The sequence below is a fragment of the Pseudomonas syringae genome (assembly GCF_021606685.1).
In the GTDB taxonomy this organism is placed as follows: Bacteria; Pseudomonadota; Gammaproteobacteria; order Pseudomonadales; family Pseudomonadaceae; genus Aquipseudomonas; species Aquipseudomonas syringae_R.
On record NZ_WKCB01000004.1, the window covers coordinates 57,203 to 169,535 of the forward strand.

90 protein-coding genes and 1 pseudogene are annotated in these 112,333 nt (G+C 62.5%); 38 read left to right on the plus strand and 53 right to left on the minus strand.

Annotated features, from left to right (window positions below):
* Positions 1–11 precede the first annotated feature (11 nt).
* The 7 genes from dnaB to GIW02_RS02810 all read left to right on the plus strand — a co-directional run bounded on the left by dnaB (position 12) and on the right by GIW02_RS02810 (position 12,381).
* Positions 12–1,406 carry a replicative DNA helicase gene (gene dnaB / locus GIW02_RS02780; protein ID WP_101265926.1) on the plus strand — a complete coding sequence of 465 codons (1,395 nt, stop codon included), beginning with the start codon at positions 12–14 and terminating at the stop codon, positions 1,404–1,406.
* Positions 1,407–1,504: 98 nt separating this feature from the next.
* Positions 1,505–3,808 carry a YgiQ family radical SAM protein gene (locus tag GIW02_RS02785; RefSeq protein WP_236413339.1) on the plus strand — a complete coding sequence of 768 codons (2,304 nt, stop codon included), beginning with the start codon at positions 1,505–1,507 and terminating at the stop codon, positions 3,806–3,808.
* Positions 3,809–3,966: 158 nt separating this feature from the next.
* On the plus strand, positions 3,967–4,890 hold the full coding sequence (locus tag GIW02_RS02790) for an NAD synthetase (protein WP_236413341.1): 924 nt from the start codon (positions 3,967–3,969) through the stop codon (positions 4,888–4,890).
* A complete protein-coding gene (locus GIW02_RS02795) occupies positions 4,883–5,332 on the plus strand; it encodes a hypothetical protein (protein WP_236413343.1) in 450 nt (149 codons plus the stop codon). Before GIW02_RS02790 ends, GIW02_RS02795 begins: the two co-directional genes overlap by 8 nt.
* A gap of 187 nt (positions 5,333–5,519) precedes the next feature.
* On the plus strand, positions 5,520–8,810 hold the full coding sequence (locus GIW02_RS02800) for a transglutaminase family protein (protein ID WP_236421769.1): 3,291 nt from the start codon (positions 5,520–5,522) through the stop codon (positions 8,808–8,810).
* A gap of 194 nt (positions 8,811–9,004) precedes the next feature.
* A complete protein-coding gene (locus tag GIW02_RS02805; protein WP_236421770.1) occupies positions 9,005–11,491 on the plus strand; it encodes a circularly permuted type 2 ATP-grasp protein in 2,487 nt (828 codons plus the stop codon).
* Entirely contained in the window at positions 11,491–12,381 is an 891-nt protein-coding gene (locus tag GIW02_RS02810) for a transglutaminase-like domain-containing protein (RefSeq protein ID WP_236410496.1), read from the plus strand. Before GIW02_RS02805 ends, GIW02_RS02810 begins: the two co-directional genes overlap by 1 nt.
* 266 nt (positions 12,382–12,647) lie before the next feature.
* Here GIW02_RS02810 and GIW02_RS02815 read toward each other — a convergent pair whose 3' ends face one another.
* Positions 12,648–12,830: a hypothetical protein gene (locus tag GIW02_RS02815; protein WP_101265946.1), complete on the minus strand. Its 183-nt coding sequence runs from the start codon at positions 12,828–12,830 to the stop codon at positions 12,648–12,650.
* Between the two features lie 331 nt (positions 12,831–13,161).
* Between GIW02_RS02815 and azu the strand changes: the two genes are divergently transcribed.
* Complete coding sequence (gene azu / locus GIW02_RS02820; RefSeq protein ID WP_236410497.1) at positions 13,162–13,608, plus strand: azurin; 447 nt, start codon at positions 13,162–13,164, stop codon at positions 13,606–13,608.
* Between the two features lie 238 nt (positions 13,609–13,846).
* Here azu and nadE read toward each other — a convergent pair whose 3' ends face one another.
* From nadE to GIW02_RS02835, 3 genes are all read right to left on the minus strand, one after another.
* Positions 13,847–14,674, minus strand: a complete 828-nt coding sequence (nadE, locus tag GIW02_RS02825) for an ammonia-dependent NAD(+) synthetase (RefSeq protein ID WP_236410498.1) — start codon at positions 14,672–14,674, stop codon at positions 13,847–13,849.
* 3 nt (positions 14,675–14,677) lie between these two features.
* On the minus strand, positions 14,678–15,892 hold the full coding sequence (gene pncB, locus GIW02_RS02830) for a nicotinate phosphoribosyltransferase (RefSeq protein ID WP_024073104.1): 1,215 nt from the start codon (positions 15,890–15,892) through the stop codon (positions 14,678–14,680).
* A 206-nt stretch (positions 15,893–16,098) separates the two neighbouring features.
* Positions 16,099–16,989 carry a LysR family transcriptional regulator gene (locus GIW02_RS02835; protein WP_236410499.1) on the minus strand — a complete coding sequence of 297 codons (891 nt, stop codon included), beginning with the start codon at positions 16,987–16,989 and terminating at the stop codon, positions 16,099–16,101.
* 153 nt (positions 16,990–17,142) lie between these two features.
* Here GIW02_RS02835 and amaB point away from each other — a divergent pair, with 153 nt between their 5' ends.
* From amaB to GIW02_RS02880, 9 genes are all read left to right on the plus strand, one after another.
* Entirely contained in the window at positions 17,143–18,633 is a 1,491-nt protein-coding gene (gene amaB, locus GIW02_RS02840) for an L-piperidine-6-carboxylate dehydrogenase (RefSeq protein WP_236410500.1), read from the plus strand.
* Between the two features lie 171 nt (positions 18,634–18,804).
* Positions 18,805–20,088 carry an L-pipecolate oxidase gene (amaA, locus tag GIW02_RS02845; RefSeq protein WP_236410501.1) on the plus strand — a complete coding sequence of 428 codons (1,284 nt, stop codon included), beginning with the start codon at positions 18,805–18,807 and terminating at the stop codon, positions 20,086–20,088.
* A 374-nt stretch (positions 20,089–20,462) separates the two neighbouring features.
* Complete coding sequence (locus tag GIW02_RS02850) at positions 20,463–21,599, plus strand: branched-chain amino acid ABC transporter substrate-binding protein (RefSeq protein WP_236410502.1); 1,137 nt, start codon at positions 20,463–20,465, stop codon at positions 21,597–21,599.
* A 183-nt stretch (positions 21,600–21,782) separates the two neighbouring features.
* Positions 21,783–22,697: an ABC transporter permease subunit gene (locus GIW02_RS02855; RefSeq protein WP_003188099.1), complete on the plus strand. Its 915-nt coding sequence runs from the start codon at positions 21,783–21,785 to the stop codon at positions 22,695–22,697.
* Between the two features lie 2 nt (positions 22,698–22,699).
* A complete protein-coding gene (gene livM / locus GIW02_RS02860; RefSeq protein ID WP_236410503.1) occupies positions 22,700–23,977 on the plus strand; it encodes a high-affinity branched-chain amino acid ABC transporter permease LivM in 1,278 nt (425 codons plus the stop codon).
* Entirely contained in the window at positions 23,974–24,849 is an 876-nt protein-coding gene (locus tag GIW02_RS02865) for an ATP-binding cassette domain-containing protein (RefSeq protein WP_236410504.1), read from the plus strand. The genes livM and GIW02_RS02865 overlap by 4 nt, the downstream gene beginning before the upstream one ends.
* Positions 24,846–25,562 (plus strand): ABC transporter ATP-binding protein, encoded by a 717-nt coding sequence (locus GIW02_RS02870; protein WP_236410505.1) that lies wholly within the window; start codon positions 24,846–24,848, stop codon positions 25,560–25,562. The genes GIW02_RS02865 and GIW02_RS02870 overlap by 4 nt, the downstream gene beginning before the upstream one ends.
* A 787-nt stretch (positions 25,563–26,349) precedes the next feature.
* A complete protein-coding gene (locus tag GIW02_RS02875; RefSeq protein ID WP_236410506.1) occupies positions 26,350–27,114 on the plus strand; it encodes an SDR family oxidoreductase in 765 nt (254 codons plus the stop codon).
* 195 nt (positions 27,115–27,309) lie between these two features.
* Positions 27,310–28,215 carry a cation diffusion facilitator family transporter gene (locus GIW02_RS02880; RefSeq protein WP_236410507.1) on the plus strand — a complete coding sequence of 302 codons (906 nt, stop codon included), beginning with the start codon at positions 27,310–27,312 and terminating at the stop codon, positions 28,213–28,215.
* 150 nt (positions 28,216–28,365) lie between these two features.
* Here the strand turns inward: GIW02_RS02880 and GIW02_RS02885 are convergent, their stop codons facing one another.
* The 5 genes from GIW02_RS02885 to ureE all read right to left on the minus strand — a co-directional run bounded on the left by GIW02_RS02885 (position 28,366) and on the right by ureE (position 32,047).
* Positions 28,366–29,475, minus strand: a complete 1,110-nt coding sequence (locus GIW02_RS02885; RefSeq protein WP_236410508.1) for an AGE family epimerase/isomerase — start codon at positions 29,473–29,475, stop codon at positions 28,366–28,368.
* A 181-nt stretch (positions 29,476–29,656) separates the two neighbouring features.
* Entirely contained in the window at positions 29,657–30,229 is a 573-nt protein-coding gene (locus GIW02_RS02890) for a HupE/UreJ family protein (protein ID WP_236410509.1), read from the minus strand.
* 21 nt (positions 30,230–30,250) lie between these two features.
* The gene (gene ureG, locus GIW02_RS02895) at positions 30,251–30,865 is read right to left on the minus strand and encodes an urease accessory protein UreG (protein WP_003188109.1); all 615 of its coding nucleotides are present in this window, start codon (positions 30,863–30,865) and stop codon (positions 30,251–30,253) included.
* A gap of 10 nt (positions 30,866–30,875) precedes the next feature.
* The gene (locus GIW02_RS02900; RefSeq protein WP_236410510.1) at positions 30,876–31,550 is read right to left on the minus strand and encodes an urease accessory protein UreF; all 675 of its coding nucleotides are present in this window, start codon (positions 31,548–31,550) and stop codon (positions 30,876–30,878) included.
* Positions 31,547–32,047, minus strand: coding sequence for an urease accessory protein UreE (gene ureE, locus GIW02_RS02905; protein ID WP_236410511.1), 501 nt, complete (start codon positions 32,045–32,047; stop codon positions 31,547–31,549). The genes GIW02_RS02900 and ureE overlap by 4 nt, the downstream gene beginning before the upstream one ends.
* 277 nt (positions 32,048–32,324) lie before the next feature.
* Between ureE and GIW02_RS02910 the strand changes: the two genes are divergently transcribed.
* The gene (locus GIW02_RS02910; protein ID WP_236410512.1) at positions 32,325–32,819 is read left to right on the plus strand and encodes a C40 family peptidase; all 495 of its coding nucleotides are present in this window, start codon (positions 32,325–32,327) and stop codon (positions 32,817–32,819) included.
* A gap of 5 nt (positions 32,820–32,824) precedes the next feature.
* Here GIW02_RS02910 and GIW02_RS02915 read toward each other — a convergent pair whose 3' ends face one another.
* Positions 32,825–33,457, minus strand: coding sequence for a TetR family transcriptional regulator (locus GIW02_RS02915; RefSeq protein WP_236410513.1), 633 nt, complete (start codon positions 33,455–33,457; stop codon positions 32,825–32,827).
* A 151-nt stretch (positions 33,458–33,608) separates the two neighbouring features.
* Positions 33,609–34,019 carry a hypothetical protein gene (locus tag GIW02_RS02920; RefSeq protein ID WP_236410514.1) on the minus strand — a complete coding sequence of 137 codons (411 nt, stop codon included), beginning with the start codon at positions 34,017–34,019 and terminating at the stop codon, positions 33,609–33,611.
* 369 nt (positions 34,020–34,388) lie between these two features.
* On the opposite strand from GIW02_RS02920, the gene GIW02_RS02925 reads away from it, so the two are divergent.
* Positions 34,389–36,458 (plus strand): AsmA family protein, encoded by a 2,070-nt coding sequence (locus GIW02_RS02925; RefSeq protein ID WP_236410515.1) that lies wholly within the window; start codon positions 34,389–34,391, stop codon positions 36,456–36,458.
* A 146-nt stretch (positions 36,459–36,604) separates the two neighbouring features.
* Here GIW02_RS02925 and GIW02_RS02930 read toward each other — a convergent pair whose 3' ends face one another.
* Together GIW02_RS02930 and GIW02_RS02935 are read right to left on the minus strand one after the other, a co-directional pair.
* A complete protein-coding gene (locus GIW02_RS02930; RefSeq protein ID WP_236410516.1) occupies positions 36,605–37,135 on the minus strand; it encodes a ferritin-like domain-containing protein in 531 nt (176 codons plus the stop codon).
* 98 nt (positions 37,136–37,233) lie between these two features.
* Entirely contained in the window at positions 37,234–38,133 is a 900-nt protein-coding gene (locus GIW02_RS02935) for a LysR substrate-binding domain-containing protein (RefSeq protein ID WP_236410517.1), read from the minus strand.
* A 137-nt stretch (positions 38,134–38,270) separates the two neighbouring features.
* On the opposite strand from GIW02_RS02935, the gene GIW02_RS02940 reads away from it, so the two are divergent.
* Both GIW02_RS02940 and GIW02_RS02945 read left to right on the plus strand, forming a co-directional pair.
* On the plus strand, positions 38,271–38,912 hold the full coding sequence (locus GIW02_RS02940) for an NAD(P)H-dependent oxidoreductase (RefSeq protein WP_236410518.1): 642 nt from the start codon (positions 38,271–38,273) through the stop codon (positions 38,910–38,912).
* 80 nt (positions 38,913–38,992) lie between these two features.
* The gene (locus GIW02_RS02945) at positions 38,993–39,883 is read left to right on the plus strand and encodes an esterase/lipase family protein (RefSeq protein WP_236410519.1); all 891 of its coding nucleotides are present in this window, start codon (positions 38,993–38,995) and stop codon (positions 39,881–39,883) included.
* Here GIW02_RS02945 and GIW02_RS02950 read toward each other — a convergent pair.
* Entirely contained in the window at positions 39,880–40,749 is an 870-nt protein-coding gene (locus GIW02_RS02950) for a DMT family transporter (RefSeq protein ID WP_236410520.1), read from the minus strand. The two genes, GIW02_RS02945 and GIW02_RS02950, sit on opposite strands and share 4 nt — an antisense overlap.
* 97 nt (positions 40,750–40,846) lie before the next feature.
* Here GIW02_RS02950 and GIW02_RS02955 point away from each other — a divergent pair, with 97 nt between their 5' ends.
* The 3 genes from GIW02_RS02955 to GIW02_RS02965 all read left to right on the plus strand — a co-directional run bounded on the left by GIW02_RS02955 (position 40,847) and on the right by GIW02_RS02965 (position 43,215).
* Entirely contained in the window at positions 40,847–41,635 is a 789-nt protein-coding gene (locus tag GIW02_RS02955) for an AraC family transcriptional regulator (RefSeq protein ID WP_236410521.1), read from the plus strand.
* A 71-nt stretch (positions 41,636–41,706) separates the two neighbouring features.
* The gene (locus tag GIW02_RS02960) at positions 41,707–42,009 is read left to right on the plus strand and encodes a PsiF family protein (RefSeq protein ID WP_236410522.1); all 303 of its coding nucleotides are present in this window, start codon (positions 41,707–41,709) and stop codon (positions 42,007–42,009) included.
* Between the two features lie 192 nt (positions 42,010–42,201).
* Positions 42,202–43,215, plus strand: a complete 1,014-nt coding sequence (locus tag GIW02_RS02965; RefSeq protein WP_236410523.1) for an AI-2E family transporter — start codon at positions 42,202–42,204, stop codon at positions 43,213–43,215.
* 140 nt (positions 43,216–43,355) lie between these two features.
* Here the strand turns inward: GIW02_RS02965 and GIW02_RS02970 are convergent, their stop codons facing one another.
* Complete coding sequence (locus GIW02_RS02970) at positions 43,356–44,624, minus strand: Hsp70 family protein (RefSeq protein WP_236421771.1); 1,269 nt, start codon at positions 44,622–44,624, stop codon at positions 43,356–43,358.
* A 238-nt stretch (positions 44,625–44,862) separates the two neighbouring features.
* Between GIW02_RS02970 and GIW02_RS02975 the strand changes: the two genes are divergently transcribed.
* Positions 44,863–45,801, plus strand: coding sequence for a DnaJ C-terminal domain-containing protein (locus GIW02_RS02975; RefSeq protein WP_236410525.1), 939 nt, complete (start codon positions 44,863–44,865; stop codon positions 45,799–45,801).
* Between the two features lie 135 nt (positions 45,802–45,936).
* On the opposite strand, the gene ureC is transcribed toward GIW02_RS02975, so the two are convergent.
* From ureC to urtA, 11 genes are all read right to left on the minus strand, one after another.
* On the minus strand, positions 45,937–47,637 hold the full coding sequence (gene ureC, locus GIW02_RS02980) for an urease subunit alpha (RefSeq protein ID WP_236410526.1): 1,701 nt from the start codon (positions 47,635–47,637) through the stop codon (positions 45,937–45,939).
* A gap of 131 nt (positions 47,638–47,768) precedes the next feature.
* On the minus strand, positions 47,769–48,074 hold the full coding sequence (locus GIW02_RS02985; RefSeq protein ID WP_135291409.1) for an urease subunit beta: 306 nt from the start codon (positions 48,072–48,074) through the stop codon (positions 47,769–47,771).
* The gene (locus GIW02_RS02990) at positions 48,071–48,604 is read right to left on the minus strand and encodes a GNAT family N-acetyltransferase (protein WP_236410527.1); all 534 of its coding nucleotides are present in this window, start codon (positions 48,602–48,604) and stop codon (positions 48,071–48,073) included. Before GIW02_RS02990 ends, GIW02_RS02985 begins: the two co-directional genes overlap by 4 nt.
* 5 nt (positions 48,605–48,609) lie before the next feature.
* Positions 48,610–49,122, minus strand: coding sequence for a GNAT family N-acetyltransferase (locus GIW02_RS02995; protein ID WP_236410528.1), 513 nt, complete (start codon positions 49,120–49,122; stop codon positions 48,610–48,612).
* Between the two features lie 9 nt (positions 49,123–49,131).
* A complete protein-coding gene (gene ureA, locus GIW02_RS03000) occupies positions 49,132–49,434 on the minus strand; it encodes an urease subunit gamma (protein ID WP_003171437.1) in 303 nt (100 codons plus the stop codon).
* 145 nt (positions 49,435–49,579) lie between these two features.
* The gene (locus GIW02_RS03005) at positions 49,580–50,419 is read right to left on the minus strand and encodes an urease accessory protein UreD (protein ID WP_236410529.1); all 840 of its coding nucleotides are present in this window, start codon (positions 50,417–50,419) and stop codon (positions 49,580–49,582) included.
* Positions 50,420–50,449: 30 nt separating this feature from the next.
* Entirely contained in the window at positions 50,450–51,148 is a 699-nt protein-coding gene (gene urtE / locus GIW02_RS03010; protein WP_236410530.1) for an urea ABC transporter ATP-binding subunit UrtE, read from the minus strand.
* A gap of 89 nt (positions 51,149–51,237) precedes the next feature.
* Positions 51,238–52,059 (minus strand): urea ABC transporter ATP-binding protein UrtD, encoded by an 822-nt coding sequence (urtD, locus tag GIW02_RS03015; protein WP_456361606.1) that lies wholly within the window; start codon positions 52,057–52,059, stop codon positions 51,238–51,240.
* Positions 52,060–52,067: 8 nt separating this feature from the next.
* On the minus strand, positions 52,068–53,135 hold the full coding sequence (gene urtC, locus GIW02_RS03020; RefSeq protein ID WP_236410532.1) for an urea ABC transporter permease subunit UrtC: 1,068 nt from the start codon (positions 53,133–53,135) through the stop codon (positions 52,068–52,070).
* Positions 53,135–54,637 (minus strand): urea ABC transporter permease subunit UrtB, encoded by a 1,503-nt coding sequence (gene urtB, locus GIW02_RS03025; protein WP_236410533.1) that lies wholly within the window; start codon positions 54,635–54,637, stop codon positions 53,135–53,137. Before urtB ends, urtC begins: the two co-directional genes overlap by 1 nt.
* Positions 54,638–54,778: 141 nt before the next feature.
* A complete protein-coding gene (urtA, locus tag GIW02_RS03030) occupies positions 54,779–56,044 on the minus strand; it encodes an urea ABC transporter substrate-binding protein (protein WP_236410534.1) in 1,266 nt (421 codons plus the stop codon).
* Between the two features lie 306 nt (positions 56,045–56,350).
* On the opposite strand from urtA, the gene GIW02_RS03035 reads away from it, so the two are divergent.
* Positions 56,351–62,269, plus strand: coding sequence for a DUF4329 domain-containing protein (locus tag GIW02_RS03035; protein WP_236410535.1), 5,919 nt, complete (start codon positions 56,351–56,353; stop codon positions 62,267–62,269).
* Here the strand turns inward: GIW02_RS03035 and GIW02_RS03040 are convergent.
* The 11 genes from GIW02_RS03040 to cbiE form a co-directional block, all read right to left on the minus strand.
* Complete coding sequence (locus GIW02_RS03040) at positions 62,266–63,276, minus strand: iron ABC transporter permease (protein ID WP_236410536.1); 1,011 nt, start codon at positions 63,274–63,276, stop codon at positions 62,266–62,268. The genes GIW02_RS03035 and GIW02_RS03040 overlap by 4 nt on opposite strands.
* Entirely contained in the window at positions 63,273–64,220 is a 948-nt protein-coding gene (locus GIW02_RS03045; protein ID WP_236410537.1) for an ABC transporter substrate-binding protein, read from the minus strand. Before GIW02_RS03045 ends, GIW02_RS03040 begins: the two co-directional genes overlap by 4 nt.
* Positions 64,217–65,005 (minus strand): ABC transporter ATP-binding protein, encoded by a 789-nt coding sequence (locus GIW02_RS03050; RefSeq protein WP_236410538.1) that lies wholly within the window; start codon positions 65,003–65,005, stop codon positions 64,217–64,219. The genes GIW02_RS03045 and GIW02_RS03050 overlap by 4 nt, the downstream gene beginning before the upstream one ends.
* A 138-nt stretch (positions 65,006–65,143) precedes the next feature.
* A complete protein-coding gene (locus GIW02_RS03055; protein WP_236410539.1) occupies positions 65,144–67,252 on the minus strand; it encodes a TonB-dependent receptor in 2,109 nt (702 codons plus the stop codon).
* 149 nt (positions 67,253–67,401) lie between these two features.
* The gene (locus GIW02_RS03060; RefSeq protein WP_236410540.1) at positions 67,402–68,784 is read right to left on the minus strand and encodes a PepSY-associated TM helix domain-containing protein; all 1,383 of its coding nucleotides are present in this window, start codon (positions 68,782–68,784) and stop codon (positions 67,402–67,404) included.
* Positions 68,785–68,922: 138 nt separating this feature from the next.
* Complete coding sequence (locus GIW02_RS03065; RefSeq protein WP_236410541.1) at positions 68,923–70,992, minus strand: TonB-dependent copper receptor; 2,070 nt, start codon at positions 70,990–70,992, stop codon at positions 68,923–68,925.
* Between the two features lie 92 nt (positions 70,993–71,084).
* Positions 71,085–71,486, minus strand: a complete 402-nt coding sequence (locus GIW02_RS03070) for a DUF2946 domain-containing protein (RefSeq protein WP_236410542.1) — start codon at positions 71,484–71,486, stop codon at positions 71,085–71,087.
* An 11-nt stretch (positions 71,487–71,497) separates the two neighbouring features.
* Positions 71,498–71,980: a copper chaperone PCu(A)C gene (locus GIW02_RS03075; RefSeq protein ID WP_236410543.1), complete on the minus strand. Its 483-nt coding sequence runs from the start codon at positions 71,978–71,980 to the stop codon at positions 71,498–71,500.
* A 47-nt stretch (positions 71,981–72,027) separates the two neighbouring features.
* Positions 72,028–72,423, minus strand: coding sequence for a DUF2946 domain-containing protein (locus GIW02_RS03080; protein ID WP_236410544.1), 396 nt, complete (start codon positions 72,421–72,423; stop codon positions 72,028–72,030).
* 261 nt (positions 72,424–72,684) lie between these two features.
* Complete coding sequence (locus tag GIW02_RS03085; protein WP_236410545.1) at positions 72,685–73,404, minus strand: cobalt-precorrin-6A reductase; 720 nt, start codon at positions 73,402–73,404, stop codon at positions 72,685–72,687.
* Positions 73,401–74,606 carry a precorrin-6y C5,15-methyltransferase (decarboxylating) subunit CbiE gene (cbiE, locus tag GIW02_RS03090; RefSeq protein WP_236410546.1) on the minus strand — a complete coding sequence of 402 codons (1,206 nt, stop codon included), beginning with the start codon at positions 74,604–74,606 and terminating at the stop codon, positions 73,401–73,403. The genes GIW02_RS03085 and cbiE overlap by 4 nt, the downstream gene beginning before the upstream one ends.
* A gap of 38 nt (positions 74,607–74,644) precedes the next feature.
* On the opposite strand from cbiE, the gene cobG reads away from it, so the two are divergent.
* The 5 genes from cobG to GIW02_RS03115 all read left to right on the plus strand — a co-directional run bounded on the left by cobG (position 74,645) and on the right by GIW02_RS03115 (position 79,995).
* Complete coding sequence (gene cobG, locus GIW02_RS03095) at positions 74,645–75,991, plus strand: precorrin-3B synthase (RefSeq protein ID WP_236410547.1); 1,347 nt, start codon at positions 74,645–74,647, stop codon at positions 75,989–75,991.
* Entirely contained in the window at positions 75,984–76,610 is a 627-nt protein-coding gene (locus tag GIW02_RS03100; RefSeq protein WP_236410548.1) for a precorrin-8X methylmutase, read from the plus strand. The genes cobG and GIW02_RS03100 overlap by 8 nt, the downstream gene beginning before the upstream one ends.
* Complete coding sequence (locus GIW02_RS03105; RefSeq protein ID WP_236410549.1) at positions 76,610–77,341, plus strand: precorrin-2 C(20)-methyltransferase; 732 nt, start codon at positions 76,610–76,612, stop codon at positions 77,339–77,341. Before GIW02_RS03100 ends, GIW02_RS03105 begins: the two co-directional genes overlap by 1 nt.
* The gene (gene cobJ, locus GIW02_RS03110; protein ID WP_236410550.1) at positions 77,341–78,978 is read left to right on the plus strand and encodes a precorrin-3B C(17)-methyltransferase; all 1,638 of its coding nucleotides are present in this window, start codon (positions 77,341–77,343) and stop codon (positions 78,976–78,978) included. The genes GIW02_RS03105 and cobJ overlap by 1 nt, the downstream gene beginning before the upstream one ends.
* A 237-nt stretch (positions 78,979–79,215) precedes the next feature.
* Positions 79,216–79,995 (plus strand): hypothetical protein, encoded by a 780-nt coding sequence (locus GIW02_RS03115; RefSeq protein WP_236410551.1) that lies wholly within the window; start codon positions 79,216–79,218, stop codon positions 79,993–79,995.
* On the opposite strand, the gene GIW02_RS03120 is transcribed toward GIW02_RS03115, so the two are convergent.
* From GIW02_RS03120 to GIW02_RS03180, 13 genes are all read right to left on the minus strand, one after another.
* Complete coding sequence (locus GIW02_RS03120) at positions 79,992–80,588, minus strand: MarC family protein (RefSeq protein WP_003171467.1); 597 nt, start codon at positions 80,586–80,588, stop codon at positions 79,992–79,994. The genes GIW02_RS03115 and GIW02_RS03120 overlap by 4 nt on opposite strands.
* 163 nt (positions 80,589–80,751) lie before the next feature.
* Positions 80,752–83,523: a hybrid sensor histidine kinase/response regulator gene (locus GIW02_RS03125; RefSeq protein ID WP_236410552.1), complete on the minus strand. Its 2,772-nt coding sequence runs from the start codon at positions 83,521–83,523 to the stop codon at positions 80,752–80,754.
* A 112-nt stretch (positions 83,524–83,635) separates the two neighbouring features.
* Positions 83,636–84,928 carry a phosphoribosylamine--glycine ligase gene (gene purD, locus GIW02_RS03130; protein WP_236410553.1) on the minus strand — a complete coding sequence of 431 codons (1,293 nt, stop codon included), beginning with the start codon at positions 84,926–84,928 and terminating at the stop codon, positions 83,636–83,638.
* A gap of 203 nt (positions 84,929–85,131) precedes the next feature.
* Positions 85,132–86,739: a bifunctional phosphoribosylaminoimidazolecarboxamide formyltransferase/IMP cyclohydrolase gene (gene purH / locus GIW02_RS03135; RefSeq protein WP_236410554.1), complete on the minus strand. Its 1,608-nt coding sequence runs from the start codon at positions 86,737–86,739 to the stop codon at positions 85,132–85,134.
* A gap of 81 nt (positions 86,740–86,820) precedes the next feature.
* Entirely contained in the window at positions 86,821–87,141 is a 321-nt protein-coding gene (fis, locus tag GIW02_RS03140) for a DNA-binding transcriptional regulator Fis (protein ID WP_002555375.1), read from the minus strand.
* Positions 87,138–88,151 carry a tRNA dihydrouridine synthase DusB gene (dusB, locus tag GIW02_RS03145; RefSeq protein WP_236410555.1) on the minus strand — a complete coding sequence of 338 codons (1,014 nt, stop codon included), beginning with the start codon at positions 88,149–88,151 and terminating at the stop codon, positions 87,138–87,140. Before dusB ends, fis begins: the two co-directional genes overlap by 4 nt.
* Before the next feature lie 185 nt (positions 88,152–88,336).
* Complete coding sequence (locus GIW02_RS03150; protein ID WP_236410556.1) at positions 88,337–89,563, minus strand: DUF3426 domain-containing protein; 1,227 nt, start codon at positions 89,561–89,563, stop codon at positions 88,337–88,339.
* A gap of 30 nt (positions 89,564–89,593) precedes the next feature.
* Positions 89,594–90,472, minus strand: a complete 879-nt coding sequence (gene prmA, locus GIW02_RS03155; protein ID WP_010213491.1) for a 50S ribosomal protein L11 methyltransferase — start codon at positions 90,470–90,472, stop codon at positions 89,594–89,596.
* Between the two features lie 277 nt (positions 90,473–90,749).
* Positions 90,750–92,111, minus strand: coding sequence for an acetyl-CoA carboxylase biotin carboxylase subunit (gene accC / locus GIW02_RS03160; RefSeq protein WP_122718895.1), 1,362 nt, complete (start codon positions 92,109–92,111; stop codon positions 90,750–90,752).
* A gap of 17 nt (positions 92,112–92,128) precedes the next feature.
* Positions 92,129–92,590, minus strand: coding sequence for an acetyl-CoA carboxylase biotin carboxyl carrier protein (gene accB, locus GIW02_RS03165; protein ID WP_122718896.1), 462 nt, complete (start codon positions 92,588–92,590; stop codon positions 92,129–92,131).
* Between the two features lie 24 nt (positions 92,591–92,614).
* Complete coding sequence (aroQ, locus tag GIW02_RS03170) at positions 92,615–93,070, minus strand: type II 3-dehydroquinate dehydratase (RefSeq protein WP_017136743.1); 456 nt, start codon at positions 93,068–93,070, stop codon at positions 92,615–92,617.
* 306 nt (positions 93,071–93,376) lie between these two features.
* Positions 93,377–95,338: a methyl-accepting chemotaxis protein gene (locus GIW02_RS03175; protein ID WP_236412124.1), complete on the minus strand. Its 1,962-nt coding sequence runs from the start codon at positions 95,336–95,338 to the stop codon at positions 93,377–93,379.
* Positions 95,339–95,391: 53 nt separating this feature from the next.
* Entirely contained in the window at positions 95,392–97,062 is a 1,671-nt protein-coding gene (locus tag GIW02_RS03180; RefSeq protein WP_236412122.1) for a response regulator, read from the minus strand.
* Between the two features lie 299 nt (positions 97,063–97,361).
* Between GIW02_RS03180 and GIW02_RS03185 the strand changes: the two genes are divergently transcribed.
* From GIW02_RS03185 to GIW02_RS03205, 5 genes are all read left to right on the plus strand, one after another.
* Entirely contained in the window at positions 97,362–98,429 is a 1,068-nt protein-coding gene (locus GIW02_RS03185) for a DUF2333 family protein (RefSeq protein ID WP_101266088.1), read from the plus strand.
* Between the two features lie 2 nt (positions 98,430–98,431).
* Positions 98,432–98,968 (plus strand): NUDIX hydrolase, encoded by a 537-nt coding sequence (locus GIW02_RS03190; RefSeq protein WP_236412120.1) that lies wholly within the window; start codon positions 98,432–98,434, stop codon positions 98,966–98,968.
* Positions 98,969–99,151: 183 nt separating this feature from the next.
* Positions 99,152–99,523: a translation initiation factor Sui1 gene (locus tag GIW02_RS03195; RefSeq protein ID WP_236412118.1), complete on the plus strand. Its 372-nt coding sequence runs from the start codon at positions 99,152–99,154 to the stop codon at positions 99,521–99,523.
* Positions 99,524–99,665: 142 nt separating this feature from the next.
* Positions 99,666–101,579 (plus strand): arginine decarboxylase, encoded by a 1,914-nt coding sequence (gene speA / locus GIW02_RS03200; protein ID WP_065945524.1) that lies wholly within the window; start codon positions 99,666–99,668, stop codon positions 101,577–101,579.
* Between the two features lie 156 nt (positions 101,580–101,735).
* On the plus strand, positions 101,736–102,629 hold the full coding sequence (locus GIW02_RS03205) for an alpha/beta hydrolase (protein WP_236412116.1): 894 nt from the start codon (positions 101,736–101,738) through the stop codon (positions 102,627–102,629).
* On the opposite strand, the gene GIW02_RS03210 is transcribed toward GIW02_RS03205, so the two are convergent.
* On the minus strand, positions 102,574–103,911 hold the full coding sequence (locus GIW02_RS03210) for an MATE family efflux transporter (protein WP_236412115.1): 1,338 nt from the start codon (positions 103,909–103,911) through the stop codon (positions 102,574–102,576). The two genes, GIW02_RS03205 and GIW02_RS03210, sit on opposite strands and share 56 nt — an antisense overlap.
* 297 nt (positions 103,912–104,208) lie before the next feature.
* Here GIW02_RS03210 and GIW02_RS03215 point away from each other — a divergent pair, with 297 nt between their 5' ends.
* The gene (locus GIW02_RS03215; RefSeq protein WP_236412113.1) at positions 104,209–109,104 is read left to right on the plus strand and encodes an alpha-2-macroglobulin family protein; all 4,896 of its coding nucleotides are present in this window, start codon (positions 104,209–104,211) and stop codon (positions 109,102–109,104) included.
* A 140-nt stretch (positions 109,105–109,244) separates the two neighbouring features.
* Here GIW02_RS03215 and GIW02_RS03220 read toward each other — a convergent pair whose 3' ends face one another.
* Positions 109,245–109,535: a hypothetical protein gene (locus tag GIW02_RS03220; RefSeq protein ID WP_236412111.1), complete on the minus strand. Its 291-nt coding sequence runs from the start codon at positions 109,533–109,535 to the stop codon at positions 109,245–109,247.
* A 221-nt stretch (positions 109,536–109,756) separates the two neighbouring features.
* Between GIW02_RS03220 and pbpC the strand changes: the two genes are divergently transcribed.
* Entirely contained in the window at positions 109,757–112,069 is a 2,313-nt protein-coding gene (gene pbpC / locus GIW02_RS03225; protein WP_268935421.1) for a peptidoglycan glycosyltransferase PbpC, read from the plus strand.
* A gap of 130 nt (positions 112,070–112,199) precedes the next feature.
* Here pbpC and GIW02_RS03230 read toward each other — a convergent pair.
* Positions 112,200–112,333: pseudogene (locus GIW02_RS03230) on the minus strand (DUF4136 domain-containing protein); the annotation flags it as partial.

Genomic DNA, 112,333 nt, shown 5'->3' on the forward strand with positions numbered 1-112,333 from the left:
TCCAAGTGGCCATGAACGATATTTCAGCTCCTGAGCAATACGATCTGCAAACCGCTGCCCTCAAGGTGCCGCCGCATTCCATCGAGGCCGAACAGGCCGTGCTCGGTGGCTTGATGCTGGACAACAACGCCTGGGAACGCGTGCTGGATCAAGTCTCGGACGGTGATTTCTATCGCCATGACCACCGCCTGATCTTCCGGGCCATCGCCAAGCTGGCCGACCAGAACTCACCGATCGACGTGGTGACCCTGGCCGAGCAACTCGACAAGGAAGGCCAGACTTCTCAGGTCGGCGGCCTCGGGTACCTCGGTGAGCTGGCTAAAAACACGCCGTCGGTCGCCAACATCAAGGCCTATGCCCAGATCGTTCGCGCGCGCGCCACGTTGCGCCAGTTGATCGGCATCGCCACCGAAATCGCCGACAGCGCCTTCAACCCGGAAGGCCGCACCGCCGAAGAGATTCTCGACGAGGCCGAACGGCAGATCTTCCAGATCGCCGAAGCCCGCCCGAAAACCGGCGGCCCGGTCAGCGTCAACGACCTGCTGACCAAGGCCATCGACCGCATCGATACCCTGTTCAACACCGACAACGCTATTACCGGCCTGTCCACCGGCTACACCGACCTGGATGGCATGACCAGCGGCCTGCAGCCGTCCGACTTGATCATCGTCGCCGGCCGTCCGTCCATGGGTAAGACCACCTTTGCGATGAACCTGGTGGAAAACGCCGTGTTGCGCAGCGACAAGGCGGTGCTGGTGTACTCGCTGGAGATGCCAGGTGAATCGCTGATCATGCGTATGTTGTCGTCCCTGGGCCGTATCGACCAGACCAAGGTGCGTGCCGGCCGCCTGGAAGATGACGACTGGCCGCGCCTGACCTCGGCGGTCAACCTGCTCAACGACCGCAAGTTGTTTATCGATGACACCGCCGGTATCAGCCCGTCGGAAATGCGTGCGCGTACCCGGCGACTGGTGCGTGAGCACGGCGACATCGCGCTGATCATGATCGACTACCTGCAGCTGATGCAGATCCCGGGCTCCGGCGGTGATAACCGTACCAACGAGATTTCCGAGATTTCCCGCTCGTTGAAAGCCCTGGCCAAGGAATTCAACTGCCCGGTGGTTGCCCTGTCGCAGCTCAACCGCTCCCTTGAGCAGCGCCCGAACAAACGCCCGATCAACTCCGACTTGCGGGAATCCGGAGCGATCGAGCAGGACGCCGACGTGATCATGTTCGTGTACCGGGATGAGGTCTATCACCCGGAAACCGAATACAAAGGTGTCGCCGAGATCATCATCGGCAAGCAGCGTAACGGCCCGATCGGCACCGCGCGCCTGGCGTTTATCGGCAAATACACGCGCTTCGAGAACCTGGCGCCGGGCAGCTACAACTTCGAAGACGAGTAAACACAGCGCTTTCAATTCCGACTGCAAAGGTCGGAATTGGTCAAAATTTGTGCTATATTCCGCGCCCGCGATTTTTCATCTCAACACCGGTCACCGTCATGCAAACAGCCAAGCCGTTATTTGACTATCCCAAGTACTGGGCCGAATGTTTCGGTCCTGCGCCATTCCTGCCGATGAGCAGGGAGGAGATGGATCAGCTTGGCTGGGATTCCTGCGACATCATCATCGTCACCGGTGATGCCTACGTTGACCATCCGTCGTTCGGCATGGCGATCATCGGCCGGCTGCTGGAGTCCCAGGGCTTTCGCGTCGGGATCATTGCCCAGCCTAACTGGCAGTCCAAAGACGACTTCATGAAGCTCGGCGAGCCGAACCTGTTCTTCGGCGTCGCGGCCGGCAACATGGACTCGATGATCAACCGCTACACCGCCGACAAGAAAATCCGCTCCGACGACGCCTACACCCCTGGCGGCATGGCCGGTAAGCGCCCGGACCGCGCCAGCCTGGTGTACAGCCAGCGCTGCAAGGAAGCCTACAAGAACGTGCCGATCGTGCTCGGTGGCATCGAGGCTTCGCTGCGCCGCATCGCCCACTACGACTACTGGCAGGACCGCGTGCGCAACTCGATCCTGATCGACGCCACCGCCGATATCCTGCTGTACGGCAACGCCGAGCGCGCCATTGTCGAAGTGGCCCAGCGCCTGTCGTGGGGCCACAAAATCGAAGACATCACCGATGTGCGCGGCACCGCGTTCATTCGCCGTGATACGCCTGCCGGTTGGTACGAAGTGGACTCCACGCGTATCGACCGTCCGGGCAAGATCGACAAGATCATCAACCCGTACGTGAACACCCAGGACACCGAGGCCTGCGCCATCGAGCAGGAAAAGGGCCCGCAGGACGATCCGGAAGAAGCCAAGGTCGTGCAGATCCTGGCCAGCCCCAAGATGACCCGCGACAAGACCGTGATCCGCCTGCCATCGGTGGAGAAAGTCCGTGGCGACGCGGTGCTCTACGCCCACGCCAACCGCGTGTTGCACCTGGAAACCAACCCAGGCAACGCCCGCGCCCTGGTGCAGAAGCACGGTGAAGTGGACGTGTGGTTCAACCCGCCGCCCATCCCGATGACCACCGAGGAAATGGACTACGTGTTTGGCATGCCTTACGCACGTGTTCCGCACCCGGTGTATGGCAAGGAAAAAATCCCGGCCTACGACATGATCCGCTTCTCGGTGAACATCATGCGGGGCTGCTTCGGTGGCTGCACCTTCTGCTCGATCACTGAGCACGAAGGCCGCATCATCCAGAACCGTTCCGAAGAATCGATCATCCGCGAAATCGAAGAGATCCGCGACAAGGTCCCAGGCTTCACCGGGGTGATTTCCGACCTCGGCGGCCCGACCGCGAACATGTACCGCATCGCCTGCAAAACGCCGGAAATCGAATCCGCGTGCCGCAAGCCGTCGTGCGTGTTCCCTGGCATCTGCCCGAACCTGAACACCGACCACTCCTCCTTGATCCAGCTGTACCGCAGCGCCCGTGCACTGCCGGGTGTGAAGAAGATTTTGATCGCTTCCGGCCTGCGCTACGACTTGGCCGTTGAGTCGCCGGAATACGTCAAAGAGCTGGTCACCCATCACGTCGGTGGCTACCTCAAGATCGCCCCGGAACATACCGAGGAAGGTCCGCTCAACCAGATGATGAAGCCGGGCATTGGCAGCTATGACAAGTTCAAGCGCATGTTCGAGAAGTACACCAAGGAAGCGGGCAAGGAGCAGTACCTGATCCCGTACTTCATCGCCGCCCACCCCGGCACCACCGATGAAGACATGATGAACCTGGCCCTGTGGCTCAAGGGCAACGGCTTCCGCGCCGACCAGGTGCAGGCGTTCTACCCGTCGCCGATGGCCACCGCCACCGCGATGTACCACTCGGGCAAGAACCCGCTGCGCAAGGTCACCTACAAGAGCGACGCGGTGACCATCGTCAAGAGCGAAGAACAGCGCCGTCTGCACAAGGCGTTCCTGCGCTACCACGACCCGAAAGGCTGGCCGATGCTGCGTGAAGCGTTGACCCGCATGGGCCGTGCCGACCTGATCGGGCCGGGCAAGGACCAACTGATCCCGCTGCATCAGCCGTCCACCGATAGCTACCAGAGCGCGCGTCGCAAGAACTCAACGCCGGCCGGCAGCCACAAGGTCGCCAAGGAAACGACGACGAAGATCCTCACCCAGCACACCGGTTTGCCACCGCGTGGCAGCGACGGCAGCAACCCGTGGGACAAGCGCGAACAGGCCAAGGCTGCCGCGCAGGCGCGCAACAAGCAGGCGGCCAAAGAGCGTAGCGATGCGGCCAAGGGCAAGGGCGGCAAGCCTGCGCGCAAGCCGGTCGTGCCGCGTTGATCGTAGCCTGAACATGCAAAACGCCAGCCTTGTGCTGGCGTTTTGCTTTCTAGCCGGTGGGAAGTCTGTTTGTTAAGGTGGCGGCCATTAAATCGCTATCGGGGGCAAGCCCCCGATAAGGCCCGACCGGCCACCATCACTTTCAAGGAAGAACACCCATGGGCAACCCACTGGCCGGCATCGGCATGGACTCCAACCGCTCCCAGTTCATGGCGCGCCAGCGCATCGAAAGCCAGATCAACCTGCCGCGCCTGTTCGCCGCCATCGATGCCGACCCCGCTATCGTCGGCGCGGGCGTTGTGTACATCGACGCCGATTTCAACGTGGTCACCCTGCGGGAGTTTCAGCCGATCTGCAGCATTGCGCCCAAACGCATCATTTTGCGTGAAGCGCAGAAATACATCGCCCCGGCGCAATTTGCGCAACAGGTGCAGGACAATCCCCGCGAATCACGCCTGGTGGGCGAGGCGATCAACACATCCCTGTCCTGCGCAGGCGCGATCATCGGTTGGATCGTCGTGCTCAGCGGCACCGTCGCCGTGCCGTTCACGGCGGGCGCGAGCAGCGTGATTACGGCCATCGGCTACACCGCCGCCACCGCCAGCACACTTCAGTGTTTCGCCAGTGGCTATCGCGTCAGCAACGAGATCAGTAATCCCGCCAAAAATGACCAGCTCGACAGTGCGCAGTGGTATCAGTACACCATGATCGCGCTGGACGCTGCGTCGTTGATCGGGGTTGGGGCGTCGACGCTGACCACGGTAAAACTGGTGCGCTTGAATCAGGCCACCACCGGCAAGAGCGTGAGGGACGTACTGCGTGGGTTGAACCGGCAAGAGCGCGCCAAGCTGACGAAAGAGCTGCTCAGCATTCAGGATCCGCGCATCAGCGCCAAAATGCTCAAGTTGAAACAGTTGTCCGGCGAGGCGACCAAGCGTTTCACGCCAGCCCAGGTCAAGCATGCAACAGTGACCCAGATACAGGATGCCCTGGGGGCTGCCATCGGGTTTACCGGCAGTGCACTCTCGGGGAACGTGCGCACTATTGCCGTGGGGTTGTATGAGGAGATGGGCGATGAATGAGCTGCCCGGCGTTCGCAGTTTCCTGGCGCAGTATTTTCCGGTCTTCATGGGCGCGATTTTCGCGGCGGTGTTCAGCCTGGTGTTTGCGGTGCCGCTGATATTCGACAGTTATTTCCCAGGCTTGCCGCTGGACGACAACCTCAAATATTCCTTTTGGGGTGGCCTCGCGCTGACGTGGGGCATCGTGCAGTGCAATTTCATGATTGCGCGCGGCCGCCCGCAGTGGGTATGGCCGCTGGTGATACTGCTCGCACTGTGTGTCCTGGCGGTGTTGCCCACTGTTGCGTTTGGCCCGCATTGGCTGTCCTACGGCTTGAGCCTGTTGTTCCCCCTGCTGGGGTTGCTGCTGCTCAACAGCAAGCGTCACCGCGAAATGCGCCAGAAACTGGTTGAAGTGCGGCGGCTGCGCCAAGCCATCATCGCACCCCACAAAGCGCGCTAGCTGGGTAGATTCACCACTGATCCTCACCTGCGCGCCACAAATATGTGCATCACTTGCACCGCGGCCCCACCGTTCGCGTCGTTTTGGTGCTGTACTGCACCGGGTCTTACGATAAAGCGCAATGACCGCCGCTCTGGCATAAGTCTTGCGCGCTTTGTGCCCATGCCCTGGCTCGCAGGAGGCCGCCGTGTCGATTCATGTCGCGTTGCACCACGTTACGCATTACCGCTATGACCGCGCTGTCGAACTCGGCCCACAGATTGTGCGTTTGCGCCCGGCGGCCCACAGCCGCACGCGGATTTTGTCCTACGCGCTGAAAGTGCTGCCCGAGCAGCATTTCATCAATTGGCAACAGGACCCCCAGGGCAACTACCTGGCGCGGCTGGTGTTCCCGGAAAAAACTGACGAACTGCGCATCGAAGTCGACTTGGTCGCCGAGATGGCGGTGTTCAACCCGTTCGACTTTTTCCTTGAGCCCTACGCTGAAAAAATTCCCTTCAGCTACGCCGCCGATGAGCAGCGCGAGCTGGCGCCGTACCTCGAAACCCTGCCGCTGACGCCGAGGTTTGCCGCCTACCTGGCCGGTATCGACCGTACGCCGTTGCCCGCTGTGGATTTTCTGGTCGGCCTCAACCAGCGCCTGGCGGCTGATATCGGCTACCTGATCCGCATGGAACCCGGCGTGCAAACCCCGGAATTCACTCTGGAAAACGCCTCCGGCTCCTGCCGCGATTCGGCCTGGCTGCTGGTGCAACTGCTGCGCAACCTCGGCTTGGCCGCGCGGTTTGTGTCCGGTTACCTGATCCAGCTGACCGCCGATGTCAAAGCCCTCGATGGCCCGTCCGGCACCGAGGTGGACTTCACCGACTTGCACGCCTGGTGTGAGGTGTACTTGCCCGGCGCGGGCTGGATCGGCCTGGATGCCACCTCTGGGCTGTTCGCCGGTGAAGGGCATATCCCGTTGGCCTGTAGCCCCGATCCATCGTCCGCCGCGCCGATCAGTGGGTTGGTTGAACCCTGCGAGTGCGAATTCACCCACGAAATGTCGGTAGAGCGGATTTGGGAAGCCCCGCGGGTGACCAAGCCCTACACCGAAGAGCAATGGCTGGCGATCCAGGCCCTGGGCCGGCAGATCGACGGCGACCTGCTCAAGCACGACGTGCGCCTGACCATGGGCGGCGAACCGACTTTTGTGTCCATCGACGACCCCGACGGCGCCGAGTGGAACACTGCTGCGCTGGGGCCGGACAAGCGCCGCCTGTCTGCCGAGCTGTTCCAGCGCATGCGCAACCACTACGCGCCCCAGGGGCTGGTGCATTTTGGCCAGGGCAAGTGGTACCCCGGCGAGCAGCTGCCGCGCTGGTCGCTCAATTGCTACTGGCGCCGTGATGGGGTGCCGATCTGGCACAACAGCGCGCTGATCGCCGACGAGCAGCAGGACTACGGCGCCGATGGCGTGCTGGCCGGGCGCTTTCTGGCCAGCGTGGCCGAGCGCCTCAAGCTGCCGGCGCGCTTTGTGTTCCCGGCCTTCGAAGACAATTTCTACTACCTGTGGCGCGAAGGTGCGCTGCCGCACAACGTCACTGCCCAGGACTCGCGCCTGAGCGACGACCTGGAGCGCGAACGCCTGCGCAAAGTGTTCAGCCAGGGCCTGGATAAAGTCATCGGCCAAGTGCTGCCGCTGGCGCGCACCGCCGCCAATGATCGCTGGCAGAGCGGGCGCTGGTACCTGCGCGACAACCATTGCCGCCTGGTGCCGGGGGATTCTGCGCTGGGCTATCGCCTGCCATTGGCCTCGCAGCCTTGGGTGACGGCGGCGGAGTACCCGTTTGTGCATCCGACTGACCCTAACCAGGATCAGCCCGAACTGCCGAGCACTTCCCAACTGCAAAGCCACGGCGAGCCTGCGCCGGTGGATGAACGCGTGCCCAAGGTGGACGAATCCGCCGACTGGCTGACCCGCACCGCGCTGTGCGCCGAGGCGCGGGAAGGCCGCCTCTACCTGTTCATGCCGCCCCTGGAGCGCGTCGAAGACTACCTGGAGCTGGTGGCCGCCATCGAGGCGAGCGCCGAAGAGCTGCACTGTCCGGTCCTGCTGGAAGGCTACGAGCCCCCGGCGGATACGCGCTTGAGCAACTTCCGAGTCACGCCCGACCCGGGTGTGATCGAGGTCAACGTGCAGCCGTCCGCCACCTGGGACGAGTTGGTGGAGCGCACCGAGTTTCTCTACGAAGAGGCGCGGCAAACCCGCCTGACCACTGAGAAGTTCATGATCGACGGCCGCCACACCGGCACCGGCGGCGGTAACCACTTTGTGCTGGGCGGCGCCACGCCCAAGGATTCGCCGTTCCTGCGCCGGCCAGACCTGCTGCGCAGCCTGATCAGCTATTGGCATAACCACCCGTCGCTGTCGTACCTGTTTTCCGGCCTGTTTATTGGCCCGACCTCCCAGGCGCCACGGGTGGACGAAGCGCGCAACGATGCGCTGTACGAGCTGGAAATTGCCTTCGCGCAAATGCCCGCGCCCGGTGAAGACTGCCCGCCGTGGCTGGTCGACCGCCTGCTGCGCAACCTGCTGATCGACGTGACCGGCAACACCCATCGCGCCGAATTCTGCATCGACAAACTCTACTCACCCGACGGCGCCACGGGCCGCCTGGGCTTGCTGGAATTGCGCGCGTTTGAAATGCCGCCCCATGCGCGCATGAGCCTGACCCAGCAATTGCTGTTGCGCGCCTTGGTCGCGCGTTTCTGGCGTGAGCCTTACGCGCCGCCGAAACTGGCGCGCTGGGGCACCGAGCTGCATGATCGTTTCTTGTTGCCGCACGTTATCGAGCAGGACTTCGCTGACGTGATCGTCGAGTTGAATGCCGCCGGCTACCCGCTGCGCGCTGAATGGTTCGCCGCGCACCTGGAGTTTCGTTTTCCCAAGGTCGGCGACTACGCGGTCAGCGGGATCGAACTGGAGCTGCGCCAAGCCCTGGAGCCCTGGCATGTGTTGGGCGAGGAAGGTGCCGTGGGCGGCACGGTGCGTTATGTGGACTCATCCCTGGAGCGCTTGCAGGTCAAGTTGAGCGGCCTGCCGCCGCAGCGTTATCTGTTGACCTGCAACGGCATCCCGGTGCCTTTGCAGCCCACGGGCCGAGTCGGTGAGTTCGTCGCCGGCGTGCGTTACCGCGCGTGGCAACCGGCCAACTGCCTGCAACCGACCATCGCGGTGCATGCACCGTTGGTGTTCGACCTGTTGGACACTTGGATGCAGCGCTCGCTGGGCGGCTGCCAGTACCATGTCGCGCACCCGGGCGGGCGTAATTACGACAGCCTGCCGGTGAATGCCAACGAGGCCGAGAGCCGGCGGATGGCGCGGTTTTTCCGCTTGGGGCATAGCCCAGGCAACCCGCCGGTCCCGCCTGTGGGGACAAACGACGAATGGCAGATGACCCTGGACCTGCGACGCTTCCCCAATAAAAATGACTAAGCGCGACCCATGTGCAAGGGAAGTGCTTTTGTGGCGAGCGGGCTGGCCCGCGTGGGGCCGCGCAGCGGCCCCAAAAAATGGGAGCGCTGCGCACTCCAGCGCGGGCAAGCCCGCTCGCCACAGGTGTTTTCATCCACATCGGATTGCAGTGAATTTGATTTAAACTGACTCCCCTTGCCTCTGCCGAGCGTTCCATGCCCGACTTGCTCGACCGTTACCCGCTGACTGCGGGCACTTATCACGAACTGCTCGATGACAGTGGAGCGGTGCGTGCCCATTGGCGGCGCCTGCTCGACCACCTGCAGCGCAGCACGCCGGCGCAATTGGCTCAGCGCCAGGCGTTGCTGACCCGGCAAATCCAGGAAAACGGTGTGACCTATAACGTCTACGCCGACCCCAAGGGCGCGGATCGCCCGTGGGAACTGGACCTGCTGCCCCATGTGCTGGCTGCCGATGAATGGCAGCACCTGTCGGCGGGTATCGCCCAGCGAGCGCGCCTGCTCAATGCGGTGCTGGCCGATCTGTACGGCCCGCAACGCTTGATCAAAGAGGGGTTGCTGCCCGCTGAGCTGGTGTTCGGGCATAACAACTTCCTGTGGCCGTGCCAGGGCATCCAGCCGCCGGATGGGACTTTCCTGCACCTGTATGCCGTGGACCTGGCGCGTACGCCGGATGGCCGCTGGTGGGTGACTGCCGACCGTACCCAGGCGCCGTCGGGCGCAGGTTATGCGTTGGAAAACCGCACCATCGTGTCCCGTGCTTTCCCGGACCTGTACCGCGATCTGCAGGTGCAGCACCTCACCGGTTTTTTCCGCACGCTTCAGGAAACCCTCGCGCGCCAGGCGCCCGGCGATGACCAACCGCCGCTGATCGTGCTGCTCACGCCGGGGCGTTTCAACGAAAGCTATTTCGAACACCTTTACCTCGCGCGCCAGCTCGGTTACCCGTTGGTGGAAGGCGGCGACCTCACCGTGCGCGACAGCACCGTGTTCCTGAAAACCCTCAGCGGCCTGCGCCGGGTGCACGCGATCATGCGCCGCCTGGACGACGACTTTTGCGACCCGCTGGAGCTGCGCACCGACTCGGCCCTGGGTGTGCCCGGCCTGCTCGGCGCCGTGCGCCAAGGCAATGTGCTGGTGGCCAATGCACTGGGCAGCGGCGTGCTCGAATCGCCCGGCTTGCTGGGCTTCCTGCCCAAGATCAATGAGTTTTTATTTGGCGAAGCGCTGATCCTGCCGTCCATCGCCACGTGGTGGTGCGGTGAGGCGCCGGTGCTGGCCGAGGCCCTGGAAAAACTGCCCGAGTTGCTGATCAAGCCGGCGTTCCCCTCGCAAAGTTTTACCCCGGTGTTCGGGCGTGACTTGAACGACGCGCAACGCCAGGCCCTCGCTGACCGCATGCGCGCGCGGCCTTACGCGTATGTCGCCCAGGAGTTGGCGCAGCTGTCCCAGGCGCCGGTGTGGCACACGGTGGATGACCACTTGCAACACCGCGCCATCGGTATGCGCGTCTATGCCGTGGCCGGTGGCGATGGCTATCGCGTATTGCCCGGCGGGCTGACCCGCGTGGCCGCGGAAGCCGATGCCGAGGTGGTGTCGATGCAGCGCGGCGGTGCCAGCAAAGACACCTGGGTGCTCGGCGAGCGTGCTGCCGGTGGTGAGCATTGGCGTGCGCAACGGGCGATTGGCGCCCATGATCTGGTGCGCCGCGACCCCTATTTGCCATCGCGCGTGGTGGAAAACCTGTTCTGGTTTGGCCGTTATTGCGAGCGCTGCGATGACAGCGCGCGCTGGTTGCGTATCGTGCTCGCGCGCTACGTCGACGGCGACGATCCGCTGGCGTTGCAGGCGGCGGTCGAACTGGGGGAAAACCTGCGCCTGTTGCCGGAGGAGGGCGAGCTGCCCGAACGGTTGCTGGCAGCCTTGCTGGGCGATGACTGGCCATCGAGCCTGCGTGCCAACTTGCAGCGCTTGCAGTGGGCGGCGTCCCAGGTGCGCGGCAAGTTGTCCCGCGAGAACTGGCAGGCGTTGGTTGAGTTGCAACGCGAAGCCATGGAGCTGGAAAGCGAGGCGCCGGATTTTGGCGAGCTGCTGGACTTCCTCAACCGCTTGGTGATGTCACTGGCGGCGTTGTCCGGGTTTGCCCTGGACGACATGACCCGCGACGAAGGCTGGCGCTTCCTGATGATGGGCCGGCGCATCGAGCGCCTGCAGTTTCTCAGCAGCAGCCTGGCGGCGTTCCTGCGGGGTGTGGCGGTGTTCGATCAGGCCGGGCTGGAGTGGTTGCTGGAACTGGGCAACAGCAGCATCACCTATCGCTCACGCTACCTCGCGGTGCCGCAACTGATTCCGGTACTCGACCTGTTGCTGCTGGATGAGCAGAACCCCCACGCCGTGCTGTTCCAGCTGAAACTGGTGAGCCGCACCCTGCGTCGCCTCAACGACGACTTTGGCGTACCGCGCGAAACGGGGCTGGCACCGCTGGTGGAGCGCTTGGCGCGTTTCGACCTGGGGTGCCTGGAGAACCCGTTGTTTGGCGAAACCAGCGTGCGTGCGGCCTTGGACGGCCTGGCTGACCTGCTGCAAGCAGTCGCCGATGAAAGCGGGCAGGTCTCGGACCGCCTGGCGTTGCGCCATTTTGCCCATGTGGATGATGTCAGCCAGCAAACGGTGTCGGTGTAATGAGCGCGCGTTATCAGATTTTTCACGATACCCACTACCACTACGACAGTCCGGTGTCCCTGGCCCAGCAACTGGCGCACCTGTGGCCCCGGCCGTGTGCCTGGCAGCGTTGCACCTGGCAGCAGCTGGACATCAGCCCCGAGCCTACTGCGCGTCGCGATGAGCTGGACGTGTTCGGCAACCCGATCACACGCCTGGCGTTCGAGCGGCCGCACGACGAACTGCTGGTGAATGCCGGACTGACCGTGGAAGTGCTGGCGCGGCCAGTGCTGGACTTCCAGCAATCGTCGCCCTGGGACCAGACCCGAGACAGCCTGACCTACAGCAGCCAGCCACTGTCACTGGACATGATCGAAGCCTGCCGCTATCGCTTCGAATCGCCCTACGTGCACCTGAAAAAAACCTTCGTCGAGTTCTCCGAAAGTTGCTTCCCCCCCGGCCTGCCCTTGCTGCTGGGTGTGCAGGCCTTGATGGAAAAAATCTTCAGCGAATTCACCTTCGATGCCGAAGCCACCCAGGTCGCCACGCCGCTGGTGGAAGTGCTGGAGCGCCGTCGCGGCGTGTGTCAGGACTTCGCCCACCTGATGCTCGCCTGCCTGCGCTCGCGGGGCCTGGCGGCGCGCTATATCAGCGGCTACCTGCTGACCCAGCCGCCGCCCGGCCAGCCACGCCTGATCGGCGCCGATGCCTCCCACGCGTGGGTCTCGGTGTATTGCCCGGTATCGGGTTGGGTGGATTTTGATCCGACGAACAATGTGCAGCCGGCACTGGAGCACATCACCCTGGCCTGGGGCCGGGATTTCTCTGATGTGTCGCCGTTGCGGGGGGTGATTCTGGGGGGAGGGAGCCATGACCCGGAGGTGCGGGTGACGGTGATGCCGCTGGAGTGATTGCCGGTCTTACTGTCGTAAGCAGGCTTTGTGGCAACCCGGCTTGTAGTGGCAAGCCGGCGTGCTATGGCAAGCAGGCTTGCTGTGGCGAGCGGGCTTGCCCGCGTTGGGCTGCGCAGCAGCCCCTATAACCGATTCAACGATCTTTCTGAAGCACCACGGGCATCGATCGGGGCCGCTTCGCGACCCAACGCGGGCAAGCCCGCTCGCCACAACACGCCCGCTCGCCACGACAAATCCGTTCGCCACAGGGTGGGAACGGTCAGTTATTCAGCCGGATCTTTTGGTGTTTCGGTCTCGTCGCTCGTTACTTCACCATCGGCATCCGGGTTCAGTGCGCCCGCTTCTTCGTCTGCAGCGGCTTTCTTGCGTTGCAGTTTTTCCTCTTTCTTCTGTTCCTTGGCCAGGTCTCTCTGACGTTTGGCGAAGGAGTAATTAGGTTTGGCCATGGGCGATCCTCTAGGGTCGAAGGTGAGGGTGGCGGCGCGCAGCTGCCTTGGGTCGCTATGGTAGCAGCTTAGCAGCGCGCTTGGCCTTCACTTACCGCAGGCGTACGCGGCCAGCAGGCCGTTGAAGAATTGATTGAAGTGCATGGCAGAGCCTCCGATGGGTGATGGGCCGATCATAGGCGGGTCGTCGTACTTTGGCTGGTAGATTGTGTTGATCAGTCTGATAGCCTAAAGTTGTATACAATCTGTTGATGCAGATCATAAGAATTCAAGCCTGTTTGAGGCACCCTTACCGCAATCCGCGTTTTTAAACCCTGCCTTGGAGATTCACATGTTTGCCAAACTCATTGCTGTTTCCCTGCTGACTCTGGCGAGCGGCCAGTTGCTTGCTGCAGAGTGCAAGGTCACGGTCGACTCCACTGACCAAATGTCGTTCAACACCAAAGCCATTGAAATCGACAAGAGCTGCAAGACCTTTACCGTCGAGTTGACTCACTCCGGCAACTTGCCAAAAACCGTCATGGGCCACAACTGGGTGCTGACCAGCGCTGCCAATATGCAACCGGTTGCCAGTGATGGCATGGCTGCTGGCATTGACAAGGACTACCTGAAACCAGGCGACGACCGCATCATTGCTCACACCAAGATCATCGGTGCCGGTGAGAAAGATTCGGTGACCTTCGACGTGTCTAAGCTGGCGGCTGGCACGGATTACGCGTTCTTCTGCTCGTTTCCGGGCCACATCTCGATGATGAAAGGCACTGTGGTCGTTAAGTAACACCGCGTTATCGTTCTTCGCGAGCAAGTCGAATCGTCGCACCGCCCCTCCCACATTCGACCGCATTCTCATGTTGGAACTCGGTCAACTGTGGGAGGGGCGGTGCGACGATTCGACTTGCCCCCGATGACGCGAGCAAGCCCGCTCCAACACTTTGAAGTGTGAATACATTCAACTGTGGGAGGGGGCTTGCTCCCGATGACTATCTGACAGTCAACACAAACCTATCTGACTCACCTCACGGCGCAAACGGCATAACCCTCTTGTGCTCAGTCTTGCGATACGTCTCGCAGATAATCCGGAACGCTTCCTCGCGCACCGGCTCACCGTGCAGGAACGCATCGATTTCGGCATAGGTCACGCCATGTGACGCTTCATCCGGCTTGCCGGGCGACAGGTCTTCCAGGTCGGCCGTCGGCACTTTCTCCACCAGCGACTCCGGCGCGCCAAAGTGCCGCGCAATCGAGCGCACCTGGTTTTTCACCAGCCCGCTCAACGGGGCCAGGTCGCAGGCACCGTCACCGAACTTGGTGAAAAAGCCCATCACCGCTTCCGCCGCATGGTCGGTGCCGATCACCAGCCCACCCGCCGCACCGGCAATGGTGTACTGCGCGACCATGCGCATACGCGCTTTGGTGTTGCCCAGCACGAAGTCACGGGACACCGCCGCCTTGCCTTCAAACGCCGCCACTTCGGTGGCCAGGGCTTTCACGGCCGGCCCGATATTCACGGTGTGGCGCTCGTCCGGCTCGATAAAGTCCACCGATGCCTGGGCGTCGATTTCATCGAACTGGGTTTCGTAGGGCAGGCGCACGGCAATAAACCGGTAAGCCTCATCCCCGGTGCTGGCCCGCAGTTCCTGCATCGCACGCTGGGCCAGCAGGCCTGCGGTCAGGGAGTCGACGCCACCGCTGATGCCCAGCACCAAGGTCTTGAGCCCGGAGTTGCGCAGGCAGTCCTGGATAAAAGCTATGCGGCGGGCCACTTCGGCCTCAAGGGCGGCCTGGTCGTTGAATGGCGCTTGGACCTTGAGCTGCTGCGCAATCTCACGCTGTACGGCTTGCATGATTCACTCCTTGCTGGAAAGGGCAGGTACTTTGAAAACGTGACGCAAATAGGCGACGAAATTCGGGTCGGTGCAATGGGTCTTGCCCGCTTCATCGGAGATCTTCGCGACGGGCTGGCCATTGCAGGCGGTCATTTTAAGCACGATGCTCATCGGTTCCACCCCCGGAATGTCGCAGGTCAGGTTGGTGCCGATACCGAAGCTCACGTTAATGCGACCGCGTAGCGCACGGAAAATCTCCAGCGCCTTGGGCAGCGACAGGCTGTCGGAGAACACCAGGGTCTTGCTCATCGGCTCAATGCCCAGCTTGTGGTAGTGGGCGATGGCTTTTTCGGCCCACTGCACCGGGTCGCCGGAGTCATGGCGCAAGCCGTCGAACAGCTTGGCGAAGTACAAATCGAAGTCGCTGAGGAAGGCGTCGGTGGTGATGCAGTCGGTCAGGGCGATGCCCAGCAGGCCACGGTATTCGCGGACCCAGCAATCGAGGGCGGCGATCTGGCTGTCGATCAGGCGCGGGCCCAGTTGCTGGTGGGCCATGATCCATTCGTGGGCCATGGTGCCCAATGGCTTCATATCGAATTCGCGGGCCAGGTGCACGTTGCTGGTGCCGACAAATCGCCCGGGGAAGTCATGCTTGAGCACGCTGACCACTTCTTCCTGCACGCGGTACGAGAAGCGCCGGCGCGTGCCGAAGTCCGCCACTTGCAGCTCGGACAGCTCGTCGCTGCTGGCGTTGGCGGTCAGCCAGTCGAACTTGCGGTACAGCTGTTCGCGCGCCTGTTCGAGGATCACGGTCTGGTAGCGGTAGCGGTTACGCACTTCGCTGACGATGGCCAGCATCGGCACTTCGAACAGAATCACATGCAGCCATGGCCCGCGCAGGCGGATGAACAGCTCGCCGTTCTCGATGCCGGTCTGCACATAACGCAGGTTGAAACGGAACAGCCCGAGGAAGCGCAAAAAGTCCGGCTTCATGAAGCTGATGCGTTCCAGGAAGCCCAGTTGGTCGGGGCTCAGGCTCAGCTCGGCGAGGCGCTCGATCTGGTAGCGGATCTCCGCCAGGTACGGGCGCAGGTCTTCACTGTTACGGCAACGAAACTCCCATTCAACTTCCACGTTCGGGTAGTTGTGCAGCACCGCCTGCATCATGGTCAGCTTGTAGAAGTCGGTGTCGAGCAGGTTCTGCACGATGCGATCGGCAAACACACTCTCGCTCATAACGGGAATCTCCAGACGGGTCGGCGATGGGCGCCGGCCTTTACGCACAATTAAGGAAGGGGGCTAGTGGCGCATAGACCTGGGTCGGTTTGCCAGTGATTTTTTCAGTGAGGCCACCGGCCTCATCGGGGGCAAGCCCGCTCCCACATTTGAAATGCATTCCAAATGTGGGAGCGGGCTTGCTCGCGAAAGCGGTATTTCAGGCACTAAATAACCTGCTCCATCATCCATTTCACAAACTCGCGCACCTTGGGCACCTCCGCCGAATGCTCCGGGTACGCCAAATAGTAAGCATCCTGGCTTGGCATCGCATGCTGCCAGGGGATCACCAGCTTGCCGTCGGCCAGTTCTTCTTCGACCAGAAAGCGCGGCAGCAGCGCCACGCCGCAGCCCACCTGGGCGGCGCGGATGCACATATAGACGGTGTCGAAACGCGGCCCGTGGTAGCTGTGCTCGGTCTGGTAACCCTGCTCGGCGAACCAGTCGTGCCAGCCCTGGGGGCGCGAGGCGTTTTGCAGCAGCACCAGGTCGCTCAGTTGCGTGGGGTCGGTGAACGGCTGCGCCGGCAGGCTGTGCGGCGCGCACACGGGAATCAGCTCTTCGCTGAACAGTTTCAGGCTCTCGGTGCCGGGCCGTGAGCCCTGACCAAAGTAGAACGCCATGTCGGCCTTGCCCTGCAGCAGCTCGTCCGGCTCCTGCTCGTTGCACAGGTCCAGGTGGATCTGCGGATGCCGCAAGCGCCAGCCCTTGAGGCGCGGCACCAACCAGCGCGCGCCGAAGGTGTAGGGCGTGGACACGCGCAGCACTTGGGTTTCGCCGCCGTAGGAGCGCAGATAGTGGGTGGACATCTCCACCTGCGTGAGGATCTTGCGCACTTCCACCAGGTACAGGTCGCCTGCCGGGGTCATCTGCAAGCGGCGGCGCACCCGGCGAAACAGCAGGTGCTGGAGCAACTCCTCCAACTGCGCCACCTGTTTGCTCACCGCGCTTTGCGTGAGGTTCAGCTCCTCGGCGGCGCGGGTAAAACTCAGGTGGCGGGTGGCGGCTTCAAAGCACTGCAAGGCGGTGATCGAGGGCAAATTTCTTTTGTTCAGCACGGCATGCCTCTTTTTATTCTTTGCATGAATAAACGGAATGATATCTCGCCTAATCGTCGTTTGTTGGCAAGTCTTGGGCCAGCTACAACTAAGGTCTGGATCGCCGTGTCCGTGGCGGCGCGAATTTTCTGTTTGAGTTTGAAGGAGTGACCCATGGTTGCCGCATTGCTTGATCGTCTCGGGGTAAACCCGGCGCTGTACCAGGCGGGCAAACAGCCCGTGCATTCGCCGATTGATGGCAGCCGCATCGGCAGTGTGCACTGGGAAGGCGCCGCCGAGGTGGAGCAGCAGGTCAGTCGCGCCGAGCATGCATTCGATGCATGGCGCAAGGTGCCGGCCCCGCGTCGCGGCGAGTTGGTGCGCCAGTTCGGCGACGTGTTGCGCGAATACAAGGCGGATCTCGGCGAGCTGGTGTCCTGGGAAGCCGGCAAGATCACCCAGGAAGGCCTGGGCGAAGTGCAGGAAATGATCGACATCTGCGACTTCGCGGTCGGCCTGTCGCGCCAGCTGTACGGTTTGACCATCGCCTCCGAGCGCCCGGGCCACCATATGCGTGAAACCTGGCACCCGCTGGGCGTGGTCGGCGTGATCAGTGCGTTCAATTTCCCGGTGGCTGTGTGGGCGTGGAACACCACCCTGGCCCTGGTGTGCGGCAACGCGGTGATCTGGAAACCATCGGAAAAGACCCCGCTCACCGCCCTGGCCTGCCAGGCGTTGTTCGAGCGCGTGCTGAAGACATTCGACGGCGCACCGGAGTACCTGAGCCAAGTGATCATCGGCGGTCGTGACGCCGGCGCCGCGCTGGTGGATGACCCGCGCGTTGCCCTGATCAGCGCCACCGGCAGCACCCGCATGGGCCGCGAGGTCGCACCGAAAGTCGCCGCACGGTTTGCCCGCAGCATCCTCGAACTGGGCGGCAACAACGCGATGATCCTCGGCCCAAGCGCCGACCTCGACATGGCCGTACGCGCCATCCTGTTCAGCGCCGTCGGCACCGCCGGCCAGCGCTGCACCACGCTGCGCCGCCTGATTGCGCATGAATCGGTCAAGGAAGACATCGTTGCGCGCCTCAAGGCTGCGTATTCCAAGGTGCGCATCGGCCACCCGCTGGAAGGCAACCTGATCGGCCCGCTGATCGACAAGCACGGCTTCGAGAATATGCAGGACGCCCTGGAGCAGGCCTTGAGCGAAGGCGGCAAGGTGTTCGGCGGCAAGCGCCAGTTGGAAGACACATTCCCGAATGCCTACTACGTGTCGCCAGCCATTGTGGAGATGCCCGAGCAGAGCGACGTGGTGTGCACCGAAACCTTCGCGCCTATTCTGTATGTGATTGGCTACAGCGACTTCGCCGAGGCCCTGCGCCTGAACAACGCCGTGCCTCAGGGCTTGTCGTCGTGCATCTTCACCACCGATGTGCGCGAGGCCGAGCAGTTCATGTCGGCGGTGGGCAGTGACTGCGGCATCGCCAACGTCAACATCGGCCCGAGTGGTGCAGAGATTGGTGGCGCGTTTGGCGGTGAGAAAGAGACCGGCGGCGGGCGTGAGTCGGGCTCGGATGCATGGCGTGGGTATATGCGTCGCCAGACCAATACCGTGAACTATTCGCTGGAATTGCCGCTGGCCCAGGGCATTACCTTCGACTAAACCACTGTCGAAACGCGGTTGAAAATGTGGGAGGGGGCTTGCCCCCGATGGCGGTGTGTCAGTCAACAAACGTACAACTGATCCACCCCTATCGGGGGCAAGCCCCCTCCCACATTTGATCGCATTAGCAGTTCGGAAAAGTTGTTTGTTAGGTCTCACCGGAGTCTGGCAATGGCGCTACGCGAAACATGTTTATGGGAACACCTCACCCCCAGCCGGCCCGATCGCGCCGCGCTCAAGGGTGAGGTCAAGGTGGATGTGTGCGTGATCGGCGCCGGTATCACCGGTTTGTCCGCGGCCATTCACTTGCTGGAACAGGGTAAAAGCGTCGCCGTGCTGGAGGCTCATCGCACCGGCCACGGCGGTTCGGGGCGCAACGTCGGGCTGGTGAATGCCGGCATGTGGATCCCACCGGACGAGATTGAAGCCGGTTTCGGCGAAGCGGTGGGCAGTCAGCTCAACCGCATGTTGGGCGCGGCGCCGTCGCTGGTGTTCAGCCTGATCGACAAATACAACATCGATTGCCAGTTGCGCCGCGAGGGCACCCTGCACATGGCGCACAACGCCCGTGGCGAGGCGGATTTGCGCAGTCGCGAAGCACAATGGAAGCGCCGTGGCGCGCCAGTGGAATTGCTCACCGGCCAGGCCTGCGAGGACGCTACGGGCACGCGGAAAATCGCGGCCGCCTTGCTCGATAGACGTGCCGGCACCTTGAACCCGATGGCTTACACCAGTGGTTTGGCCAATGCAGCAGTCGGCCTGGGCGGGCAGCTGTTCGACCATTCTCCCGTCACCCAACTTGAGCGCCAGGGTGCGCACTGGTCAGTGCAAACCGCGCAAGGTTCGGTGCAGGCTGCACAGGTGGTCATCGCCTCCAATGCCTACACCCAAGGCGAATGGACCGAGCTGCGCCGTAACTTCTTCCCCGGTTATTACTACCAGGTCGCGTCGGCCCCGCTGACCGACGCCGCCGCCGAGCGGATCCTCCCCGGCGGCCAGGGCTCGTGGGACACGCGCCAGGTATTGAGCAGTATCCGCCGTGATGCCGATGGTCGCCTGTTGCTCGGCAGCCTGGGCAACGGTAACCAGAAACCGGCGTGGTTCCTCAAGGCGTGGGCCGATCGGGTGCAGCAGCATTACTTCCCGTACCTCAAATCGGTGCACTGGGAATACACCTGGACCGGTTGCATCGCCTTCACCCCTGACCACCTGATGCGCCTGTTCGAACCGGCGCCGGGCCTCGTGGCAGTAACGGGCTATAACGGGCGCGGCGTGACCACCGGCAGCGTGGTCGGCAAGGCCTTTGCCGACTACCTGTGTCACCAGAATCCCCAGGCGCTGCCTATCCCGTTTACGCCCATGCAGCCTCTGGCCGGGGTGGGCCTGCGCAGTTGTCTTTATGAGGCGGGATTCTCGCTGTATCACGCCGGGCAATGCCTGCGGATCGTGATCTGATCAGCGAAATAGCGCTCAAAAGCCTGCATTTTCTTAGCAGGCTACTAATCTGTATTGGTGCAAGTCGTAGCAATCACGCACTGTAAATGTGCAGTTCCGTTACGCACATTGTTACAGGTGTAGGAACTGTCGTTTATCCCTCCGGTTGCAGCTGCGACCTGCCGAGGTTGTACTTTTTCGGTCCATTGGTTGCACCTCTGGACGCTAGACGGTTGCACGTCCTGACAGAAGGAGTCGAAACGCCATCAATCACAATGACACCGTGTCTTTTTGAAGAATAAAAACGTAATGGCACGCGCCTTGCTCGGGGCTTTCAGTGAAAGGTTTGAATGCAAGTTGTCGTGCCAAAAATCAAAAATATCGGAGCACCACTCATGTCCCAGACGTTTTACAAGAAAGGTTTTCTGGCCCTTGCCGTTGCAGCGGCGCTGGGTGTTTCTACGTTTGTTCAAGCTGATGTGAAAATTGGCGTGGCGGGGCCGATGACCGGCGCCAACGCTGCATTCGGTGAGCAGTACATGAAGGGTGCCCAGGCGGCAGCCGATGTGATCAACAAGGCCGGTGGCATCAACGGCGAGCAAATCAAGCTGGTTGCCGGTGACGATGCCTGTGAACCCAAGCAGGCCGTGGCCGTGGCCAACCGCCTGGCCGACCAGGACAAAGTGATCGGCGTGGTCGGGCACTTCTGCTCGTCCAACACCATTCCGGCCTCCGAGGTTTACGACGAAGCTGGCATCATCGCCATCACCCCGGGCTCCACCAACCCACAAGTGACCGAACGCGGCCTCGGCGCCATGTTCCGCATGTGCGGCCGTGACGACCAGCAAGGCATCGTCGCCGGCGACTACATCGTCGACGTGCTCAAGGGCAAGAAAGTCGCGGTCATCAACGACAAAGACACCTACGGCAAAGGCCTGGCCGATGCCACCGCTGCCCAGTTGACCAAGCGCGGCGTCAAGCCGGTGCTGGAAGAAGGCCTGACCCGTGGCGAGAAAGACTTCAGCGCCCTGGTCACCAAGATCCGCTCCACCGGTGCTGATGTCGTGTACTTCGGCGGCCTGCACCCGGAAGCCGGTCCACTGGTTCGCCAGATCCGTGAAGCCGGCCTCAAAGACGTCAAGTTCATGTCCGATGACGGTGTAGTGACCGACGAGCTGGTGGCTACCGCCGGCGGCAAGCAATACGTCGATGGCGTGTACATGACCTTCGGCGCCGACCCGCGCCTGCTGCCAGACAGCAAGGCCGTGGTGGAAGAGTTCCGCAAAAACGGCACTGAGCCTGAAGGCTACACCCTGTACGCCTACGCCTCGGTCCAGGCGCTGGCCGCCGGCTTCAACGGTGCCAAGTCCAACAAGGGCGAAGACGCCGCCAAGTGGCTCAAGGCGAACCCGGTGAAAACCGTTATGGGTGAAAAAGCCTGGGATGCCAAAGGCGACCTGAAAGTGTCCGACTACGTGGTTTACCAGTGGGACAAAGACGGCAAATACCATCAGTTGGAAAAGCAGAAGTAATCCATGTGGGAGGGGGCTTGCCCCCGATAGCGGTGTGTCAGTCAACAGTTGTTCAGATGACCCACCGCATCGGGGGCGAGCCCCCTCCCACATTGGGACAGTGTTGTTATTGAGATCTGTCTTTTCCTCCAGAGGCTCCGCACACCCACCGGTGTGCAGGTGCTCACCGCGTGAGATTGCGTTATGGATGGTATTTTCCTGCAGCAACTGGTCAACGGCCTGACCCTCGGGTCGGTCTATGGCCTGATCGCCATCGGCTACACAATGGTCTATGGCATCATTGGCATGATCAACTTCGCTCACGGCGAGGTTTATATGATTTCCGCTTACCTCGCGGCGATCAGTCTGGCACTGCTGGCTTACTTCGGCATCGAATCCTTCCCGCTGCTCATTCTCGGTACGTTGATCTTCACCGTGGTCGTTACCGGCGTGTACGGTTGGGTCATCGAGCGTGTCGCCTACAAACCCTTGCGCAACTCCACCCGACTGGCTCCGCTGATCAGCGCCATCGGTATCTCGCTGATCCTGCAGAACTACGCGCAGATCGCCCAGGGTGCGAAACAACAAGGCATTCCAACGCTGCTCGCCGGGGCCTGGCGTGTCGACATCGGCACCGGGTTCGTGCAGCTCACCTACACCAAGGTATTCATCCTTGTGGCGGCGTTTGCCGGCATGGCGTTGCTCACCTACATCATCAAGTACACCAAGCTCGGCCGCATGTGCCGTGCCACCCAGCAAGACCGCAAGATGGCCTCGATCCTGGGTATCAACACCGACCGCGTGATCTCCTACGTGTTTGTCATCGGTGCCGCGATGGCGGCGTTGGCCGGCGTGCTGATCACCCTCAACTACGGCACGTTCGACTTCTACGCCGGCTTCATTATCGGCATCAAGGCGTTTACCGCAGCGGTACTCGGCGGCATCGGCTCCCTGCCTGGGGCGATGCTGGGCGGGATCATCCTGGGTATTTCCGAGTCGCTGTTCTCGGGGTTGATCAACTCTGACTACAAAGACGTGTTCAGTTTCTCCCTGCTGGTGGTGATTCTGATTTTCCGTCCCCAGGGCCTGCTGGGTCGCCCACTCGTGGCTAAGGTGTAAACATGTCTGCTGCCAAACCCATCGATATCAAGAAAAGTGTGGTCGATACGGTCCTTGCCGGGCTGATTTCGCTGATCGTGTTCGGTCCGATCGTCGGCGTGGTCCTCGACGGCTACAGCTTCAACCTGGAACCGGCCCGCGTGGGCCTGCTGGTCGCCATCGTGATGGTCGGCCGCTTCGCCATGAGCCTGTTCTTGCAAACCCCCAAGGGCGTGAAGATCCTGCAGGGTTTCGAGAGCAGTGGCTCTGGCGTGCATGTGCTGGCGCCGGACTACAAGTCGCGGCTGCGCTGGATCATCCCGGCGTTGATCGTGATTGCCATCGTGTTTCCGATCTTCGCCAACAAGTACCTGTTGACCGTGGTGATCCTCGGGCTGATCTACGTGTTGCTTGGCCTGGGCCTGAACATTGTGGTGGGCCTGGCCGGCCTGCTCGACCTGGGTTACGTGGCGTTCTACGCCATCGGCGCCTACGGCCTGGCGCTGGGTTATCAATACCTCGGCCTGGGCTTTTGGACCGTGCTGCCACTGGCGGCCATCGCGGCGGCGTTGGCGGGGTGCATACTCGGGTTCCCGGTGTTAAGGATGCACGGCGATTATCTCGCCATCGTGACCCTGGGCTTCGGTGAAATCATCCGCCTGGTGCTCAACAACTGGCTGTCGTTTACCGGCGGGCCAAACGGCATGCCGGTGCCATCGCCGACCTTCCTCGGCCTGGAGTTCGGGCGGCGCGCGAAGGATGGCGGGGTTCCGTTCCACGAATTCTTCGGCATCGACTACAACCCCAACATCAAATTCCTGTTCATCTACATCGTGCTGTTCCTGGTGGTGCTGGCCGTGCTGTACATCAAGCACCGCCTGACCCGCATGCCGGTCGGCCGCGCCTGGGAAGCCTTGCGCGAGGACGAAATCGCCTGCCGTTCCATGGGCCTGAACCACGTACTGGTCAAGCTCTCGGCCTTCACCATCGGCGCCTCGACGGCCGGTTTGGCCGGGGTGTTTTTCGCCAGCTACCAGGGGTTTGTGAACCCCTCGTCGTTCACCTTCTTCGAGTCGGCGCTGATCCTGGCCATCGTGGTGCTGGGCGGCATGGGCTCGACGGTGGGCGTGGTGATTGCGGCATTCGTGCTGACTGTCGCGCCGGAGTTGCTGCGCAGTTTCTCTGAGTACCGCGTACTGCTGTTTGGCGTGTTGATGGTGGTGATGATGATTTGGCGACCGCGCGGGCTGATCCGCATCAGCCGCACTGGTGTGACCCCACGTAAAGGAGTGGCGCCATGAGCAAGGAAGTCGTCCTGTCCGTGGAACACCTGATGATGCACTTCGGTGGCATCAAAGCCTTGAGCGACGTGAGCCTCAAGGTCGAACGCAACTCGATCTTCGCCCTGATCGGCCCCAACGGCGCCGGCAAGACCACCGTTTTCAATTGCCTCACCGGCTTCTACAAAGCCAGCGGCGGCAAGATCGAACTCAATATCCGTGGCAAGCAAACCAACGTGATCCAACTGCTCGGCGAGCGCTTCAAGGCCGCCGACTTTGTATCGCCCAAAAGCTTTTTCAGCCGCGTGTACTACAAGATGTTCGGCGGCACCCACCTGGTAAACCGTGCAGGCCTGGCGCGTACCTTCCAGAACATTCGCCTGTTCAAGGAAATGTCGGTGCTGGAAAACCTGCTGGTGGCCCAGCACATGTGGGTCAATCGCAACATGCTGGCGGGCATTCTCAACACTAAGGGTTACCGCAAGGCTGAAAGCGACGCCCTCGACCACGCCTTCTATTGGTTGGAAGTGGTCGACCTGGTGGACTGCGCCAACCGCCTGGCCGGTGAGCTTTCCTACGGCCAGCAGCGCCGCCTGGAAATCGCCCGCGCCATGTGCACCCGGCCGCAGATCATCTGCCTGGACGAACCGGCAGCGGGCCTCAACCCCCAGGAAACCGAAGCCCTCAGCGCGATGATTCGTCTGCTGCGCGACGAACACGACCTGACGGTGGTGCTGATCGAACACGACATGGGCATGGTGATGAGTATTTCCGACCACATCGTGGTGCTGGACCACGGCAACGTGATCGCCGAAGGCGGGCCGGAAGCGATCCGTAACGACCCGAAAGTGATTGCCGCCTACCTGGGCGCTGACGAAGAGGAGCTGGTATGAGTGCACCTATCCTCGAAATGAAGGACCTGGACGTGTTCTACGGCCCGATCCAGGCCCTGAAAAAAGTCTCGCTGCACATCAACGAAGGCGAAACCGTGAGCCTGATCGGCTCCAACGGCGCGGGCAAATCCACGTTGCTGATGTCGATCTTCGGCCAGCCACGGGCCGAGTCGGGGCAGATTCTGTACAACGGCGTCGACATTACCCACAAGTCGTCCCAATACATCGCCTCCAACGGCATTGCGCAGTCGCCGGAAGGGCGGCGGGTGTTCCCCGACATGACCGTCGAGGAAAACCTGCTGATGGGCACCATCCCGATTGGGGATAAGTTCGCCCAGGAAGACATGCAGCGCATGTTCGAGCTGTTCCCACGGCTCAAAGAGCGGCGCACCCAGCGCGCCATGACCATGTCCGGCGGCGAGCAGCAAATGCTCGCCATCGCCCGCGCGCTGATGAGCCGGCCCAAGCTGTTGCTGCTGGACGAGCCGAGCCTGGGCCTGGCGCCGATTGTGGTGAAGCAGATCTTCGCCACCCTGCGCGAGCTAGCGGCTACCGGGATGACTATCTTTTTGGTGGAGCAGAACGCCAACCACGCGCTGCGCTTGTCGGACCGGGCGTATGTGATGGTCAACGGTGAGATTCGCCTGACAGGCACCGGTAAGGAATTGCTGGTGAATGAGGAAGTGCGCAACGCCTATTTGGGTGGCCACTGATTTAAATCACAACGCAGTATCCTGTGGGAGGGGGCTTGCTCCCGATAGCGGTGTGTCAGTTTCAGATGTTTTGACTGACAAATAGCTATCGGGAGCAAGCCCCCTCCCACATTTGTTTTGTGTGATCCACAAGACCCGCTTCCAAATTGTGGAAAACAAATCCAGCCTGCCTCCAAAGCGCGACATATAGCCGCCGCAAATCCCTGTTTTGTCACAGTTTTGACTTGTCCCCATCCGCTGTGGAACCGGCTGTGGGTAACGTGGGTGTAGCTGGCTGCAAGCCTTTGATTACGTGGCTTGTAGCGCGGCGGTTGTTTTTTGATCAGGCGCTTTTTCGCAACCCTTCAAGGGTTTTGTCAACCTGTTTAAAGACACAGGTATATGACCAAAATATGTCCCGCCAGCCTGTGGATAAGTCTGTGACTAAACTCTGGAAAGACGGCCGCAGAGGCCGGAATGACTGGCCTGGAGCCATCGTCTGAATTTTTGCGTTTCCCGAGGGCCTACATACGCCCCCGCCAAGGTCAAGCAAAAAACTTTCTAAAACCGTCTACAGCCCTTGTGAATAGCGGCTTGGGGCTTTTTACACTTGCCCCCAAAGACTGTGGGCGCAGCTGTGGATAACCTGCGCGCATATGGCTGCGGGCCACGGTTTATATGGCTTTGCTCGGCATGGTTAAAAAATGACCAGTCATGCATCAAGTTGCGTGCTTAGCGGTTGCCGCAACCGCGGCGTAAGGGCATTCTGCTGGCTGATTTTTTTCCCGATGCCCGCAAGGAGAACACCATGTCCGACACGCTGTTTATTACTGGCGCCACCTCAGGTTTCGGCGAAGCCTGCGCCCGTCGTTTTGCCCAAGCCGGCTGGAAACTGGTGCTCACTGGCCGTCGTGCCGACCGTTTGAATGCACTGGTCGAAGAGCTTTCCAAGCAGACCGAAGTGCACGGCCTGGTCGTGGATGTGCGTGACCGCAAGGGCATGGAAGACGCCATCGCCAACCTGCCGCCATCGTTCGCCACGTTGCGCGGGCTGATCAACAACGCCGGCCTGGCCGTGGGCACCGACCCTGCGCCCAAGTGCAGCCTCGACGATTGGGAAACCATGGTCGACACCAACATCAAGGGCCTGCTGACCACCACCAGCCTGCTGCTGCCACGCTTGATCGCCCATGGCCGGGGCGCCGGGATCATCAACCTGGGTTCCATCGCCGGCAGCTACCCGTACCCGGGCAGCCACGTGTATGGCGGCTCCAAGGCGTTCGTGAAGCAGTTCTCGCTGAACCTGCGCTGCGACCTGCAAGGCACGGGTGTGCGTGTGACCAACATCGAGCCAGGCCTGTGCGAGAGCGAGTTCTCCCTGGTGCGCTTCGGCGGTGACCAGGCGCGCTACGACGCCACCTACGCCGGCGCCGAGCCGATCCAGCCGCAGGACATTGCCGACACGATCTTCTGGGTGCTGAACACCCCGGCGCACGTGAATATCAACCGGTTGGAGCTGATGCCGGTGAGCCAGACCTGGGCTGGGTTTGCGATTGAGCGTGGGGCCAAGTAAGGCTTAAGACCGAGGCGCTGCCATCGGGGGCAAGCCCCCTCCCACATTGACTGCATTTCAAAGTTGAAACTCGGTTGAATGTGGGAGAGGGCTTGCCCTCGATGGCGTCAAATCGGCCAAAACACGGCATAAGGTACACTCCCCTCCGGAAAACCCTCCGCACTGTGCGGTTTAAAGGTTTTGACAGGAGGAAATGTGAGTAACCGAGGTGAGCAGGCACTGCTCAAACAATCGACCATTCTGATGTTCGCCGTCGCGATCGCCGGGATTGTCACGGGCGTGGTATCCGGCGCCCAATCCATTTTGTTCGACGGCTTTTTCTCGCTGATCGCCACCGCCATCAAGGTGTTGATGCTGATCACGGCCAAGCTGATCGCGAAGAAAAGTAACGACCGCTTCCAGTTCGGCTACTGGCACCTGGAGCCCATGGTGCTGTTGATCGAAGGCAGCTTCCTGCTGCTGATCGCAATCTATGCCTTCCTTAACGGTGTGTTCGGCATCATCAATGGCGGGCGCGAGATCGAGTTGGGGTTGGTGATCATCTACGCGGCGGTATTTACCGTGGTGGAGTTCGCCTATTTCTTCTACGTGCGTTATCGCAATCGCACCCTCAAATCCTCACTGATTCAGTTCGACAACATCAGTTGGCTGGTGGACGCGATGCTCTCGGTGGGCTTGCTGATCAGCTTTCTCGCCGCGCTGTTGCTCAAGGCCCAGGGCTATGGCGAGTGGGCGGTGTATGTCGACCCGCTGATCCTGATCCTGTTGGCGCTGAGCATGCTGGCGCCGGCGTTCAAGATCCTGCGCCCGGCGTTGCGCGAGGTGCTGGGGATCGCCCCGGACCAACTGGACGACAAGGTGCGGGAAGTTATGGCTGAAGTGCAGGCCAGACATGGTTTCGATGACTATGTGTCCTACGTGCAAAAGCACGGGCGGGCGCGGTTTATCGAGATTCATGTAGTGTTGCCGGCGAATTACCCGGTGGATAACGTCGCGACGCTGGACGCCTTGCGCGAAGAGATATCCACAGGGCTCGGCACGCCGGATGCGGCGCGCTGGCTGACGATCAGTTTTACCGGGGATCGCAAGTGGGTTGCGTGACAGCCAGTTAGACCCAAGTGAGGCCATCGGGGGCAAGTCGAACCGTCGCACCGCCCCTCCCACATTAGACCGAGTTCCAGCATGAAAACGCGGACAAATGTGGGAGGGGCGGTGCGACGGTTCGACTTGCCCCCGATGAGGCCAGACAGGTCACCCGAGATGCTGGATCAAACCCTGATAACAAGTCGCCAAATGATAAGGCGTGGTAGAAGGCATATCCCGCCGACTCACCTCACCCTGAGCATCCAGGCATTCATGCCAGCCTTTCTCATGCAGAAAATGCTGTTGCAGCGCCAGCAACTGGCGCTGCAACACGGCTTCGCTGCCCGGTCGCAAGGTCAGGGCCCGCAAGTATTCGGCCTGGGCCCAGATGCGCTGAGTGCCATCGCGTACGGTGCCGTCCAGGGCCAGCATGCCGCTGACCGCGCCAGTTAACTTATCCACACCCTGTTGCTCGGCGTAGGCAAATGCGCGCGTCAGCGAGGCATGCAGCGGGGTGCCGCGCAGGACGGGCGATGATTCGAGCAAAAAGAACCATTCGAACTGGTGCCCCGGCTCAAACCAGTTATCCACCGCGCCCAGCGGTTTTTCCATCATCACGCCGTGTTGGCGGTCGATAAAACGCTTCTGCAGGGCGGTGGCCAAGTCCAGCAGGGCGTCTTGGGTGATCGCGTCTTCACGCACGGCCAGCGTGGCGAGGAAGCCTTCGGCCAAGTGCATCAACGGGTTCTGCAGGGGCCCCGACTTGAGCGATGACCAGTTGCGTTCCAACACCGCTTCGTACAGGCCGTCGCCGGTGGCGAAACGCTGGGCGACCACTGCCAGGGCGGCGTTGAGTACCGATTCCACCAGCGGCTCACGCACCTTGGCCCAGTAATGCGCGCAGGCAAAGATAATGAAGGCGTGGGTGTAGAGGTCTTTGCGCTTGTCCAGCGGCTGCCCGGCCGGGTCGATGCTGTAGAACCAGCCGCCGTGCTCGGCGTCGTGGAAATGCCGCTGCAGGGAGCGGAACAGCGCGGCCGCGCGCTCCTCGGCGAACGCCGCACCCGGCTCGCCGATCAGGCTGGCGAACAGGTACAGCTGCCGGGCACAGGCCATGGCGCGGTAGCGATGTGGGGGCAGCGGTTGGTGATCGGCGTCCAGCGCCTCGTAGGGCAGCGCCAACTCGGCATTCCAGCCCGGGCCTTGCCAGAGCGGCACGATCAGGTCATGGAAGTGGGTGAGCACAGAATTCAAGGCGGGTGGGAAAGCGCTGGGCATTGGCTGGCGTCGTCACGGCAGGGGTGTAGGCGCGCATGGTAGCAGGCTTGGGTTCGGTGGTGTCTGTGTGAGCGCTTTCGCGAGCAAGCCCGCTCCCACATTTGACCGAGTTCCAACTTTGGAACGCAGTCCAGTGTGGGAGGGGGCTTGCCCCCGATGAGGCCCTCAACAGCCCCGCAAATCACCCCGCCAGCAACCAAACCCCAGTCGCCGCCGAAGCCGCCCCGGCAATCCGCACCAACGGCGCCGCCGCGGCCGGCAGCAAGCGCACCACGGCATACCCGGCGGCGTGCAACACCGCGGTCGCCCCGACAAACCCGGCGGCATACGCCCAAGGGCTGGACATGTCCGGCAGCTCCAAACCATGGGCCACACCGTGGAACAGCGCAAACAGCGCCGTGGCACCTACCGCCATGAATAGCGGCGGGCGCACCGCCAAGGCGACCGCCAGGCCCAGGGCCAATACCGACGCGGCAATCCCGCTTTCCAGCAGTGGCAACTCCAGGCCTTCAAAACCCAGCACGCCGCCAATCAGCATGGTGCCCACGAAGGTGCAGGGCAGCGCCCAACGCGCGGCGCCCTTTTGTTGGGCGGCCCACAAGCCCACTGCCACCATGGCCAGCAAGTGGTCGAGCCCGCCCAAGGGGTGGCTGATGCCGGCAAGCAGGCCGTTGTCACCGTGGCCCGGGTGAGCAAAGGCCAGGGCAGGTGTGAGCAGCAGGGCGGCGGCTGCGAAGAGTTTTTTGAGGCTCATGGACAGGTTCCTTGGGGTTGATCAGGCAGCGGTCAGCAGACCCTGACGTTCGATAAAGGCGACGATGTCGTCCAGGCCGACACCGGTTTTCTGGTTGCTGAACACAAAGGGTTTGCCGTTGCGCATACGTTGGGTGTCGCTGTTCATCAGCTCCAGCGAGGCACCGACCAGGGGCGCGAGGTCGATCTTGTTGATCACCAGCAGGTCGGATTTGCAAATACCGGGCCCGCCCTTGCGTGGCAGCTTGTCGCCGGCGGACACATCGATCACGTAGATGGTCAGGTCCGACAGCTCCGGGCTGAAGGTGGCCGAGAGGTTGTCGCCGCCGGACTCCACCAGGATCAGGTCGAGGCCGGGGAAGCGACGGTTGAGTTGGTCAACCGCTTCCAGGTTGATCGAAGCGTCTTCGCGGATCGCCGTGTGCGGGCAGCCGCCGGTTTCCACGCCGATGATGCGCTCGGGTGCCAGGGCCTGGTTGCGCACCAGGAAGTCGGCGTCTTCGCGGGTGTAGATGTCGTTGGTGACCACTGCCAGGTTGTAGCGATCACGCAGCGCGAGGCACAGGGCCAGGGTCAGCGCGGTTTTGCCGGAGCCCACCGGGCCGCCGATGCCGACGCGCAGGGGTTGTGTGTTCATTTTGCTTCTCCTAGGAACGGAACAGGCGGCTGTACTGGCGCTCATGGGCCATGCACGCCAGGGACAGGCCAAAGGCGGCGCTGCCGAAATGGTTGGGGTCGATACGGGCGGCGTCCTGCTGGGCCTGTTGCAGCAGCGGCAGCAATTGGCTGGTCAGGCGTTGTGCGGCTTGCTGGCCCAGGGGCAGGGTTTTCATCAGCACGGCCAATTGGTTTTCCAGCCAGCTCCAGAGCCACGCGGCGAGGGCGTCGTCGGGGCTGATCGCCCAGGCCCGTGCTGCCAGCGCCCAGCCGAGGGCCAAGTGCGGTTCGGGGCAGCGTTCAAGGAATTGCCGGGCGGCGCTGTCCAGTTCGGGCAAGCCGTTGAGCAACTGTTGCAGGGAATAGCCCATCTGCCGGCTCTCCTGGTACAGCTCGCGCGTCTCGCGGCTGGCGCGGTGCTCTTCACACAATTGCTCAAGGCGCGGCCAGTCCTGCTCGGCAGCGGCGCGGCAGTGGGCGAGCAGCAGCGGCGCTTCAAAGCGCGCCAGGTTGAGCAGCAACTGGTCGCTGATCCAGCGCCCAGCACTGGCGGCATCGTTCACGCGGCCGTTTTCCACGGCCATTTCCAGCCCTTGGGAATAGCTGTAGCCGCCAATCGGCAATTGCGGACTGGCCAGACGCAGCAGCGCCCAGGCTGGGTTCATAAACGCACGCCGAACTGGTGCAGTTTGGGCGCGTAGTTGAAATCTTCATCGCCATGCCGCGAATGATGATGCCCACCACCGTAGGCACCATGTTCCGGCTGGAAGGGCGCCTCAAGCGTCTCGACATGCGCGCCCAACTGCTCAAGCATGGCCTTGAGCACGTAGTCATCGAGCAAGCGCAGCCAGCCATCCCCGACTTGCAAGGCCACATGGCGATTGCCGAGGTGATAGGCCGCGCGAGTCAGTTCGAAGGCGCTGCTGCAGGTGACGTGCAACAGTTGTTCAGGCCGCGCGCAAACGCGTACGACGCGTCCGTCTTCGGCCTGTAGGCATTCGCCATCGTGCAGCGGTGGCTGGCCGCGCTCCAGGAACAGGCCGACGTCTTCGCCGTCGGCACTGAAACAGCGCAGGCGACTTTTGCTGCGTGCTTCGAAGTTCAGCAGCAGCTCGGCGGCCCAGAGGGCCTGGGGGGCGATTCGGCGGTGGATCACCAGCATCAGAAATCTTCCAGCTATGAGCGATGAAAGACATAGAGCAAGGGGCTTGCCAACCCGCATGCAGGGTAAGAATTGCCTGTAGGCAGGCGCGTCAATGCCACTAAACAGGGCGTAGGACGTGTATTGGGGTGCCTCAAGATGGTGCGAGGCTGAGGTGGGCGCACCCGTGATGGGCGTTTTAGGACTTTTCCTACCTGAGCGTAAGCGTCGACGTTAAACCCGCTGAACGCCGCTTCAGTAGCCTGTGTGGCCTGTTTAATTCACGGCGGCATTCCTCATGTTCAAGTCATTGTGTTGTTGGGTCATTTTCAGTCCAGTGTTTACCATCGTCTCTGCCTCGGCCAACTGGCAACCACGCTTGACCTTCGAAGTTACGCAGCCGCCCGTCATTGATAAGGTGATCGGACGCGCCCACGCGTTGCTCGGTACGCCTTATAAAGGCGGCGGCACCACGGTTGAGCAAGGGTTTGATTGCAGCAGCTTGCTGGTCTATCTGTTCAAGACCGAGGCGAATATCCGGTTGCCGCGTACCACGTCGCAGATGCACCGCTCAGCCGCCACGACCATCCCGCGCGAGGCGCTCAAGCCGGGCGATGCGGTGTTTTTCAAGGGCAATGGGCGCGGTCAGGTCAGCCATGTCGGGCTTTATATCGGTAATGGTCAGTTCATTCATTCGCCCAGCACCGGCAAGCGCGTGCGAATCGACTCGTTGAGCAAAGCTTATTGGGACAAGAACTACACCTCCGCCAAGCGTTTTCATACGGCGGGCTGACAGGCTTACTCGGTGCTGCCGAGCCCTTGCCAATGCTTGAGGCCGATAAAGATAAAGCGCAATTGCTGGGTGATTTTCGCCTGGGGCGTCAGGTGCGCAGGCAAGGCCTGGGCAGGCGGGTCGATGATGTCGGGGAGGGTGGCGAACACGCTCTTGACGATCAGGTCGGCCATCACGTGCAAGCCTTGGGCATCCAGGTGCTGAAGCTTGGGCATCAGCGTCAGGTCGGCGGCCAGGTCGCGCGTGATGTCTTCGCGCAAGGCGCCGATGGCCTGGCGCACTGCCAGGCAGCCGCCGTATTGCTCGCGGGCCAGGAACAGGAACTGCGAACGGTTGGCCGACACCACATCGAGAAAGATCCGCACCGAGGCGTCGATGATGCCGCCCATCACGAACTCGTTGTGGCGCACCAGGCGGATCGTGGCGCGAAAGGTCTGGCCTACTTCGCTGACCAATACGAGCCCAAGCTGGTCCATGTCGTCAAAATGCCGATAGAAACCGGTGGGCACGATGCCGGCGGTCTTGGCCACTTCGCGCAGGCTCAGGCTGCCGAACCCACGGCCACACTCCATCAGATGGCGGGCTGCGTCCATCAAGGCGAGGCGGGTCTGTTGCTTCTGTTCGGCGCGGGGCAGCATTGGCGGGCGGGCTTTGTCGACAAGTACAGCGATGCACTCTAGCAAAACAGCTTCGTCGGCGTCGAACTTGGCGGGGAGGGTAGGTGACGCGGTTTATACAAAAGCAAAAGCCCGATCGACAGATCGGGCTTTTTTCTGGGCCACCACAGGCTTAGCTCTGTGCTTGATGCAGTTCTTGCAGACGGTCGGCACCGCCTTCAGCAACGCCTTCGGTGTAAGCGCGTTTGTTGGCGTTGTCGGAACCGCCTTCAACCAGACCTTTCTGTTCCAGGCGATCACGGCCACCTTCGGCAACACCTTCAGTGTAGGCGCGTTTGTTGGCGTTTTCGGCGCCACCTTCAACCAGGCCTTTCTCTTCCAGGCGGCTGCGGCCGTTTTCAGCAACAGCGCCTTTGGCGTAGTCGCGGTTTTCGTCTTCTTGCGAACCGCTGCGAGCCAGGGTCTGGCTGGATTCAACGGCTTGGGCTTTGTTTTGCGGGATTGCTTGTTCGGCGGCTGGCAGGGCAAAGGCGCTGGAAGCCAGGATGGATAACAGGGCGGTAGCGAGTAATTGGCGTTTCATGATGGGTTGCTCCTTGGGAGGGCGATAAAGTGGGTACAGGGCTAATGCTACTCTCGATAAGTCGATATAAAAGTTCATAAACACAATGGTAATAATCAACAGAATTGATTGTTCGTCGGAGAGGCTCTAGGACGGGCCTCTCAAGCACGCGGTTTTGCACCATGGTGGGTATTTTCGACCCGTCTGTGGGTAACACCGGTGCATTGTTGAAGGTTTAGGTCGCGCGAGCTGTAGGAGAAGTCGCTTTTTTTGCGACGAATGCGCACTCCGGCTAAACCCCCAGACCATTTGTCAGTCGTAGCTCTATAAGCTGTAGTCAAAAGGTGCGCGGCAGCGTGCACCCTCAGTCGTAATCAGGAGTCCTGTGCAATGACGCGCACTCGTAAAATCGTCGTTTGGAGCTGCGCCAGCTTCGTTCTGCTCATCGCTGTGGTGGTGCTGGTTCTGGTGTTCTTTGACTGGAACCGCATCAAGCCGCCGCTCAATGCCAAGGTCTCCGAAGAATTGCATCGCCCGTTTGCCATCAACGGCAACCTGGCCGTGGTGTGGGCGCGTGAGCCCGACGAAGGTGGCTGGCGCGCCTGGGTGCCGTGGCCGCATGTGATTGCTGAAGACCTGACCCTGGGCAACCCGGACTGGTCGAAAAAACCGCAGATGGTCACGCTGAAGAAGGTTGAGCTGCGCATTTCGCCACTGGCGCTGTTGGTACAGCGTGTGGTGGTCCCGCGTATCGACCTCACCGAACCGAGCGCCGAGTTGCAGCGCCTGGCCGATGGCCGCGCCAACTGGACGTTCAAGTTCGACCCCAAAGACCCCAACGCAGAACCTTCCAACTGGGTGGTGGACATCGGCGCCATCGGCTTCGACAAGGGCCATGTCACCCTCGACGACCAAACCCTCAAGACCCAGCTGGACGTGATCATCGACCCGCTGGGCAAGCCCATCCCGTTCGGCGAAATCGTTGGCGATGCGGATGCCAAGAAGGCCCTGGAAAAAGGCTCCGCCCCACAGGACTACGCGTTTGGTCTCAAGGTCAAAGGCCAGTACCACGGCCAGAAGCTCGACGGCAGCGGCAAGATCGGCGGCCTGCTGGCGCTGCAGGACGCGGCCAAGCCGTTCCCGCTGCAAGCCCAGGTCAAGATTGCCGACACCAGCATTGCCCTGGCCGGCACGCTGACCGACCCGCTGAACCTCGGCGCCCTGGACCTGCGCCTGAAGCTCGCGGGCAGCAGCCTGGGCAACCTGTACCCGCTGACCGGCGTGACCCTGCCGGACTCGCCAGCCTATTCCACCGACGGTCACCTGATCGCCAAACTGCATGAAGCCAGCGGTGCCTCATTCACCTACGAGAACTTCAACGGCAAGATCGGCAACAGCGACATCCATGGCAACCTGGGCTACGTCGCCAGCCAGCCCCGGCCCAAGCTCAGCGGTGCGCTGGTGTCCAACCAATTGCTGATGACCGACCTCGCGCCGCTGATCGGCGCCGATTCCAACGCCAAGCAAAAGGCGCGTGGCGGCGAGAGCAAACAACCCGCGACCAAAGTGCTGCCGGTGGAGGAGTTCCGCACCGAACGCTGGCGCGACATGGATGCCGATGTGGAATTCACCGGCAAACGCATCGTGCACAGTGCCGACCTGCCCTTTACCGACCTCTACACCCACCTGGTCCTCAATAACGGCGAGCTGAGCCTGGAACCCCTGCGCTTCGGCGTGGCCGGCGGCAAGCTCGATGCGCAGATCCGCCTCAACGGCCGCACCACGCCGATGGAAGGCCGCGCCAAGCTCACCGCGCGCAACTTCAAGCTCAAGCAGTTGTTCCCAACCTTTGAACCGATGAAAACCAGCTTCGGTGAACTCAACGGCGATGCCGATATTTCCGGGCGCGGCAACTCGGTGGCAGCGCTGCTGGGCACGTCCAACGGCGACCTGAAAATGCTCATCAACGATGGCGCCATCAGCCGCAGCCTGATGGAAATTGCCGGGCTCAACGTGGGTAACTACGTGGTCGGGCGCCTGTTCGGCGACAAGGAAGTGAAGATCAACTGCGCGGCGGCAGATTTCGGCATCAAGACCGGGCTGGCGACGACGCGGCTGTTTGTGTTCGATACCGAGAACGCGATCATCTACATCGATGGCACGGCGAATATGGCCACAGAGCAGTTGGACCTGACGATCACGCCGGAATCCAAGGGCTTCCGCCTGTTCTCCCTGCGTTCGCCGTTGTACGTCAACGGGCCGTTTATCAAGCCGAATGCCGGTGTGAAAGCCATCCCCCTGGCCCTGCGTGGTGCTGGCATGGTGGCCTTGGGGGTGATTGCCGGCCCAGCGGCAGGCTTGCTGGCACTGGTTGCACCGAGCGGCGGCGAGCCGAACGAGTGCGCGCCATTGCTGCAGCAGATGAAGGAAGGCAAGGCGCCCAAGACGGTGAAAGGCTGACTGACAACCTGCAGGCCGCAGGCTGCAGTTGCAAATGTGGGAGGGGGCTTGCCCCCGATAGCGGTGTATCAGTCAACTCATTCAGTGACTGACCAACCGCCATCGGGAGCAAGCCCCCTCCCACATTGGTTTTGCAGCGTTACGGGTTACAGGCCTTGCAGAATATCCGCCATGTCATCGGCGTGTTCTTCTTCCTGGGCCAGGATGTCTTCGAAGATCCGGCGTGTGGTCGGGTCTTTATCGCCGATGTACTGGATGATTTCGCGGTAGCTGTCCACCGCAATGCGCTCGGCTACCAGGTCTTCGTAGACCATTTCCTTGAGGCTGTTGCCAGCGACGTATTGGGCATGGGAGTTCTTCGACAGCAGGTCGGGGTTGAACTCCGGCTCGCCGCCCAGTTGCACGATACGCTCGGCCAATTTGTCGGCGTGCTCGGCTTCCTGGGTGGCGTGTTCGAGGAATTCATCGGCGGCAATACTGGCTTTCAGGCCGCTGGCCATGAAGTAGTGGCGCTTGTAGCGCAACACACAGACCAGTTCGGTGGCCAGCGACGCGTTGAGCAGGCGAATGATTTCTTCGCGGTCGGCGTCGTAACCTTCGGTCACAGCGCCGTTTTCGACGTTTTGGCGGGCGCGGCTGCGCAGGGTCGCAACGTCAGTCAGGTGTGCTTCAGTCATCTCAATCTCCTGGTACTAATCCGGTTTTGCGCCACGCTCTGCCGGCGTGATCGCTCCAAGTTGTGAGTCCCAGGCAACGCAAAAAGTTTTATCGGATTTCACACCGCTTGGCCGGACAGCTGCGCTTCCTCCCGCACCCACTGGAAAAACGCGCGAACCGGCGGGTGGCGCTCACGGCCCGGTACGCACAGCGCGCTGTAGCCGGCGCCGTCCACGCTGATTTGCGGCCGATAAGGCACCAGCAACCCGGTGGCAACGCTTTCCGACACCAGGATATTGCTCGCCAGCACCAGCCCCTGGCCGGCAATGGCTGCTTGCAGCGCGTAGTGCTCTTCATCGTATTCGCGCAATTGCGCAGTGTGGGCCAGCCACGACTCCCCGGCTTTTTCGCACCAGGCTTGCCAACCCAAGGCGTATAGCTCGGAGTTGTGCCAGCGCACGCTGATCAGGGTGGGCACCCGGGTCGCGGCCAGGGCGACCTGTGCGGGCGAGCCGTACACCGCAAAACCCTCATCGAACAGACACTGGCCATAAAGGTTGGGGTAGTCGCCGAGGCTGTAGCGGATCGCCAGGTCGACGCTGGCGTCCTGCTGCAAGTCGATCACTTCGCACTGGGTATCCAGGCGCAAGTTGATGTCCGGGTGGGCGGTATAAAACCGCCCCAGACGCGGCACCAGCCACAGCGCGGCAAACGCCGGCGTAGTGGACACCGTGAGGTGCCCGGCGCTGCGTTGCGGGCGCAAGGTGTCGAGGCTTTGCGCCACATCGAGCAGGGCGCCATGCACGCTGTGAAACAAGCGCTCGCCAGCGTCCGTCAGGCGCACCTGGCGTGGCAGCCGCTCGAACAGCGGCACCCCCAGCCAGGTTTCCAGGCTGCGAATCTGATGGGACACCGCCGTCGGCGTTACCGACAGCTCCAGGGCGGCGGCCTTGAAGCTCAACAGGCGCGATGCCGACTCAAAGGTGCGCAGGGCGGTCAGGGGCAGCGAGGCGAACATGTGGGCTCCATGGATGAAACTAATTCATCTTGATCAACTATTGCTCATTTGTCGGGGAGGGCGCTCGTGCCTAGATTTGCGGGCATGAGCGGCGACCATCCTGGTCGTCCGAGTTTAGTCCGTGAAGGTTGTGACAGATGAAAAAAATGTTAGTGATTCATTCAAGTCCCCGTGGCGAGCGTTCCCACTCCCGGCGCCTCGCCGAGTCGTTTATCGAGGCCTGGCAAGCCGCTAATCCGGACGCTCAATTGACCCGACGCGAAGTCGGTCGCGCCGCGATTCCCCATGTCAGTGAAGCCTTCGTGGCGGCCAATTTCTACCCCGAGCCGCAGTCGCTGCCCAAGGTGATGAAGGCCGACCTGCAATTAAGCGACGAACTGGTCGGTGAGTTGATCGAGCATGAGCTGCTGGTCATTTCCATGCCGCTCTACAACTTCGGCGTGCCCAGCGGGCTCAAGGCCTGGATCGATCAGATCGTGCGTATGGGCCTGACGTTCGATGTCACCCAAGACAGCCAGGGCATTGCGCAGTATCACCGTCTGCTGACGGGCAAGCGCGCCCTGATCATTACCAGTCGCGGCGGCAACGGCTTTGGCCCGGGCGGCGAAAACGAGGCGATGAACCACGCCGATCCGCACCTGCGTACGATTCTGGGCTTTATTGGCATCGACGATATCCAGGTGATCGCCGCAGAAGGTGAGGAGTCGGACAAAAGCGTGTTCCAGCGTGCCTGCGAAGAGGCCGAACGCCAGCTGCATGAGCTGGCAGGGCAGTTCTAAAAACGCCAGGGCGTCATGGGGCGGTCATGTCGATTGGTCTAGGATAGTTTCATCAACGCCCCGACCAGGATACTTGCGCCATGCCCGACCCCCTCGCTACGCGTTACCCCCTGGTGCTGGTGCCTGGCATGCTCGGGTTTGTGCGCCTGGGGTGGTTCCCGTATTGGTACGGCATCGTCCCGGCGTTGCGGGCTGGTGGCGCGCAGGTGTTTCCCGTTCAGGTGGCACCGCTGGATTCCAGCGAGGTACGTGGCGAACAGTTGCTGGCGCAGATCGAGCAGCTGCGCCGCGAAACCGGTGCCGACAAGGTCAACCTGATCGGCCACAGCCAAGGTGCGTTGACCGCGCGCTATGCAGCGGCCAAGCGCCCGGAGTGGGTCGCTTCAGTGACCTCGGTGGCCGGCCCCAACCAGGGTTCGGAGCTGGCGGACCATATCCACGCGCATTACCCCATCGATGGCTTCATGGGGCGGATCATGAGCGCGTTGTTTCACCTGGTGGCCTGGGTCATGAGCCTGCTGGAAACCGGCTATCGCGGCCCGCGTTTCAAGGCGAACCTGCACGCCTCACATCTATCGCTGACCAGCGAGGGCGTGGCGCTGTTCAATCGCCAATACCCCCAAGGCTTGCCCGAGACCTGGGGCGGGCAGGGCGTGGAGGAGGTCAATGGCGTGCGCTATTACTCATGGTCCGGCACCTTGCAGCCGGGCAAGACCGATCGCGGGCGCAATGTGCTGGACGGTACGAACCGCAGCTGCCGATTGTTCGCTCGCAGTTTTGTCCGCGAGAAGGGCCAATGCGACGGCATGGTCGGGCGCTACAGCTCGCACTTGGGCACGGTGATCGGCGATGACTACGCCCTGGACCACTTCGATATCGTCAACCAGTCCATGGGCCTGGTGGGCAAGGGCGCGGAGCCGATCCGGCTGTTTGTCGAGCATGCGCAGCGCTTGAAGGCGGCCGGCGTCTAGCGCACCGGCGTGGTCCAGCGCTCCGACAGAATGACCCCGCCCAAGGTCAGCAGGCCACCCACCAAGTGGTACAGCGCCAACTCTTCCTTGAGCACTAGCGCTGCAATCAGCGCGGTAATCAACGGCAGCAGGTTGAAAAACAGCGTGGTACGGCTCGGGCCCAGGGTTTTCACCGAATGCATCCACGCCAGCGGCGCGAGCATCGAGGCCAGCAGGCATGCGTACAACACCAGCGGGATATTCGCCCAGCCAAGGCCCGCTTTGACCGAAAACACAAACAGCGGAAACAGCACCACCACCGCCACCAGCACCTGCAAATACAGGAGCACCAGCGGCGGCAGGCGCAGTTGCCATTTTTTCAGCAGGGTGCTGTAGACCGCATAGGCCAGGGTGGCGACCAGCATCATGGCGTCGCCCACATTGACCCCGTGCTGCAGCAGTGCGCCGAGGCTGCCGGATGACACCACGACCACCACGCCGGCGAACGACAGCACGGCGCCGGCCAGCGCGCCAAAGGTGAGGCGCTGGCCGAGGCTGATGATCGCTGCCGTCAGCGCCATCAAGGGCATCAGCGAGAGGATGATGCCCATGTTGGTGGCGCTGGTCAGCGAGGCGGCGTAATACGCCAGGCTCTGGTAAACGGCCATGCCCAGCACGCCGAGGATGACGATTTTGCCCAGGTTCGGGCGGATCTGCGCCCAGTGGGCGATCACCGGTTTGAGCATGAACGGGGTGAACAGCAAGGCCGCCAGCAACCAGCGGTAAAAGCCGATTTCTGCAGGGAAAATCGAACCCACGGCCAATTTGTTGACCACGGTGTTGCCGGCCCAGATAAAGATGGCCAGCAGGGGATACGCGTATTGCATCGAAAGAAACCAGGTGTATTGATGAGGCCGGATTATCCCCTGTCTGGATCGAAGCCTATACTGCGATCCAGACAAGCGACCTTTGTATCCAGACAACATGGCCAGACACACCGTACGCCTCCCGGATTTCCCCCGCCTGCCCAGCCCGGCGTATTTCCGCTATTCGGATTTTGCCCCGGACACCGAGTGCACGCCGCACCAGCACTTCTGGGGCTCGCTGGACTACTCGGCCAGCGGCGTGATGCGCATGGAAGTGGCCGGCAGCCGTTTCATGTCGCCGCCGCAATACGCGGTGTGGGTGCCGCCGCACACCGAGCACAGTTCGTACAATGCACACGCTATCGTCTATCACTCCGTGGGCCTGGCGCCCGAGCTATGCGAGCAACTGCCGCAGCAGCCGTGCACCCTGGCGATCAGCAATATCCTCAAGGCCATCCTGCGCGACTTTGCCCTGCGCGATGTGAATATCCCGCAAAGCGACGCCGACCGGCGCCTGGCCGAGGTCGTGGTGGACCAGCTCAAGCAGGCGCGGATTCACGATTGCTTCCTGCCCTACGCCCGCCATCCCGGGCTGCTCGGGGTGCTTGAAGGCATGCAGGCCGACCCCGCCGACAACCGCCCCCTGGCGCACTGGGCCGAGCACGTGCATGTGAGCGAACGCACCCTGGCGCGGCAGTTTGTGCGGGAATTGGGCATGAGCTTCGGCGAATGGCGCCAGCGCCTGCGCTACCTGGCCGCCATCGAGGCGCTGGACAGCGAGCGCAGCGTGCAGCACGTGGCCTTCGACCTCGGCTACAGCAGCGCCTCGGCCTTTATTGCCATGTTCCAGCGCCATGCCGGCTGCACGCCGGAGCAGTACCGCCGGGCAAATATTCGTGGCCGGTGAAGATGTAACAGGCTTTGACTACACTGCTCGATAGGCCGTGCCGCCCGGCACGGTAACCGGGAGAAAACTCCATGAAGATGCTGCGTATTCCGCTGTTGATGATGGGCCTGCTGCTGTGTTCCCAGGGGTTTGCCGCCACCGCCCAGCAAAATAAAATGACCACCTGCAACGCCGAGGCCACCACCAAAACCCTCAAAGGCGACGAGCGCAAAGCGTTCATGAAAACCTGCCTGTCAGCCCCGGCGGCCAACGATGCCAAGCCCCTCACCCCGCAGCAGCAGAAGATGAAGGATTGCAATGCGTCGGCGAAAACCCAGGCGCTGACCGGTGATGCGCGTAAAACCTTTATGAGCACTTGCCTCAAAGGTAACTGATCACGCGAATCTCCGGTGGGAGCGGGCTTGCTCGCGAAAGCGGTGGGTCATTCAACACATCAGTGACTGAACGACCGCTTTCGCGAGCAAGCCCGCTCCCACACTGACGGTGTTCGCAATTCAGACCACTCGCTTGATTCCTTCAAGGCTGGCAGACTGCCCATCCTTTAGCGCCGTTCGTTTTGAGGCTGTATGCCAACGTTTTCTCAGCGTCACGTGATATTGCTGGCCAGCTACATCATCATCTTTGGCGGGTTGCTGCTGGTACTGCCGCTGAAATTGCTGCCAAGCCTGCTGGCCGGCCTGTTGGTCTATGAGCTGGTCAACATGCTCACTCCGCAGCTGCAACGACTGATCGAAGGCCGACGTGCGCGTTGGCTGGCGGTAGCCTTGCTCGGTACCCTGATCGTCAGCGTGCTGGCCCTGATCTTCGCTGGCGCCATCAGCTTCCTGCTCCATGAAGCGGAAAACCCCGGGGCCTCCCTCGACAAATTCATGGGCGTGGTCGACCGCGCGCGCGGCCAGCTGCCGCCGTTTCTCGATGCCTACCTGCCGGCCAGCGCCGCCGAGTTCCGCGTGGCCATCGGCCAGTGGCTGAGCAAGCACCTGAGCGAGCTGCAACTGGTCGGCAAAGACGCCGCCCACATGTTCGTCACCCTGCTGATCGGTATGGTGCTCGGCGCAATCATCGCCTTGCAGCGCGTGCCCGACCTGACCAAGCGCAAGCCCCTGGCCGCCGCGCTGTTCGACCGTCTGCACCTGCTGGTCCAGGCGTTTCGCAATATCGTCTTCGCGCAGATCAAGATCGCCGCGCTCAACACCGCCTTCACCGCCGTGTTCCTCGCCGTGGTACTGCCGCTGTGTGGCATTCACCTGCCGCTGACCAAAACCCTGATCGTGCTGACCTTCCTGCTCGGCCTGCTGCCGGTGATCGGCAACCTGATGTCCAACACCCTGATCACCATCGTCGCGCTGTCGCTGTCGATCTGGGTGGCGGTGGCGGCGTTGGGGTACCTGATCGTGATCCACAAGGTTGAATACTTCCTCAACGCGCGGATCGTGGGCGGCCAGATCAGTGCCAAATCGTGGGAACTGCTGCTGGCGATGCTGGTGTTTGAAGCGGCATTCGGCCTGCCGGGTGTGGTGGCAGGGCCGATTTACTATGCCTATCTCAAGAGTGAGCTGAAGCTCGGCGGGATGGTTTAAGGCATGTTTGCCTGGGCGGGCCTCATCGGGAGCAAGCCCCCTCCCACATGTACTGTGTTTGCACCTGTCGACTTGTGAACACAGTCAGTGTGGGAGGGGGCTTGCTCCCGATGAAGTCACCACAGTGTTTCAGCTAAAACTCAACTGCCGTAGCGCTTGCTGGCCTCAATCGCCAAGCCGCTGCCGATGCTGCCAAAGATATTCCCTTCCACATGCCGCGCATTCGGCAGCATCGCCGCAATGCTGTGGCGCAGTGCCGGAATACCGCTGGAACCGCCGGTAAAGAACACCGTGTCCACCTGCGCCACGCTCACCGAGGCATCGCTGAGCAATTGCGTGACGCTGTTGCGCACGCGCTCCAGCAAGCCATCGATGGCCGATTCAAACAGTGCCCGGCTCAGTTCCACGCTCAACCCTGGTTCAACCCGGTCCAGCAGCACATGGCGGCTGTCTGCGTGGGTGAGCTGGATCTTGGTTTCTTCCACTTCCATTGCCAGCCAGTGGCCAGCCCGCTGCTCGATCAGCTTGAACAGGCGGTCGATGCCGCCGGTGTCTTCGATGTCGTAGCGCATGCTGCCCAGGGCCAACTGGGATTTCTGCGAGTACACCGAGTTGATGGTGTGCCAGGTGGCCAGGTTCATGTGATGGCTGGTGGGCATGTAGGCGCCGCTCTTCATGCGGCTGCCGTAGCCGAACAGCGGCATCATGCCTTGCAGGCTGAGCTGCTTGTCGAAGTCGGTACCGCCGATATGCACGCCGCCGGTGGCGAGGATGTCGTCGTGGCGTTTGTCGTTGTGGCGACGGTCCGGCGACAAGCGCACCAGCGAAAAGTCGGCCGTCCCCCCGCCGATGTCGACGATCAGCACCAGCTCTTCTTTTTCGATGGTGGACTCATAGTCGAAGGCCGCCGCAATCGGTTCGTACTGGAACGAGATGTCCTTGAAGCCGATCTTGCGCGCCACATCCACCAGGGTGTTTTCGGCTTCCTGGTCGGCCATCGGGTCGTCATCGACGAAAAACACCGGGCGGCCCAGTACCACTTCCTCGAACTCACGGCCGGCGTTGGCTTCAGCGCGGCTCTTGAGCTGGCCGATAAACAGCGCCAGCAGGTCGGTGAACGGCATGGCCGTGCCCAATACGCTGGTGTCGTGCTTGATCAGCTTGGAGCCCAGCAGGCTCTTGAGCGAGCGCATCAAGCGGCCTTCGTAGTTTTCCAGGTATTCATGCAGGGCCAGGCGGCCGTACACCGGGCGGCGCTCCTCGAAGTTGAAGAACACCACCGACGGCAGCGTGATTTTGTCGTCCTCCAGCGCGATAAGCGTCTCCTCGCCGGGGCGGATCCAGCCGACGGTGGAGTTGGACGTGCCAAAGTCGATGCCGCAGGCACGGGCTGGGGATGGGTTTTTCATGTCTATCGGGTTCCGGTCGAAAAACGGCCGCGCAGTGTATGCCACTCGCGTGCGGATGCGTAGGCCGACCATCCGTTAAATCGTGCTTGAAAGTGTGGGATTTGCCCCCACATCTGGTGCATACGGCAAGTGCCGATAAAACTCTGACGTACCCCCAGGCCACACCACTCAACAGGTGCAAAGCAGCGCACGTTGTGCCCCGGGCTGTGCGATCTCGATTAAGGATGGTGAAACGCCGATGGATTTCAAAGACTACTACAAGATATTGGGTGTCGAGCCGAGCGCCGATGACAAGGAAATCAAGGCCGCCTATCGCAAACTCGCACGCAAATATCACCCGGATGTGAGCAAGGAAAAAGACGCTGAAGCCAAGTTCAAGGACGCGTCCGAAGCCTATGAGGCGCTCAAAAGCGCCGACAAACGCGCCGAGTACGACGAGCTGCGCAAATACGGCCAGCATGGCCAGCCGTTCCAGGGGCCACCGGGCTGGCAGAGCCGTGGCGGCTTTGGCGGCAGCCAGGACACCGGCGATTTCTCGGACTTCTTCAGTTCTATCTTCGGCTCCCGTGGCGATGCGTTCGGCGGCGGCCAGCGCCGCCCCTCCGGGCGTAAAGGCCAGGACGTGGAGATGCAGCTCTCGGTGTTCCTCGAAGAGACGCTGTCCACCGAGTCCAAGCAGATCAGCTTCCAGGTGCCGCAATACGACCCTTCGGGCAGGCATGTGAGCAACACCACCAAGAGCCTGAACGTGAAGATCCCCGCCGGCGTGGTCGACGGCGAGCGCATCCGCCTCAAAGGGCAAGGCGCGCCAGGTATCGGCGGTGGGCCCAATGGCGACCTGTACCTGATCATCAAGTTTGCGCCGCACCCCAAGTTCGAAGTGGATGGCGAAAACCTGATCATCAACCTGCCCCTGGCGCCGTGGGAACTGGCGCTGGGCACGGAAGTGGCGGTGCCGACCCTCACCGGCAAGATCAACCTCAAGGTGCCGGCCGGCAGCCAGAACGGCCAGCGCATGCGCGCCAAGGGCCATGGTTTGCTGAACAAGGCCGGGCAGCGCGGCTTTCTGTACGTACAACTCAAGGCCGTGATGCCGCCGGTGGGCGACGACGACGTGAAAGCGTTGTGGCAGGAGCTGGCGCAGAAGGCTGCGTTCAACCCTCGTGAGAGCTTCTAAGGCTTAGCAACCCATACCTGTGGTGAGGGAGCTTGCTCGCACTGGAGTGCGAAGCGCTCCCACGATTTTGGGGCCGCTTCGCGACCCAACGCGAGCAAGCTCCCTCGCCACAGGTTGTTTTCTGTTGGTTCTGGATCAGAACAGGAAATACCGCTGCGCCATCGGCAGCACTTCTGCCGGTTCACACCACAGCAACACCCCGTCGGCCTTGACCTGATAGGTCTGTGGGTCCACTTCGATATCCGGCAGGTAGTCGTTGTGGATCAAGTCGGCTTTCTGCACCGAGCGACAGCCCTTGACCACCGCAATCTGCTTCTTCAATCCCAGCGCCTCGGGCAAGCCCGCCGCCAACGCCGCCTGGCTGATAAAGGTCAGGCTGGTGGCGTGCAACGAGCTGCCGAAACTGGCAAACATCGGGCGGTAGTGCACCGGCTGCGGTGTCGGGATCGACGCGTTGGCGTCACCCATCAGGCTGGACGCAATCGCGCCGCCCTTGAGGATCAAGGTCGGCTTGATGCCAAAGAACGCCGGGCGCCACAGCACCAGGTCGGCCCATTTGCCCACTTCGATCGAACCAACGATATGGCTGATGCCATGGGTAATCGCCGGGTTGATGGTGTACTTGGCGATGTAGCGTTTGGCGCGGAAGTTGTCGTTGCCGGGGCCGTCGCCGGGCAGGGCGCCGCGCTGCTTTTTCATCTTGTCGGCGGTCTGCCAGGTGCGCGTGATCACTTCGCCAACGCGGCCCATGGCCTGGCTGTCGGAGCTGATCATCGAGAACGCGCCGAGGTCGTGCAGGATGTCTTCGGCGGCAATCGTTTCGCGGCGGATACGGCTTTCAGCGAAGGCCACGTCTTCGGCAATGCTCGGGTCCAGGTGATGGCAGACCATCAACATGTCCAGGTGCTCGTCGATGGTGTTGCGCGTGAACGGCCGCGTTGGGTTGGTGGAGCTGGGCAGCACGTTGGCGAAACCGCAGGCCTTGATGATGTCCGGCGCGTGGCCGCCACCGGCCCCTTCGGTGTGGTAGGTGTGGATGGTGCGGCCCTTGAGCGCGGCGAGGGTGGTCTCGACAAAGCCGGACTCGTTGAGGGTGTCGCTGTGGATCGCCACCTGCACGTCGTAGTCATCGGCAACGCTCAGGCAGTTGTCGATGCTGGCGGGCGTGGTGCCCCAGTCTTCGTGCAGCTTGAGGCCGATGGCGCCGGCCTTGACCTGTTCGATCAACGGCTCCGGCAAGCTGGCGTTGCCCTTGCCGGTAAAACCGATGTTCATCGGGAACGAATCACTGGCCTGCAGCATGCGCGCCAGGTGCCACGGGCCGGAAGTGCAAGTGGTGGCGTTGGTGCCGGTGGCCGGGCCAGTGCCGCCGCCGATCATGGTGGTCACGCCACTGGTGAGTGCTTCTTCGATCTGCTGCGGGCAGATGAAATGCACGTGGGAGTCGATACCGCCGGCGGTGAGGATCATGCCTTCTCCGGCGATCACTTCGGTGCTGGCGCCGATGGCCATGGTCACGCCGGGTTGGATATCCGGGTTACCGGCCTTGCCGATGGCGTGGATGCGGCCGTTCTTGAGGCCGACGTCAGCTTTGACGATGCCCCAGTGGTCGATGATCAGCGCGTTGGTGATCAAGGTGTCGACGACTTCATGGGCGAGCAACTGGCTCTGGCCCTGGCCGTCGCGGATGACCTTGCCGCCGCCGAATTTCACTTCTTCACCGTAGACGGTGAAGTCCTGTTCGACTTCGACGAACAGCTCGGTGTCGGCCAGGCGGACCTTGTCACCGACGGTGGGGCCGTACATGTCGGCGTAGGCTTGGCGGCTGATTTTCATGTGTGGTTGCCCTGAGAAATTTGTGTTGAATGTGAGACCGCTATCGGGAGCAAGCCCCCTCCCACATTTGTTCCGCGTACATTCTTTGGAATGCGGTCCAGTGTGGGAGCGGGCTTGCTCCCGATGAGGCCCTAAAGGTCGCCCATAATCCGTCCGGCAAACCCAAATACCCGCCGCCCGCCGCTCAAATCCACCAGCTCGACCTCACGACTCTGCCCCGGCTCGAACCGCACCGCCGTCCCCGCCGGAATATTCAGGCGCATGCCACGGCTCGCCGCGCGGTCAAACGTCAGCGCGTCATTGGTTTCGAAAAAATGATAATGCGAGCCCACCTGGATCGGCCGGTCGCCGCTGTTGGCCACGCTGAGGGTGAGGGTGCGGCGGCCGACATTGAGTTCGATCTCGCCAGGCTGGATCTGATATTCGCCAGGAATCATGCAGGTTGCCCCAGGGTCTTGAAGTAGATGGCGGTCGGGCTGTAGCGCCCGTCCGGGCTTTGGCAGTAATCGGGCAGTTCACCGATCTTGGTGTAGCGCAGCGCCTGGTAGAAGGCTTCGGCGCCGGAGCCGGCCTCGGTGTCCAGGTACAGCAGGCCGCGCTTGTGCTGGCGCGCGGCGAGTTCCAGGGTGTTCATCAACTGTTGGCCAAGGCCATGGCGGCGGGCGCTGCTGTGCACCAGCAGTTTTTGCACCTCGGCGCGGTTCAGGCCGTTGGCTTTCTGGCACAGCGCCAATTGCACGCTGGCCTGCACCTGTTCGTCGCGCACCACCACCCACAGCAACAGGCTGGCGTTCTCGATACCGGCGTGCACACCGCCCAGATAATCGCGGGCCTGGGCTTCATCGAAGTCGGCCATAAAGCCCACCGATGCGCCGTGCTGCACCGCGTCCAGCAACAGCTCGATCAAGCCCTGGCGGTAATGGGCAAAGCTTTCAGCATTGACTCGACGCAGTTGCGCAGCACTCATCAATCTCACTCCTTGGGCGGTTCGGCGCCCGGGTTCAAGGCCAGCTGCATAAAGGTCAGGTCCAGCCAGCGGCCAAACTTGATGCCGACTTGGGGCATCTGCCCGGTGGTGATGAAACCCAGGCGTTCATGCAGGTGGATCGACGCCTGGTTGCCGCTCTCGATGGCGGCGACCATCACGTGTTTGCCACAGGCGCGGGCGCGTTCGATCAGCGCTTGCATCAGCAGTGGGCCGAGGCCTTTGCCGCGTTGGTCGCTGCGCACGTACACCGAGTGCTCGACGCTGTAGCGGAAGCCTTCGAACGGTCGCCAGTCGCCGAACGAGGCGTAGCCGGTGACCTCACCGTTTTCGATGCTGACCAGGATCGGATAACCCTGGGCATGCCGTGCACTGAACCAGGCCTGGCGGTTGCCAAGGTCTACCGGTTGTTCGTTCCAGATCGCCGTGGTGTTGAGTACCGCGTCGTTGTAAATATCGCGGATTGCCGGCAAATCGTTTTGAGTCGCGTCACGAATCATGGCCGTGCCTCACGCGATGGGCTGGTGGACGGTGACCAGCTTGGTGCCGTCGGGGAAGGTGGCTTCCACCTGGATATCCGGGATCATTTCCGGGATGCCTTCCATCACTTGTTCACGGCTGAGCAGGGTGGTGCCGTAGTGCATCAGGTCGGCCACGGTGCGGCCATCACGGGCACCTTCCATCAGGGCGGCGGAAATGTAGGCGATGGTTTCCGGGTAGTTGAGCTTCACCCCGCGCGCCAGGCGCCGCTCGGCCACCAGGCCTGCGGTGAAGATCAGCAGTTTGTCTTTTTCCCGTGGGGTCAAATCCATGGTTCAAGGTCCTTCAAAGAACATTCATAAAAACACTGTGGATCCCTGTGGGAGGAGGCTTGCTCCCGATAGCGGAGTGTCAGGCAATGCATCTGTCACTGACCCACCGCTATCGGGAGCAAGCCCCCTCCCACATTTTTGATCTTCATGTGCTCCAGATTCTCGGTGAAACGGCTTCACGGCCCAATACTGCCGGGCGCAGCAGCCGCCATAAATCAATCAACCATCCCCGCGCCAGCAGGGCTTCGCTGGCCAGGCAGCGCGCCACCAGCAAGCCGGGCAGTTGGGTCAGGTCACCGCGCACGGCGTGGGGCAGGGCGCGGCAGGTGTCGAGTAATTCGGGGTCGATATCGCCGGTCAGCAGCAGGGTGGCAAACACCGGTTGCCCGTCCAGGCCGATGGGGGAGTCGAGCAGGCCGTCGTCGCCCACAATGCGCTGGCGCTCATGCCAGAGCAACTGGCCGTCGCGGCGGATATCCAGGTGTGATTGAAAGTGGCCGAGGTCAAAGCGCTCGCCACTCGCCGGGCGGCCGAGGGCGACCACGTCCCAGTAGAACAGGCGCGCATCGCCTTGCAGGTCGATGCGTGTGCTGAGTTCGGCCTGGGCGGCGCTGAACACTATGGTTTCCTGGGGTAGCCATTCCAGCGTGGCGCCGGCTTGTACGCTCAATTCGAGTGTTTGATAGGCCGGGCCGCCGGCGCGGTACCACTTGGCTGCACCGGGGCTGGTCAGTTGCGCCCAGGCTCCCTCGCCGACGTGCGCGCGGATATCCAGGCGGTCGCCACCGGCAATCCCGCCGGGTGGGTGCACGATGATGTGCTGGCACACCTCGGGGCCTTCGGCGTACAGGTGCTTTTGCACGCGCAGCGGGCCGAGGTGGCGGCGCATCACCGGGCGCGTGGTAGCGCCGAAACGCGCGTAGCCGAGTTCCAGCTCGGCGTGCCAGCTAGGGGTGAACAGGGCAGGAGGTACGGGCAGGTTCATGTTTTAGGCTTATCGTTAGGACGCTACAGATTAGATGGTAACCAGCCCGCGTACACCTTCGCTTTCCATATTTTCACCACGGCCTTGCTGGACAATCTCACCGCGAGACATCACCAGGTATTGGTCGGCCAGTTCGGCGGCAAAGTCGTAGAACTGCTCCACCAGCAGGATCGCCATATCGCCGCGTGCCGCGAGTTTCTTGATCACCGCGCCGATCTCCTTGATCACCGACGGCTGGATGCCCTCGGTGGGCTCATCGAGAATCAACAGGCGCGGGCGGCTGGCCAGGGCGCGGCCAATCGCCAATTGCTGCTGTTGGCCGCCGGACAAGTCGCCGCCGCGTCGATGCTTCATCTGTAGCAACACCGGAAACAGCTCGTAGATAAACGCCGGCACTTCCTTGGCCTCGGAGCCCGGGAAGCGCGAGAGCCCCATCAGCAGGTTTTCTTCCACCGTCAGCCGGCCGAAAATCTCCCGGCCCTGGGGCACATAGGCAATGCCTGCGTGCACACGCTGGTGCGGCTTGTAACCGGTGATGGCCTTGCCTTCCCAGTTCACCGCGCCTTCTTTGGACGGTAGCAAGCCCATCAGGCATTTGAGCAGGGTGGTCTTGCCCACGCCGTTACGGCCAAGCAGGCAGGTGACTTCGCCGATCTTCACGTCAAACGAAAGACCGCGCAGGATGTGGCTACCGCCGTAGTACTGGTGCAGCTTGTCGACTTGCAGCATTCTCAAAACCTCCTCGATTCCCCTGAAGGAACGGGTTCAAATGTGGAAACTGGCTTGCCTGCTCCCACATAAAGCGGTCCGCATCAGTTTCAGCGACCGAGGTAAACCTCGATCACCCGCTCGTTTTCCTGCACCTGTTCCAGCGACCCTTCGGCCAGCACGCTGCCTTGGTGCAGCACGGTCACGTGGTCGGCAATCGAGCCGACAAACCCCATGTCGTGTTCCACCACCATCAGCGAATGCTTGCCCGCCAGGCGCTTGAACAGCTCGGCGGTGAACTCGGTTTCGGCGTCGGTCATGCCCGCCACCGGTTCGTCCAGCAGCAACAGTTGCGGGTCTTGCATCAGCAGCATGCCGATTTCCAGGAACTGCTTCTGGCCGTGGGACAGTAACCCCGCCGGGCGCTGTACCGAGGCGCTCAGGCGGATGGTCTCGAGCACTTCGTCGATACGGTCTTTCTGCTCGCCGCTCAGGCGTGCGCGCAGGCTGGCCCACACCGACTTGTCGGTCTTCTGTGCCAGCTCCAGGTTCTCGAACACGCTGAGGGCTTCGAACACCGTTGGCTTTTGGAACTTGCGCCCGATGCCGGCCTGGGCGATCTGTACTTCGCTCATGCTGGTCAAATCCAGGGTTTCGCCAAACCAGGCCTTGCCGTGGCTGGGCCGGGTCTTGCCGGTGATCACGTCCATCAGCGTGGTCTTGCCCGCGCCGTTGGGGCCGATGATGCAGCGCAATTCGCCGACGCCGATGTACAGGTTCAAGTCGTTGAGCGCCTTGAAACCATCGAAGCTCACGCTGATGTCTTCCAGGGTCAGGATGGTGCCGTGGCGGGTGTTCAGGCCAGTGCCGGCGGCCTGGCCAATGCCGATGGCATCACGGCCGCTGCCTGCGTCAAGAATAGGTTCGAGCATGACGTTCCTCATTTCTTCAACAGGCCGATAACGCCCTTGGGCAGGTACAGGGTGACGATGATGAACAGCGCCCCGAGGAAGAACAGCCAGTATTCCGGAAAGGCCACGGTGAACCAGCTCTTCATGCCATTCACCACACCGGCGCCGAGCAACGGGCCGATCAAGGTGCCACGCCCGCCCAGGGCCACCCACACGGCGGCTTCAATCGAGTTGGTCGGCGACATTTCGCTGGGGTTGATGATGCCCACCTGCGGTACATACAAGGCCCCGGCCAAGCCGCACAGCACGGCGCTCAACACCCACACGAACAGCTTGAAGCCACGCGGGTCGTAGCCGCAGAACATCAGGCGGTTTTCGGCGTCACGCAGGGCGGTCAGCACCCGGCCGAACTTGCTTTGCGCCAGGCGCCAGCCGATGTACAGGCTCGCCACCAGCAAGGCGACGGTGGCGATGAACAGCACCGCCCGCGTGCCCGGTTCGGTAATGCCAAAGCCCAGGATGCTGCGAAAATTGGTGAAGCCGTTGTTGCCGCCAAACCCGGTCTCATTGCGAAAAAACAACAGCATCCCGGCGAAGGTCAGCGCCTGGGTCATGATCGAGAAATACACGCCCTTGATCCGCGAGCGGAAGGCGAAGAACCCGAACACCAGCGCCAGCACGCCAGGCGCCAGTACCACCAGGCACAGGGCCCAGAGGAAGTGCTCGGTGCCGACCCAGTACCAGGGCAATTCGGTCCACGACAAAAAGGTCATGAACGCCGGCAGCTCATCGCCCGACGCCTGGCGCATCAGGTACATGCCCATCGCGTAGCCGCCGAGCGCAAAGAACAGGCCGTGGCCGAGCGACAGCATCCCCGCGTAGCCCCACACCAGGTCCAGCGCGAGGGCGACGATGGCGTAGCAGAGGATCTTGCCCACCAGCGTCAGGGTGTAGGCCGACACGTGCAGCGGGTTTTGCGGCGACAGCAGGGAGCATAACGGCAGTGCCAGCAGCAGGATCAGGATCACCGCGCCCACTGCAATCGTCACCTTGGGGCCGGCTTTCTGCGCGGCCGTAAGCATCAATGGCTGGTTCATCAGTCGATCACCCGTCCTTTCAGTGCGAAGAGTCCTTGCGGGCGTTTCTGGATAAACAGAATGATCAGCGCGAGGATCAGGATCTTGCCGAGCACGGCGCCGATCTGCGGTTCAAGAATCTTGTTGGCGATGCCCAAGCCAAAGGCAGCCATTACGCTACCGGCCAGTTGACCGACGCCGCCGAGCACCACCACCAGGAACGAGTCGATGATGTAGCTCTGGCCGAGGTCCGGGCCGACGTTGCCGATCTGGCTCAGGGCCACGCCACCCAAGCCTGCGATGCCGGAACCCAGGCCGAACGCGAGCATGTCCACGCGCCCGGTGGGCACGCCGCAGCAGGCCGCCATGTTGCGGTTCTGGGTCACGGCGCGCACGTTGAGGCCCAGGCGGGTCTTGTTCAGCAGCAGCCAGGTCAGCACCACCACAAACAGCGCAAAGGCGATGATCACGATGCGGTTGTACGGCAGCACAAGGTTAGGCAGCACTTGAATACCGCCAGACAGCCATTCGGGGTTGGACACCTCGACGTTCTGCGCACCGAACAGCAGGCGCACCAGCTGGATCAGCATCAGGCTGATGCCCCAGGTGGCCAGCAGGGTTTCCAGCGGGCGCCCGTACAGGTGACGAATCACCGTGCGCTCCAGTGCCATGCCGATGGCGGCGGTGACAAAAAACGCCACCGGCAGCGCAATCAACGGGTAGAACTCGATGGCCGCCGGCACGTAGCGCTGCATCAGCAGCTGCACCACGTAGGTGGAGTAGGCACCGAGCATCAGCATCTCGCCGTGGGCCATGTTGATCACGCCGAGCAGGCCGAAAGTGATCGCCAGGCCCAGGGCCGCCAGCAGCAGGATCGAGCCCAAGGACATGCCGCTGAAGGCCTGGCCGAGGATCTCGCCGACCATCAGTTTGCGTTTGACCTGGGCCAGGCTGGTTTCAGCGGCGGTGTGCACGGCGGCATCGGTTTCGACGCCAGGGGCGAGCAGCGCTTCAAGGCGCGTGCGCGCCAGTGGGTCGCCGGTGCTGCCGAGCAAGCGTACAGCGGCCAGGCGCACCAGCGGGTCGGTGTCGACCAGTTGCAGGTTGGCCAGGGCCAGGCTGAGGGCGGTGTGCACGTCCTCGTTGGTTTCGGCGGCGACCTGCTGGTCAAGGAATTTGAGTTGCGCAGGTTGTGCGCTTTTTTGCAGGGTCTGCGCGGCCGCCAAGCGGACCTTGGGGTCGGCGGCGAGCAGTTGCTGGCTGGCCTGCACGTTGTCGATCAGGCCGCGCAGGCGGTTGTTCAGGCGCACGGTTTTGGTTTCACCGTTGACCGTGAGTTGGCCTTGTTGCAGGGCGTCCATCAGCTCGATGCGCGCCGGGTCGGGCTGGGCGGCCCAGTCCTGCAGGAGCTTGGCTTGTTGTGTCGGGTTGGCTTTGATGAAGTCTTCGGCGTCGCTGGCGTGTGCGGCCAACGGCAGCAACAGCAGCAAGGCCAGGAAATAGCGGTAGAGGGCAGTGGGCATAAACAAATGTCCTGATCATGCACGGTCAAAGTGTGGGAGGGGGCTTGCTCCCGATAGCGGTGCATCCGTCAGCACATGCAATGCCTGACACCCAGCCATCGGGAGCAAGCCCCCTCCCACATTTTTGATCTGTGGTGGGGCTTAGTTGCTCTTCACCGCATAGTCCGGCTTCTTGTCATTGCCAGGAATGTAGGGGCTCCACGGCTGTGCACGGATCGGCTCGCTGGTCTGCCAGACCACGGAGAACTGCCCGTCGGCCTGGATCTCGCCGATCATCACCGGCTTGTGCAGGTGGTGGTTGGTCTTGTCCATGGTCAGGGTAAAGCCCGACGGCGCGGCGAAGGTCTGGCCGCCCAGCGCTTCACGCACTTTGTCGACGTCGGTGGACTTGGCTTTTTCCGCCGCCTGCGCCCACATATGGATACCCACGTAGGTGGCTTCCATCGGGTCGTTGGTCACGGCTTTGTCCGCGCCCGGCAGGTTGTGTTTCTTGGCGTAGGCTTTCCAGTCGGCGACGAACTTCTGGTTCACCGGGTTCTCCACTGATTGGAAGTAGTTCCAGGCCGCGAGGTTGCCCACCAGCGGCTTGGTGTCGATGCCGCGCAGTTCTTCTTCGCCCACGGAGAAGGCCACCACCGGTACGTCGGTGGCTTTCAGGCCCTGGTTGGCCAGCTCTTTGTAGAACGGCACGTTGGAGTCGCCATTCACGGTGGAGATCACAGCGGTTTTGCCGCCAGCGGAGAACTTCTTGATGTTGGCGACGATGGTCTGATAATCGGCGTGGCCGAACGGGGTGTAGACCTCTTCGATATCTTTATCTGCTACGCCTTTGGAATGCAGGAACGAGCGCAGGATCTTGTTGGTGGTGCGCGGGTACACGTAGTCGGTGCCCAGCAGGAAGAAGCGCTTGGCGCTGCCGCCTTCTTCGCTCATCAGGTATTCCACCGCCGGGATCGCCTGCTGGTTCGGCGCCGCCCCGGTATAGAACACGTTCGGCGACATTTCTTCACCTTCGTATTGCACCGGGTAGAACAGCAGGCCGTTGAGTTCTTCGAACACCGGCAACACCGATTTACGCGACACCGAAGTCCAGCAGCCGAATACCACAGCGACCTTGTCCTGGGTCAGCAACTGCCGGCCCTTTTCAGCGAACAGCGGCCAGTTCGACGCGGGGTCGACCACCACCGGTTCGAGCATCTTGCCGTTTACACCACCCTTGGCGTTGATCTCGTCGATGGTCATCAGCGCCATGTCTTTCAGCGACGTTTCGGAGATGGCCATGGTGCCGGACAGCGAATGCAGGATGCCGACCTTGATGGTCTCGGCGGCCTGTACGGTCCAGGTCAGGCCCATGGCGGCAATGGATGCCGAGAGAGTGAAAGCCTTGATCAAGCTGCGACGCTTCATGGTGCGATCTCCAGAACTCAATGTTGTTGTAAGGGCTGATGCTGGAGACATTGCAAGGGGTGTGCCTAGTCGGTCAGCGGCATGTTCCTGCCGCTTTTGATCCGTACGCAGCGTGGGGTGCGCACCATAAGCAGGCGTGTCGGCAGAGTGGTGCGCGCGGCTGCGCCAGAACGGGGCAGGGCTCTTGCCAAGGCGATTAACTATCTAACGCCCGCCTGCGGCCAAACCCTTGAAAGTGATGCCTGCCTGATGCGCCTCGAGATGGAGAGGCGCGCCAGTGTCTTCACTTCATTCAAAGGCAGGAACATGGACAGTACGGACATTCAACATGACCAGGCTGCAGGGCGCCTACCGCCCCTGGGCCCGGAATTCATCACCGGTAACGATGCGGCCTTTTGGCTGCACATGCAGGTCAGCGACAGGCGCGATCGGGTATACGGCGCAGTGATTCTCAAGCGTGCCGATGGCAGGTATCTGCCGACGGTACCGACGGCGGGTACCGCCGGCGGGTTCCACTTTGGTTCGATCCTGAAAGAGGATGCCAACTTCGATTTACTCGCGCCTGAAGGTTACAGCGTCTATGCGCTGTTCACTTCGCGGGCGGGGCAGTCCAAAGCGCGGACCGCGGAGGTGGCCCATTGGAGCGCTGCACAGCGGCGTCTCGAACTGAGCTTTTTTTCAATGAAAGGTCTGGCGTACGTGATTGAGCGGCGCGACTTCTGCCCGATTTATTATTTGTCGGGGCGGCATGGCTCGCTGATCAAATATGAAAGCAGCGGTTCGCAGGAGGAAAAACATTTCCTGCACAAACTGAACAGCAGCCGGGAATCGGACGAATTTGAAGACTTTATTTTCCTGATCAATGTCACCGCAAGAGTGGGTGTGCTGCGTGTGGTGACGCCGAACAAGGAGCTGGGCGGCAAAGCCGGGCAGATCGTTGAACCCTGGACCCTCAACCAGCCCGTTTCAGAGCTTGCCCAGTCCCGGCAGGCAGAGCCCAGTACCCAGGTCTTCAGGCGTTGGCAGGACGCAATCCGCTCAGCATTGCCGCCCCTGGATGCGCCGACCCAGGCCAGCCATTTTGGCTATCTGCTCAAGGATGATGTGGGCGAGTTCGTGGCGATGTTGCCGGATGCCGCGTTGAAGTCCATTTTTGATAGAGCCCCGCCAAGCATGCGACTGCCCAAGGGCCGACCGAAGTTGTCCAGTGGCTTTTATCTGCAGGGCATTTACGTCTCGTTGGCCAAGCAGGACATTCCACCGGTGGTCGGCGAGTCCTGGTTGGCCCAGAGTTTCTTTACCGCAGCTAGCCTGGCGACGGCGGTCGCCCTGGCCGCCACTGACGAGCCGGACCTTGAGTTCTACCTGCGCGCTGACGATGGCGCGTTGTTGATGTACCGCTGTACCGGCTCTGCAGCACAGGCTCAGCTGTTCGCCAACCGTGGCGCGGACATTGACCGGCGCCTCAAGGACGGCACTTTGAGCCCTTCGGCGTTTGTCCGGCAAGTGGCGGCGGTGGGGACGCTGACGGTGATGGAAACCGGCAGGGTCTGGGACGTGCCCGGCGTGGTGGGGCCGCAATGGCGGGCCTTCGAACATATCCATCAGACGCTGAGCCCGGCATTTGTCACGACCGACGATGCGGCGCGCCACCTGCATTACTTGGCCGGCCGGCTACGCGGTACGTTTCAACAGGCGTTTATCTTGCGACGTCACGATGGCCGGTTTGTGGCTGCAAAACTGCAGGGCGGTGATGAGTGGCGGGCCACGTGGGGGCCGTCATCGCCCACCGGCGACTACCTGACCCGTGTCGAACTGGAAGGTTACCGCGTGGTTGGCCAGTTCAATCGGCCTGAGCCCGATCAGGCCGAGTTGGTTGCCAACTTTCCCCAATTCACGCCCAGGCAATTGGCGTTGCTGGTCAGCATGCCCGGAGTGAACTCAGTCGCCCTCACGATTCACTATTCGCAGATGATCAAGACGCTATACACCAGTGGCCCCAACGGCACCCTGATCAAGTACGGGCTCAGCGTCTCCCGCGCGGAGCTTGAGTTCGGCGAGTATTTGTCGAACGCGCTGCGTAGCGGTGAGATGGTGCCACGGGTACAAGGGTATGACGGCACTCCCGAGGGGCTGATCAAAGAGCTGGTGAAACTCGGTGAGTTGACGGTGCTGCTGGCCGATGACACCTGGTACCGCGTCCAGGGGCGGGTTCCGACTAACTGGGCGCCGGAGTCGCCCTTCACCCCGGCAGCGCCCTTAGATGCGCCGCTGAGCTGGGTCTTCACGGACCTGGCCACCGCCGCCGAATATGCCCATGGCCGTCTGCAGGCGACGCCGGGTGGGCGGCGCGTCGGCTGTATCCTTCAGTTCGGCAGCGAGGCGCAATACGTGGTCAGCGAGCCTTCCACGCCGATACCGGGCAGCAAGTCCCTGTTCGCGTTGTCTCACATCTTAGGCAACGACGGGCCGCCGCAAGGCTTCGCCCTGCGCGCTTGGTACTGCCGCAGCGAACCGGCTGCCGATGGCATCGCCAGCGAGCCCTGGCTCTATGAGTCCTTTATGGCCACTGCCGACTTTGCCCAGGCCATTGCCTCCTTGCGTGCCGCCCCGCAAAGCAACGTGGCGCTCTACGTGAGTACGGCAGACGGCGCGCAACTCGCGTATGACGCGTCAGGCTCAGCCGAGGAAGCCGGGCTCTACAGCGTGCTGCCCGACGGCAGCGTAGGCGATAATGGGCTGGCGGATGAGCTGCAGGCCGGCACACTGGCGCCCCATGACCTGATCCTCAAGATCGCCGACGCCGGTGCACTGTCGGTATTACAGGTGGGCACGCTGTGGGATGTGCCTGGGCTGGTCAGCGCCACCTGGCACGGGTACGCCCTGGCGGTCCGACCGCAACTGAGCCCGGGGTTTCTGCACGAGGAAGACGCTGCGCGCTATGCTCACGTACAGATCGGCAGCCAGCGCGAGCGTGAGTACTGCGGCTATATCCTGCAACGCCCGGACGGCCTGTTCGTGGCGACCGAGCCGTTGTACGCCAGTGATGCCGGGCGGTTTGCCTTGGGGTTTGTCTACCCCCAGGACAGCAAGGGGCGCTCGCTGCTGCCGTCTCGGCACGTGTGGAAGGCGGTGTATGGCTCCAGCCGTGGTGTGTCCTTGATGGAACCCAAGCTACTGTTGCGCCCAGGCTGGACACGGGACGACGCCTACCTGGCAGCGCAAATATTCAGTGCTGATGATATCTACACGTTGATCCGCAATCGCCAGCAGGTTGCGGTCGCGTATCTATCGGTTGCCGAGGATGCGTTGCTAGTCTTTGACCTGGGGGATTCGCCCGCCCTGGCAGCGTTGCGCCAGGCGGTAACGCCCTCCGAACAAGACAGCCCAGTGGCCCGCAACCTCGCCAACGGCACCCTCACCGCAGCGCAATGGATCAGGCAATTGGCAGCGGGCGGTAGTTTACGGGTGATACTGGGCAACCCTTTGTGGGGCGCCCCCGATTTGATCACCGAACATTGGCGCCCGCGCCCGCCGGGTTTGCGGCGCGACCGCCCGCAGCAAGTTGCCTATGGGCAGGTCTGCACCAGCGCCGCTGAGGCCGCCGAGACCTTGCATGTCGGCATGGACCGTGGTGCGCCGACGCAGACCTGTTTCGGGGTCATTCTCAAGCACCGTGAGCACGCTGCCTTTATTGGCACAGAACTGGTGCCGGCCTGGGACAAGGCCGGGCTGTTCGCCTTGAACGGCATCTTTGCGGTCGATGATGCGGGCCAATTCCTCTACCCACCGGGCTATCAGTTGCACGCCTTGTTCTATGGCCGCAGCTGGATGCCGCAGGGCTTGACCACCGCTGAACGCTGGTTGGCGCAGCATTTTATTTCGGCCAGCGACCTTTCCAGTGCGCTCACCCACGCCAAGCGTCAGCGCGAAGCGGGTGCACCGGCAGGCTTGCCGGTGTACATCTCGACCCTCGACCAGGCACTGCTGAGCGTGCAGGCGCCGCTGTCGTCGACGCTGTTCAACCCGATCCGCCAGCCTTCGGGGGCTTTCGAGGATGTGCAGACCTTGATCGCCAGCGGGCAGTTATCCGCCGTCGGGTTCGTTAACGAGGTGGCGAAACTGAGCTGGTTGAGTGTACTGGTCGCTAATGAATGCTGGGCGTCGGTGGGCAAAGTGGACACCAGCCGTACACCCTGGAGTGCGTTTTCCAGGTTTATGCGCCGCGCCTTGAGCCCCTTGTTCAGCAGCCAGGCCGATGCCGTGCGTTACGCCTACCAACAACTGGGCACACGGCGCGACCAGCGCTACGGTGGCCTGGTATTGCAACGCAACGGCAAATTCGTCGCGACCCTGGCGATACCGGTATTGAGTGAGGACTTCGATCCCGAGGTGATTCTGCCCGGCCTGGAGGTCAGCCAGGCGCTGCTGGCTCCGGGCTGGAAGATGGTCGGGCGCTACCGGTCACGCGCCGCCCAGGTGCTGCCGTTCTGGCTGGAGGCCCAGGAGAATGCGACGTACCAGAATCTGTTCTCCACCAAGACCCTGGAGACGGCTCTCAAGTCAGGCCACCTGTGGACCCACGAATACCTGCTGACACCGGACGGTTCACTGATCGGCTTCAGCACCCATGACGCCGAGCGCAGCCTGATGAACAGCACGCAGCGCGACGAAGCGATGCAGGTGCTCAACCAGTTGGAAACGGCCCTGGCGCCCAACGCGCTGGCGGCCCATGACCCCTATGGCAATGCCGTCGAACAGCAAGTACGTGCGGGGCGTAAAACCCCGACCGAATGGGTCAATCAGTTGGCGCGGGTGGGGACTTTGCAGGTGCTCGAGGGCGGTGCGTTATGGGGGATTGCGCGGCGTGTACGCGTGGGTTGGATGCCCGGCGTGGCGTACATTGCGCCCGAAGAAATCCTGCATGCCGTGGCGGATCGGGCGTTGAGCCCGGTGTTCAAACATGCCGACGACGCCGCACGCCATGGTCACGCATACGCCGAGCAACGCGCACGGCTGAGCGTTGGGCTGATCCTCCGGTCATCCGATAACGGCCACTTCGTCGCGTGTGCGCCGATCAAGGGCGATGATCTGCAATTTCGGTTTGATCGCGCCTTCCTGCGCGGCCAGTTGCCCACCGGCTATAGCCTCCAGGGCCTCTATCTGCGCTTGCCACAACAGGCCGCGCCGGAACTGCCGCAAGGCGAGGGCTATGCGCAACTGCCTGCACCGGCTGTGGTGCTGGAAGCGCTGAGTTTCCTGCGGGTGCTGACGGCACCGAGCGAGCGTTTCCTGCCGTTGTATGTGTCCTGCCCCGACGGCTCATTGGTGCGTTTTCGGGCGACGCAGTTGGACCCCGACTGGACCTCCGCCACTCGGCAGGCGGCGTACCTTGAGCGCCTCAAGCGGCGTGGCAGCATTGACGCTTATCTGTTGAAGCTGATCGAGTCCGCCGAGGTTCGCGTGCTCGACAGCAGCCCGTTCTGGGATGGGCTGCTACCCAGGGTCATGCGTGTGGCCCAGGGCTTGGCAGGGTTCGATACACGCCTGGCCCTGGGGCCGTTGTGTGCTCACCCGGACGATGCGGCGCGCTTGGTGTGGCAGCGTTTTGCGCCACGTAAGGCGAACCCCTGGCTGGGCGCGATCCTGGGTAATGGCGACAGCGACACGTTTATTGCCGTGCAACCGGTGGCGGACCCGGGGCCGTCGGTGGCGGTAGGGCTGCGCCCGCAAACGCTGGCTTACCAAAGCCTGTTCGAAGGCATCATGAACCTCGGTTATCCCAGCACCTCCACCCGCTACCCGGCGGGTTACAAGGTCATGGGCGTACAACAGTTGTACAAGCTCGACACCCAGCGCCAGCGCCTGGCGGATCGCTACGAAGAGGCCCTGGCCCACAACTTTATCGCCCAGCCGGAAATTCGCGGCTTTATCGAAATGCTGCGCCAGGACCGCGTGGCCGGTGCGCGCTATTACCTCACTCCGGTACAGGGCGGGCTGGTCGTGTATGAACCCAGCTATCACCTGGACGAAAGCCAGTTGTTACTCGATGACTGGATCGACGAGGTCACGGGTGCCGTGAAGGTTCTGCCGAGTGAGGTGATCCGCCGGCTGGCGACGTCCGGCCAGTTGAGCATTCTTGAAATTGACCATTTCTGGCAGCCGCGCAGCCAGGTAGCGCGCGGGCTGTTGCAGGCGCTCAAAGAGGCCGATGAGCGCAGTTAACGTTTGCGCATCAACCCGATAAAAAACAACCCGCCGATGGCTGCTGTTGCCACGCCGATGGGCAAGTCTTCCGGGGCGATCAGCGTGCGTGCCGCCACATCGACCCACACCAGGAACAGGCTGCCCAGCAACGCACACACCGGCAGCAGGCGGCGATGCTCGGCACCCACCAGGCGCCGGGCAATGTGCGGCACCATCAGCCCGACAAAGCCGATGGAGCCGCTGATGGACACCAGCACGCCGGTCATCAGCGAGGCGATCAGAAACACCTTCAGCCGCACATTGCGTGCGTTCAGGCCGAGGGTCACGGCGGTCTGTTCACCGGCCATCAGCGCGTTCAACGGGCGCGCCATGCCCAGCAGCAACACCAGCCCGAGCAACACCGTGACGCTCGGAATGCTCAGTAACTCCCAGCGCGCCAGCCCCAGGCCGCCGAGCATCCAGAACATCACCGCCGACGCCGCGCGATGGTCGCCCATGAACAGCAGCAGGTTGGCGGCCGCCATCATCACGAACGACACCGCCACGCCGCACAACAGCAGGCGATCACTCTCCAGCCGGCCACTGCGACTGGCCACCGCCAACACCACCAGCATGCTCAGCAATGCACCGATAAACGCAGCGATGGGCAAGGTCAGCAGGCCGATGATTTCACCCACATGCAGCACGACGATGACGGCACCCAGGGTCGCGCCGGAGGTGACGCCCAGCAGGTGCGGATCGGCCAGCGGGTTACGCGTAACCGCCTGCAATACCGCGCCGATCAACGCCAGACCGGCCCCCACCAGCGCACCAAGCAACATGCGCGGCACACGGATCAGCCAGACGATATGCTCCTGCCCGGCCGGCCAATTTACCTCGCCGACGCCAACCGCCTTGTACAGCACGATGCGCCACACCACGTCCACCGGCACCCGCGCCGGGCCGAAGCCCAGGGAGAGCACGCAGGACACCAGCAACACCGCGCCGAGGGCGGCGAGCAGCCAGGCGTAGCGACGGGTAATCATTCGCCGTGGAACCCCTTGGCCAGGGTTTCCACCGCCAGCACGTTATCGATGCCCGGCGTGGCCTGCACGTAGGGGATCACGATAAAACGCTGGTTCTTGATCGCATCCACCCCTTGCAACGCCGGGTTGTTGAGCAGGAACTGTTGTTTCTGCTCGGCGGTGATTTCGCTGTAGTCGACGATCACGATCACCTGCGGGTTGCGCTCCACCACGGTTTCCCAGTTGATGCGGGTCCAGCTGGCGTCGACGTCGTCGAGAATATTGCGCCCACCGGCGGCGTCGATCAGCGCCTGGGGCATGCCCAGGCGGCCGGAGGTCATGGCGCGGTCTTCGCCACTGTCGTAGAGAAACACCCGTGGTTTGTCGGCTGGCAGGTCGTTGCGCACCTCGGCCACCTGCGCCTGCATCTGCGCAATCAAGGCATTGGCGCGGTCCTGCACGTCGAAGATCTTGCCGAGGTTGCGCAGGTCGTTGTACGTGTCGTCCAGCGTGGCGGCGGGGCGCTTCATCACGAAGGCGCAGGATTCGGTCAGCTCATACACGTTGATGCCCAAAGGTTGCAGGGTATTGGGCGTGAGGTCGCCACCGACGCGCATGCCGTAGTCCCAGCCGGCGAAGAAGAAATCGACGTTGGCATTGAGCAGGGTTTCCACCGACGGGTACTTGCTCGCCAGCTCCGGCAGGCCGTCGAGGATCTGGGCCATTTCAGGGGTTACCGACTTCCAGCCGGTCACGCCGCTGTAGCCGGCCATGCGTGGCTTGAGGCCGAGGGCGAGCATCATCTGGGTCATGTTGATGTCGTGGCTCACCGCGTGTTTCGGTGCCTCGGCGAAGGTCACTTCACGGTTGCAGCTTTGGATTTTCAGCGGGTATTGGGTCGCTTCGGCAAACGCCTGAGAAGCGCCGAGCAGCGCAGCGAAAGACAGCAGATAGCGCAGGATCATGGTTGGGTTATCCAGGTGATTCGGGGGTGGTCGGCCAGGGGGTGGGTGTCGATCAAGGCTTCGACGCCAAACACTTCGCGCAGCAGCTCGGCGGTGAGCACTTGGTGAGGCGTGCCGCTGGCGACGATGCGCCCGTGGTCGATCACGTAGAGGCGATCACAAAAGGCGGCGGCCAGGTTCAGGTCGTGGATGCTGGCCAGGGTGCCGATGTTCAGGCGCTTGACCAAGCGCAGCAACTCCAGCTGATAGCGCGGGTCGAGGTGGTTGGTCGGCTCGTCGAGGATCAGCAGTTGCGGTTGCTGGGCCAGGGCGCGGGCGAGAATCACGCGCTGCTTTTCACCGCCCGACAGGGTGGCGAAGGCATGGTCTTCGAAGCCCTGCATGCCGACCGATTCGAGCACCGTTTGAACACGCTGCTGGTCGTACAGCGTGTCGCCATCGAACAAGCCTTTGTGCGGCGTGCGGCCCATGGCGACCACTTCGTCCACGCGCAGGCCAAAGGCATCGGGGAACTCCTGCAGCACCACGGCGATGCGTTGCGCGCACCACTTTGCGGTCTGCTTCCACACATTTTGATGCGCCAGCAACACCTCACCCTGGGCCGGTTTGCTGAACCGATAGGCGCAGCGCAACAGGCTGGTCTTGCCGCTGCCGTTGGGCCCGATCAGCCCCACAAACTCCCCCGCACCGACCTGCAGGCTGGCGTTGCGCAGCTGGAAGTGGTGATGGCAGGGGCCGTGACCCGGAGGGGTCCAGCCGAGTTGGGTTAGGGTGAGTGAGGTCATCAATATTCTCAAGTCCAACACAGGTCAAATGTGGGAGGGGGCTTGCCCCCGATGCGGTGTATCAGTAAAAAATGCACTGGCTGACACACTGCTATCGGGAGCAAGCCCCCTCCCACATTTTGATCCGTGTTGTGTCAGTTAAAAGGTGTAGTCCGCCGTGACGAAGAACGAGCGCGGCTCGCCCAAAATCCACTGTTGGCCGTCGTTGTATTGGCTCACCGCATAAGTGCGGTCAAACAGGTTGTTCAATTGCAGGCCAAAGGTGGTGTTGCGCGCGGCCTTCCACGACACGTTGGCATCGACCACGGTGTAGCTCGGCAGCTCTTTCTGGTTGGCCATGTCAGCGTAGCGCGCGTCCACATAGCGCACCCCGGCGCCCGCCTGGATAGCGTCGGTCACGGCCTTGCTCACCCACACATTGGCGGTGCGGCGCGGCACGTCCACAGGGCGATTGCCGTCGCGGGACACCTGCACACCGTCGACGTCCTGGTTGAAGTCGTCGTACTGCGCGTGGACGATGGCGGCGTTGGCCTGCAGTTGCCAGGCGTGCGGCAGTTGCAGGTCGAGGCTGGCTTCCAGGCCACGGGAAGATTGCTGGCCGACTTGCTGCTGTTGATCGGGGTCGCCCGGTACGTCGGTGAGCAGCTTTTTCTTGACGATGTGGTACGCCGCCAAGGTCCATTCGCCGCGCTGGTCCCAGAAGGCTTGCTTGATGCCGATCTCGGTCTGCTTGGCGGTGGCCAGGTCGAACTGCTGCTGGCCCGGGCTCAAGGAAATCAGGCCGCCGACGCCGTCGGTGCTGGTGGCGTACTGGCCGTAGATCGAGGTGTCCGGGGTGAGCGCATACACCAGGCCGGCCTTCCAGTTGTTACCGGTGAGGGTCTTGTCGCTCTGGCTGCCGTCGCGCAGGTTGTCACGATCAATGTGTGCGTAATCGCGGCGGATGCCGGTGATCAGCGACAGTTGGTCGGTGAGCTGCAGGCGGTTTTCGGCGAAGCCGGCGACGGTTTTGGTGGTGCTGGCGAACAGCGGTTTGAACGGGTCATTGCTTGCAAACTGCCCAGGTGCCGGGTGGTTCACGTCGATGGGTTGGCCGCTGGGGAACGTGTCTTCAAACGGCGAGTTGCTGGCCAGGCGGAAGCGGATGCGGTTGTATTCCACGCCGGTCACGGTCTGGCTGTCGAGGCCGAACAGCGTGTGTTTGAAGGTGAAGGTCTGGCGGTCGCCGACCTGTTCCTGGTTGTGCTTGATGCCGTAGTTGCCGCTGCGGGTCAGTTCGCCGTTGGTGAAGGTGTAGTTCTCGGCGTTTTGCCAGCGACGCTGGTTTTTCAGGTAGAACAGCTCGTTGGTGGCGCTGACGTTGTCGTTGAGTTGCCACTCGCTGGTCAGGCGCGTCCACTGGTCGTTGTAGTGCTGGATGTCGTTGCTGACGTTGTAGTTCTTGTCGCGCAGGCCCTTGTGCAACTGGCCGTTGATCAGCGGCGTGCCGAAGTAGTTTTGCGGGCGCTGGTCGCCGTAGTCGCTGGCCAGGGTGAAGCTCAGGTTGTCGGCTGCTTGCCAGCGCAGGGCGCCGCTGACGAAGTCGCTGCTGGAGTCGCCGCGGTCGATAAAACCGTTGCTGCGCAGGCGGTTGAGGTTCAGTCGGTAGCTCACCGTGTCGGTCAGCGAGCCGCCGCTGTCCAGGGCTTGCTGCTGGCGATCATAGGAACCGTAGCCGAGGCGAATATGGTTTTCGATTTCGCCGCTGAAGGGCTTTTTCGGCACGGTGTTGACCACCGCACCGGTGGCGCCTTCGCCGTACAGCACCGAGGCCGGGCCTCGCAGCACGTCCACGCGCTCCACCGACCAGGTGTCCACCGGGAAGGTCGAGGTGCCCATGCCCATGTACATGCGGTTGCCGTCGTACAGCTGCATCACCGAGCCCTGGCCGGTAAAACCACGGGCCGACAGCGAGGTGCCGCCGTCGCCTGGCGAGCCGGTGCGGCTGATGCCGGTGGCGCGGGAAATTGCATCCTGCACGCTGGCATCGCCGCGTGCGCGGATCTGCGCGCCGGTCTGGCTTTCGACACTGCCCGGGGTTTGCAGGGCCGTGAGGTTCAGGCGCGAGCCGGCGGTGGTCGGGGTGTGCAGGTCGACGTGTTCATCGTCCACGGCAGGCGCGGTCACGGGGCTGGCGGGCAGGGTCAGGGCCTGTGCGCTGGTGTGCAGGGCGAGCAGGCACACGCCCGACGCTAGGTACTTGTTCATCGGTCGATCAATCTTCTTGGCGAGGTACTCGCCGCAGGGCGCGGCGAGCAACGATAACGCAGAAAGTGTTATAAGTTAACACTTATTGGCTGCGGGGCAAACGTCGCGCAAGGCTACAGAAGCCCTCTGGCTTGGGCATCTCGCCTGTTTCATGCAGAACCTGAAGCGGATTCACCTTGGTTGAAAAACCGCGCCAGCACCAGGCGATCCAGCGCCCACACGGCAATCAACGAGGCGCCCACCAACGGAAAAATGATCGCCAGTGCGAGCATGATCACCATCGCGGTCTTCCACTTGGGCAGGTCATGGCGCAACGGTGGAACCCCCAACCCGCCTGCGGGGCGGCGTTTCCACCAGATCACCACGCCACTGACGGCGCTGAGCAGAATCATCAGGCAGATCAGCAGCACGATCAGCTGGTTGACCCAGCCGAACATCTTGCCCTCATGCAGCATCACGCCGGTTTCGGTGGCGCGCGCGACCGTGTTGTAGTGTGCCCAGCGCACATCGGCCAGGACCTTGCCGGTGTACTGGTCCACATGCAGTGTGGCGTCGTTGCGTGGGTCGTTGGCGAACACCGAGACGGTGAACACGCCCTCGGCGGTGGTGGGGAAGGTGATGCTGTAGCCGGGCTCGACCTTGCGCGCGTCGGCCAGGTCGACCACCTGTTGCAGGCGGATCGTCGGTGCGGCCGGTGCCGAATGCATGGCGCCGTGGTTCATGTGTTCAGCGTGGTCGCCGGACATCGGCATTGGCGTGTTTTCCATGGCCCAGGGCACGGTCTGCTGGCTGGCGGTGTTGAGCACTCGCGCCTGCTGATCGGACTGCGGCACGTTGTTCCACATCGCCGCCGGGAAGGTGTTCCACAGGTCAGCGTATTGCTTGCCCCAGAAGCCGGTCCAGGTCATGCCACTGAGCAGCATCACCAGCAAAAACGCCGCGCCCCAGAAGCCGACCACCGCATGCATATCACGCCAGAACACCCGGCCACGGCTAGTGAACCGAGGCCACAGCACACCCGCCGACGACTTGCCGCGCGGCCACCACAGGTACACGCCCGACACCACCAGCATCACGCCCCAACCGGCGGCGAGTTCCACCAGGCGATCGCCGACGGTGCCGATCATCAGCTCACCGTGCAGGGCACGGGCGATGGATTGCAGGTTGTATTTCGCGTCTTGCTCACCCAGTACGGTGCCGCGATAGGGGTCGACGAATACCGTCACTTCACGCCCGCCCTCGTGCATCACGAATTGCGCGCTGCTGGAGGCGTCGGCAGGGGGCAGGTATTTGCTGATCTTGCCCTGGGGGAAGGCGGCCTGGGCGCGTTGCAATTGCTCGTCGGCGCTCAGTGCGTGCTCGGCGCTTTGCACCGTGAGCAGGTTGCCGTACATCAGCGGGTCGAGTTGCGGTTTGAACAGGTAGATGATGCCGGTCAGGGCCAGCAACACCATGAATGGGGCGACGAAGAGGCCGGCGTAGAAATGCCAGCGCCAGGCCAGGTTGTAGAAGGAAATTTTTTGGGTGGTCATCAGGGGGCTCCGCAAAGCTTTAATTTTTTTGTGTCAGTTAGGCCGCCATCGGGGGCAAGCCCCCTCCCACTTTTGAATATATTCACAAATCAAAATGTGGGAGGGGCGGTGCGACGATTCGACTTGCCCCCAATGCTTTTAGAAGCTCATATCGACTTTGGTCCAGAGCGTGCGCCCCGGCTCCTTGATGGCTTGCGGGTCGTTGGCCGGGTAGCCGAACCCGGCGTTGCCGGCCAGGTTCAGGTGTTCGGCGTAGGCCTTGCCGAACAGGTTGTCGACGCCGGTGCTGACCTTGAAATTTTTGTTGATGCGGTACGCCGCATTCAGCGAGAACACGCCAAAGCCGCCGCTCTTGTCGAAGTCCTTGCCGACCACATTGCCCTTGTTCTGGTCGATGCGGTTTTGCGCGGCGACCACCCGCCACAAGGCACCGGCGCTCCAGTCGTCCTCGCTGTAGGTGAGGCCCAAACGCGCATCCAGCGGCGGCATCTGCGGCAGCGCCTTGCCGTCGCTGCTGTTCTTGCCCCAGGCGTAGGCCAGCGTCGCGTCGGCCTTCCAGTTGCGCGTCAGCTTGTAGGCTGCGCCGAGTTCACCGCCCATGATTCGTGCATCCACATTGCGCGCCTGGGAGGTGGTACCCATCATGCCGGGCCGGTAGTCGAACAGAATGAAGTCCTGCACCCGGCCGATATAACCCGAGGCCCAGGCTTCGAGGTCGGCGCTTTTGTATTGCGCGCCCAAGTCGAGCTGGGTGGTCTTTTCCGGCTTCACGCCATCGAAGGCATTCACCGAACCGACCGCGCCGGTGTCAGGCGAAAACAGCTCCCAGTAATCCGGGAAACGCTCCGCGTGGCCCAGCCCGGCGTAGAGCGTGGTGGGGCTGTCGGCCAGGTCGTGTTCATAACGCACAAAACCCGACGGCAAGGTGTCGGCGCGGGTGTCGTTGGCGGTCGGGTTGGCGCGGGTGCTCATGCCGGAGCCGGTGGTTTGCCGGAAGTCCCTGGCCGAGGCGCGGTCCAGGCGGGCGCCGGTGATCAGGCGATCACGCTCGGCGGTGTACCAGGTCAGTTCGCCAAAGGCGCCGTAGTTGTGGAAGTTGGCATCCTTGGTGCGCGGCAGGTTCTTGTAGGTGTCGACGCCCATGCTGCTGCGCTCGCGGTGCTCGTTGGTCTGCGCATCCAGCCCGCCGATCAGTTGCACATCGGCCCAGCGCCACGTGGCCTTGATGCGCGCGCCCAGGGTGCGGCGGTCGACGTTGGCGGCCATGGGCCCGGCCATCATCCCGGTGCCCGACGGCGTGCGCAGGCTGTAGTTGTCCATCACATGGTCGGCGTAGTTGTAGTAGACCTGGGCCTCGACCTTGTCCAGCACCTCGCCGATGTTGGACTTCTCAAAACGCAGCCCCAGGCTCTCGCGCAGGAACTGCGAGCCGTCCATGCCGCGCCCGGCGTAGCGTGCCTCGCCATCGCCACGGCCGGCGGTGAGTTCCAGCAGGGTGTCGGCGTCGGGGGTAAATCCGACCGCCACATCGCCATTCCACTTGTCGTAGCGCGAGGCGACGGTGTGGTTATTGCCGTCCTTGTAATCGTCAGCGTGCGCCTGGTTGCCGATCACCCGCACGTAGCCCAGCGGCCCGCCGGCAGCGGCATCGATGACTTTGTCGAAACGCCCGTTGGAGCCTGCCAGCACACTGGCATTGACCCGCGTGCCCAGCTCGCCGAACTGCTCCGGCTCACGCTCGAACAGCACCGTGCCGGCCGACGCGCCGGGGCCCCAGAGCACGGTTTGCGGGCCTTTGATCACGGTGAGCTTGTCGTAGGTTTCCGGCGAGATGTACGAGGTGGGCGCGTCCATCCGTCCCGGGCAGGCGCCGAGCATCTGGCTGCCATTGGTAAGGATATTCAGGCGCGAGCCAAACATGCCGCGCAGTACCGGGTCGCCATTGGTGCCGCCGTTGCGCACCAGCGCGAAGCCGGGGATGGTTTTGAGGTAGTCGCCGCCATCGCTGGCGGGCACCGGTTGGCGCGGGTCCTTGGGGTTGGTGACCACGGTCAGCGGTGAGCTGGGGGCGACCGCCGTGATCACGGTGGGGCTCAGCTCATGCTCGGCGTGTTCATCGGCCTGAGCATGGGGGGCAAGCAGTGCGCCGCATAAAGCCGCGAGCACGGGGGTACATCCCAAACGGGTGTCAGCAGAAAACCTGGACATGACAAATTCCATCAATCATTCGTAAACAACACGGCCAGCAGCCTGCGGCTGTCTGTCTAAAGTCGGCCGGGGTGAAGTAACGGTGTCAGTGCTTACGAGGCGATGGGCGGCGCGCGGCTGCGGGCGCCGGGGAAGATGCTCTGTCGGGCATGGCCCAGGCGCGTGGCGGGGGTGAGGGCATTGGCCGGCGGCGGGGTGCTGAGGGTGAAGGTTGAAATGCCGCCAGGCAGGGCGGGGCAACTGTAGAGCAGGTCGCAATAGCCGCACTTGGACCAAAGGGCGTGGTGTTCGTCAGGGGCTTTGGTGTGATGGGAACCGCCATGCTCGCCCGGTATGTCCATGGACATTTCCATCGGCATACCGGCGTGATGGTCCATCGGCATCGCTTGGGAAATCAGCGGACCGATAAAGATCATCAGCATGGCGAACAGGCTGATCCAACTGCCACGCATCACGCGCGGGTGTGGAACTGGCCTGGCGCGAGGGGCGCCCATCGAGTGTTGGCCTATTGGGCGTGCTTATGCTCGTGGGTGGCCATTGGCGGCACTTTCTGTACCGACACTTCGACCTCGACCTTGCCGGCTTTTTCGAAGGTGAGGGTCAGCGGGAACTGTTTGCCGTCGGCCAACAGGCTGCGGTCTTTGAGGCCCAGCAACATCACGTGATACGCCATGGGCGCGAAGGTCAGTTCGCCCTTGGCCGGTACGGCTACGCTGGGCACCTGTTGCATCTTCATCAGGTCGCCCTGCATCACATGCTCATGCAGCTCGGCCTTGTCCGCCACGGGGGTGTCGACGCTGAGCAAGCGGTCCGGGGCTTCACCGGTGTTATGAATCACAAAATACGCCGCCACAGTCGGCGCATTCGGCGGCAACTCCTGGGACCAGGGATCGCTGACCAGCAGGTCGCCGGCCTTGTAGTCCTCGGCATTCGCAGCACTGAACACCGGCAGCAACAACGCAGCCAGAAGCAGGGAAGATTTAAGCATGGCAGTTCTCCAGAACGGTTCTAAACGCAGTTCACTTGCGAAGAAGATCAGACCGTTGGAGAGGCGCGGGGGTTGAGGCTCGGCCATTGCTGGCGCGGGGTGGGCGGTTGTAGCGAAGGCGCCGGTAGATTCTGGAACGCGTCGAACCGCGTCACATATAACTGCGGCACATGCCCCGGCAACGCCACCACCGGCGCCGATCCCGAGCAACACCAGCAATGCTGCATGGTGGAGTGCTCGTCTTGCTGCGGCGCTGGAATCTCCAGCGTGCCCAGGGCAATCGCCTTCAAGCTGGCGCCATTGGAGGAACAGAAGCTGCCCCACAGCAATTGCTTGACCGGGTCATCCGCCTGCTGCATTGCACTCGCCATCGGCATGGCAAATGCATTGAACAGCACTGCAAGGCAGGCGATCCAGGCAATTGCAAAGCGTTGACGGGCCATGGCGGACAATCCGTAGGGTTAAACGATCAGGGGGGGTATTTAGCCTGATCGGCGGGGATAAGTAAAAAGGGCTGCTGTGGTTTGGTGTCGCAGTGACGGGTTTGAGGATAGACGGGGAATTGAGTGGATGCCGACCTTCAAGGCAATACACATCAAATGTGGGAGGGGGCTTGCTCCCGATAGCGGCGGATCAGTCAACATATCAGTGACTGGCATACCGCAATCGGGAGCAAGCCCCCTCCCACATTGTATGGGTGTTGTTCAAAGTGACTGGATGGCCTGTAAGGCCGCCGCCACTGTGGTGAATTCTCGATCCACAGCGGCCAGCACCGGCCGCTTCAACACCAACACCGGCACGCCAAGCTCCCGCGCCACTTCGAGCTTGGGCTCCGTCGCCGTACTACCGCTGTTTTTGCTGATCAGCACATCAATCTGCCGGCGTTCAAACAACGCGCGCTCGTCATCAATCAGAAACGGCCCACGCGCGCCGATCACTTCACAGCGCGCATTTCCCGGATACACATCCAGCGCGCGCAAGGTCCAGAATTGATCGGCGGGAATTTCATCAAGGTGCTGCAACGGCTCGCGGCCCAAGGTGAACAGCGGCCGCTTGAAGGGTTTCAGTGCTTGGATCAACTCAGCCCAATCACCCACCTCACGCCAATCGTCTCCCGCATGCGGCTGCCACGCCGGTCGGCGCAATGCCCAGCAAGGGATGCCGCTCAACCGTGCAGCCTCTGTGGCATTGCGGCTGATCTGCGCCGCGTAGGGATGGGTTGCGTCGAGAATCAGGCCAACCCCCTCAGCCCGAACAAACGCCGCCAATCCCTCAGCTCCGCCGTAGCCGCCAACCCGCACCTGGCAGGTGAGGTCGGTAGGCACGCGTCCAACTCCCGCCAAACTGTAGATATGCTGCGGGCCAAGGGTGCGCGCAATGGCCAACGCTTCCGTCACGCCGCCCAGCAACAGGATGCGTTTCATAGCGGCTTGACCACTTCCAGCAGGGTGATCGGCAGCGCCTGGCGCCATGTATCAAACTCGCCCAATGGCAGCGCCTGGGCCACATGAATGCGCGTCAGTTCGCCGCCGTGTTGGGCGCGCCAGTTCATCAGGGTCATTTCGCTTTGCAGGGTCACCGCGTTGGCGACCAGGCGGCCACCGGGGCGCAGGCGCTCCCAGCAGGTGTCGAGTACGCCGTCGCGGGTGACGCCGCCGCCGATGAAGATGGCGTCGGGAGCTTCCAGGCCGTGCAACGCGTTCGGGGCCTTGCCGCGAATCAGTTGCAGGCCGGGCACGCCGAGGGCGTCGCGGTTGTGTTCGATCAGGCCCTGGCGGCCTGCATCGGCTTCAATCGCTAACGCACGGCAGCTCGGGTGTGTGCGCATCCATTCAATGCCGATCGAGCCGCTGCCTGCGCCCACGTCCCACAGCAGTTCGCCGGGCATCGGGGCGAGGCGGGCGAGGGTCATGGCGCGTACATCGCGCTTGGTCAGCTGGCCGTCGTGCTTGAAGGCCGAATCGGGCAGGCCCGCCAGACGTGACAGGCGCGGTGTTTCGCTGCAAGCCAGGCAGTCGATGGCGACCACATTCAAATCGGCGACTGAGGCGTGTTGCCAATCAGCCGCCAACCCATCGAGACGCTGCTCGTCCGCGCCGCCCAGGTGTTCAAACACGCTCAAGCGGCTGGGCCCGAACCCGGACTGCGCCAGGAGCGAGGCAATCGACGCAGGGCTGCTGCCATCGTTACTCAACACCAGCAAGCGCACGCCGCTGGCCAGGTGCGCATTCAGCGCCGCCAGTGGCCGCGCCACCACGGACAGCGTCACCACTTCCTGCAACGGCCAGCCCAGCCGCGCCGCCGCCAGCGACACCGACGAAGGCGCCGGCAAAATCAGCAGCTCTTCAGCCGCCACCTGGCGCGCCAAACTGGCGCCCACGCCATAGAACATCGGATCGCCGCTGGCCAGCACGCACACCGGCGTACCGCGCTGCGCCAGCACCGGGGCCAGGGAGAACGGGCTCGGCCACAACTGGCGCTCACCCCGGATACACACCGGCAGCAGGTCCAACTGGCGCTGGCTGCCTATAATCCGGGTGGCGCGCAACAGGGCATGCCGGGCATTCCTGCCCAGCCCCTTGAAGCCGTCTTCACCGATGCCTACAACCGTCAGCCAGGGCGACATATCAATTCCTTGAACGACATCCGACGGGCAGGCTTTTCATGCCGCCGGACAAAGCAGGCATAATACCGCGCCTTTACCCATCAACCGGTAGCCCCGTGAACCCAACGCCCGCTCTGAATACCTTGCGCCCCTCGGCTTGTCCGGGGTTGCTGCGTATCGTCCAGGCGTTGGATGGCGGCATTTGCCGGATCAAACTGGCGGGCGGCTCGATCACTGCCGCCCAGGCCCATGCCGTGGCGGACGCCGCCCAGGCCTATGCGGGCGGAGTGATCGAGGCGACCAACCGCGCCAACCTGCAGATTCGCGGGATCGGCGCTGAGCAGGACGCCTTGATCGCCAAGCTCCTGGCCGCCGACCTGGGCCCGAGCAACGCCGCCGGCGACGACGTGCGCAACCTGATGCTCAGCCCCAGCGCCGGTATCGACCCGCAGATGCTGTTTGACACCCGCCCGCTGGCCGATGAAATCCTCGCCACGCTGCAAAACCATCCGCGTTTCCATGCGCTGTCGGCCAAGTTCGCCGTGCAATTGGATGGCGGTGAGGCCCTGGCGATGCTCGAACATCATCATGATGTGTGGCTGTCGGCCTTCGTGCGCAATGGCGAGACGCTCCTCGCGTTCGGCCTGGCCGGGTGCCCGGGGTTGGATGCGCCGTTGGCGGCGGTGCCATTGGCGCAAGGCCATGCCCTGGTGGTGGCGGTGCTGGAGGCGTTTCTGGACCTGGCGAGCCCTGAACAAACGCGCATGCGTCATCTGGCTGTGGACAGTGTGTTGAGCCGCCTCAGCCTCCCGCTATTGTCGGCCGATGGCTTCAAACGCCCGCCCAGTGGCGCCCTGCTGCACCTTGGCACTTATCCACAGGCACAAACGAACCAGTTCTACGTTGCCGCCATCGCACCCTTGGGCCGCCTGGACTCGACAATGCTCACCGGCATCGCACGGTTGGCCAGCGACCACGGTGACGGCACCTTGCGCGTCACCCCTTGGCAAGGCGTGTTACTGCCCAACGTCGAAAAGCCTCATGCCGTCAGCGTGCGCCTGGAGCAGCTGGGCCTCCTCTGCTCCCCCGACCAGCCGCTGGCGCGCATGACCGCCTGCACCGGCTCCAGCGGTTGCGGCAAAGGCCTGGCCGACACCAAGGCGGACGCCCGGCAACTGGCCGCGCTGGCTCCAGGCGTCGACGTGCACCTGTCCGGCTGCCCGCGTTCCTGCGCCGCCGCGCACGTGGCGCCCGTGACCTTGCTGGCGGTGAGCCCCGGCCGCTACGACGTCTATTTTCGCGATGCAGCCCATCCGGGTTTCGGCCGGCTGCACGCACGCACTCTTTCTATTGAAGCGACGGGCGCCTTGCTGCGCGCTCGCCCACGGAGCAACACCGATGATTGATTACATCCGCGACGGTCAGGAGATCTATCGCAACTCCTTCGCCATTATTCGCGCGGAAGCCAAATTGGACCGCATCCCGGCCGATCTGGAAAAACTCGCGGTGCGCGTGATTCATGCGTGCGGCATGGTCGACGCGATCGACGGCCTGCAATTCTCCGAAGGCGCAGGCAAGGCCGGGCGCGATGCGCTGGCCGCCGGTGCGCCGATCCTGTGTGATGCGCGGATGGTTTCCGAGGGCGTGACCCGTGCGCGTTTGCCGGCCAACAACCAAGTGATCTGCACCCTGCGCGACGACAGCGTGCCGGCGTTGGCGCGCCAGCTGGGCAACACCCGCTCCGCCGCTGCGCTGGAGCTATGGCGCCCGCACCTGGCAGGCAGCGTGGTGGTGATCGGCAACGCGCCGACCGCCTTGTTCTATCTGCTGGAAATGCTCGATGCCGGTGCGCCGAAACCGGCGTTGATCCTCGGCTTCCCGGTGGGGTTTGTCGGCGCTGCCGAATCCAAGGCGATGCTGGCGGCCGACAGCCGTGGCGTGCCGTTTGTGATCATGCAAGGCCGCCTGGGCGGCAGTGCCATGGCCGCCGCGGCGGTCAATGCGCTCGCCACGGAGATTGAATAATGCAGGCACGCGGACGTTTGATCGGCTTGGGCGTGGGCCCCGGTGACCCCGAACTGATCACCCTCAAGGCCCTGCGCCTGCTGCGCGAGTCGCCGGTGGTGGCGTACTTCGTGGCCAAGGGCAAAAAAGGCAACGCCTTCGGCATCATCGAAGACCATCTGGTGCCCCAGCAAACCCTGATGCCGCTGGTGTACCCGGTGACCACCGAGGCATTGCCGGCGCCGATGTCCTACGAGCAAGTGATCAGCGATTTCTACGACGCCGCCAGCGTCGACGTTGCGGCGCACCTGGACGCGGGCCGCGATGTGGCGGTGATCTGCGAAGGCGACCCGTTCTTCTACGGCTCCTACATGTACCTGCACGACCGCCTCGCCGAGCGCTACGAAGCACAGGTCATCCCAGGCGTGTGCTCGATGCTCGGCGGCGCCTCGGTGCTCGGCGCGCCGCTGGTGTATCGCAACCAGAGCCTCTCGGTGCTCTCGGGCGTGCTGCCCCATGAGGACCTCAAGCGTCGCCTGGCGGATGCCGACGCGGCGGTGATCATGAAGCTGGGCCGCAACTTCCCCAAGGTGCGCCAGGTGCTGGAAGAACTCGGCCTGGCCGAACGCGCGCTGTATGTGGAACGCGCCACCATGGCCAACCAGAAAATCGTGGCGCTGGATCAGGTCGACCCGTCGTCCTCGCCGTATTTTTCGCTGATCATCGTGCCCGGTGAACGGTGGCAAGGTTGATGCGCCCGGCGATTGTCATCCTCGGCCAGGGCAGCCTGGCCACTGCGCGCACGCTCCAACAGGTGTACCCCGGCGCCGTGATTCACGGCCTGGCCGGCCGAGTGGAAGGCGCCGACCAGAGCTACAGCGAATTCGGCGCAACCCTGCGTGGGCTGTATCAACAAGGCACGCCGCTGATTGCGCTGTGCGCCGCAGGCATCATCATCCGCACCCTGGCGCCGCTGTTGTTGGAGAAGGGTGAAGAACCTGCTGTGTTGGCCGTGGCTGAAGACGGCAGCGCGGTGGTGCCCTTGCTGGGTGGCCTCGGTGGCGTGAACGTGATGGCGCGGGAAATTGCCGCGGCACTCAAGGTTGCCGCCGCGATCACCACCAGCGGTGAGCTGCGTTTTGGCACGTGCCTGCTCAACCCGCCTGCGGGCTATCAGTTGGCGGACCTGGAGCTGGGCAAGCGCTTTGTCTCGGACTTGCTGGCGGGCGAAAGCGTACGTATCGAAGGGGCCGCGCCGTGGCTGGAGCAGGCCAACCTGCCGCAGGATCAACAGGCGCGCCTGGCGATTCACGTGGGCAGCGCCGAGCGCACACCGGCGGCCAACGAATTGCTGATTTACCCTAAGACCGTGTGCGTCACCTGCAAACCGGGCACGGACCTGGCGCAGCGTGTACGCACGGCTTTGCACGACGCGGGTATCGCGGTGCAATCGCTGGCATGCCTAAAGGCCAGCGACACGCAGATGGCCGACGCATCGCTGCATGAAGCGGCCTTGGCCTTGGGCGTGCCGCTGCGTTTTGCCCGCGTGGAACACGATGCGGATATCTCGATCAATGTCGCCGAACAGCCCCTGGACCTGACGCAGGTTGGCCGTGCCCGTGGCCGCCTTGCCGTGATCGGCCTGGGCCCTGGCGCCGCCGAGCTGATGGTGCCGGCGGTGAAGGCCGAGCTGGCGCGCTGCACCGATGTGCTGGGCTACGAAACCTATGTGCGCATGGCCGGGCCGTTCCGTGACGATCAAGTGCAGCACTGCACCGACAACCGTGAAGAAATGCAGCGCGCCCGCCACGCCTTTGAACTGGCTGCCCTTGGGCGTTCGGTGGTGGTGGTGTCGTCCGGCGACCCGGGCGTATTCGCCATGGCTGCGGCGGTGATCGAGGCGCTGCACGAGTCCAGCGACCCCGCCTGGCATCAGGTCGACCTGGAGATTTTGCCGGGCGTCTCGGCCTCCCTGGCCACCGCCGCGCAGGCCGGTGCACCGTTGGGTCACGACTTTTGCGTGATGTCGCTGTCGGACAACCTCAAGCCTTGGTCGATCATCGAAAAACGCCTGGACCTCGCCTCCCAGGCCGACCTGGCGCTGGCGTTCTACAACCCGATCTCCCGTTCGCGGCCCTGGCAGCTGGGGCGCGCCCTGGAAATCGTCGCCTTGCACCGCACGCCTGAAACCCCCGTGGTACTGGGCCGCGACATTGGCCGCCCGGGTCAGACCTTGCGCGTCACCACCCTGGGGCAACTCACCCCGGAGCAAGTGGACATGCGCACCATGGTGCTGATTGGCTCGTCCACCACGTGCGCGTTCCCGCGTGCCGGTGGCGGTGAGTGGGTGTACACACCTCGCTGGTACGGCGAAAAACCTGCCGGCTGAAAACGGCCCGCAGCACGCAAGAAAGCTCCGAGTGACACCGGGTGAAAACCTGCTGTCGCCCGGGGCTTTTTCTTTTTTTGTCGATGAATGACGGAAGGCGCACAGGTGCGCCGCGTTATTGCTGGCGCGCGCGTTTACAGGCGGCTTGGCAAGCGATGTTTGTCGTCTGGAAAGCCCACCGACCAGTGGACTAGTGTGAGGGTGAGCCCCATGTGGGGTGGTTGTGGAGAGCAGAAAATGGAGCGACATCACAAAAGGATCATCAGTGCAAAAAGGCGCAAGTTGATTGCCGCCTACAAACTGCCGGGGGCGCGGGGTATCAGCCCCTCTTTGCCGTTGGGCACTGAGGATGATTGCAACGCAGCGGTGGTGAACAACGGCGTTATCGCGTTTATCGAGGGCATGTCCGCGTTGAACCGCGAGTACATCCGCAAGAGTTACCTGCTTGCCAGTAGCTATGTCAGCGATGTGTTAAAGGTGCACCGCGGCACGGAGGCGTGGTATGACGAATTTATCAAGGTGATGGTCAGCCTGGGCTGGTTGCCGTTGCGTAGCCGCTTTGAGCGGGTCAAGCATTCGGGCAAGGGCCTGACAGTACAGCTGGCAGCGCTGAATATCATTACCGCGATGCTGGCATCGACCGCTCTGGCCGGGCCATTGCTGAGCGCCTTGCCCAAATTGGCGGCGGACGCGCTGGAGGCGATGAAGCAGCACCCGGCCTCATTCGACCTGTTCAAGCGCAACAGCACGGTGTTTCAGGGCGGTGATTTTGGCCTGGCGTCCTGCACTGAAAGCGCTGGTGAAGTGACGATGGTGCTGGTGACCTACAGCTCCCACGGCGTGGGCAAGCAAGTGGGGCTGCCGTTTCTGGAGTGGGACAGCGCTTCATTCGAGGCCTTCAGCGGGCAGACCTGCCTGGTGCTGAATACCTCGGTGGTCAACGAGAAGACCCTTCAACTGATGCGCGAAAGCGCCGGTGACAAGGTGCAACTGGCTATCGCCAAGTACCGGATCTAGGGCACCAGATAGCCACGCACGCCGGTAAAAATGATTTGCGCAGCGAGGGCGCACACGAACAACCCCATCAACCGGCTGACAATCTGCAAGCCCTGGTCGCCGAGAATACGTTCGATACGGTTGGACAAGTACAGCACCACGCCCACCGTGAGGCTGGCCAGGGCGATGCTGAGGATGGCAGTGAGCTTGTCATCCCAGTGAGGCTGGCTGACCCCCATCACCAGCAACGCACCGATGGTGCCGGGGCCGACGGTGAGGGGGATGGTCAGCGGTACGATGGTCACGTCCTGCTGCACGTTGTCGGTCTGCACGGCCGACTTGCCCTGGGCCATGCCCAGGGCGGAAATAAACAGCACACTGCCGGCGCCGATGCGAAACGCATCCACGGTGATACCGAACACACTGAAAATCACCCGGCCGAACAGGTAGAGCAACACGCTCGATACCAGCGTGGCCAACGCGACTTTCCAGGCCAGGCGCCGCCGCTCCTTGCTGGAATAGCCACGGGTCAGGCTGATGAAGCAGGACAGCACAAAGAACGGGCTGTAGAGCACCAGCATCTTCAGGTAAACGCTGAATAACACGTGGAGCATGGGGGAGGCTCGCGGGCGGGAAAAGTGTTGAGAGTCTATCAGGCGACAGGGTTCAAATGTGGGAGGGGGCTTGCCCCCGATAGCGGTGTATCAGTCGCACATTGGTTGGCTGACAGATCGCAATCGGGGGCAAGCCCCCTCCCACATAGGGCAGTATTTCAGTTCAGGAAGACGCATGCTCCGGCCGCTGCTGACGCTGCGCCACCCAGAACTCCACCAGCTCACGCAGCTGCGACAACTCCACCGGCTTGGCCATGTGCCCGTCCATTCCGGCCTGGCGCGCGCGTTCCTTGTGTTCCGAGAGGATATGCGCCGTGAGCGCCACCACCGGCGTGCGAATACGTTGATGGCTGACTTCCCACGCGCGCAATTGCTGGGTGGCCGAGAAGCCATCGAGAATCGGCATTTCACAGTCCATCAACACCAGGTCATAACGCTGGGCCTTCATCGCCTCCAGCGCTTCCTCGCCATTGCTGGCGGTGTCCGGGTTGAGGTTGAGCTTGCCGAGCATGCCGCGGATCACCTTGGTGGAAATGCTGTTGTCTTCGGCCACCAGGATGCGGAAGTCGCTGGGCACGGTGACCGCCGCCGGTGCGCTGATGACTGCACGGGGCGCCACGGCGCCTTTGCTGCGCTGGGTCAGTTCGTCGGCCAGGGTGGTCTTCAGCGTATAGCCCGCCACCGGTTTGGCGAGGATGCGTTTGATCCCGCAGTTACGCGCGATGATCTTGCTCGGTGCGTTGCTGATGCCGGTGAGCATGATCAACAGGATGTCGTGGTTCAGGCTTGGGTCTTCCTTGATCTTCGCCGCCAGTTGCATGCCGGTCATGCCGGGCATGTTCTGGTCCAGCAGCACCACGTCGAAGTAATCGCGCAGGTGCGCCTTGGTGCGCAGCAGCGCCAGGGCCTCTTTGCCCGAGGGCACGGCGCTGACGTTGAGGCCCCAGGCCGTGCATTGCTGCACCAGCACTTTGCGGCAGGTGTCGTTGTCGTCCACCACCAGCACGCGGGCGCCCTTCAGCGGGCCGTCGAGGTCGCAGGTGGGGTGTTCCAGGCGCTCCGGGTCCAGCGGCAGGGTCAGCCACAGGGTGCTGCCCTGGTGGGCGCCGCTCTTGATGCCGAACTCGCCGTTCATCAACAGGATCAGTTGGCGCGCAATCACCAGGCCCAGGTGGCCGCTCAAGCGCGTGGCCGAGAGGAAGTTCTTGCTGTGCAGCTCGCTGTGCAACAGGGCATCGCGCTCGGCGGCTTCCATTGGCAGGCCGCTGTCCTGTACGGCAATGCGCAGACGCGGCTTGGTGCTGCGGTCGTCGAGCGCGACTACGATCAGCACTTCGCCTTCATCGGTCTTTTTCAGGGCATTTTCCAGCAGGCTCAACAGGGCCTGGCGCAGGCGCGTGGGGTCGCCGCTGATCACGCGGGGCACCTGGGGCTGGATAAAGCTGATCAGCTCGACGTTCTGCTGCTCAGCCTTGGCGCGGAAGATGCTCAGGCAGTCTTCGATCAGCGCATTGAGGTCAAATTGCACGTCGTCCAACTCGATCTGCCCGGACTCCAGCTTGGAGATGTCGAGGATCTCGTTGATCAGGGTCAGCAGTTCGTTGCCGGCGCTGTGGATGGTCTGCACGTAGTCGCGCTGCTTCACCGACAGCGGCGTGCCCAGCAGCAGCTCGGTCATGCCCAGCACGCCGTTCATGGGGGTGCGGATTTCGTGGCTGATCTTCGCCAGGAATTCGGCCTTGGCGGCGATTTCGGCATTACTGGCCGCCAGGTCCCGGCTGAGGCTGAAGCGGGCTTCGACGATAGCGCGCTGGCGTTCGCCCAGGGCCAGGCTCATCAACAGGCCGCTGATGCAGATAAAGGCGAGCAGGGTGATGATCAAGCCTTGTGGCGACACCATCGTCAGGCCCAGAAGGGCCGGAAGGATGATCAGCGTGCCGATGTTAAACACCACCATGGCCGCCACGAACAGCCGCGCCGGTCGGTAGCCTTTCTGCCAGTGACAGCCCGAGACAAACAGCATGCTCAAGCCGGCCAGCGCCACCAGGGCGTAGGTGATGATGTTCAGCGGCAGGGTGTTGACGAACAACAGCAGCAGGCCGCACAGCACGATGAACAGAATGTCGACCATCAACAGCTTGTTCAGCGGATGTGGGCCCAGGGGCATGAAGAAACGGTAGGCAAACATCAACCCACACGGCGCGGTCAGCAGCAGCGCGAGGTAGGCGCCCGGCGTCTGGATCGCATGCCAGTTCGGCAGCCATGGGCCCGCCAGGTTGAGCAGCAGGACCAGGCTGAGCATCAACAGTATTTCGCAGGCCGCCAACCACAGGCTGCTGCGTGAGCGGTGGTAGGCGAAACGCGTGATGTTGTGCAGGATCAGCATCAGCAGACAGCCGAACAGCAGGCCGTAGATGAGCGTCTGGGTCTGGTTGGCAGCAGCGATCACCGCCGGTTCCAGCGTGATGTAGGGGCGCAGCTCGTGTTCCGACACCAGGCGCAGGTACACCTCAAGGGGCTTCTGGCTCTGGGGCATCGGCAGCATGAAGTCGCTGCTGGGCAGCGGTCGTTCCGCCTGGGGCTGGCGGGTGCCGGTGCTTTGTTGTTCCAGCAGGGTGTCGCCGTCAAGCACATAGAGGCTCAGGTGCGACAGGTCCGGGGCGAACACCCGCAGCACTTGTTCGTGCTTGCCGGGTTGCAGCTTGAAACGTACCCACAACGCACCGTCCGGCGCCGCGGCGGTAATGCGGTCCAGTTCGATGGGGCTGAATTGATTGGTGTAGCGCGAAGAGCGGATGTCGCTCAGTTGCAGGTCGGCCTGTTCATCAAGCAATACTGCCCAGCCACTGCCTTGCGCGGCGGCCTGGGCCGGGAACAGGCAGAGCAGCGTCAGCAGACTGACAGTAAAACCTATGGCGATCCTGAGCCAGCGCACGGCGAAATCCCTTCGTAGGTTGATTCACGGGTTAACTATGCGCGGGGAGGTCTGTGTACGGCAAGGGCCAGAGGCCCTTGCCTAACCGAACGGATAGCGTCTGTCGTGCTGCTTACTGGCTCTCGCCACGTTCACGGGCAATGGCGCGATAGCCAATGTCGGTGCGGTAGAAGCAGCCTTTCCAGTCGATTTTCGCGGCCAGTTTGTACGCCTGTTGTTGCGCGGCGTCGACACTGGCACCCATCGCGGTGGCGCACAATACACGGCCACCTGCGGTTACAACTTTGCCATCCTTGAGCGCGGTGCCCGCATGGAACACTTTGCCTTCCAGCGCAGCCGCCGCGTCCAGGCCTTCAATCACATCGCCCTTGGCGTAGTCGGCAGGGTAGCCACCGGCCGCCAGCACGATGCCGACGCTCGGACGTGGGTCCCACTGCGCTTCGACCTTGTCCAGCGCCTGGGCCAGTGCGGCTTCTACCAGCAGCACCAGGCTCGACTGCAGACGCAGCATCACCGGTTGGGTTTCCGGGTCGCCGAAGCGGCAGTTGAACTCGATGACTTTAGGGTTGCCGGCTTTGTCGATCATCAGGCCCGCGTACAGGAAACCGGTGTACACGTTGCCTTCATCGGCCATGCCGCGCACGGTCGGCCAGATCACCAGGTCCATCACGCGCTTGTGGACGTCAGCGGTGACCACCGGGGCCGGGGAGTAAGCCCCCATGCCACCGGTGTTCGGGCCGCTGTCGCCGTCGCCGACGCGTTTGTGATCCTGGCTGGTGGCCATCGGCAGTACGTTCTTGCCGTCGACCATCACGATGAAGCTGGCTTCTTCGCCGTCGAGGAACTCCTCGATCACCACGCGCGAACCGGCGTCACCAAATGCGTTGCCGGCGAGCATGTCGCGCACCGCGTCTTCGGCTTCCTGCAGCGTCATCGCCACGATCACGCCCTTACCGGCGGCCAGGCCATCGGCCTTGATCACGATCGGCGCGCCTTTTTCACGCAGATAAGCCAGGGCCGGCTCGATCTCGGTGAAGTTCTGGTAATCGGCCGTCGGGATCTTGTGGCGCGCCAGGAAATCCTTGGTGAAGGCTTTCGAACCTTCCAGCTGGGCAGCGCCAGCGGTAGGGCCGAAGCAGTCCAGGCCACGGCTGCGGAACAGGTCCACGACGCCAGCAACCAACGGTACTTCCGGGCCGACGATGGTCAGGGAGACATTCTTTTCAGCAAAGTCTGCCAGTTGCTCAAGGGCCAGCACGTCGATGGCGACGTTCTCGCACTTGGCTTCAATGGCGGTGCCGGCGTTGCCGGGGGCTACGAATACTTTCTGGACGCGAGGGTCCTGGGCAACTTTCCAGGCCAGGGCGTGTTCACGGCCACCGCTGCCAATGATCAAAACATTCATTTCAAAAACCTCGAATTCTGTAAGGCGCTAACGTGGCGCCGGACTCGTGTGGCGAGCGGGCTTGCCCGCGTCGGGCTGCGAAGCGGCCCCAACACCAAGCACCGCGGGCTGACTGATAAACCCTGTGCTTCTTGAGGGGGGCTGCTGCGCAGCCCAACGCGGGCAAGCCCGCTCGCCACAAGAAGCCCCCTTCCACATTTGGATCAGTGACGGAAGTGACGCATGCCGGTGAAGACCATCGCGATGCCGGCTTCATCAGCGGCGGCGATCACTTCAGCATCACGCATCGAGCCGCCCGGCTGGATCACCGCGGTAACACCGGCTTTCGCGGCGTTGTCCAGGCCATCACGGAACGGGAAGAACGCATCAGACGCCATCACTGAACCCACGACCTGCAAACCGGCGTGCTCGGCCTTGATCGCAGCGATACGCGCCGAGTTCACGCGGCTCATCTGGCCGGCGCCGACACCGATGGTCTGGCGGTTCTTGGCGTAGACGATGGCGTTGGACTTAACGTACTTGGCCACTTTCCAGGCGAAGATCAGGTCGTTGATTTCTTGCTCGGTCGGGGCGCGCTTGGTCACGACCTTCAGGTCTTCGCTGCCGATCATGCCGATGTCGCGGCTCTGTACCAGCAAGCCGCCGTTGACGCGCTTGTAGTCCCAGGCAGCGGCACGCTCAGCCGACCACTCGCCGCAGGCCAGCAGGCGCACGTTGGCTTTGGCGGCCACGATGGCGCGGGCTTCTTCGCTCACGCTCGGGGCGATGATCACTTCAACGAACTGACGCTCGACGATGGCCTTGGCGGTCTCGGCGTCCAGTTCACGGTTGAAGGCGATGATGCCGCCGAACGCGGATTCGGTGTCGGTGGCGTAGGCCAGTTCGTAGGCCTGGCGGATGCCGCCTTCAGCGTCCGGGCTCACCGCCACGCCGCACGGGTTGGCGTGCTTGACGATCACGCAGGCTGGCTTGACGAAGCTCTTCACGCATTCCAGCGCGGCGTCGGTGTCGGCCACGTTGTTGTAGGACAGCTCTTTGCCTTGCAGCTGGGTCGCGGTGGCGATGCCGACTTCGGCCGGTTTGGCTTCCACGTAGAACGCCGCGCTCTGGTGCGGGTTCTCGCCGTAGCGCATTTCCTGGGCCTTGATGAACTGGCTGTTGAAGGTGCGCGGGAACTGGCTGCGGCCTTCGGTGCTGAGGGTTTCAGCCGCCTGGTTCACGGTGCCCATGTAGTTGGCGATCATGCCGTCGTAGGCGGCGGTGTGTTCGAACGCCTTGAGCATCAGGTCGAAACGCTGGGCGTAGGTCAGGCCACCGGCTTTCAGGCTTTCGAGCACCTGGGCGTAGTCGCTGGCGTTGACCACGATGGCCACGTCTTTATGGTTCTTGGCAGCGGAACGAACCATGGTCGGGCCGCCGATATCGATGTTCTCGATGGCGGTCGGCAGGTCGCAGCCTGGCTTGTTGATGGTCGCTTCGAACGGGTAGAGGTTAACAGCCACCAGGTCGATCGGCTTGATGCCGTGCTCGCTCATGATGGCGTCGTCGATACCGCGACGGCCGAGGATGCCGCCGTGGATTTTCGGGTGCAGGGTCTTGACCCGACCGTCCATCATTTCTGCGAAACCAGTGTAGTCCGCCACTTCCACTGCGGCCACGCCGTTGTCCTGCAGCAGTTTGAAGGTCCCGCCCGTGGAGAGGATTTCCACGCCCAGGGCTTCCAGCTCCCGGGCAAATTCGAGGATCCCGGTCTTGTCGGAGACGCTGATCAAGGCGCGGCGGATCGGCAGGCGGGTAGTCTGGTCGGTCATTTCAATTTCCATCAAAAGCAAAGGAGTCAGCAAAAAAGGCGACCGGTTTTACGCGGGCGCCTTTCTGGTTTGATTGAATGCTTACAGCAAATCGTACTGCTTGAGCTTTTTGCGCAAGGTGCCACGGTTGAGGCCCAGCAGCTCACTGGCTTTGGTCTGGTTGCCCTTGACGTAGTTCATCACGCTTTCGAGCAAGGGCGCCTCGACTTCGGAGAGCACCAGGTTGTACACGTCCGTGACGGAAGCGCCCTCAAGGTGGGCGAAATAATTGTGCAGCGCCTTCTCGACACTGCCGCGAAGGGTCTGACCTTCTTCGCTCGGCGTGTTGAGGTGCTGTTTCAAATTGACGTTGTCGCTCACGGGTGTTGTTCCACTCACTAAAGTCTCGGTCATCATCGTCATGCGGCCACCCCTTCTCCGTCCCCTGCTCTCAGGCTCTTGTCTCGTTCGGCAAAAAACTCACGAACGGCGGTGACCTGTGCTTGCGTTTCATCCAAACGATTGAACCCGGCGCGAAACTCCCTGGCGCCCGGCAGGGTTGCGAGATACCAACCCACATGCTTGCGAGCAATGCGCACGCCCATCACGTCCCCATAGAAGGTGTGAAGTGCAGCCAGATGCTCAAGCAGAATACGTTCCACTTCGACCAACTCCGGTGCCGGCAAGACTTCGCCGGTACGCAGAAAGTGGTCGATCTCACGAAAAATCCACGGCCGCCCCTGGGCCGCGCGGCCAATCAACAAGCCATCGGCACCGGTGGCGTGCAGCACGCGCCGGGCTTTCTCGGCTGAATCGATGTCGCCATTGGCAAACACCGGCATCGACACCGCCTGCTTGATCGCGGCGATGGTGTCGTACTCGGCTTCACCGGTGTACAGATCGGCGCGGGTACGGCCATGCACCGCCAGCGCTGTAATGCCTGCCTGTTCGGCGATCTTCGCCACCGTCAGGCCGTTCTTGTTGTCCCGGTCCCAGCCGGTACGAATCTTCAGGGTGACCGGCACATCCACTGCGGCGACAACGGCCTGCAGGATCTCGGCAACCAACTGCTCATCTTTCAACAGCGCAGAACCGGCGGCCTTGTTGCAGACCTTCTTGGCCGGGCAGCCCATGTTGATGTCGATGATCTGTGCGCCCAACTCCACGTTGGCCCGGGCCGCATCCGCGAGCATCTGCGCATCACCGCCGGCGATCTGTACCGAGCGGGGCTCGGGATCACCTTCGTGGATCATGCGCATCCGCGATTTGCGGGTGTTCCACAAGCTCATGTCGCTGGTGACCATTTCCGAGACTACTAGACCCGCGCCCAAGCGCTTGCACAGCTGACGAAAGGGCTGGTCGGTGACGCCCGCCATAGGGGCGAGAATCAAGCCGTTCTGCAATGTGTATGGGCCGATGCGTACCGCCGACATAGGACTTCCCTGTTGTGGGGCCGGATCATTAGAGTTCGAAAAAGGGTTGGCATGATACCCGCTCTCGATGACTGGATAAAGGCTGAATTGGATAAAATCTGAACAGTTATTTCTTTATCGCTGCCGGTTTGGTTGCGTGGGGCGAAGTCAAGAAACCGACGTCAAGCCTCAAGGTATGAACCGATTCACTCGGGCGAGTGAAAGCTCAGGCTGTAATTCACGGCTTTATTGCCGGGGTCGAGAATATCCAGGGAGATATGGATCGGGGTCTGCGAGGGCATTTCGCTTACGCCGGCCAGTTCACCGCTGAGGTATTCGGCGGGCTTGAAGCGACGACTGGCGATCAGGCCGCCGTTCAAATCGGCAAAACGCAGCTCCAGCAGCGGGAAGGGCTGGGAGAAGGTGGCGCGGTTGTAGATGATTGCATCCACCACCAGCGCGCCGGCAAATTCCGGGTGGCTGCGTACCACCAGGTTGCTGCTCTTGATATGGGCGATATCGACCCGCGACGGCACGGTGCAGCCCAAGGTGGGGCACAGTTCCTGGAACCACGGGCGATAGGCATCCTGGCGGGCGAGGTCGTCGAACTGGTAGGCGATGTACTGGCCGGCGAGGCCGGCGGCGGCGATCAGTACCAGCACGATCCAGATCAGGCGACGGCCCCAGCCAGCGGGGCGTTTCTGCGCGTAGAGGTGCAGCGGGTCATCTTCCAGGTCCTGGAGCATGTCGTCGTGAGCACTGGCCTCGGCGCGGGGGCGCTTGCGGCGGGGCTGCGCGCGTTCCTCGGGTTCCGGGGCTTCTACGGCGTGGGTCAGCGGCGTGAACGGTGGGTCTTGATCGTCGTCATCCACGGTTGAGCGCAGCGGCGGTTCGTCATCGATATCGTCCGCGTGGAATGACATGGACGGTTCGGTGCGCGGCTGCGTCGGCTCGGGCTCGTCGTCAGTGAGTTGGCCGCGCTCTTGCGGTGGTTCGCTGAACAGGCTGGCCGCCCATTTTTCTTCCTCGGCCTTGACGGTATCGCGGCTGGCACTGAGGGCGTCGTCTTTTTGCCGGCGGTCGGCGTTTGCCTGGCGACGCTCGGAGGTCAGCGGTTGGGTGTGCTGAATTTCGCGGCGTTCCAGTTTGGCGAGTTCTTCGTCCAGGTCCAGGTTGTCCAGGTCCAGCTCTTCGGCGGTCCACTGTTTCTGGCTGATTGCGCGCGGTGCCTCGGGGATCGGCTCGGCAATGGCCGCCTGCTCAGGTTCTGACGCGGTGGCCTGGGCCCGCTGCTCGAGCAACTGGCGCACCGCGTTGAACACTTGCAGGCACGAGCCGCAGCGCACCACGCCGCGGGCCACGTTCAATTGAGCGTGGCTGACGCGAAAGCGCACTTGGCAATGTGGGCACTGGGTGACGAAACTGTCGCTCATGCGGCTATCCGATTCAGGCAAGCGCTCATTCTAGCGCCGACGCCCGCTGATGCGCACCCAGCCGTCACGGTTGGCGATCGGGTCCAGCTCGAAATCCTTGGCATAAGCAGCAGCCACGTCTTCGCCCTGTTCGGCGAGGATACCCGACAGCGCCAGACGGCCGCCCGGCTTGACCAGGCTCGACAGCTGCGGCGCCAGGGACACCAGCGGCCCGGCGAGGATGTTGGCCACCAGCACATCGGCCTGCACCTGGGGCAATTGCTCCGGCAGGTAGAGCGGGAATTTGCCTTCAGGAATGTTGTTGCGCCCGGCGTTATCGCGGGAGGCCTCCAGGGCCTGCACGTCGATGTCGGTACCCACGGCTTCCTTGGCGCCCAGCAGCAGGGCGGCAATTGCGAGGATCCCCGAGCCGCAACCGAAGTCCAGCACGTGGCTGTCGGTCAGGTCCTGGCCGTCCAGCCATTCCAGGCACAGCGCGGTGGTGGGGTGGGTGCCGGTGCCGAACGCCAGGCCCGGGTCCAGCAGCAGGTTGACGGCATCCGGCTCGGGGGCTGCGTGCCAGCTCGGCACGATCCACAGGCGCTGGCCGAAACGCATCGGCTGGAAGTTATCCATCCAGCTGCGCTCCCAGTCCTGGTCTTCGATCACTTCGCTGTGATGCTCGGGCAGCGGGCCGCCGGTGAGCAGTTCCATATGGGCCAGCACGGCGGCGGCATCGGTGCCGTCTTCGAACAGGGCCAGCAGGTGGGTGTGGGACCACAGTGGGGTGGTGTTGAGTTCTGGCTCGAAGATCGGTTGGTCTTCGGCGTCCATGAACGTTACCGATACCGCGCCGACTTCGAGGAAAGCGTCTTCGTAGGTTTCGGCTTGTTCTGGGCTGATGGCGAGACGGACTTGCAGCCAAGGCATGGCGGGCACCTTTGAAAAAATTGAATGTGCGACGGGTGGGTCGCGAAAGCGCGCAAGTTTACGCGAGCGCACCGCAGAAGACGACTGTACTGACTGAACACGGATCAAATGTGGGAGGGGGCTTGCTCCCGATAGCAGTGTGTCAGCCTCATCATCTGTAACTGATCCACCGCTATCGGGAGCAAGCCCCCTCCCACATTTGCACTGTGTACCTCTTCAAAATAGAGGGCCCACAAACAACAAAGCCGCCCTAAGGCGGCTTTGTTGGGTGGAGCACTTACTGGTTGGCCAGCTTGTGTTCCAGGTAGTGAATGTTCACACCACCTTCGCAGAAGCCTTCATCACGAACCAGGTCCCGATGCAGCGGGATGTTGGTCTTAATGCCGTCTACCACGATTTCGTCCAGGGCGTTGCGCATACGGGCCATGGCCTCGTCGCGGGTGGCGCCCCAGGTGATCAGCTTGCCGATCAGCGAGTCGTAGTTGGACGGAACCTTGTAGCCGCTGTACAGGTGCGAATCCACACGTACGCCGTTGCCGCCGGGCGCGTGGAAATGCTTGACCAGGCCAGGGCTTGGGATAAAGGTTTTCGGGTCTTCGGCGTTGATCCGGCACTCAAGCGAGTGGCCGTGAAGCTTCACGTCGTCCTGGGTGAAGGACAGCACGTTGCCGGCGGCGATGCTGAGCATCTCCTTGACGATGTCGATACCGGTGACCATCTCCGAAACCGGGTGCTCTACCTGCACACGAGTGTTCATCTCGATGAAGTAGAAACGACCGTTCTCGTAGAGGAACTCGAAAGTACCCGCGCCACGGTAGTTGATGTCGATGCACGCCTTGACGCAGCGAGCCAGTACTTCCTGACGCGCGGTTTCATCCAGGCCCGGTGCCGGGGCTTCTTCCAACACCTTCTGGTGACGGCGTTGCAGCGAGCAATCGCGGTCGCCCAGGTGGATGGCGTGGCCCTGGCCGTCGGACAATACCTGCACTTCCACGTGACGTGGGTTGGTCAGGTACTTTTCCAGGTAGACCATCGGGTTGCCGAACCAGGCGCCCGCTTCGGAGCGGGTCTGCTTGGCGGCTTCGATCAGGTCTTCTTCCTTGTGCACCACGCGCATGCCGCGACCACCACCGCCACCGGCGGCCTTGATGATCACCGGGTAACCGACTTCACGACCAATGCGCAGGGCGGTTGCCTCGTCTTCCGGCAGTGGGCCGTCGGAGCCAGGCACGGTTGGCACACCGGCTGCGATCATGGCGTCCTTGGCCGAGACCTTGTCGCCCATCAGGCGAATGGTTTCGGCTTTAGGGCCAATGAAGGCAAACCCGGATTTTTCCACCTGTTCGGCGAAGTCGGCGTTTTCCGCGAGGAAGCCGTAGCCCGGGTGGATGCCATCAGCGCCGGTCACTTCCGCGGCGGCGATGATGTTCGAGACTTTCAGGTACGAGTTCGTGGCCAGTGGCGGGCCGATGCAGATGCTTTCGTCCGCCAGTTTCACGTGCATCAATTCGGTATCGGCCGTCGAGTAAACAGCGACGGTCTTGATGCCCTCTTCCTTACAGGCGCGCAGGATACGCAGCGCGATCTCGCCGCGGTTGGCGATCAGGACTTTTTGCAGTTTCTTCGCAGGTTTCAACATCGAAGGCGCTCCGCGGTTCAAACGATGGTGAACAGCGGCTGGTCGTACTCAACCGGCTGACCGTTTTCTACCAGGATGGATTCGATGACGCCGGCTTTCTCAGCAGTGATGTGGTTCATCATCTTCATCGCTTCAACGATGCAGATGGTGTCACCCACTTTCACGGTTGCGCCGACTTCAACGAAGGCTGGCGAGGTCGGTGCCGGGGTGCGGTAGAAAGTACCGACCATTGGCGACTTGACCACGAAACCGTTCAGCACTGGAGCAGCTGGCGCGGCAGGTGCAGCGGCAGCAGCAGGTGCGGCGGCCGGAGCAGCAGCCGGAGCCGGTGCTTGCATCTGTGGCGCGTAGAACTGTTGGGCCGGGGTCTTGCTGTGGCGGCTGATCCGTACGGATTCTTCGCCTTCCTTGATTTCCAGCTCGTCGATGCCGGACTCTTCCAGCAGCTCGATCAGTTTCTTAACTTTACGGATATCCATGAATCATCAACTCCCAAGGGTCGGTCAGGGGCGCTTGGCCGGTTGTTCAAGTTGTTCCAGGGCGGCCTCCAGGGCCAGTCGGTAACCGCTGGCGCCAAGGCCGCAGATCACACCTACCGCTACGTCGGAGAAGTAGGAGTGATGGCGGAAAGCTTCGCGTTTGTGCACGTTGGACAAATGCACTTCGATGAATGGGATGCTCACCGCCAGCAACGCGTCACGTAATGCAACACTCGTGTGCGTAAAAGCGGCGGGATTGATCAGGATAAAGTCCACGCCTTCGCCACGCGCGGCATGGATGCGATCAATCAATTCGTACTCGGCATTGCTTTGCAGGTAGAGCAGATGGTGGCCGGCTTCACGGGCCCGGCGTTCCAGATCGAGGTTGATCTGTTCCAGGGTCACTGCCCCGTAGACGCCCGGTTCACGGGTGCCGAGCAGGTTCAGGTTGGGTCCGTGAAGAACCAGTAAGGTCGCCATCGGCTGTTCCTTGTTATTGAAGTGGGTACGTCAGAACCCGGCGACTATGCCGCAAAGCCTTTGTGACTGTCCAGTTCTATGCAGTAGGCAGCACGATTAGCGAGGATAGCGCAAAGTATGTGACCAAGTTGTCCGGTCTGGTCATTGGCAACACTTTTCTGAAAACACCGGAGGGTAAATGTGGGAGGGGGCTTGCTCCCGATAGCGGTGGTTCAGTTACAGATAGTGAGACTGACACCCTGCTATCGGGGGCAAGCCCCCTCCCACATTTGATCTCCATTGGATTCTGGATGTTCATTGGTCGGCTCAGACGCGGAAGGCCTGCACCGCCGTATTGAGCTGCCCGCCCAGCACCAACAGGTGCTCGCCCTGACTGCGCCCCTGGCCAATGCGCAGCAGATTATCCTCACCCAGCTGATGAATCCGCTCGCTGTTGTCGCGAATTTCACTCACGGCGCCACTTTGCTGGGCCGTCACATCGGCGATGCGCACCGCAGTGTCGGAAATGGTCTGGATCGCACCGACGATTTCATCCAGCGCACCATCCGCCGCCTGGGCCTGCTGGGCGGTGGCTTCGGCGTGTTCGACCTGCGCGCGCATGCCTTGCACCGATTGGTGCGCGGCGCTTTGCAGGCCGGCGATCAAGGTCTGGATTTCTGCGGTGGCACCGGCGGTGCGCTGGGCCAGGGAACGGACCTCATCGGCGACCACGGCAAACCCTCTGCCGGCCTCACCGGCGCGGGCGGCTTCAATTGCTGCGTTGAGGGCCAGCAGGTTGGTCTGGTCGGCAATGGCGCGAATCACTGTCAGTACGCCGCCGATGGTGGCCGATTCTTCGGCGAGTTTTTCGATCATTTGCGCGTTTTGCTGCACTTCGCCCACCAGGGCGTGCAGCCCGGTCAGGCTCAGGCCGATTACGCGTTGGCCGTGCTCCACTGCCTGGCCCGCGCTGCGGCTGGCACTGGCGGCCTGGCTGGCATCGCCGGCCACTTGCTGGATGGTCGCTTCCAGTTCGCCGAGTGAATCGCGGATCTGCGCGGTGTCGCCGGCCTGACGCTCGGCGCCATCGTGCAAGCCGCTGCTCAGTTCAGCCAAGGCGCGGCTGCTGCCGGCGACCTCCTCGGCATTCCCGCGAATGGTGCCCACCAGGTCGACCAAATAGGCGCGTAAACGGTTGAGAGAGGCTTCGATATCGCGCAATTCGCGGTTGGTCTTGCCCAGGGCAATCGGCTGGCCGAAGTCGCCTTCGGCCCACGTCGACAGGGCCGGTGCGAGGTTGGTGAGCACGCGGGCCAGCTTCCTTTGCAGGGTGTCGATCAGCAGCGCGATCAGCAGAATCAGGCCGATCATCACCCCTTGCATCAGGCGCACTTCGCCCTGGATCTTGCCGTGTTGGGCGCGTACTACCGGTTCCAGCCCGGCGATAGCTTGTTGCACTGCGTTGATTTTCAGGTGCGTGGCGGCGGCCAGGTCGGCGCGTTGCTGGATCTGCTCGCGGGTGCGCTTGAGTTCGGCAGGGTAGCGGGTGAGCAGGCTGTTGAGTTCGCGCTTGAGGTCGACGCCGCTGTCCTGGGCTTCGGTCTTTTCGCTGTTTTCCAGGCCCATCAAGGCCGAAAAATCATCCGCGCTGGAGTCGGCGCTGGCCTTCACGCCCAGCAGCGGCAGTTGCTCCAGCAGGTCGGCCTGGCTGCGGATAGTGCTGACTTCGCGCTCCACATCGTCCGCCAGCTCCGCGCGGCCGCTGCTCACCAGTTTGTCGCGGGCCAGCGACAGCCTGCCCAAGTGCTGGGAAGCCGTCAGCAGCGGCGGCAGGTAGCGCGCCGCTTCCGGGGTATTAACGCCGGTGGCGTACTGGCTCAGTTGATCCAGGTTGGCGCCCAGTTCACGCTCGGCTTGCAGCAGCAAGGCTTGTGGGTCGCCGGCCAATTTGCCGGCCGCCAGCAGGTCGGTTTTGCTGAAGGTGTCCAGGTCCACCAGGCTGGGGCGCAGGTTCTGCGCGAGGTCGGCGGGCAGTTCATCCAAATGCTGCAGCAGGCTTTCCTGGCTCTGGCTGGCACTGCTCAAGCGCAGGGCGTCGCCGCTGGCCAGGTAGTCGTCGATATTGCGCGCGGCCTGGTTCTGGAAGGTCTGGGACAAGCCCAGGTAGCGCTCCATCAACAGATAAGGGCGTTCCAGGGCCTTTTGCGACCACCAGAGCGTGGCCCCGAGCGCCAGGCACACGGCCACCAGCAGAAGGGTATTGAGATTGGTCAGCAGCTTCAGGCGCATGCGTGGTTTCAACCGACAGCAAAAGGTAAGTGCCTGAAGTTATTGCGTTTGCGTTACAGAGTTATGACGGAATCAGTGGATTCCGGTGAAAAGGTGGCACTTTGCTTTGATCCCAATGCGGCTTGCACGCGGTTGCGTCCGGCGTTCTTGGCGCGGTACAGCGCCTCGTCGGCCTGGGCCGCCATCATCAGGCTGTCGGAACCGTCACACAGCTCGACCAGGCCAGCGCTGAACGTGCACCACAGATCCTGCGGCTGGGCCGGGTAGTGGATTTCGGCGAAGCGTCCGCGGATTTCGTCTAGCACCTTGCAGGCCGACTCCAGGTCGGTGTCGGGCATCACGATGGCGAACTCTTCGCCGCCGTAGCGCCCGATGAAGTCGGTCTTGCGCAAACGCTGCTTGAGAAACAATGCCAGGCTCTTGATTACGCGGTCGCCCATGGGGTGGCCGTGGCTGTCATTGACCCGCTTGAAGTGGTCGATATCCAGCATGGCAAAGCTCAGCGGCTTGTTTTCACGGCGTGCGCGGAAGCTGCAGTCTTCGAGCAATTGCAGAATGTGGGTGTGGTTGTACAGGCCGGTCAGGCTGTCGCGCACCATCCGCGCCTTGAGGTTACGCGCCCGCGCCGCGCGGTTGCGCACGGTGGTGATCAGGTGGCGTGGCTTGATCGGCTTGGTGAGGAAGTCGTCGCCGCCTTCGCTCATGGCGTCCAGTTGCTTGTCCTGGTCGTCCTCGGCCGACAGGTAAATGATCGGCACGCTGACATATCGGTCGTTATGGCGGATCACTTTGGCCAGTTCCGTGCCGGTACAGGCGGGCATATACATGTCGAGGATGATCAGGTCGGGCTGGAAATCCGCCAGCTCGGCCATGGCCTGGATCGGCTCGATCAAGGTGCGCGTGACGATGCCGGCGCTGTTGAGCAGCCGTTCGGTGTGCAGGGCCTGGGCGCGGGAATCGTCGATGATCAGCACTTTATAAGGTTCGTACTGCGCGACGCAGGTCAGTACTTCGATCTTTTCCAGCAAACTTGAGGCTTCCAGCGTTCCGGTGAGGAACTCCTGCCCCCCGGCGCGCACGGCGGCCAGGCGTGTTGGGGTGTCGGTTTCATGCAGGCTGAAAAACAGCAGCGGCAGCTTCTGCTCCAGGCCTTCCTGGGCTTGGGCGGCGAGTTTGAGGCCCAGGCCGGTGCCGCAGAAATCCACGTCCATCACAATGGCCGACGGCAAGCGTTCGGCCATCGACGCATGAAAAGCCGCCACGCTGTCCAGGGACTGCGCGCTCATGCCAAAGAATTCCAGCTGCTTGGCCAGGCGCTCGGCGCGGTCGTGATCGGCGAGCATCACATAGATCGGCTTGCGCATCGGCGGCAGGAATGTTTGTTCCAGCTGGTCACCCTGGCGCAGGCCGGTGCGGGACAGGCGTTGCATCAGACGATTGAGTTCGGTGATCAACTGGCTGCTCAGGCGGCCGCGATTTTCGTCCACCGCCTTCAGCGATTCACCGATGTGCCGCGCCAACTGGCCGTGTTCCGGCTGTTCGAAGCGCTCGGCAAAACGCAGCAGGCGCAGGTTGGCTTCGCTGAGTTCGGAAAGGTCGGCGCCAGACCATTCGCTGCGTTGCAGGCGCTGCCAGATCTCAAGAATTTGACGTGCCTGATGAATTACCCGCTGGGCAAAATGCTGCTTGAGACGCTCACGGCTGGGGTCTTCTGGCTCGGTCATATCCTGACTACTAGTTAGGGTGCATGCTGAGGTCGAACTGATGGCTCTATGCTAGCACCTCTTTTGAAGTGGATGAGTGTCATACGTCAATAAACTGCGTGCCCCTGATATTCAGTTACTGACCTGGTGGTCGCGCAGCGTAAAAAGCGTGCATCCTTTATAGTCGAGAACCTCGCCTACGCCAGTTTGGTGAAAAGCCCCGCATGGGTGGGCACGATGGGGTAGGGTTGTGGTCGGAGTGTTTGAACGCACGCCATCAATTCAAGTGCATGAACTCAAGTGATTGAAAGGATATCGCCATGCTGGACTGGAAAAACCGTGCAGGCAGTGCCAAAGGCCCCGCCCCTGAGCCCAAGTCGGCCAACCGCAGCTATTTGCGTACACTGCTGATGAGCCGAGCCTTGCTCAGCGTGCTCGGCCTGTACCTGTTGGTCACCGGCGCCCTGGGTTGGTACTGGAGCGAAGAGCCGGCGCTGTTCCCGGTCCAGCAAAATGCGCAGATTGCTGCCGAAAAAGAAGGCAAGCAGATGGTGGTGGGTTTCACCACCGTCGAAACCCTCAAGACCGTGGTCGGCACCTTGCTGAACAAGCCGGGCGGCTACATTTCCAACGACCGCTTCCCGCCAGGCCTGTGGATGGACAACATGCCGAGCTGGGAATACGGCGTGCTGGTGCAGGTGCGTGACCTGACCCGCGCCCTGCGTAAAGACTTCGCCCGCTCCCAGTCGCAGTCGGCCGAAGATGCGGATTTGGCCAAGGCCGAGCCGCGCTTCAACTTCGACAACAAGAGCTGGGTGCTGCCGTCCAGTGAGTCGGAGTACCAGGAAGGCATCAACTCCCTGAGCCGCTACGAAGCACGCCTGTCCGACCCGAACCAGCGCGGCGCGCTGTTCTATGCGCGCGCCGACAACCTCAACAACTGGCTCGGTGACGTCGCCACCCGCCTGGGTTCGCTGTCGCAACGCCTGTCGGCCAGCGTCGGTCGGGTCAAATTGAACACCGCACTGAAAACCGAAGCCCTGGCGCCGGGTGAAGTGCCGCAGGTCGATGAAGAAGTGGTGGAAACCCCATGGATGCAGATCGACAACGTGTTCTACGAAGCGCGTGGCCAGGCGTGGGCCTTGTCCCATCTGCTGCGTGCCATCGAGGTTGATTTTGCCGACGTACTGGCCAAGAAAAACGCCACCGTCAGCGTGCGCCAGATCATTCGTGAGCTGGAAGCCTCGCAGGAGCCCGTCTGGAGCCCGATGATTCTGAACGGCAGCGGCTTCGGCGTACTGGCGAACCATTCGCTGGTGATGGCCAACTACATTTCCCGGGCCAACGCTGCAGTGATCGACTTGCGTCAGCTCCTCAACCAGGGTTGATGATGGACGCGATTCAAAAGGAGGCCGCGCACCGTGCGGCCTCTGATGCCGAACTGATCTGCTGGGTCGACGAGCAGGACACCCTGCTCGGCCACCTGGTCAGGTCCGACCTGCGCCAGCGCGGCCTGATTGGCCGTTGCACGTTTATCTTCCTGTTCAATTCGGCCGGCGAGCTGTGTGTGCACCGGCGCACCCTGAGCAAAGCCATGTACCCCGGTTTCTGGGACACAGCGGCGGGCGGGATGGTTGCAGCGGGGGAGTCGTATGCCGTGTCGGCAGCCCGTGAGCTGGAAGAAGAGCTGGGCGTTGGCGGGGTGGAATTGATCGAGCACGACCATTTCTACTTCGAAGATGGCGACAGCCGGCTCTGGTGCCGGTCCTACTCCGCGACCTGGGACGGGCCCCTGCGCCTGCAGCCTGAAGAGGTCATGGAAGCGCGCTTTTTACCGATCGACAGTGTCCTGCGGGAAGCTGAACAAAAGCCTTACTGCCCGGACGCCCAAGAGGGCTTGCGGCGCTATCTGGCCTCGCGTCGCTAAAGTTGCATAAATTGGCGCCATTTGGCTCTTAGCAAGTCGGCTTTTTGCCGTTACACTGCGCGACTTTTCACCCGGACCGCCTTGGCGGCCCGGTAGCGCTGCCCCTGCCTGAGTGGGGCTTCGCGGTCGGTTAACCGCCTTGGCGCAGACCGATCAGTCTTTGTCCTCCCAAGAGGATTGCCGGTGGCCAAAAAAGCCGCATCCTTCGCCGCCCTTGGTGGCCTGGTATTTTCCACCGATGCAGGTCGACACTGCCCGGACTGTCGTCAGCCCGTGGATTCGTGTACCTGCAAACAGACCCTGATCCCACAAGGCGACGGTATTGCCCGCGTGCGCCGCGAAAGCAAAGGCCGTGGCGGCAAGACGGTGACCACTATCACCGGCGTGCCCCTGGCCGAAGACGCCCTCAAGGAGTTGGCCACCACGCTGAAAAAGCGCTGTGGCACCGGTGGCGCGTTGAAAGACGGGGTCATCGAAATCCAGGGCGAGCACGTCGAGTTGCTGTTGGCCGAGCTGATCAAGCTCGGTTACAAGGCCAAGAAGTCCGGCGGCTGAAAGCCTCTTCCCAACCTGTGTCTAAACTCTGTCCTGCGAGTGGGGTCTACCTCCTTCACAGGCAAATCGTCATTTTCATTCTTTAGACTGCGCCAGCCTCCGCTTGAGGTGGCGCCTTCGCCTTCATTTATAGGGGACTTCGATGTCCGTACGACGCACACGCAAAGACGATGGCAGCCAATGGACAGTTGCGGACAGCCGCAGTGTTTACGGGATCCGCCATTGGGGGGCCGGGTATTTCGCGATCAATGAAGCCGGTCGCGTAGAAGTCCGTCCGAACGGCCCGAACAGCACGCCGGTCGACCTGTACGAGCAAGTCGACGAGCTGCGCAAAAGCGGCCTGTCCTTGCCGTTGCTGGTGCGCTTCCCCGACATCCTGCAAGACCGTGTGCGCCAGCTGACCGGTGCCTTCGATTCGAACATCGAACGCCTGGAATACCAGAGCAAGTACACCGCGCTGTACCCGATTAAGGTGAACCAGCAGGAAGCGGTGATCGAGAACATCATCGCCACCCAGAACGTGTCCATCGGCCTGGAAGCCGGTTCCAAGCCTGAGCTGCTGGCCGTACTGGCCCTGGCGCCCAAGGGCGGCACCATCGTCTGCAACGGTTACAAAGACCGTGAGTTCATCCGCCTCGCGCTGATGGGCCAGAAGCTCGGCCACAACGTGTTTATCGTGATCGAGAAAGAATCCGAGGTTGAGCTGGTGATCGAAGAGGCTGCCAGCCTCAAGGTCAAGCCGCAGGTTGGCCTGCGCGTGCGCCTGTCGTCCCTGGCTTCGTCGAAATGGGCGGACACCGGCGGCGAAAAATCCAAGTTCGGTTTGTCGGCGGCGCAGCTGCTGTCGGTGGTCGAGCGCTTCCGCGCGGCGGGCCTGGACCAGGGCATCCGCCTGCTGCACTTCCACATGGGTTCGCAGATTGCCAACCTGGCCGACTACCAGCACGGGTTCAAAGAAGCCATTCGTTACTACGGCGAACTGCGCAACCTCGGCCTGCCGGTGGACCACATCGACGTGGGCGGCGGCCTGGGTGTGGACTACGACGGGACGCACTCGCGTAACGCCAGCTCGATCAACTACGACATGGACGACTACGCCGGCGTGGTCGTGGGCATGCTAAAGGAATTCTGCGACGCGCAGAGCCTGCCGCACCCGAACATCTTCTCCGAAAGTGGCCGTTCGCTGACCGCTCACCACGCCATGCTGGTGGTGCAGGTCACTGACGTCGAGAAACATAACGACGAAATTCCGACCATCGAGAACAAGGAAAGCCTGCCGGAAACCGTGCAATGGCTGGTGGACCTGCTGGGCCCGACCGACATCGAGATGGTCACCGAAACCTACTGGCGCGCCACCCACTACATGAGCGACGTGGCCACCCAGTACGCCGACGGCAAACTGACCCTGGCCGAAAAAGCCCTGGCCGAGCAATGCTACTTTGCCGTGTGCCGCCGCCTGCACAACTCGCTGAAGGCCCGCCAGCGCTCGCACCGCCAAGTGCTGGACGAACTCAACGACAAGCTGGCCGACAAGTACATCTGCAACTTCTCGGTCTTCCAGAGCCTGCCGGACACCTGGGCCATCGGCCAGGTACTGCCGATCCTGCCGCTGCACCGTCTCGACGAAGAGCCGCTGCGCCGCGCGGTGTTGCAGGACTTGACCTGCGACTCCGACGGCAAGATCAAGCAGTACGTCGACGAGCAGAGCATCGAAACCAGCCTGCCGGTGCACGGCTTGAACGAAGGCGAGGACTACCTGCTGGGCATCTTCCTGGTCGGTGCTTACCAGGAAATTCTCGGTGACATGCACAACCTGTTCGGTGACACCGACTCGGTGAACATCTACCAGCGTGAAGACGGTTCGGTGTACAGCGCCGGGATCGAGACCCACGACACCATCGAAGACATGCTGCGCTATGTGCACTTGTCGCCCGAGGAGTTGATGACGCACTACCGTGACAAGTGTGCGAGCGCCAAGATCAGTGCCAGCGAGCGTACGCAGTTCCTGGATGCGTTGCGTTTGGGCCTGACGCGGTCGTCCTACCTGTCCTCGTAATATCGGCTGACAGCGATCTGAAAGGTGGGAGCGGGCTTGCTCGCGAAAGCGGTACATCAGTGAAACTTGTGTTAACTGACGCACTGCTATCGCGAGCAAGCCCGCTCCCACATTTGGATGTGTGTTTGGTAGTACCTTCTTTATGAGGGATGGAAAATGTCGAGCAAATACCTGCAAGCGATCACCCTGGCATTGGCTGCATTGCTTGCCGCCTGCTCCCCCATCAAAGTCCTCAACGCACTCACCCCCTCCAACACCTTCACCAAAACCGCGTCCATCGCCTACGGCGACGACCCCCGTCAGAAACTCGATGTGTACCGCCCCGTAACTGCTCCGCAAAACGCGCCGGTGGTGGTGTTTTTCTATGGCGGCAGTTGGAACAGCGGCGCCAAGGAGGACTACGCTTTTGTCGGCGAAGCGCTGGCCTCGCGCGGCATTGTGGTGGTGGTCGCCGACTACCGGCTTTACCCGCAGGTGCGTTACCCCGCGTTTCTCCAGGACGGCGCCAAAGCGCTGGCCTGGGCCCATCAGCATATCGCCGACTACGCGGGTGACCCTACCCGGCTCTATGTGATGGGCCACAGCTCCGGTGCCTACAACGCGTCAATGTTGGCGCTGGATGCGCGCTGGCTGAATGAGGTGGGTTTGGCGCCGTCGATACTCAAGGGCTGGATCGGCCTGGCCGGGCCGTATGACTTCCTGCCGATTGAAAACCCTGATGTGAAACCGGTGTTCTTCTTCCCCGATTCACCGCCGGAGTCGCAACCGATCAACCATGTCAGCCGCGATGCACCGCCAAGCCTGTTGATCGCCTCGACTGACGACAGCCTGGTCAACCCCACCCGCAATACCGGTGGGCTGGCGAAAAAACTGCGCGAGGCCGGCGTGCCCGTCGAAACGTTCTACTTCACCAAGACCGGCCACGCGACCTTGGTGGCGTCCATTGCCAAGCCGTTGCGCTGGCTGGCGCCGGTGCTGGATCGCGTCACAGCGTTTATCCAAGCCACTGGTCCTGGCGGTTCAATCGCCAGGCAATCGCCCACAAAGTAAGGCTGCGCAGGGCCATGAACAGCAGGAAGGTTGTCCACAGCCCGTGGTTGCCCAGCCCCTGCAAGGCCCAGGCGAATGGCAGCGTGAGCAGCACCGTCAGCAGCATCCCGTTGCGCATTTCCCGCGCGCGGGTGGCGCCGATGAACAGGCCGTCCAGCAAGTAGCTCCACACGGCGATCAGCGGCAGCAGCGCCAGGTAGGGCAGGTAGAGGTCGGCGGTTTCGCGCACGCTGGGGATGTCAGTCTGCATGGCGATAAACAAGTGTCCGGCGACGCTGAACAGCAGGGCAAAGCCAACGCTGGCGATCAGCGACCAGCCGCCGGCCACCACCAGCGAGCGGCGCAAGGCTTGGCGGTCATGGGCGCCGATGGCGTGGCCGCACAGCGCTTCGACCGCATGGGCCAGGCCGTCCAGCGCGTGGGCGGTCAGCAGCAGGCCATTGAGCAGCAGCGCATTGGCCGCCACGGTGGCATCGCCCAGGCGTGCGCCCTGCACCGTGATCATGAAAAATACCGACTGCAGCGCCAGGCTGCGGATAAAGATGTCGCGGTTGACCGCCAGCAACGGGCGCCAGCTTTGCCAGCGTTTCAAGGCGGCCCAGGCGATATGCCCGGGGTAGGCGCGCAAGGCTTTTTGCGTCATGGCCAGGCCGAGCAGGGCGCCGGTCCATTCCGCGATGACGGACGCACGCGCGGAGCCGACCACGCCCCAGTCCAGGCCGAGTACGAACCACAGGTTCAACGCGATGTTGACCAGGTTGGTGGTGAGCAAAATCGCCAATGGCGCACGGGCGTTTTGCGTGCCGAGGAACCAGCCGACCAGGGCATAGCTGGCCAACGCCGCGGGCAGGCCGAACAGGCGAGTGTGGAAGAACTCGCGGGTCAGTTGGTTCAGTTCCGGCGATGGCTGCATCCAGCCCAGCGCCAGGTGGCTCAGGGGAATACCCACGGTGCCCAGCAGCATCGCCAGCCCCAACGCCAGCAACAAGCCTTGCAACAGGATCTGCCTCAACGCCGCGCCGTCGCCGCGCCCGGCGGCCTGGGCGGCGAAGCCGGTGGAGCCCATGCGCAGAAACCCCATGGCCCAGGCCAGGAACGTATACAGGCTGGCCCCGACCGCCACGGCGCCGAGCTGGTGGGCGTGGGGCAGGTGGCCGATGACCATGCTGTCGACCAGGGCCACCAGTGGCACCGAGATGTTTGACAGGATCATCGGCGCGGCCAGGGCCCAGACGCGGCGGTGGGTCGAGCGGTGGCGCCAATCGGTGAGCAGGGAATTCATGCAGGCTCCTTGGGAAGTGGCATTGTACCCATCCATCAGCCACACAACAGAACCAATGTGGGAGGGGGCTTGCTCCCGATGGCGGTGTGTCAGCTGAGTTATTTGAAACTGACCCACTGCCATCGGGAGCAAGCCCCCTCCCACATTTTGATCTTGAGTGTTTGTGGGATTGTTCCTGGCTTTAAACCGCCCCAGAACCAAACCACCCTCCGTCGGTCAATGTGACCAGCACCGCATCGGCCCTCAACAGGCTGATATATAGTTCATCCCTCGGACCCCTCTCACTACGAGTGCCCCATGCTGAACAAAGGACTGATCCTGGCTTGCGCGCTGGCCCTGCTGAGCGCCTGCGATTCTTCCGATAAACCCGCTGCCCCGCCCGCACCCACCGTGGCGACAGCACCGAAACCGGCCAAGGCGGCGGTGGACGTAGCGGCGCTCAAGCAGCGTTATGCCGGGCGTGAGTTGACCGTAGTGGACGTGTCCGAGGTGCAACTGGACGGCGCCAGTACCTTGTCCGTGAGTGTTTCGATTCCGTTGGACCCGGACCAGAAGTTTGCCGACAAACTCCATCTGGTGGACAGCAAGTCGGGCAAGGTCGATGGCGCCTGGGAGCTGTCCGATAACCTGATGGAATTGCGCCTGCGCCACCTCGAACCCCAGCGCAAGCTGGTGCTGACGGTGGACCCCGGGGTGAAGGCGGTCAACGGCAATACACTCGCCGCCGAGTACAGCGCCCGCCTCGAAACCCGTGACCTGCAAGCCACCGTTGGCTTCGCCAGCCGCGGCACCTTGCTGCCAACGCGCCTGGCCGAAGGGTTGCCGGTGATTGCGCTGAACGTCGACAAGATCGACGTCGAGTTCTTCCGCATCAAGCCTGAATCCCTGCCGTCGTTCCTCGCGCAGTGGGGGCGCAACACCAGCCTGCAAAGCTATGAATCCCGCGAGCTGCTGCCCCTGGCCGATCTGGTCTATGGCGGCCGTTTCGACCTTAACCCCGCGCGCAACACCCGCGAAACCCTGTTGCTGCCGATCGCCGGCCTCAAGCAACTGCAGCAACCCGGTGTGTACCTGGCGGTCATGCGCGCCTCGGGCACCTACAACTATTCGCAACCGGCCACGCTGTTCACCTTGAGTGATATCGGCCTGTCGGTGCACCGCTATGCCAATCGCCTGGATGTGTTCACTCAAGCGCTGGAGGGCGGCAAGGCGCTGGACGGCGTCGACCTCGAAGTGCTGGATGCCGATGGCCGCGTGTTGGGCCAGGGCAAGACCGAAAAAGGTGGCCACGCTGAGTTGCCATTGCCGAAAAAGGCCCAGGTACTGCTGGCCAAACAGGGTGAGCAGACCAGCCTGTTGCGCCTCGACAGCGCGGCACTCGACCTGGCCGAGTTCGACATCGGCGGCCAACCGTCCCACCCATTGCAGTTCTTTGTGTTCGGCCCGCGCGACCTGTATCGCCCAGGCGAAACGGTGCTGCTCAATGCGCTGCTGCGCGACAAGGACGGCAACGCAGTCAAGCCGCAACCGGTGAGCGTCGAAGTGCGTCGCCCGGACGAGCAAGTCAGCCGCAAGTTCGTGTGGGACGCCGATGCGTCCGGCCTCTATCAATACTCACTGCAACTGGCTGGCGAGGCGCCGACCGGGCGCTGGCAACTGGTGTTCGACCTGGGTGACGGCAAGCCGCAATTGTATGAGTTCCTCGTCGAAGACTTCCTGCCCGAGCGCCTGGCGCTGGAACTCAAGGGCAGCGACACGCCACTGAGCCCGGCGGATAACCCGGTGATTCAGGTCAACGGTCGTTACCTCTACGGTGCCCCGGCGTCGGGTAATCGGGTCAGTGGCCAGGTGTATGTGCGCCCGCTGCGCGAGGCGGTCAAGGCCTTGCCGGGTTACCAGTTTGGCTCCGTCACCGAAGAAGAGCTGAGCCAGGATTTCGAGCTGGACGAAAGTGTGCTCGACGCCAAGGGCCAGCAAGCGCTGACCCTGGAAAGCAAATGGGCCGATGCCAAGTCGCCGCTGCAACTGATCGTCCAAGCCAGCCTGCAAGAGTCCGGCGGGCGGCCGATCACGCGGCGTCTGGTGCAGCCGATCTGGCCGGCCGAGCAGCTGCCGGGCCTGCGCGGGCTGTTTGACGGCAAGGAAACCAATGGCGATGGCCCGGCGGAGTTCGAAGTGCTGGTGGCCAATCAGGACGGGCAGAAACTTGCCGCGCAAAACCTCAAAGTGCGACTGGTGCGCGAGCGCCGTGACTACTACTGGAACTACTCCGACAACGACGGCTGGAGTTACCACTTCAACGAGAAATTCCTCAACCTCGACGAACAGACCCTGAACATCAAGGCCGGCGACACCGCCAAGGTCAGCTTCCAGGTCGAGTGGGGCCCGTACCGCGTCGAAGTCGAAGACCCGCAGACCGGTCTGGTCAGCAGTGTGCGCTTCTGGGCCGGTTACCAGGCCCAGGACAACACCGAAGGCGGCGCCGTGCGACCGGATCAGGTCAAGCTGGCGCTGGATAAACCCGCCTATGGCGACGGCGATACCGCCAACGTCACGGTTACACCGCCGGCTGCCGGCAAAGGCTATCTGCTGGTGGAGTCCGCCGAGGGCCCGTTGTGGTGGCAGGAAATCGACGTGCCAGCCGAGGGCAAAAGCTTCGCCGTGAAGCTTGACCCGAAATGGTCGCGCCATGACCTTTACGTCAGTGCCCTGGTGATTCGCCCCGGCGAGCGCAAAGCCAATATCACCCCCAAACGCGCCGTGGGCCTGCTGCACCTGCCGTTGGATCGCACCCAGCGCAAGCTCGGCCTGACCCTCACGGCGCCGGAAAAAATGCGTCCCAAGCAGCCGCTGACGGTGAAGATCGCGGCTAAAAATGCCGATGGCAGCGTGCCCAAACAGGTGCATGTGCTGCTGGCCGCAGTGGACGTGGGCATCCTCAACATCACTGAATACCCGACGCCGGACCCGTACTCCAGCCTGTTTGGCCGCAAGGCCTACGGCGTGGACCAGTTCGACATCTACGGCCAGTTGATCGAAGCCGGGCAGGGCCGCCTGGCCAGCCTGGCCTTCGGCGGTGATGCGGCGCTGGCCAAGGGCGGCAAGCGCCCCGACACCAGCGTGACCATCGTGGCCCTGCAAAGCGCGCCAGTGACCTTGAACGAGCAGGGCGAGGGCGAAGTCAGCGTCAACATCCCGGACTTCAACGGTGAGCTGCGCCTGATGGCCCAGGCCTGGACCGATGATCGCTACGGTATGGCCGAGGGCAAGACCGTGATCGCCGCGCCGCTGATTGCCGAACTGTCGGCACCGCGGTTCCTCGCCGGTGGCGACCAGACCACCTTGGCGCTGGACCTGTCCAACCTGTCGGGCAAGGCGCAGAAACTCGACGTGCAACTCAGTGCCGAGGGGCAATTGGAGTTGGTCAACAGTGGCGCGCAAACCGTCGAGTTGAAACAAGGCCAGCGCACCACCTTGCGTATCCCGGTAAAAGCCTGGGGCGGCCTGGGGCAGGGCAAGGTCAAAGTCAGCGTGAATGGCCTGGACCTGCCGGGTGAAAACCTGCCGCCGTTCAGCCGTGAATGGACCCTGGGCGTGCGCCCGGCCTACCCGGCGTTGCTCAAGCATTACCGCGCGGTGCTGAAAAACGAGCCCTGGAGCCTGCCCGCCGGCACCCTGGACCAGTTTGATGCCTCGGGGCGCCAGGCACTGTTAAGCCTGTCCAGCCGGCCGCCGCTGAACCTGGGCGCGCAGATCAGCGCACTCAAGGCTTACCCCTACGGTTGCCTCGAGCAAACCGCCAGTGGCTTGTACCCGTCACTGTATGCCGACGATGCGTTGCTCAAGCGCCTGAGCATCAAGGGTGAGCCGGACGCCGAGCGTAAACGCAAAATCGAGCTGGGCATCGAGCGCCTGCTGGGTATGCAGCGCTACAACGGCAGCTTTGGTTTGTGGGGCGCCGATGGCGAAGAGGAATACTGGTTGACGGCGTATGTCACCGACTTCCTGCTGCGCGCCCGCGACCAGGGTTTCGCCGTACCGCCTGAAGCCTTGAAGAAAGCCAGCGAACGCCTGCTGCGGTATGTGCAGGAGCGCAACCTGATCGAGGTCGACTACAGCGACAACGCCGACCACACCCGCTTTGCCGTGCAGGCCTACGCAGGCATGGTGCTGGCGCGCAGTCAGCAGGCGCCGTTGGGGGCGTTGCGCAGTCTGTTTGATCGACGCAGCGAGGCCCGTTCCGGGTTGCCGTTGGTGCAGTTGGCCGTCGCCCTGCAAAAGATGGGCGACCAGCCGCGTGCCGATCAGGCCTTGCTCGCCGGGTTGGCGGCGCAGCGCACTGCCGATCAATGGCTGGCCGACTACGGCAGCCCGCTCCGGGACCAGGCGATGATCCTGGCCTTGCTCGAAGAAAATGACCTGGCCAAGGGCTCGCGCGAGGAGCGTTTGTTCACGCTCTCGGACCAGTTGGCGGCCAGTCCGTACCTGTCGACCCAGGAGCGTAACTCGCTGTTCCTGGCCGGGCGCCTCGGCTTCGCGAAGCCTGAGTCGAACTGGCAGGTGTCGCTCACAGGCAGCGGCGGCGTGCATGAGTTGAATAACCAGCAATCGACGCTGGAGCTGGAAGGCAAACTGCTGTCGAGCGATCTGGCCTTGAGCAATCAGGGCGACACGCCGGTGTATCAACAACTGACGATTTCGGGTTATCCACAGGTGCCGCCGGCAGCGGGGGGAGACAACCTGAGCATTCGCCGTGAATACCTGGGCATGAACGGCCAGCCGTTGAACCTGCGCAGCCTCAACAGTGGCGACCTGGTGTTGGTGCATCTGGCGGTGAGCGCCAAGCAGCGTGTACCAGATGCCCTGGTGGTGGACTTGCTGCCGGCGGGCCTGGAGTTGGAAAACCAGAACCTGGCGCAAAGCGCCGCCAGCCTGGAAAACGCCAGCAGCCAGGTCAAGGAGTGGCGCGAGTCGATGCAGAACTCGACCCTCAAGCATCAGGAGTTCAGGGATGATCGCTACGTGGCGGCGCTGAATCTGCAAGGGGACGGCACCACGCACCTGCTGTACCTGGCGCGTGCCGTGACCCCGGGGACGTACCGAGTACCGCCGCCGCAGGTGGAGTCGATGTACCGGCCAAACTGGCAGGCAGTGGGCGAGACCCCAGCGGACCTGGTGATCAAAGGCCGCTGATAGCTCAAGTTGGAATGGGGGTTAAATGTGGGAGGGGGCTTGCTCCCGATGGCGGTAGGTCAATTGTTGCAATAAGTCACTGACACACCGCTATCGGGAGCAAGCCCCCTCCCACAGGGGAACTGTGGTGTTTGGGGGGGTTAGTGGACCACCCAGCTGAGGAGCCACAGGCCGAGCATCAACCAGATAATCCCAAAGACGATCGACGCGCGCATAAACGCGCGCACGGCCGAGTATAGGAACAGCAACCCGACGATCAGGGTAATGATGCTGATGATCGAGGTGTCCATGCCCAGCGCCCGGGACATGCCGTCGACAAAGTCGCCGCCGGCGTTGGAGAGTAAATTGAACAGCCCGCTGAAGAACTCGACGATGTAGTGGATGATCGAGCCGAGTGCGTGACCCAGCCATCCGAAAAAGTCTGCTTGCATAGGTGTGTCTCGATGAAGGAGTGGACGAAATTGCCAGCACTGAGCCTTTGGTCGTTTATCAACAAGGCGAGTTCCCTACCAGCATAGAGGTTTGCCCGTTTGAGTTTTGTATTAATGACTCGGTTTAGTAGGGGAGGGGGCTTGCCCCCGATGGCGGTATGCCTGTGAACGCTTTGGCAACTGACCCACTGCCATCGCGGGCAAGCCCCCTCCTACAGTTATTGCGCTGGGCCTTGGGAAGTGTGTTGCTGGTGATTGCCCTGCTGTGGCTGGCCGATCGCATCTGGCCGCTGCCCCTGCCCAAGGACGACCTGGCGCGGGTGGTGCTGGCCGAGGATGGCACGCCGTTGTGGCGGTTCGCCGACGCCAACGGGGTGTGGCGGTACCCGGTGCAAACCCGCGAAGTGTCGCCGTATTACCTGGACGCATTGCTCACCTACGAAGACCGCTGGTTCTACCAGCACCCTGGCGTAAACCCGTTGGCATTGGCGCGCGCGACGTGGCAGAACCTCACGGGCGCGCGGGTGGTGTCCGGCGGCAGCACCTTGTCGATGCAGGTCGCGCGTTTGCTTGACCCGCATTCCCGGACGTTCCACGGCAAACTGCGCCAGCTCTGGCGCACGGCGCAGTTGGAGTGGCACCTGTCCAAGGAGCAGATCCTCAACCTGTACCTCAACCGCGCGCCGTTTGGTGGCACTTTGCAGGGCGTGGCGGCGGCCAGTTGGGCGTACCTGGGCAAGTCCCCGGCACAGTTGACTCACGCCGAAGCCGCCCTGCTTGCGGTACTGCCCCAGGCGCCGAGTCGCCTGCGCCCCGACCGTCACCCGCAACGCGCCCAGGCTGCACGGGACAAAGTACTGCGCCGCCTCGCCGAGTTCCACGTGTGGCCGCAGTCAGCGGTGGATGAAGCCCTGGAAGAGCCGCTGCTGCTGGCCCCGCGCCTGGAACCGAGCCTGGCGCCGCTGCTGGCGCGGCGCCTGAACCGCCCGGATAGCCCGCCGCTGATCCGCACCACCCTGGATGCCAGCCTGCAACGCCGTCTCGAAGACCTGCTGCTGGGCTGGCGCGCACGCCTGCCGGAGCACACCTCCGCTGCGATCCTGGTGGTGGAGGAGGAGAGCATGGCCGTGCGCGCCTACCTCGGCTCGGTGGATATCAACGACGCCAAGCGCTTCGGCCATGTGGACATGATCAGCGCGCTGCGTTCGCCGGGTTCCACCTTGAAACCTTTCCTCTATGGCATGGCCCTGGACGACGGTTTGATTCATTCCGAATCGTTGCTGCAGGACGTGCCACGGCGCTATGGCGATTACCGGCCGGGCAATTTCTCGATGGGCTTCACCGGCGCGGTGCCGGCGAGTACGGCGCTGTCCAGCTCGCTGAACCTGCCGGCGGTGCAATTGCTGGAAGCCTACGGACCCAAGCGCTTCGCCGCGCAGATGCGCATCGGCGGCGTGCCGTTGGCCTTGCCGGCGTTGGCCGAACCCAACCTGGCGCTGATCCTCGGAGGCGCGGGCAGCCGCCTGGAGGACCTGGTCAGCGGCTACAGCGCGTTCGCCCGCGACGGCAGGGCGGCGACCCTTCGATTGCAGCCGGACGATACGCTCAGAGAGCGGCCATTATTGTCGCCCGGGTCCGCCTGGATTGTGCGGCGCATCCTCAGTGGCCAGGCACGGCCTGATCGTGACCCGCGCGCCGAGCTGGTGCAGCGCCCGGTGTTGGCCTGGAAAACCGGCACCAGCTACGGTTTTCGGGATGCCTGGGCGATTGGTGTGGGGCCGCGTTACTTGATCGGTGTGTGGATCGGTCGTCCTGACGGTACGCCGGTGCCGGGGCAGTTCGGTCTGGCCTCGGCGGCGCCGTTGATGTTGCAGGTGCACGATGTGCTGGCCAACCGTGATAGCCAGCGTGGTATCAGTTCCCCGGTCAAGCCGGTGCCGGCCAATGTCGGGGTGGCGGCCATCTGCTGGCCGCTCGGCCAACCCATGAGCCGCACCGACCCCAATTGCCGCCGCCAGCGCTTCGCCTGGACGCTGGATAACACCACGCCGCCGACCTTGCAGGCACTGGATCAACCGCTGAGCGTGGGCTTGATGGAAAACGTCTGGGTCAACGCCAAGGGCTTACGGGTTGACGCCCACTGCCCCGGCGCAGTGCCGAGACACATCGCCCTGTGGCCCGCACCCCTGGAGCCCTGGTTGCCCAGGGCGGAGCGGCGTGACGCGCGCATTCCGGCCGCCGACCCCGATTGCCCGCCACCGGCGCTGGCGGCGTCTTCGCCGCTGTCGATTGTTGGCGTCCGTGAAGGCGACCAACTGCGCCTGCCGGCGGCCAGCCAACAAGCGCTGCGTTTGAAACTCTCCGCCCTGGGTGGCAGCGGCCGGCGCTGGTGGTTTCTTAACGGCGCGCCGTTGGGGGATAGTGCGAACCAGGAATCTATCAACGCCAGTTTCGAGCATTTGGGGCGCTATCAGCTCAGCGTGCTCGACGAAGCCGGCCAGACCGCCCGGCTCGAATTCAGCGTCGTCGATTAAGGCCTCATCGGGGGCAAGCCCCCTCCCACCTTTGATTTGTGAACACAGTCAAAATGTGGGAGGGGGCTTGCCCTCGATGAGGCCCCAAAGCCCACCACTGTATTCACTTGCCTTCAACCCCGATCCCCCCGAAGCTATGCACATTCAGGTCAGCCTTGCTACCGGCGGCTGCCGGGCGCAGGCCGCGCTGGTCAAGTTGCTCGCCCACGGCCTGGCGAATGCGTTGCTCGGTGAGGTCGCTCTTGATACGCGGGTCATCCGGGC

Coding starts and splice junctions, on each gene's coding strand:
- GIW02_RS02935 (WP_236410517.1), bottom strand. CDS start 38,133: ATGTTCGCCTCGCTGCCCCTGACCGCCCTGCGCACCTTTGAGTCGGCA.
- GIW02_RS02950 (WP_236410520.1), bottom strand. CDS start 40,749: ATGCAATACGCGTATCCCCTGCTGGCCATCTTTATCTGGGCCGGCAAC.
- GIW02_RS02975 (WP_236410525.1), top strand. CDS start 44,863: ATGGATTTCAAAGACTACTACAAGATATTGGGTGTCGAGCCGAGCGCC.
- purH (WP_236410554.1), bottom strand. CDS start 86,739: ATGACCGACCAGACTACCCGCCTGCCGATCCGCCGCGCCTTGATCAGC.
- dusB (WP_236410555.1), bottom strand. CDS start 88,151: ATGTCGGCGGTACGCATCGGCCCATACACATTGCAGAACGGCTTGATT.
- amaB (WP_236410500.1), top strand. CDS start 17,143: ATGGTTGCCGCATTGCTTGATCGTCTCGGGGTAAACCCGGCGCTGTAC.
- GIW02_RS03215 (WP_236412113.1), top strand. CDS start 104,209: ATGCTGAACAAAGGACTGATCCTGGCTTGCGCGCTGGCCCTGCTGAGC.
- ureA (WP_003171437.1), bottom strand. CDS start 49,434: ATGGATTTGACCCCACGGGAAAAAGACAAACTGCTGATCTTCACCGCA.
- cobG (WP_236410547.1), top strand. CDS start 74,645: ATGCCGCCGGACAAAGCAGGCATAATACCGCGCCTTTACCCATCAACC.
- GIW02_RS03060 (WP_236410540.1), bottom strand. CDS start 68,784: ATGACCACCCAAAAAATTTCCTTCTACAACCTGGCCTGGCGCTGGCAT.
- GIW02_RS03005 (WP_236410529.1), bottom strand. CDS start 50,419: ATGAACCTGCCCGTACCTCCTGCCCTGTTCACCCCTAGCTGGCACGCC.
- urtA (WP_236410534.1), bottom strand. CDS start 56,044: ATGAAGCGTCGCAGCTTGATCAAGGCTTTCACTCTCTCGGCATCCATT.
- GIW02_RS02850 (WP_236410502.1), top strand. CDS start 20,463: ATGTCCCAGACGTTTTACAAGAAAGGTTTTCTGGCCCTTGCCGTTGCA.
- speA (WP_065945524.1), top strand. CDS start 99,666: ATGTCCGTACGACGCACACGCAAAGACGATGGCAGCCAATGGACAGTT.
- GIW02_RS02810 (WP_236410496.1), top strand. CDS start 11,491: ATGAGCGCGCGTTATCAGATTTTTCACGATACCCACTACCACTACGAC.
- GIW02_RS03100 (WP_236410548.1), top strand. CDS start 75,984: ATGATTGATTACATCCGCGACGGTCAGGAGATCTATCGCAACTCCTTC.
- GIW02_RS03185 (WP_101266088.1), top strand. CDS start 97,362: ATGCTGGACTGGAAAAACCGTGCAGGCAGTGCCAAAGGCCCCGCCCCT.
- GIW02_RS03180 (WP_236412122.1), bottom strand. CDS start 97,062: ATGACCGAGCCAGAAGACCCCAGCCGTGAGCGTCTCAAGCAGCATTTT.
- GIW02_RS03080 (WP_236410544.1), bottom strand. CDS start 72,423: ATGGCCCGTCAACGCTTTGCAATTGCCTGGATCGCCTGCCTTGCAGTG.
- GIW02_RS03205 (WP_236412116.1), top strand. CDS start 101,736: ATGTCGAGCAAATACCTGCAAGCGATCACCCTGGCATTGGCTGCATTG.
- GIW02_RS03055 (WP_236410539.1), bottom strand. CDS start 67,252: ATGAACAAGTACCTAGCGTCGGGCGTGTGCCTGCTCGCCCTGCACACC.
- GIW02_RS02910 (WP_236410512.1), top strand. CDS start 32,325: ATGTTCAAGTCATTGTGTTGTTGGGTCATTTTCAGTCCAGTGTTTACC.
- GIW02_RS02795 (WP_236413343.1), top strand. CDS start 4,883: ATGAATGAGCTGCCCGGCGTTCGCAGTTTCCTGGCGCAGTATTTTCCG.
- ureE (WP_236410511.1), bottom strand. CDS start 32,047: ATGCTGGTGATCCACCGCCGAATCGCCCCCCAGGCCCTCTGGGCCGCC.
- GIW02_RS02865 (WP_236410504.1), top strand. CDS start 23,974: ATGAGCAAGGAAGTCGTCCTGTCCGTGGAACACCTGATGATGCACTTC.
- urtE (WP_236410530.1), bottom strand. CDS start 51,148: ATGCTGCAAGTCGACAAGCTGCACCAGTACTACGGCGGTAGCCACATC.
- GIW02_RS02920 (WP_236410514.1), bottom strand. CDS start 34,019: ATGAAACGCCAATTACTCGCTACCGCCCTGTTATCCATCCTGGCTTCC.
- GIW02_RS03050 (WP_236410538.1), bottom strand. CDS start 65,005: ATGACCTCACTCACCCTAACCCAACTCGGCTGGACCCCTCCGGGTCAC.
- GIW02_RS03085 (WP_236410545.1), bottom strand. CDS start 73,404: ATGAAACGCATCCTGTTGCTGGGCGGCGTGACGGAAGCGTTGGCCATT.
- GIW02_RS02885 (WP_236410508.1), bottom strand. CDS start 29,475: ATGCCCAGCGCTTTCCCACCCGCCTTGAATTCTGTGCTCACCCACTTC.
- GIW02_RS03115 (WP_236410551.1), top strand. CDS start 79,216: ATGGAGCGACATCACAAAAGGATCATCAGTGCAAAAAGGCGCAAGTTG.
- GIW02_RS03120 (WP_003171467.1), bottom strand. CDS start 80,588: ATGCTCCACGTGTTATTCAGCGTTTACCTGAAGATGCTGGTGCTCTAC.
- ureG (WP_003188109.1), bottom strand. CDS start 30,865: ATGAACACACAACCCCTGCGCGTCGGCATCGGCGGCCCGGTGGGCTCC.
- prmA (WP_010213491.1), bottom strand. CDS start 90,472: ATGCCTTGGCTGCAAGTCCGTCTCGCCATCAGCCCAGAACAAGCCGAA.
- GIW02_RS03035 (WP_236410535.1), top strand. CDS start 56,351: ATGGACAGTACGGACATTCAACATGACCAGGCTGCAGGGCGCCTACCG.
- GIW02_RS02870 (WP_236410505.1), top strand. CDS start 24,846: ATGAGTGCACCTATCCTCGAAATGAAGGACCTGGACGTGTTCTACGGC.
- GIW02_RS02995 (WP_236410528.1), bottom strand. CDS start 49,122: ATGATTCGTGACGCGACTCAAAACGATTTGCCGGCAATCCGCGATATT.
- GIW02_RS03220 (WP_236412111.1), bottom strand. CDS start 109,535: ATGCAAGCAGACTTTTTCGGATGGCTGGGTCACGCACTCGGCTCGATC.
- GIW02_RS02930 (WP_236410516.1), bottom strand. CDS start 37,135: ATGACTGAAGCACACCTGACTGACGTTGCGACCCTGCGCAGCCGCGCC.
- GIW02_RS02915 (WP_236410513.1), bottom strand. CDS start 33,457: ATGCTGCCCCGCGCCGAACAGAAGCAACAGACCCGCCTCGCCTTGATG.
- pncB (WP_024073104.1), bottom strand. CDS start 15,892: ATGAGCGAGAGTGTGTTTGCCGATCGCATCGTGCAGAACCTGCTCGAC.
- GIW02_RS03075 (WP_236410543.1), bottom strand. CDS start 71,980: ATGCTTAAATCTTCCCTGCTTCTGGCTGCGTTGTTGCTGCCGGTGTTC.
- accC (WP_122718895.1), bottom strand. CDS start 92,111: ATGTTGAAACCTGCGAAGAAACTGCAAAAAGTCCTGATCGCCAACCGC.
- cbiE (WP_236410546.1), bottom strand. CDS start 74,606: ATGTCGCCCTGGCTGACGGTTGTAGGCATCGGTGAAGACGGCTTCAAG.
- accB (WP_122718896.1), bottom strand. CDS start 92,590: ATGGATATCCGTAAAGTTAAGAAACTGATCGAGCTGCTGGAAGAGTCC.
- GIW02_RS03070 (WP_236410542.1), bottom strand. CDS start 71,486: ATGGGCGCCCCTCGCGCCAGGCCAGTTCCACACCCGCGCGTGATGCGT.
- GIW02_RS02990 (WP_236410527.1), bottom strand. CDS start 48,604: ATGAGTGCTGCGCAACTGCGTCGAGTCAATGCTGAAAGCTTTGCCCAT.
- urtB (WP_236410533.1), bottom strand. CDS start 54,637: ATGCCCACTGCCCTCTACCGCTATTTCCTGGCCTTGCTGCTGTTGCTG.
- GIW02_RS02955 (WP_236410521.1), top strand. CDS start 40,847: ATGGCCAGACACACCGTACGCCTCCCGGATTTCCCCCGCCTGCCCAGC.
- GIW02_RS03175 (WP_236412124.1), bottom strand. CDS start 95,338: ATGCGCCTGAAGCTGCTGACCAATCTCAATACCCTTCTGCTGGTGGCC.
- GIW02_RS02875 (WP_236410506.1), top strand. CDS start 26,350: ATGTCCGACACGCTGTTTATTACTGGCGCCACCTCAGGTTTCGGCGAA.
- fis (WP_002555375.1), bottom strand. CDS start 87,141: ATGACGATGATGACCGAGACTTTAGTGAGTGGAACAACACCCGTGAGC.
- GIW02_RS02900 (WP_236410510.1), bottom strand. CDS start 31,550: ATGAACCCAGCCTGGGCGCTGCTGCGTCTGGCCAGTCCGCAATTGCCG.
- GIW02_RS02855 (WP_003188099.1), top strand. CDS start 21,783: ATGGATGGTATTTTCCTGCAGCAACTGGTCAACGGCCTGACCCTCGGG.
- urtC (WP_236410532.1), bottom strand. CDS start 53,135: ATGAACCAGCCATTGATGCTTACGGCCGCGCAGAAAGCCGGCCCCAAG.
- GIW02_RS02945 (WP_236410519.1), top strand. CDS start 38,993: ATGCCCGACCCCCTCGCTACGCGTTACCCCCTGGTGCTGGTGCCTGGC.
- GIW02_RS02965 (WP_236410523.1), top strand. CDS start 42,202: ATGCCAACGTTTTCTCAGCGTCACGTGATATTGCTGGCCAGCTACATC.
- urtD (WP_456361606.1), bottom strand. CDS start 52,059: ATGCTCGAACCTATTCTTGACGCAGGCAGCGGCCGTGATGCCATCGGC.
- ureC (WP_236410526.1), bottom strand. CDS start 47,637: ATGAAAATCAGCCGCCAAGCCTACGCCGACATGTACGGCCCCACCGTC.
- dnaB (WP_101265926.1), top strand. CDS start 12: ATGAACGATATTTCAGCTCCTGAGCAATACGATCTGCAAACCGCTGCC.
- GIW02_RS02970 (WP_236421771.1), bottom strand. CDS start 44,624: ATGAAAAACCCATCCCCAGCCCGTGCCTGCGGCATCGACTTTGGCACG.
- GIW02_RS02790 (WP_236413341.1), top strand. CDS start 3,967: ATGGGCAACCCACTGGCCGGCATCGGCATGGACTCCAACCGCTCCCAG.
- GIW02_RS03105 (WP_236410549.1), top strand. CDS start 76,610: ATGCAGGCACGCGGACGTTTGATCGGCTTGGGCGTGGGCCCCGGTGAC.
- GIW02_RS03190 (WP_236412120.1), top strand. CDS start 98,432: ATGGACGCGATTCAAAAGGAGGCCGCGCACCGTGCGGCCTCTGATGCC.
- livM (WP_236410503.1), top strand. CDS start 22,700: ATGTCTGCTGCCAAACCCATCGATATCAAGAAAAGTGTGGTCGATACG.
- GIW02_RS02785 (WP_236413339.1), top strand. CDS start 1,505: ATGCAAACAGCCAAGCCGTTATTTGACTATCCCAAGTACTGGGCCGAA.
- cobJ (WP_236410550.1), top strand. CDS start 77,341: ATGCGCCCGGCGATTGTCATCCTCGGCCAGGGCAGCCTGGCCACTGCG.
- GIW02_RS02940 (WP_236410518.1), top strand. CDS start 38,271: ATGAAAAAAATGTTAGTGATTCATTCAAGTCCCCGTGGCGAGCGTTCC.
- aroQ (WP_017136743.1), bottom strand. CDS start 93,070: ATGGCGACCTTACTGGTTCTTCACGGACCCAACCTGAACCTGCTCGGC.
- amaA (WP_236410501.1), top strand. CDS start 18,805: ATGGCGCTACGCGAAACATGTTTATGGGAACACCTCACCCCCAGCCGG.
- nadE (WP_236410498.1), bottom strand. CDS start 14,674: ATGCAAGCCGTACAGCGTGAGATTGCGCAGCAGCTCAAGGTCCAAGCG.
- GIW02_RS02890 (WP_236410509.1), bottom strand. CDS start 30,229: ATGAGCCTCAAAAAACTCTTCGCAGCCGCCGCCCTGCTGCTCACACCT.
- GIW02_RS03065 (WP_236410541.1), bottom strand. CDS start 70,992: ATGTCCAGGTTTTCTGCTGACACCCGTTTGGGATGTACCCCCGTGCTC.
- GIW02_RS02985 (WP_135291409.1), bottom strand. CDS start 48,074: ATGATTCCTGGCGAATATCAGATCCAGCCTGGCGAGATCGAACTCAAT.
- GIW02_RS02925 (WP_236410515.1), top strand. CDS start 34,389: ATGACGCGCACTCGTAAAATCGTCGTTTGGAGCTGCGCCAGCTTCGTT.
- GIW02_RS02815 (WP_101265946.1), bottom strand. CDS start 12,830: ATGGCCAAACCTAATTACTCCTTCGCCAAACGTCAGAGAGACCTGGCC.
- GIW02_RS02805 (WP_236421770.1), top strand. CDS start 9,005: ATGCCCGACTTGCTCGACCGTTACCCGCTGACTGCGGGCACTTATCAC.
- GIW02_RS03040 (WP_236410536.1), bottom strand. CDS start 63,276: ATGATTACCCGTCGCTACGCCTGGCTGCTCGCCGCCCTCGGCGCGGTG.
- azu (WP_236410497.1), top strand. CDS start 13,162: ATGTTTGCCAAACTCATTGCTGTTTCCCTGCTGACTCTGGCGAGCGGC.
- GIW02_RS03150 (WP_236410556.1), bottom strand. CDS start 89,563: ATGAGCGACAGTTTCGTCACCCAGTGCCCACATTGCCAAGTGCGCTTT.
- GIW02_RS03045 (WP_236410537.1), bottom strand. CDS start 64,220: ATGATCCTGCGCTATCTGCTGTCTTTCGCTGCGCTGCTCGGCGCTTCT.
- GIW02_RS02960 (WP_236410522.1), top strand. CDS start 41,707: ATGAAGATGCTGCGTATTCCGCTGTTGATGATGGGCCTGCTGCTGTGT.
- purD (WP_236410553.1), bottom strand. CDS start 84,928: ATGAATGTTTTGATCATTGGCAGCGGTGGCCGTGAACACGCCCTGGCC.
- GIW02_RS03210 (WP_236412115.1), bottom strand. CDS start 103,911: ATGAATTCCCTGCTCACCGATTGGCGCCACCGCTCGACCCACCGCCGC.